Raw genomic sequence first — 113,096 nt, 5'->3', positions numbered from 1 at the left:
TACACTAATTCTAAGTATCGTGGAACATAAAAATGGGCGGGCCATCTGAACGTGAATTAATGGAGAAACTTGGCAAAATACGGGAAAAGCTTCTCAAAACTGAAAAGGACATCAACAATGAGTTTGCAAAAATGGAAAAAACCAAACTGGATGCACTCAAAAAGACAGAAGAAACGAAACGTTCCGCAGATCATGACTTGGAAAAAATAGAAAAAGACATAGTAAAATCAACAGACCTTGCTCCTGAATCTAAACAACGGCTTAGCCAAGAAATCTCTCGACTAAAAAACGAAATTTTACAAAGATACACAGACCTAAAAACCAGAATCAGCCGAGCTCTCACACCAAAATAGGCAACACCCCTCAACTTTTTTCCTTATTAATCTCTTTAATTTGATCGCCACAATAATAAAAACGCTAAATTCTTTGACATCTACATGAACAATGTACGAAAACTTTTATGATTAAACTTAATAAGTTGCTTGCGTATATCACGGAGAAAGGTGAGTCCCAATGGAAAGAGAATCACAGCAATCCCAATATCTTTGGATTCCAGGCGCCACAACCGTCGGCGTAGTATGCCAGGACGGCGTTATTTTAGCTTCTGAAAAACGTGTTTCTTACGGTTATCTTGTCGTCAGCAAAGGCGGCAAAAAAGTTTTCAAATTAACTGACCAAATAGGCGCAGCATGCGCTGGGCTCGTTTCAGACATGCAAATTCTCGTAAGAGAAGTAGAAGCATACGCGCAGCTTTTCAATCTTGACGCTGGCAGACCAATTTCTGTGAGAGCAGCAGCCAAACTAATGTCAAACCTGCTTTTCGCCCGCCGTTTAGCTCCGTTGATTACACAAACAATTGTTGGTGGACTAGATGATGAAGGGGCATCGCTTTACGTGCTTGACATTCTAGGTTCAGTAATACCTGACAAGTATGCTGTAGTAGGTTCTGGCACCGAAATCGCCATGGGAGTACTCGAAGAATCATACAAAGAAGGCATGACTATGGAAGAAGCCAAAGATTTGGTCGTAAGAGCGATAAAATCCGCCATAAGCAGAGACATCATGAGCGGCGACGGAATAGATTTCCTGCTAATAACCAAAGATGGAATACAAGAAGAATCAATAAAGTTCTAAAACGCCCTAATTTTGCAAAAGGTTAAACCTTACAATTAATATATTCCAGCTATTGCTATCAAACGGCGGAGAACCATACAGTTGCCATTTGAGCTTAGTTTAGACGAGGGAGAATTCCTCGTTACGCTTGCACGGAAAGCCGTCGAAGAATACCTAAAGAGCAGAAGGCAAATTAGCCCTCCCAAAAACATTGATGATAAACTAATGCAGCCTTGCGGAGTTTTCGTAACAATCAACAGCATAGAAAGTGGCGAAAAAGAACTAAGGGGCTGCATTGGCTATCCATATCCAACCACGCCATTAGTTCAAGCAGTTATAGAGTCTGCAATAAGCTCAGCAACTCAAGACCCACGCTTTTATCCGCTGTCATTGGATGAACTTGACAAGGTAGTCTTTGAAGTAAGCGTGCTCACACCTCCGCAGATAATAGAAGTTAAAAAACCAAACGAATACCCAAACAAAATCAAAATAGGCGAAGATGGACTAATTGTTGAAAGAGGCATGTTTAAAGGGCTACTTCTGCCTCAAGTGCCAGTTGAATGGGAATGGGATGCGGAGGAATTTCTATGTCAATGTTGCATGAAAGCGGGTTTGTCTCCAGATTATTGGCTTTTGGACGGCACCAAAATTTACAAGTTTCAAGCCATAATTTTTGAGGAAGAGAAACCAAAAGGCAAAGTGAAACGTAAAGTCCTCGGCGGGAAATAGATTTATGCGCGTTTATTTCGCTCCATGCGGCATAGGTTTAGGACATGTAGGCAGATGCATTCCAATAGCGAAAAAACTTCAGGAAAAAAACGCCGAGATAGTATTTTCCACTTACAGAGAAGGATTACGTTACGTTGAACAACAAAAGTTTCCGCTCATAAAGGCTCCACCAATCGGTTTTCAAGTCAAACCAGATGGAACCATAGACTTTAAGCAGACTGCAATAAACCCTGGTCCATTCTTGTCGACGTTCACGCTTATGAAACAAGTGGATGCTGAAGTTCGAGCTATTCAACACTTCAGACCTGACATTGTTGTCTCAGATTCGCGAATCTCGCCGTTAATAGCCGCTAGACTGCTAGGGATTCCTAGAATTTGCATTCTGAACCAGTTTCAAGTGATAATTCCACGAAAAAAGCGGTTTTTACGGTTAGCCAGGCTCGCAGACTCCGTAACGCTTACACTTGTTGGAAAAATGTGGACAAGTGGAAACACGACTTTGATACCAGATTTTCCTCCGCCGTACACTATATGCGCAGGCAACCTGAACATTCCCAAATCCTACAGAAAAAACGTCAAACTAATTGGGCCGCTACTGCCAGTTCGTCCAGAAACGTTGCCGACTAAGGAAGAAATTCGCAAGCAATTAGGACTACCAGCAAACAAGCCAGTTGTCTTTGTTCCAATAAGTGGTCCAATAAGAGAAAGAGCTTTCTTAACCGGAATTTTGAAGAGAATTTTGATGGAGTTTCCAGAGGATTACGAAATTGTCATGTCGCTTGGTTATCCAAAGGCGGATGAAAAACCATTTCGCCGTAATAACGTAACCGTTTATATGTGGACTTCGAGGCGTTTCGAATACTTGAAAGCATGCGACTTGGTTGTAAGCCGTGCAGGGCATGGAACCTTAACCCAGTGCCTGTGTTATGGTAAACCAATGATACTCATACCTACACCGAGCCACACAGAGCAGATTAGCAACGCAAAACAAGTCGCCGACTTAGGCGCAGCAAAAGTTTTGTTTCAAGAAAAACTCGACAGGGGAAGCCTTCAGAAAAATATTCAGCAAATTTTGGAAAGCGAAATTCCCGTGAGATTGAAGGAAATTCAAAAAGAAGTTTTGAAATATGATGGTCTAGAAGAAGCGGTTGCCACAATAGTTAACGTAGCAGAGGATAAGCAAGTATTTTAAGTAAAAAATTCAAACACTAAAAGTATGTTTGTGCCTCATAAAATTTTGGAAGAAAAACTTCACAAAATACTCGAAGAAGACGTTGGGCAAGGAGACATAACCACTGTGCTCACCGTTCCTGAAGGAAGCACTGCGGAGGCAGAAGTAATAGCAAAAGAAGTCGGAGTTGTTGCTGGAATCGAAGAAGCGAGAATCCTTCTTGAAAGTTTAAAACTAAAAACTGAACCGCTGGTTGCAGATGGAGAAAAAATAAAGCCGAAACAGGTGCTTATGAAAATTTCTGGAGATACACGAACGCTACTTTCTGCTGAGCGCACAGTTCTAAATCTCCTTTCACGCATGAGCGGCATAGCAACAGCAACACGAAAGCTGGTGGAAAAAATTCAGAAAGCGGGACTTAAGACGAAAGTTGCATGCACGCGAAAGACAGCGTCGGGACTGCTTTATTTTGATAAAAAAGCGGTTCTAGTTGGCGGCGGCGACACACATCGGCTTCATTTGGATGACATGGTTCTAATCAAAGACAACCACATAGCAATAGTTGGAAGCTTAAAAGAAGCAATAAGAAAAGTGAAGGAAAAAGCCTCCTTCAGCAAGAAAATCGAAGTAGAAGTTACCAAAGTTGAGGATGTTCTGGTTGCGGCTAAGGCTGGCGTAGATATAATAATGTTGGATAATTTTTCTCCAAAGCAGCTGAAAGAAGCGGTTAGACTGATTAAAAAAGCCGGATTCCAAGGCAAACTTTTGTTGGAAGCCAGTGGAGGAATCACGGCAGAAAATATTTTAGCGTATGCATCAACGGGCGTCGATATTGTAAGCTTAGGAGAAATAACCCACAGTCCAAAAGCGCTTGACATAAGCTTAGAAATTAGAAAAATCAGAAAACAATAGGTTAGCTTAAGACAACAATGCATTTATCCCGATTTCTATGAATGCAGCAGCTAAAAGTAGCAACGCACAAATTGTGATAAACATCGACGCATACACTAATTCCTTTCGGCCTCTGTGTTTTATTATGCGCCAAAACAGCCAAACACCTTCGCTGATTCCTATGGAGTAAGCTATAAACTCTAACAATCCAAAAGGTAAAACAAGCAAATTAAGAAAAACTAAAGAAGGATGGGCAAGGCCATAACTTAATCCGGCAATTGTTATACCGGTGCTGAATAATGCATAAAGTTCCAGAAAAATTCCAGCTATCGGTATAAAAGCAAGTAGGCAAATGAAAAAGTTATTTCCAAAAATGAATGTAACTTGATTTAACAACGGCATATTATTCAAGGTGTTTCTTGTTTGATTCACTGTGTCGTTTATTTCGTCTGCTTCTGCAGCAGAAAGAGGAATTAAAGTGCCAGCAATTGTTACAATTACAGAAATTATGAAGAAAACCGCAATTACAAATATTCTCTTATGAAAAGGTGAAAATTGATTCCAGAATTCAAATTTCATGAAAAGACCTCCACCTTCCCTACACCTTTGGAGTTATTTTTAAGATTCTGAAACCTCTTGCAGTTGGGTTTAACATTTCAATAATATTAACTTTTTTGAGAATTTCTTTTTTATCTTCGGCGTATCCTCTAACGTCGTGTTCTGCTCCAATGAGAGAATAAAGATACACGCCTTTTTCAGCCAGTCTAGGTTGACATTTAGAGGGTAAACCAAGCATTAGCATCTTTTTTTCTTCAATTGCCTTTTCGCATGTGTAGATAATTGCGTGTGCTCCAGACGTTAACTCTGCAATTCTAACGGGGATGCTTTCTTTTCCGATGGCGAGAACTTCAATCCTGTATTTCTGTGTGATTTCGCCGCTGATTTTCCTAAGCTTGGGCAAAATCCGCAGGAGATGTTGTCTTGCTTTGCTGGAAACTTTCATGTTTGAGAACTGTATGGGTGAAAGCTCTTCAAGAGAAACCGCGCCCAAGGACATGTCAAGATGCACAACGTCTGCCTTCACTCTTCCCAACAGTTCCTTGCAAAGTTCTGCTTCGCGAATTACTGCTTCATGTCCGTCTTCTGCCTTTATGAAAATCGGCTTGGCTAAGCATACGTTTGGTTCTCGATAAGGCGGATTAACCAGCACGGCTGCCGCTGCAACAATTGTTAATGGTTCAAACTTGCTGTTTAATATGGCGGACGAGGAATCCGCCGCGACAATTTTCAAACATTCCACCTTGCCTAACACATAAAATAGGCAATAGAATTTATCTTTGCTGTTTAATCTGATGTTTCCTTCAAGTACATTCCCAAAACAAATATTTCAGAACTTTTAGTTCTACTCGCTTTAGGCTTCATTATTCTGACGACTTCAAAGTGTTCTTTAACTTTTTGGATAAAATCGTCCAATAAATCTCCTTGAAAAACCTTTACAAAAAAATTTCCACGCGGCTTGAGCGTTTCTAGGGCTATTTTTAATGCTTGGTGTGCCAAATCTATTTGGCGGGCATGGTCGACTTCCCATATTCCAGAGATGTTGGGAGAAACATCTGAAACTACAGCGTCAGCCTTTCTTGGGAGAATATTTGAAATTTCCTGAAGAGTTTCTGGTTCATTTATGTCGCCTATTATCGTTCGAACATTGTCTTGTGGAAAAGGTTCAATGGATTTCAAGTCAACTCCTAAAACAAAACCTTTGCTTCCCACGATTTTTCTTGCAACTTTAATCCAACCGCCTGGTGCAGAACCCAAATCAACAACGACATCGCGGTATTTTATAAAATGATATTTTTCGACGGCTTGAAGCAGTTTGAATGCTGCTCTGGATCGGTATTCCCGCTCTTTAGCCATTCTATAATAATAATCCTTTTTTCTTTCTCGAATCCACGCCTTTGGCAAAACTAACTGTCACCAATCGTGCCAGATTCGTCTTTTGCTATCAAAAGCAACCAGTCTGTAAGTCTTTCGCAGTTTTGTGGCGAAATCGAGCTTGATGGGTCGCATCTAGCGTTGTCTGGGCACATTAGGCATGGGCAGTCTGCAATCGAGTCTATTGATGCTGGGGCTCTTTTCGGATATAATCTGTAAGTCCATCTTCCTTCACGTAGTTCTTTTTCTCTGCGGATGAGTTTTTTGGCTTCTAGTTTCAGGGCTATCCTGGAGCCTTCTCGGCTGCTTGCGCCGAGTTTGCGCCATAAGTCTGATTGTAATATGCCTTCGAATCCAACGTTCATTATGTGTTGAAGGGCTTTTTGTTCTAAATCATTGCGTTTCGGCATTTTGACCAAGTTCCGAGCTTCTGTATTGATATTATGTGTGTTTTTAAATAAAAAGGTGTATGTTTATGTTTAGAAGAAAGTATGTTGAAGGATTGACAAATTGAAGGGCAAAAGACTTAGTGAATCTTACTGTTTGGGGATTGAGTCGACAGCTGATGACTTCAGCGTTGGAATATTAACATTTGATGGTAGAATATTAGCAAATGTGATAAGCGCTTATGTGCCGGAAGAAGGCGGCATTCACCCTAGAGAAGCGGCGAGGCATCATGCTGAAGTGGCAAGCAAAGTCTTAGAGGAAGCTTTCGTAAAAGCTGGAATAAAACCACATGATTTATCGGTTGTCGCTTTTTCTCAGGGTCCAGGTTTAGGTCCTTGTCTTCGCACGGGCGCAACGATTGCGCGTGCTTTAGCGTCTTACCTTGACATTCCACTTGTTGGCGTGAACCATTGCATAGCACATATTGAGGTTGGAAAGCTTGAGACGAACGCAAAAGATCCTGTAACGCTTTATGTTTCTGGCGGAAACACGATAGTTGCAGCTTTTGATTCAGGGCATTACAGAGTTTTCGGCGAAACATTAGATATTGCTTTAGGAAATTGTTTAGATGTTTTTGCAAGAGAGGCTGGGCTTCGGCAGAAAATTGGCATGCCATTTGGCGCTGTTGTTGAAAAGCTTGCTTCTAAAGGAAAGAAGCTGCTTTCGTTGCCTTATACCGTGAAAGGCATGGATACTTCATATAGTGGCTTATTAACCGCTGCTGTTAACTTGCTAAAAAAGAATGAGTATGAGCTTGAGGACTTGTGCTATAGTCTTCAAGAAACGGCGTTTTCGATGATTACAGAAGTTACCGAGAGAGCTTTGGCGCACACGGAGAAAAAGGAGGTTCTTTTGACTGGTGGAGTGGCTGCCAACAAAAGATTGCAATCTATGATTAGGACGATTGCTGAAGAACATGATGCCAGATTCTGTGTTGTGCCAAGCCAGTTTGCAATTGATAATGGTGCTATGATTGCGTGGACGGGAACACTAGCATACCGACATGGTGTTATAACACCTATTGAAAAGAGCTTTGTGAAGTTGCGTTGGCGGCTTGATGAGGTTGAGGTTCCATGGATAAAATGAAGCTGCCATTGTTGATTAAGAAGGGTGCAGAAGCCAACCTTTACCTTGCACAATGGCATGGTAGAAAAGTGATAATGAAGAAGCGGTTGCCAAAGAAATATCGTCCATCAGAGTTGGATGAGCAGGTTCGAGTTTACCGGACAATTCATGAGCCGCAGTTGATGCATGAAGCGAAAAAGGCTGGAGTGCCTACACCAACAATTTTTTTGGTTGACATCGAAAATGCGACAATAATAATGGACTATATAGAGGGAAAGCAAGTCAAGCTATTGTTAAGCGAAGTTTCTAAAGCAGAGAGACAAAGTTTCTGTTTCAAAATTGGCGAGTTAATTGGTAGACTTCATGAGTGGGGCATAATTCATGGCGACTTGACAACATCTAATATGATTCTGAACGCGGAAGGAAAGATGTTCTTTGTGGATTTCGGGCTTGGAGAAAAAACGAAGGAACTTGAGAACAGAGGAGTTGACTTGCATCTTATGAAGAGGGCTTTGCAGAGTACGCATTTCCAGTTTGCTGAAGAATGTTTTGACGCGGTTATTGAAGGCTATGCAAATGTTATGGATGCTGAAACTGTGAAAAATGTTTTAGATAAGATAAAGGAGATAGAAAAGAGAGGACGGTATGTTGCTGAACGGAAAGGTGAAAAGGCATGATCAAGACTGTTTGGTGTGTTACCTTTTATGTTTCGGATTTGAAGAAAGCCGTGAAGTTTTATGAAGAAGTTTTGGGTTTGGAGAAGAAGTATGAGTATTCAAGTTATGTTGGGTTTGAGTGTGGCGGCGTAGAAATTGGGTTGATTCCCAAACTTGGAAAAGAAGGGAAAGTAAGTTTTTTGTCGCCTTCAGTGGAATTTCTTGTGGATGATGTGGATAAGACATGCGAGGAACTTAAAAAGAAAGGAGTAAAATTCACAAAGGAATTGCATGATGAGCCATGGGGTGGAAGACAAGCAACCTTCACAGACCCGGATGGCAATGTCTTAGAAATAGCGCAGATAAATTGGCAAAAATATTTTAGTGTAGCCGCAGAAGGTGCAAAGAAGAAGCTGTGAACTGCTATGAATTTTCAGTTGAAAGGCAGAGTCATATTTTTCGCAACAAACAATGTTAACAAGTTTAATGAAGCCCGCATGGTTTTTGGTGAATATAAGATAGCTGTTGGTATGCTTAGAGTAAAAACGTTGGAAGTTCAAAGCGATAGTTTAGAGGAGATTGCAAAAGCAAGCGTCATAGAAGCCTTTAGGAAATGTAATTTACCAGTGATTGTTGAGGATGCTGGGTTATTCGTGGAAGCACTGAATGGTTTTCCAGGACCATATGCTGCATACGTTTACAAAACAATAGGCAACAAGGGTTTGCTGCAGCTTATGGAGAAAACTGAAAACAGAAGGGCAGTTTTCCAGTCAGCAATCGCTTATTATTCGGCAGATTTGGAATCGCCGATATGTTTTAAAGGCGAGGTTGTTGGAGAAATATCAAGGAAGGAAAGAGTGGCGAATAATTCTTCTGGCTTTGGCTTTGACCCAGTTTTTCAGCCAGTCAACATCGGCAAAACGTTCGCGGAAATGACCATAAAAGAAAAAAACAAGTATTCGCATCGTGCAAAGGCTTTGCGCAAGTTTGCTGAATGGTACCGGAAGCATCAATAATTTTAAATATCCGCAATCCTTCGCTCTTACAGAGTTTAGAGTGATAAGTGATGCCAAAACAGGAAAAAGGAAAATCTCATCAGACAAGACCAGTTAGCAAACGTCCTCCAAGCTGGTGCAAATACCAGCCAGAAGAAGTGGAGGCGTTAGTAATTAAGTTGGCGAAGGAAGGGCATGCTCCGAGTCGCATTGGAACAATTCTTAGAGACCAATATGCTATTCCTCTTGTGAAGCCGATAACTGGGAAGACAATAACGCGGATACTTAAGGAAGCTGAGCTTGCACCGGCAATGCCGGAGGATTTGGGGAATTTGGTGAAGAAGGCGGAGAGTTTGGCTGCTCATTTGGAGAAGAATAAGAAGGATGTGCATAATAAGAGGGCGCTTCAGATTATTGAAGCGAAGATTCATAAGCTTTCGAGGTATTATAAGCGTGAAGGTGTTTTGCCGCCGAATTGGAAGTACGAGCCGAAAATTGCTTCGCTTGCTTAGCTTGGATATTTTTCGTTTTTTGCTTAGAGAATTTTAAATCTTAAATAATCTGTTTCTTATTTTCAGTGTGGTTGCTATGGCTTCGGATGAAACTAAAACTGCTGGCCTTTTGGATTCAGCTACACAAGCGGCGAAAACGATTCTGGAAACTGTGAAGGAGGATGGTTTTGTTCATGTTTTTTCGCATTTGGATGCTGATGGAGTTGCTGCGGCTGGGATTATTGGTAAAATGTTGGCTAGATTAGACGCTAAATTTCGGGTTAGGATAACTCAGTGGATTGACGAGAAAATTGTGGGCGAAATTTTGGCTGATAAGCCGCAGCTGATAATTTTGGCGGATTTTGGAAGCGGTTACGTTGACTTGTTAAATGAGAAGCTTGCAGATTTCAGAATAGTGATTTTGGACCATCATCAAGTTACTGGTAAGGAAGCATCTAACATTGTGCATGTGAATCCTCATTTGTATGGTGCTGACGGTGCACGGGACATTAGTGGTTCTGGTGTTGCGTATTTTGTGGCTAAGACTGTTGACAAAGTTAATGTGGATTTGGCGCCTATCGCGGTAGTTGGCGCTCTTGGAGATTTGCAGGACAAGTATGATCAGCGGTTGCTTGGCGGGCTTAATGAGATAGTAGTTAAAGATGCGGTGGATGCTGGGCTTTTGACGGTTGAAAAAGACCTTATATTCTTTGGTAGAGAAACTCGTCCAATTCACAAGACATTGTCGTCGACAACTAATCCTTTTATTCCCGGCATCAGCGGAGAGGAAGATAAGAGTTTGGCTTTTTTGGCAAGTTTAGATATTAAGCCAAGGCATGGGGAAAGATGGCGGGCTTTGAGGGACCTTTCTGATGAAGAAAAGAAGCGGTTGTGCACTGGGCTTGCGGATTATTTGTTGTCTAAGGGTTTGCATTATGAGGTTACAAATCTTATCGGGCATGTTTACACTTTGAACAATGAGGAACCGTGGACTCCGCTTAGGGATGCGAGGGAGTTTGCTGTTTTGTTGAATGCGACTGGGCGTATGGATAGGCCAAGTTTGGGTGTTGCTATTTGTATGGGTGATCGTGGTGTGGCTTTTGAAGAGGCGAATAAGGTTTTGGAGGAGTATAGGCGGACTATTAATAGGTATCTTGGGTGGGTTATGGAGAAACCTGAGCGGATACGGGAGTTTGAGAATATTTATGTTGTTTATGGTGAAGATTTTATTGATGATAAGATAGTCGGTGCGATTTCTTCTATTCTTTCTGCGAGTTTGCCGAATCCTGAGAAACCGTTGATTGCGTATGCGAATGTTGCTGAGGAGGGTTTGGCGAAATTTTCTGCGAGGACTGTGGATACTATGACGAACAAGGGTGTAAATCTTGGAGTGGTTATGCAGGTGGCTGCGGAGAAATATGGTGGGAATGGTGGAGGACACAATATAGCTGCTGGAGCGCAGGTTCCAATTGAGAATGTTCCGGGGTTTGTAGTGTTTGTTAATGAGCTTCTTGGAAGGCAGTTGCGTGGTGAGAAGATTGGAAGCTGAAATAATTTTGGAGTATGATGATGAGAGAACTGCGGAAGCTGTTGCGAGTGCGGTTTCGCCTGATAATTTTAAGACGCCAAGTGGGTTGTGGGTGAGAACGGTTAGAATTGGGAAGAAGGTTGTTACGCAAGTTAAGTGTGAAGGGAAGTTTCCAACGTTTATTGCGACGATTGATGATTTGCTGTTTTGTGTTTCTACTGCGGAGAAGACGCTTCATGCTGCGAGAAAATTTGGTTAAGTAATTGTTGTGTGTTTGTTAGATGTGGGAGAGCTATAGCCCCCCTTATAAATAGGTTCAATTAGTGTTTGGTTGGTTGGATGGATTTTATCGTAAGGTTAAATAGTTGATTTATGGGTAAGGTTAGAAGGCTAAGCGTCTGATGTGGCTGATTGAGAGAGATGTTGGACATTAAACTCATCCGCGAAAACCCGGAGCTGGTAAGAAATAATTTGATGAAGAGAGGCGACCCTGAAAACTTGAGGATGCTGGACGAGTTAATTGATTATGACAAGAAATGGCGGCAAGGCTTGACTAGGCTTAACGAGTTGCGTCATGAAAGGAAACTTGTGACCACGCAAATTGCAGAGCTCAAAAAGAAGGGAAAAGACGCAACTAAAGAGTTGTCGAAGGCGAAAACCATTGACGCTGAAATAACAACTTTAGAAGGGCAAGTGAACGAGTGCGAAGAAAAGGTACGTTATTATCTGCTTAGACTTCCAAACCTTCTGCACGAGTCAGTCCCAACAGGCAAGGAGGAACACGATAATGTCCCAATTAGAAAATGGGGCAAAATACCCAAGTTCAGTTTTCCAGTTAAAGACCATATAGATTTAAGCTTAAGCCTTGACGTGATGGACATTGAAAGAGCTGGGAAGGTTGCCGGAGCCAGATTTTTCTATCTTAAGAATGAAGCAGTTTTGCTTGACATGGCTTTGATGAATTTTGCTATAGAAGAGATGGTTAAGAAAAAATACACGCCTATAGAGCCGCCCTTTATGATGCGAAGAAAAGCGTATGAAGGCGTCACAGCCCTAAGCGACTTTGAAGATGTCTTATACAAAATTGAAAATGAAGACTTATACATGATTGCAACTTCAGAGCACCCAATCGCAGCCATGTTCATGGATGAAGTGCTGAAAGCGGATGAACTACCGCTAAAATTTGTTGGAATAAGCACAAACTTTAGAAAAGAAGCGGGAGCACACGGCAAAGACACACGTGGAATCTTCCGCGTTCACCAATTCAACAAGGTTGAACAGTTCATTTTCTGTCGACCTGAAGATTCATGGAAATTCCATGAAGAGCTAATTCAAAACGCTGAGGAACTTGTCCAAAAACTCGGTTTGCCATACCATGTTGTAAACGTGTGCACTGGCGACATTGGAACGGTTGCCGCCAAAAAATATGACATAGAAGTTTGGATGCCAGCGCAAAACGCCTATAGAGAAATAATTTCGTGCAGCAACTGCACTGATTACCAAGCCAGAAGGTTGAACATAAGATATAGAGAAAAGGAAGGAGAGGCTCCCAAAGGCTTTGTGCACACATTAAATTCCACAGCGTTAGCCAGCAGAACCATGGTTGCTATACTTGAGAATTACCAGCAAAAAGATGGTTCAGTCGTTATTCCTAAAGTTTTGAGAAAATACATGGGTGGCATCGAGAAAATAACGCCTAAACGGTAAAACTTTTAATACTCTGATGCGAATTTTCAAGCTACATTCGGAGGATTAACGTGTCTTCAAAAACAAAACGCGTAAGAGACAAATGGCGAAGCAAAACATGGTACACTGTAGTAGCTCCGCCATACTTCGGAAACGTTGAGTTAGGAGCAATACCCGCAGACGAGCCGGAAAAACTTGTTGGAAGAGTCATCGACTCAACTCTTTATGATGTTACAAACGACTTCGCCCATCAATATTTGAAGATATATTTCCAAATAACCCAACTTGACGGCAAAACCGCGAAAACAATGTTTAAGGGGCATGAGTATTCGCGGGATTATCTGCGAAGCCTTGTGAGAAGAAGAACAACAAAAGTTGATGGGCTTTTCACTGTAACTACAAAAGATGGATACAAACTGCAAGTAGCTGTAGCTGCATTTACGCTTTCACGAGTTAAGACGTCGCAAGAGAAAGAAATTCGGGCTATAATGGCGAAAATAATCAGAGAAAAAGCATCTGCATTAACATTAGACGAGTTTGCGCAAGAGATGGTTTTAGGCAAAATAGCCTCAGATATATACAACGAGGCCAAAAAATTGGCTCCACTGCGTCATGTAGGTATCAGAAAATCAAAGCTAGTCACGCCACTAGCACAGTTGCCGCAAATTCAAACGCAAAAGGCAAAGTAAACCTAACTTTTTAACAAATCCTTTCCGTGTTCATAGCCTTTCTCAAAAGCAGCCAAATTAAGCTCTTCAGTGCCTTTCGGTATGTTTGCTTTAATTGACTCTTTCAACGCGTTTTTATCCAGCAGTCCCGTGATAGCCACAAAAGCGCCCAGCATTACTATGTTAGCAACTATCTTTCTTCCCAACTCCTCAGCAATTTTCGTGGCTGGAACACGATAAACTTTAACATTTTTCAAATCTTTCTCATGCGGAATCATGTCTGGGTCCATAATTATCACTCCGCCGGATTTCACGTCTTCTGCGTATTCATTGTAGGCATGCTGAGACATCACAACCAGCACGTCCGGCTCAGTAACTTTTGGAAAGTCTATGTCCTCTTCTGATATCACAACTTCAGATTTGCACGCGCCGCCTCTTGATTCTGGGCCATAAGATTGTGTTTGAACCGCGTTTTTTCCGCTGTGAATGGCAGCTGCTGCAGCCGTGATTATTCCAGACTTGATTATTCCTTGTCCTCCAAACCCTGCAAACCGAATTTCTTTTCGCATTTTTTCACCATCCCATTACTTTCTCGTTAATCTGAGCTATCTTCTCATGAAGTAGTCTTTCATAACTAACCTTTTCTGTGTTAACAAACTCGCCTACAACTATCTTTTCCGGAGAGATTTCTGCTTTGGACGGGTCAGAGAAATTCTCAACCACAGAAGCTCTTCTAAACCATTCCATCATTTCTAAACCCGTTCGCATTTTGTTGCGTCTACCGAAAATTTCGGGGCAAGGCGAAACCACTTCTATGAAGCAGAAGCCTTCTTTCTGCAACATCCGCTTTATCGACTGCGTCAATCTTCGCACATGCAAGGTTGTCCATCTAGCCACGTAAGTAGCGCCGGATGCCGCAGCCAAGTGGACTAGGTTAAATGGATGTTCAATGTTGCCGTAAGGAGTCGTGGTTGTTGATGCTTCAAGAGGGGTCGTGGGACCTTGCTGTCCACCAGTCATTCCATAGTTAAAGTTGTTTGCACAAATCACTTTTATTCCTATGTTTCGCCGCGCAGCATGTATAAAGTGGTTTCCACCGATGGCGAAGAGGTCACCGTCACCGCTTATAATAACAACTTCCAATTCTGGATTTGCCAATTTTACTCCAGTTGCGAAGGCTATTGCGCGTCCATGCGTCGTGTGGAAGGAATCCGCATTCGTGTAGCCTGCGGTGCGTCCGATGCAGCCGATGCCAGACACAACCACCAATTTGTCCAAATCCTTCTGCAACTCATCCAACGCATGAACAAAACAGTTCAGCACAATACCGTTTCCGCATCCGGGACACCAAATATGCGGCATCATCGCCGAACGCAAATACTTCGCAAAGGGATGCACTACTTCCTGAACCATTAAGAACACCTCCTTACCACATCAAGAATTTCATGCGGAGTATGAGGGTCTTCGCCTAACTTAGAAAGAAAAGAGACAGGAGTTCCTTTCACTGCTCTCTCGACTTCGCGAACAATTTGCCCGCAATTCATTTCAGGAACAACAATTGCCTTCGCTTGCCCAGCAATTCTTGCAACGTGCTTTTCCGGGAAAGGCCAAAGCGTAATCAATCGCAAAAGTCCAGCTTTTATTCCAGCTTCTCTTGCTTTTCTAACAGCGCTTAAGGCAGCTCTGGCTACAATTCCGTAGGCTACTACCACAACATCTGCATCTTCAAGCATGACCTCTTCAACTTTTATTATTTTATCCGCGTTCTTGTTTATCTTTTCACAAAGCCGCCTAACAAGCCTAGTTTGAACTTCAGAGTTTTGTGTTCGAGGATATCCACGCTCATCATGCGTTAAACCTGTCGCGTGGAACCGATAGCCTTCTCCAAAACAAGCCATGGGCGGAACCAAATCATCTTCAGGCATGAAGGGTGCGTATTCGCTTGGTGAAACATGAGGCTTTTTGCGGTTAACTATCCTAATCTCTGAAGTGGGAGGTATAACGACTTTTTCCCACATGTGCGCAACAATCTCATCACCCATCAACAATGTTGGCACACGATAAGTTTCAGCCAAATTGAACGCTTCAATTGTTAAGTTGAACATTTCCTGCACAGAAGAAGGCGCCAAAGCTATGATGCCATAATCGCCATGAGAACCCCACTTGGCTTGCATAACATCTTGTTGTCCCGGTAGCGTGGGTTGTCCAGTGCTCGGTCCGCCTCGCATGATGTCAACAATAACGCATGGGGTCTCAGTCATAACAGCTAAACCTATATTTTCTTGCATGAGGCTAAAGCCGGGTCCAGAAGTTGCCGTCATAGCTTTTAATCCCGCATAAGAAGCGCCCAGAACAGCGGCGATAGACGCTATTTCATCTTCCATTTGAATGTAGATTCCGCCAAATTCAGGCATTCGCTCCGACAAGTGTTCAGCGATTTCCGTTGCGGGCGTGATTGGGTAACCAGCAAAAAATCTGCAACCAGCAGCAATCGCGCCCTCCGCACATGCAATGTCGCCGCTCATGAAATGTGCGCCTGTTGGCAAAGTTCTTTTTCCCGTCATTTTTCAACATCCTCTTTACATGATTTTTCAGTAACAAAAATTGCAAAGTCTGGACAAATTGCAGTGCAAAAGCTGCATATAATACATTTGCTTTCGTCAACAACCTTCGGAGGGTGAACACCCCGCGCATTTATTTCTTGGGACTCTTCAAGAACCTTTTTTGGGCAGAATTGAATACAGAAACCGCAGCCTTTACATTGGTCTTTAATCAAGTAAATCTGCGCTTGAGGTGGCTTTACTTTTTCCTTGTCAAGTGGCTGATGTTTAATTCTTTCTGGCATTACTAGTTTCCTCCTAAAGCCTTTTCGAAAACCTTTTTGGCTTTTTCTATTTCTTCACGCGTTACTTTCTCAACTATCCCTTGCATTTCGCGAATTTTAGAGGCAAAGCGTTCGCCTTCCGCCGCTGAAGCCCACAACAACTGCAACCGTTCCTTGTTTAATCCGTTTTGCTCCATTTTCTTCGAGAGTTTTTCCACACGTTTCTGCGTGTGATAATTTGCGTTTATGTAGTGGCAATCGCCCGGGTGGCAGCCAGCTACTAAAACTGCTGCAGCGCCTCTTGCAAATGCTCTTTCAACAAATTTCGGTGACACACGTCCAGAACACATTGTTCGAATTATGCGCACGTTCGGCGGATATTGCATTCTACTTACGCCAGCGAAGTCTGCACCTGCATAGGCGCACCAGTTGCAACAAAAAGCAACAATTTTCTTATCTGCATCCTGCTCAGTAACAGCGTCTACTTGCGCAAGAATCTGCTCGTCAGTAAAGTGGTTCTGAGTCAAAGCGCCAAAGGGACATTCAGCGGCGCATGTTCCGCATCCGCCACACGCAGCCTCTATAATATTTACTCGCTTTAACTCCTTATCAAGCGTTATAGCGTTGTATGGACAAACTTTCGTGCACAAACCGCATGCCTTGCATTTTTCCGCATAAGAAATCGGCGTTATGGCTTCAACCGTTACTTTTCCCTTAGCCATCAATATGCCAGCTCTGGCTGCAGCCGCACTTGCCTGTGTCACACTGTCCTTGATATCTTTTGGTGCTTCGGCGCAACCAGCAAAAAATATTCCGCCAGTAGCCGCGTCCACAGGTCTAAGTTTCGGGTGTGCCTCCATGAAAAAGCCGTCTTGCGTTCGAGAAAGCGTCAATAGCCGCTGTATCATTTCGCTGTCTTTTCTAGGCTCTAAGCCTATGGAGAGAATTACCATGTCAAAATTCATTTTGTAAAGTTCCTTTTGCAGAGTGTTTTCTCCGACAAGCCACAAGTTACGCGTTCTCTTGTCTTCTAATATTTCTGATGGAAGCCCGCGAATGAACTTGACGCCTTCTCTTCGGGCGCGTTTGTATAGGTCTTCGAAGCCTTTTCCGTAAGCGCGTATGTCAACGTAGAAAACGTAGATTTCGGTTTCTGGCCAATGCTCTTTGATTAGTAGGCTGTCTTTTATGGTATTCATGCAGCAGACGTTGCTGCAGTAGAGTCTGCCGTTTCTGTCTGAGCGAGAACCTACACATTGAACAAACGCTACGCGTTTTGGAATCTGCTTGTCGCTTGGTCTTATTAAATGCCCGTGGGATGGACCGCCAGCATTAATTAATCTTTCAAATTCGAGTGATGTGATAACATTTGGGTATCTGCCGTATCCGTAATGCGGAAGCGTTGACGGGTCGAAAACGTCTGCACCTGTTGCTACGATTATTGTGCCTACTTCAAGTTCGACGGTTTCTGTTTTCATTTCGAATTTTATGGCTTGTCTTTCGCATGCTTTCATGCATTTATCGCAGACTATTACGCCGTCTTTGTTGAGGCATAGGTTCATGTCGATTATGTATGTGGATGGAACTGCTTGCGCGAAAGGCGTGTAGATGGCGTGTCTTATGGCTAAGCCGACGTCAAACTCGTTTGGAGCGACTACTGGACAAACTTTCGTGCATTCACCGCAAGCTGAACAATCTTTTGTGACATATCGTGGTTTTTTCAGAACTTTTACACGGAAATTGCCAATGTAACCTTTAACTTCAGTTACTTCACTGTTTGTTAACAATTCAATGTTGGGATGGTGTCCAACATCTGACATTTTAGGCGCGAGAATGCATATAGAACAATCCATCGTTGGAAACGTTTTATCAATGCGCGCCATCATACCGCCTATGCTTGGCTCTTTCTCAACCAAATATACTTGATAACCCGTGTCAGCAAGGTCTAGTGAGGCTTGAATGCCGGCGACACCGCCGCCGATGACCAACGCTTTGCGGATGATTGGCACTTCAATTTCTTCTGCTGGCTGAAGCAAAGCTGCTTTGGCTACTGCCATTTTTACGAGGTCTTTCGCTTTTTCTGTTGCTGCTTTGTGGTCGTGTAGGTGGACCCAACTGCAATGTTCGCGGATGTTAGCCATTTCAAAAAGGTACTTGTTCAAGCCAGCTTCTTCGCATGCTTTTCTGAATGTTGGTTCGTGAAGGCGTGGTGAACATGAAGCAACGACTACGCGGTTGAGCTTGTGCTCTTTGATGTCGTTTTTTATTTGTTCTTGCCCTTGGTCTGAACATGTGTAGCGGTTGTCTTTGGCTAGAACAACGTGGGGAAGCGTTGAAGCGAACTTTGCAACTTCTTCACAATCCACGGAACCAGCGATATTTAAACCGCAGTGGCAAACATAAACTCCTATGCGAACGTCTCTGCCAGTTTCTTTAGTCGTTTGCGTCTTATTTTCTGCCATTTTCTCATCCTCCCGAAGACTTCAAGTAATCTTCAATTGATTCAGCGGCTCGTTTTCCAGCAAATATTGCTTCTATCACACTTGCTGGTCCTGTCACCACATCTCCACCTGCGAAAACACCGCGCATAGTGGTTTCCATAGTTATTGGGTCAGTCCAAACAGTGCCGTCTTCATTTAGCTCAACTTCTTTCGGCAAAAACGCAAGGTCTGAAGCCTCACCAATCGCAAGAATAACCATGTCCGTTTGCCGCGTAAATTCTGAACCTTCTATCGGAACAGGTCTTCTTCTTCCCGTATCATCAGGCTCGCCTAACTGCATGCGAACACATTCAACCGCCGAGGCCTTTCCATTTTCTCCCAAAATCCTCTTAGGCGCGACCAAAAATTCGATTTTAACTCCTTCGTTTTCTGCTTCTTTAACTTCCCACGGGTTGGCGGGCATTTCATCCATTGACCGACGATATAATATGGTCACGTTGTCTGCTCCAAGCTGCAGCGCTGTTCTTGCAACGTCTACCGCGACGTTTCCGCCACCAACCACAACAACATTTTTTCCAACCTCTATTTTCTCGCCGAAATTAACACTCCATAAAAAGTCGAGGGCATGCATGACCCCCTTTAAATCTCCACCTTCAATCCTCAAATTTTGGCTTTTATGGGCGCCAACACCAATGAATACGGCTTTGTACCCTTCCTTCCACAATTCGTCCCAATCCAAATCCTTACCAATTTGAACACCAGTTTTTATCTCCACACCCAAATCTTTCAAAATCTGAGTTTCTTTCGCTAAAACATGTTTTGGTAAGCGATATTCTGGAATGCACTTCCGCAACATTCCACCCGCTTCAGGAAGCGCTTCAAAAACTGTGACTTTACGCCCTTTTCGGGCTAGTTCATATGCAACCGTAAGCCCGGCGGGTCCTGAGCCTATGACCGCAATTTTTCCTTCTGAAACTTTTGCTGCTTTCTTCTTTTTATCCTTCTTTAAAAGTTCTTTACGTTTTTGCTCGATTCTTTCTAAGACTTTATCTTTGTCCAGTCCAGCACGTTCTGGGTGAAAACAAACTAAGGTTGTCACAAGTGGTAACGGAATATTTTTTACTATTTTTTCAAGTGCTTCTTCAAAAGGCTGCGTGTATCTATGCTTCGCCGCGATTGTTCGGAAAAAAAGAAGTATTTCGGGTATCCGTAAGGCTTGAGGACAACGTTTGTGACAGTTGTAGCACCAAGCGCAAAGCCAAAGCTCATCAGAAGCTAAAACACTCTCGGGGTCCAAGTAAACTTTTTCCAGAAGCCCACGCGGATTATAATCATTTCCCATCAGTTCTGCCATAGAACAGCTTGCCGTGCAAATACCACATTCGAAGCAGTATTTGAGCCGTTCAATGTCCAAGATTTTTCTTATATCCTCTTTAGAGATTACTGGTTTCGCGGACTCCAAGTTTTGAGCCCTCTCTATTTTTGGTTGTTGCCATAGATATAAAGGTTTACAAACGTAAAGGTTTCATGGAACATCACACTATACACGCTACATCAAACACGCTTTTATAGATTAAACATAAATTATGAATAAATGCGTAAGAAGGAATAGGCATGAAAAAGATAAGAGCTGCATTGTATGGTATCGGCGCCGTCGGCAGCCTAATCGCCAAATTTCTACTGGAAAAAGAAGGCATCGAAATAGTAGGCGCAGTTGACGTAGCCAAAGAAAAAGTAGACAAGGATTTAGGCACAGTTTTAGGCTTAGGCAAAAACTTAGGAATAACCATTTCAAATAACATAGACACTACACTTTCAAAGGCAAAAGCAGACATCGCCATCCACGCAACCTCCTCCTATCTCAAAGACACTTACCCACAAATCGCTTCAATAGTCAAAAACGGCGTAAACGTCATATCCACATGCGAAGAACTATCATACCCAAGCTTTTCTGAACCCGCACTCGCAGAGAAACTTGACGCGCTAGCAAAAAAACATGACGTTACAGTATTAGGCACAGGCATAAACCCCGGTTTCCTCATGGACACCTTAGTAATAACGCTCACTGCAGTATGCCAAAAAATAAACAAAATCGAAGCAGTCAGAGTCATGAACGCAGGCACAAGACGATTACCATTCCAAAAGAAAGTCGGCGCAGGCTTAACAGTTGAAGAATTCAAACAGAAAATCGAGAGCAAACAAATTACGGGGCATGTTGGACTTGAACAATCCATCGCTATGATTGCTGACGCTTTAGCTTGGAAACTTGACAAAATAAAGGTTGAGCCAGTCGAATCAGTAATCGCAGAGAAACCCGTGGAAAGTAGAGATATAAAAGTTGATGCGGGAAAGGTTGCTGGTTTAAAACAAAAGGCAAAAGGCACAATGAAAGGAAAAGAGGTTATAAGTCTTGATTTTCAAGCGTACATAGGTGCTGAAGAAGAATACGATGCCATAACAATTGAAGGCATCCCGACTGTCAAACAAAAAATTCAGCCATGCGTGCACGGCGACATAGGCACCGTGGCAATGATTGTCAATGCAATTCCCAAAGTAATCAACGCGCCTGCCGGTTTGCTCACAATGAAAGATTTACCAGTTCCATCCGCGGCCGTGGAAGATATACGCAAATACCTAAAATAAAGCACTTCGGAGGTCACTATGGTGGCAATAACACACTCTGGAGTTCATGAAAAAGGAGCAATCATCCTTTCAGACATAATACAAAATGTAAAAAACAGACCGGACTTTAAAAAAACCGGAGCAATCGCACTATTTATAGGCGTAGTCCGCGGAGAGACATTAGAAGGCAAAAAAGTCCAAAAATTGGAGCTGGAAGCCTACGAAGAAAAAGCAAACGAAGTTTTAGCAAAAATCTGTGAAGATTTAAAAAAGAAAAAAGGCATAGTGGACGTTCAAATTCACCATTTAATAGGCGAGTTCGATGTTGGCGAAGACCTCGTGTATGTCATGGTGGCTGGCGCTCACCGCAAAAACATTTTCCCAACCTTACAAGAAGCAGTGGAACGCTACAAAAAAGAAGTTCCGATTTTCAAAAAAGAACACATTATTGATGAAAAAGGCAAAAAAAGCGCCCGCTGGGTAACAGAACGGTAAAGCACCAACAGATTTAGATTTTCAAATCTTTAAGAAAAGTTATAAGTTTACTGTTGGAATAGTTTGAAAAGGAGACATGTAAATTTGGAGAAAAAAAGTTACACGTGGTTTGAAAGACGAAGACGCACGAAAGGGTTAGATTTAGCTCACGCCCAAATAACCAAAGCCCTCGACACCGTCACACTACTACATCATGCATTAAAGAACTTCTCTGAAGGAAACAAAAAAGAAGCAAAACAACACATCAAAAACCTATTCAAAGTAGAAGAAGAAGTAGACGAACTACGAAAAGAAGTTTTCAAAGAATTATCTGTAGGCGCTGCACTTATGGCGGACTACCGAGAAGACCTGCTTCACCTTGTAAAAAGACTGGACACACTCGCCGACCACGTGAAAGACGCAGCAAGATGCATAGAAATGCTCGAAGAAACCCAACTTCCAACAGAACTATGCGAAAACGCGGTGAGTATAACCTCGCTACTTGTAGACTGCGCTCAAGCCCTGCGAGGAAGCATAGAAAAAATCACTGGAAGCCCAGCTGACGCATTAAAAGGAGCAGAAAAAGTCGAAGAAATCGAACACAAACTTGACGAGATGTACCTCAAAACCAAAGCCCTATTCGTCAAACACAGCGACAAAATCAACTGCGGAGCAATGGTCATATTCGACGACCTTATCGAATTCGTAGAACAAGCAGCAGACATGTGCGCCGACACAGCAGACTACATCGTTATACTTGCAAGCAGAGAATAAAACACGCGGGATGACATGTTACTAGTTCAAATTTCAGACATTCACTGCGGTCCCATGTTTCGCAAAGAAACCCTAAGAGCAGCTATCAAAGAAATAAACGAAATGTCTCCAGACATTGTGCTGGTTACTGGCGACTTAACAGAAAATGGCTTGATATCAGAATTTGAAATGGCTGCAAAAGAACTGAAAAAACTGAAAACCAAAAAAGTATTATACGTAAGTGGAAACCACGACTACCGCTCAACTGGCTATCTATTGTTTAAAGAGTTTTTCCCGTTTTCTCAAGTAACCGAGGTTAGCGACACAGTTATTCTTATTTTAAGCTCAGCAAGACCAGACAGAGATGACGGAGAAGTCGGTCACAGACAAAACCTATGGCTTGAAAAAACCCTTGAGAAATACAAGGACAAAGTGAAAATTGTGGCGATTCACCACCACATAATTCCAGTTCCAGACACTGGAGCGGACCAAATAACAATCGTTGACGCTGGCGACGTGCTTAGAAGCATCGTAAAGTCGAAAGTTAACTTGGTTTTGTGCGGGCATAGGCATAGACCGTGGCGGTGGCGAATGGAAGACATGCTCGTAGTTCACGCAGGCAGCACATCATGCGAAAAACTGCGAGGGTTCTTCTGTAATTCATATAATGTTGTGGATGTTAAAGGCAAAAAAATTGATGCAAAACTGAAGATAGTCAACGGTGAGTTTGTGGATTTCGGCGAAATCGTGAAGAGAAGAGAAATTCTGCAAGCATCAGATATTTCACAATATAATGATTCGCTAGCACGCTGAACGGCTAAAATAGAAAAATGTGGAGAAAGGAGTTTAGACTGTTTGAATGCTTACTATGGTTCTTTCAATTTATCCCTTATCCACTTGATGAAACTATCTGAGAAAATGGACTTGTCATATTTTTCACACGGGTAATCCTTGCAATCCGAACACGTAAGCATTTTTTTGTCTTTAGCGCATACTGCAATGTCGCAGAAAACTCTTCCTTCAGCACTTGCCTTTTCTGTTGCCTTCGAACAGCCCAAACATTTGTTCTTCTTGTACATGATACAGTTACCGCAGTAATAGTTGCATGGTGTTAGCAAACTTGCTTCCATCATTTTTGAACCCGTTACTACCAAAACATGATTGCTATATTTACCCGTTATTCCGTCATCTGACGACTGATTCTGAAACTTAAAATTGTTAATTAATGTTAAATCCTTTAATCACGTTTAAACCCCCTCTTCCGAGCTTTGACATTTATAAGAAAAACAAAAAGAAACATAATATAGGAGAGAACACCACCTTGCCAAAAAATGATTCACTCGAAACCATAGCCGCTGAGGTCATAATTTGCCAGAAATGTCCACTATCTAAAACCCGTAAAAACGCTGTTCCAGGCGAAGGCAACCCGAACACGCAAGTCATGTTTATTGGCGAAGCACCAGGCTATTGGGAAGACATTAAAGGAAGACCATTCGTTGGCGATGCAGGAAAATTCCTTGATTCACTTTTATCAGAAATTAGATTTTCTAGAGAAGATGTTTTCATCGGTAACGTTTTGAAGTGCAGACCGCCTGGAAATCGTGAACCACAACCAAGCGAGGTTCAAGCGTGTACATCATATTTGGATAGACAAATCAAAGCTATTCAGCCAAGAATCCTCGTTACTTTGGGTAATCACTCAACTGCTTACATTTTTTCCAAATCTGGATTAGCATTTACAAGTATAACGAAGGTTCATGGGAAATTTTATGACGTGTCTCTTTTAGGTATGAAAGTAACCGTTTTTTCAACTTTTCATCCAGCTGCTGCACTTTACCATCCAAAATACAAACAGCAGATAATTGAAGATTTCAAACTGCTTAAAGAAAGATTGGAAAAGGAAAGAACAATCACGCATTAATTTTCTTATTAAGCCGTATTTCCTTTACCAGTTCGTCAACACTATTGAAGCTTTTAGAAGGCAGATTCGTCAAGAGCTTTTCAAGTCTAACCTGTTTTCCTTCTTCCGCTTCCGCAAGCCGCCAACCGAGCCTCTTAATCAGCATACTCTTTGTGGTTGGATATCGTGTTTTTTCAGCCACTTCTTTAACAGATGCTAGACCAGTTGAGCGGGTGATTTTTGGAAAACTTCCACTTGACAGGTACTCTTTAAAGCGTGTTCCATCTTCAAACATGGAAAGGTTGTTAAAAAGAACGTAAATGTCTTTTCCTTTTTTCTCATATGGCGTGATAAGCTCCTTAAGTTTTTGCAGTTCCTCGTCTGAGTATTGGTAATAGTACATTTGCTTGCCCAAGCCATGCAATCTGAAATATGCTATCTCGCCTGTATAAGTGGGCATGACCTTAAACGGGTCAGTAACATGTCCAACATCTAAATTTTTCAAAACTTTTCTAAGCCTTTCATAGTTTTCTTTTGATTCCCAAGCATCGCCGCGCGTCTCCCAAACCAAAATCAAACTTTCACGGTCAACTTTTTCGAAGAATTTCTCTGCATCCGCAAGCTTGTCGGGTTTGAAAGAAGCGGGAGTTTGAATAAGCAGTATCTTAGAATTTAATGTCTTGCAGATTTGTTTCATCTGTTCAAACGCTTGAAGGCTCAATTCTTCAATTTTCAGCTTTGCCTTGTGGCTTATGTCTTGATGCGCCTTAACTGTAAACTCAAAATCCTTCGGAGCTTTTTCTCGCCAACCCTCAACAGTCTCCATGCGTGGATAACCATAAAAAGTGCTGTTCAACTCCACAAGCCTAAAGTTTTCAAAATATCTTGCCATGGACGTAGGAAAGCCGCAACATCCAACTTTAATCATGCTTTTTCCTTACGCACTTATTTTTGGAGGCGGACGGACGGGTCTGCCAAGTTTTCTGCGAAGCGCAATTCGGTAAAGTTTTCTTAAAGACTTCACTAACTGCTCGACGCTTGGCAGATTAGAATAGATAAGTTGGATGTGGTCATACTCGGCTAACTTAATTGAGTTTTCATCTGGCCGAGAACCGTGGAAAACCACGAGTCGTGGCTTTAAGTTGCTCATGCGCACGATTAGCATGGGTGACATGCCATTGTCGGTATGTGTGAAAATTAGCGCTCTTTCGGTTGTTACTCCGAAAAGCTGAGAAAATTCCAATCCAGAAAGTGTCTCCACTGCTCTTTTGCTGTCAACAACCGTGTAGCCTAAAACATCTTTAACAGGCTGGCTTGAGCATGCGATAACTTCGCCGCGTATCGCTCTGCACAGATACTCTACACGAACGGGTATTGGGAATTCTCGAAGGTCAATTATGGCATTGCTCGGCGAGCCAGTAAGCTTGGCGAATTCGCGGATAAAGCGGCTTCCACGTTCCTCATCAATTTTAAGCAGTGCCCAAACGAACCGTCGCACAAACTTCGCACCTGGGCTCTTCCGTCTTTCGCTTTCATAATCGCTGATAACTGATGAGGAGACAACCATTTTCTCAGAAAGCGTCAATTGAGAAACCGCAAAAAGCTCGCGCCATTTTCGCATGGTTGCGCCTGGCTTGTTTGAAAGAATTATTTCGCCTGCGATTCTTCTCGCCAGAACTTCACGAACGCTTGGAGACACAGACATGCAAATGCGACCTTTCCAGTCCGCCGAATTTTCCCTAAAGGCGAAATGCACTATAAAAACTTATATGAAAAGTAGAAAAATTCCGGCAACTATCAATACCGACCCAATAGCGTTCGCTAATGTTACTTTTTCACGTAAGAAAATGATTCCGGTTAATGTTGAAAAGAGAGGAGTTGTTGAAGATATTGGCACTGCTCGGGCTTCTGAAGTGTTTATGAAACTGTATGATAGGAAAAACTATCCTAAACCAAGCGCGATTATGCCTCCACTGATTAATGCAGCAACTGATTTTCTCTGCGTCTTGAAGAAACTTAGCTTTTTATCTATTATGAGAGATAAAATCAGCAAAGCGGAAGCAACAGAAACTATTCTTATGGTGTTAACTGCCAACGCATGGTCTAGAGTGTTTGTTTCTGGAAGAGTAACCGCCACATCAATCATCGTTATGCTTACAGACCATATTAAAGCAGTTGCCAGAGCAAAAATCACGCCTTTAACCAAGACTTTCTTCTGCATTTCCGCCGCATTTGCTTCTCTTCTGCTCAAAAGCCAAATTCCAGAAACTATTATGGCGGCGCCAAGAATTGTTGACCAAGTAACTTGTTCTCCTATTAGAAATATAGCCCACAAGAGGTTAAACAATGGATAAGTGCATGTTATTGGCACAGCACACGTAACACCAACAAGCTTCAAACTTGCCATGTATAAAGTATCACCGAATCCAATCCAATTATGCCGCTAACACATGCAAGTATTAAGGCATAACTTGGTAAACTTGATAAAACTCCAAGCTTGCCAACAACCGCTAAAAACAAGAGCAAAATCACACTGGTGCAAGCAAGTCTTATGATGTTTGCTGAAATTGGTTTAACCTTTAACAATGCCTCTTTATAGAGAACAGCAGAAACAGTCCAGCAAATCGCTACGCCTAAAGCTGCAAGTTCGCCAATCATTTTTTCACACAATTTTCCAAAGGTTTAGTGGGACAGTTTTTGCTTGAATCATTAAATATATAATATTTACAATTAAAAGATTGGACGGCGATGAACAAGTGAGCGTTTATTGGGGCAATTCAGTTTCAAGGAGATTTCGCAAACTCCAAATCGGCATAGGCATAATCAACAAAGTGCATGTAGAAAAGGAAAACCAAACAATCAAAGCGCTTAAAAAAGTTGTTTACGAAGAAGTTAGAGCCAAATACAAAATTGAAACATTAAAAGACAACGAAACCGTCAGAGCCTACAGAGATTTCTATTGGAAACTTGGCATAGACCCAACCAAAACAAGACCTGCTGGCGAAGCTCTTCTCAGAAGAGTTTTGCATGGCGACGAACTCCCAACAATATCCACAGCAGTAGACGCTTATAATTTGGCTTCAATGAAAACAATAGTTCCAATAAGCGGATTTGATAAAGAAAAACTGAACCAGCCATTTGTTATACGATTTGCAGAGAACGACGAGGCTTTCACGGGAATCGGCATGACAAAACCTTTGACCTTAACGGATAACATGCTAGTTTTGGCTGACCAAAAACAAATTTTGTGCATTTATCCTTATCGTGACTCTGACTTTACAAAAATTACTGAAAAAACACGAAATGTCTTGATAGTCGCTTACGGGGCTCCGGGAATTAGTGAATGGCAACTGAAAGAGGCAGTGGAAACAACACTCTCGTACATTAAACAGGTTGCTGGCGGCGAAATAGAAATGATAAAAGTTTTTAGTTCAACACACGAGTAAAAGGTGGTGTTTAATGTGTCCTTCCGTTTTAGAATAGAACAATCTGCAAAGAAAAAGGAATCCCCAATTATTTTAGCCTTGGACTTCCCGTTCGAAAAGCCCGAAAACCGCGAGAAACTTTTCAAGAAAGCCGAACATGTTTTGAACGCTGTTCACCCGCATATTTGCGCAGTTAAGTTTAATCATCACTTGGTTCTTCCACTCGGCGTTTTTGACGGCATTCAAAAACTCGTTGAGAAAGCTCACAATTTGGGTTTAGTTGCAATAATGGATTGCAAAGTGAACGACATAGGCGCAACAAACGAAACAATAGCCGAATACTATTATGCGGCGGGCTTTGACGCTTTAATCGCTAATCCTTTCATTGGATGGGAAGAAGGTTTAAAACCAATATTTGATGTTGCCCGTAAACAGCAGCGCGGCGTAATTCTTCTTGTTTACATGAGCCATAAAGGCGCCAAAGAAGGCTATGGACAAACAATTATAGACGCTGAAACTGGCGAAAAAATGCCTCAATATGTTTCTTTTGCAAAAAAAGCCTTAAAAATAAATGCTGACGGCGCGGTAGTTGGTGCGACATATCCAGAGAAGATACGAGAAGTATATTCAATACTTGGTAATCAAACACCAATTTATTCGCCTGGAATAGGAGCTCAAGGTGGAGAAATAAAGTCCGCCTTGAATGCGGGAGCTCGTTACCTCATTGTTGGAAGAGCGATAGTGCAGTCTGACAAGCCAGAAGAAACCGCAGAACAAATAAAAAATTTAGCAAAACATTGAATGCTCAGTGGTTTTTCACGGAATAAGCGAATACGTCGCTAAAGACGCTGCATACAACAGGGCAATTATTCCAATCAAGTTTATGAATACATCTAATGACGGACCCGCTGCGTCTTTTAATGAATCGCCAACCGTGTCTCCGATAACTGCTGCTGTGTGTGCAGGTGTTCCTTTGCCGCCGAGATTGCCTGCTTCGATGAATTTTTTGGCGTTGTCCCATGCTGCGCCGCCAATAGACATGACAATGGCGAGGGGAAGCATTGTTACGAGGTTTCCGACTATTAAGCCGCCCATTGCTTCTTTACCCAATAAAAGTCCTATCATAAGGGGGATTGCCACTGACAATAATGCTGGAAGTAGCATGCCTCTTAATGCTGCTTTTGTGCTGATGTCTATGCATCTGGTGTAATTGGGCTTGGCTTCTCCGTTAGCCAATCCGAAGTTTTCGCTGAATTGCTTGCGCACTTCTCTAATCATGCTGTAAGCCGCATTTCCAACTGCTTTGATTATTAATGAACAGAACACGAAGGATAACATTCCACCTATTAGCATTCCAGTTATCACGGAAGGCTTCATCACATCGATTGTTTGAAGTTGCGCTGCTTGAATGTACGCTGAGAATAGAGCAATTTGGGCTAATGCTGATGTGCCTATGGCGTAAACTTTGCAAACTGCTTTGGTTATGTTACCAACAGAATCCAACGCATCCACAACTTTATGTTCTTCTTGGCTTGAGTTTGTCATTTCAATCATGCCATGAGCGTTGTCTACGATTGGTCCGTAAGAAGACATGGCGATGAACGTTGCTGTTATAGATAGAAAACCAACCGCCACCAAAGCTATACCATATAAGCCTTCAAAATAATAGGCAATCATCACCGCTCCAGAAAAGATCACTATGGGAAAAGTTATACTTTCAAAACTTAAAGAGAGCCCCATTAAAATGTTAGTGGCTGGACCAGTTTTTGAAGCTCTCGCTATGGCTTTTACAGGCGATTTACTTGGTGAAGTGTAGCGTTCAGTCAGCCACGCAAGCGAAACAACTGCTACGACTCCAGTGAGTGTGGCATAAAAAGCGCTGAATCTGTTAAAAATTGTCCATGCCGCAAAGGCTGAGGCAATGCTGACTAAGACGGCTGCCACGTACATGCCCTTGTCCATGGCTTGTCTTGCGTCTCCACTCTTTGTTCTGATAAAAAGCGACCCTACCATTGACGCGAAAATTCCTGCTCCAAGAACTATCAACGGATAAATTAAGCCTTCGTTTCCGTAGACTGTTATGCCAAGAATCATAGTTGCTACTAATGTGCATACGTAAGATTGGAAAACGTCTGTGCCCGTGCCCGCAATATCTCCTACGTTGTCTCCTACCTGATCTGCGATGACTGCTGGGTTTCGAGCGTCGTCTTCTGGGAAACCCATTTCCACTTTACCCGCTAAATCGGCGCCCATATCCGCCGCCTTTGTATATATTCCTCCGCCCACTCTTGCGAATAAGCCGATGAGGCTAGCGCCGAATCCTAAACCAACAAGAAGTATCGGGTCGCCAAGTAAGAAGTAAAGTGCGCTAACTCCAACTAAGCCTAACCCAGTAAGAGAAAGTCCGACAACGGTGCCACTGTGCGAAGCGGTTTCAAGGGCTTCTTTGAAGCCGCGTTTGGCTGCGTCGGCTGTTTTAACGTTAGCACGAATGGCGATTATAACGCCTATGTATGCTGAAAGTGCTGAAAAGAATGCACCGACGGCGAATGTTAAGGCGACGAAAACGCCAAAAGCTAAAGAGATGAGGGCTGTCAAAACTGCACCGACGACGGCAACTGTTTTGAATTGACGGTTAAGATAAGCGGTAGCGCCTATTTTGATTGTGTTAGAAATCTCAACCATGCTTGATGTGCCATTGGGTTTCTTCAGCATGCGGTAGGCTCTGTAAATGGCAAAGATTACCGCTGAAAGCCCGGCAACTGGGGCTATCAATGTAAGATTCAAGTCGCTTGTTCTCCTTCATTGTGTTTTGTTGGCTAATTGTGTTCTACCACCTAACTAACCAATTGCAACACAGAACACAGCATCTTACCTTTAAACTTTACGATTTCATCCTTCACAAACAACGAGTAAACGCAAAACAGCGTCATAACTTAACGAAAATGTGAAAAAAGGACAGTTTTTACCTTTCTCTTCTTTCCCAAAGCTCTTTTTTAAGCAAATCTCTAACCGCCGACCTTATAGCTGAACTTCTGCTCGGGTACATGTTGGCTCTCACAAGCTCATCTAACCCTTCAAGATAAGCCTCAGGTAATAGGACTGTTACTAGTTTCATGTTTCTTCCCCCAAACATGTTATGCATATAACATGTAGCAAATATAAGATTTAGGTAAACATTCATAATTCTTTAAGAGCGTCCGTGGTGGTTCTTATTTCTCTGAGCGTGTTTTGAAATGTCTTGCCAATATCTTCAATGTAAATGGCTTGGTTTCGGATTCCCTTTTGAACCATGCCAGCAGCCACTAAAAACGAACCTATTGTTTCGCTTATGGGGGTGGGTTCTGGAAATACTATTAACGCCAAACCTAATTTTATAAGTCTTGATTTGTTTCCGTCCTTCCACTGCTGCTTTGCAGTTTTCACTTCCCTTATCGTTCCTTTCATGCCTTGTATCAAGTCAAAATAGCTTTCGTTCAATTCATTTATGACTTTGCCTTTAGTCTTTATTTCCTCAGTCTTCATCGCATCATCTCGACACTTTTCTTATTATAAAATAGGCTTTGGCTAAAAAACTTTAATTGCAGAAGGTTTCAGCAATCATGTCTCTCTTCCGGGAAGAAACATTGAGTTTTTTAAAGAATAGTTTGAATCTCGCAGTCTTGGCGTAGGCGATTTTATTGTTTAATGGAAATGGTGTGAATAGAAAATGGTGAATTTTCCACTTTAGTTATTATCTTCTAACCTAAATACTCCACTGTTCCGTTGCATTTTGGCAAATGCATAAATTGTGAAAGCGCAAATCAATTAGCAATTTAGAAGGAGTGCTGGATACTTTGGAAATGTTTGACCCTAAAAAATTCGTTGAAACCGAAATTGAAGAAACAAAGAAAAAAATTGGCAACGAAAAAGCTTTAGTGGCTGTGTCTGGCGGCGTTGACAGTTCAACATGCGCCGTACTAACGCATAGAGCAATAGGCGAAACCCTTGTCTGTGTGATATTGGATGATGCTTTCATGCGGGAAGGCGAACCTGAACACGTAGCAGAAATCTTGTCTAAACCGCCTCTAAACGTTCCTACAAAAATTGTCAACGTACGCGAACGCTTCCTGCAAGCAATGAAAGGCTTGAGGGATGCGGAAGAAAAACGCAAGATGTTCCGTGAAACCTTCTATCAAGTTTTAGGTGAAACCGCCAAAAAAGAAGGTTGTAATGTTCTTGTGCAAGGCACGATACGTGCAGACATAATTGAAACTGTTGGCGGCGTAAAAACACAACATAATGTTCTGGAGCAAATGGGCATAAACCCCATGGAACGCTATGGTTTCAAAGTTATGGAGCCGCTTGTGACGTTATTGAAGGAGCAAGTCAGAATGGTTGCGAGATATCTTGGACTGCCGTCTGAGCTTTCTGAGCGTCAACCATTTCCTGGACCTGGCTTGTCAGTGCGTGTTGTTGGAGAAATTCGACCTGACAAATTGGAGACTCTGCGGAAGGCTACGGCAATCGTAGAGCGTGAGTTGGCTCAGTATAAGCCCAGCCAATACTTTGCTGTAATAATCGACAATGAAGAAGCTTTAGAGACTTCAAAAAGTGCACGCATTCAAGAGACTGTTGCACGTTTTCTCAATGTTCCGTCCAGAAACGTTCACGTAAAAATTTTCAGAGACAAAGCTACCGGCGTGGAGGGCGGACAGAGACGCTACGGCGAAGTAGCTGGTGTGAAGGTTGACACAATGAATGGAAAAGTTCACCAAACAGCTATTCAGCACATAGTTGCTCTTCAAGCGAAGATAATTACTGAAAACCCAACGGTTGCAAGAGTTTTCTATGCAGCGAAGGGCTTGGCTGAGAAAAAGCCATATGTGATAGGCATACGGTCTGTGCAAACTAAAGATTTCTTGAAAGCGCAAGTGTCAGATGTCTCATGGGCAACGTTGAATAGAATCGCAGAAGAAACAATCAACAAATGCACAAACGTGTCAACCATCTATTATGACGTTACCCCTAAACCGCCAGCAACAATCGAAATGGAATAGACTTTATCCGAAAGCGTAAATACCAAGCTGTAATACTCTTTTGTTGATGATTTGCTATGTTCCGTGTTAGAGTAAACCGAATCGAGTCCATCCAAGATGTTGACGGAAACCTTGGAAAACGCATTGAACTAATCGAGGAACGCCCAATCCCACATTTCGTGGTTAGACCACAAACTGAAGAAGCAAAAGTTGTGCAAGACATGCTGCAAGCGTTACAACAGCAGCTGCCAATGTTTCCTGCAAGAGGACAGTTTACAGTTCCGAAAATAATCTTGTTCTTAACAGAGCAAGAATACGAAAGCCTCGGCATAGACTTCGACGTCAATCAAATCTATGAAGTAACCCTTGAAAATCAAACAATAAAATTCAAGAAAAGTGTATGACTTCTTCTCTTATCTGCTTTAAAGCTGAATGTTTCGGGTGAAACGACAAGACAAACATCATTTTTCTTAATGCATCGTAAATTTCTTGCATGCTAGATGTTCCGCCTTTATCGCAATACAAAGGTATGGGTTCTTCTTCAGCGTTCTTGTAATAAACGTAAATCGGCGTAAACTTTTCCTCAAAAGTGACAACTTCCACACCAAGTCGCAACTGTCTAGCCATTTTCTCTGCTGCGACGCTCACAGACTTCAATCGTTCTCCCTCAGACATGTCGCTTGAAGCATAAACCAGCAGTTTCCCATTATGATTCGCGAACATAACAGACCCGCCTGAAAACAACTTCCACCAAAATCTCTTTTAAAACAACTGCAGGAGCGACATGGTCAAGCAGCAGAGAGAGTTAAGTTAAAGTGAAAATCATAAACCATAATTAAGCGCGCATAAAACGGTGAATTCATGAAAACCAGAGCCCACGTAATCGTAAGCGGCAGAGTGCAAGGCGTATTCTTTCGATCAGAAACACAATATGAAGCCAGAAAATACAGCGTAAAAGGTTGGGTTCGCAATCTGCCAGATGGTAGAGTTGAAGCTGTTTTTGAAGGCGAAGAAGAAAACGTGAAAAAGCTCATCGAATTTTGCAAGCGCGGACCGCCGGGCGCAAGAGTAACTGGCGTAAATATTGTCTGGGAGGATTACACCGGCGAATTCAAAAATTTCGAAATAAGATATGGCTACCGCTTCTAGCTCTACCTTAATAAGAGTGATGACTAATTCTGTGGAAGATGTGCGTGAAAAATAATTGAAAACAAAAGAAATACTCGTAGTAAACGATGACGGCGTGCATTCAACGGGACTGCTGGTTCTGAAAAAGAAAATGGACGAGTTGGGCAGGGTTTCTGTTGTCGCTCCAGAAAATGAACGAAGCGGCATGGGCAAAGCTGTTTCAACATGCCTAATCGAAGTCAAAGAAACACAACTTGCTGATGGAACAAACGCATACGCTATCAGCGGAACCCCTGCAGACGCTTGTCTGCTTGCACTCTTCAAGATTCTGCAGCATCCTCCAAACATTGTAGTGTCCGGAATAAACTTGGGTCCAAACCTTGGAATAGATGATTTGTTAACTTCTGGAACCTTAGGCGCAGCATTGGAAGCGGCAATCCACGGAATTCCCGCAATTGCAGTCTCTTATAGCCTAAAAAGAATAACGGACAGTGAAGGAAAAGTGCATGCGAATATACACATGGAAAGCTTAGAGTTTTGTGCAGAATTAGCTAAGCAAACTGCAGAGTACATATTAGCGAATGGAATGCCAAAAGATGTTGACGTGATTTCCATTAACGTTCCAGAGACCCCCGCGTCCAGAACCGTTAAAATTACAAGCCTTTCATACAAGGGCTACACGGACATTTTCGCCGAAAAAGCTGGCGGATACCAAATTCGCGGGTGGTTTCTCGAAGATTATCCATGCGACGAAGCAGAAACGGACACGCACGCAATCAGAGAAAATAATTACGCTTCTATCACCCCAATAAAACTGAATTTCGCACACCAGAAGAGAAACATGAAAGAGCTTGCTAAATTCTTGAACGAAAGAAGCTACGACGTAATTTTTTAAGTTCTCTTCTTTGGCACTCTGAAATGTGAGCCTTTCCCAGCGCTTACGTAGTCTCCGCCTATTCCCCGCACTATGGAAGCAATCTTTGCAAAGTTTTCAGAGCCTAAAAATTGCCGAGGCTTTATTATTATGTAGTCTTCTTTCTCCTCAAAATTCAAAAGTCCCTCTAAATCTTCTGGAAACATCATTTTTATGTCCTCTACGGCTTTCACTCGTTCCGGAGCTTTCGGCATTCCCGGCATAGGCGCAGGCGTAGGCGCCGGTGTAGGAGGCGTTACTGGTTGAGGAAGCTGCGAAACGGCTATAGATTTTAGAGAAATGGAAACTTGCCTCAAGTCTTCGGCAACTCTGTTTAAAACCACTAGGAGTTCGTCAATTCTCTCCACAAGCTTTTCCAACGTTTGTTTTTGCTCACTCATACGCGTTCTCCTTTCCAAATCCTTAATACTTAACTCATTTATTAATTGTTTTTGACGCTTTGATAAAACAATAAATTTCATGCGTAAATTAATGAGGGAGTGCTCATAACCCGTGATTGAAATTGACGGGAGTCAAAAAAGCGGAAGCGGAACCATTCTCAGATTGTCTGTTGCTCTAGCCGCCATTCTCGGACAACCCCTGCACATTTACAATATTAGGCAGAACAGACCACAGCCTGGTTTGAGACCGCAGCATTTAGAAGCGGTTTTGACTGCTGCAAGACTCTGTGACGCCGAGCTTAAGGGAGCAGAGCTCAATTCACGCGAGCTTTGGTTTAATCCCAAAAAAGTGAAAGGCGGAAAAATTGAGGCAGAAATTGGCACGGCAGGAAGCATTCCAATGCTTCTCTTAACCGTGTTTCCCATCTGTGCTTTCGCAGAGAAAACCGTGCATTTGCATGTGACGAAGGGCGGAACGGACGTTTCGCACGCGCCAACTGTAAACTACGTGCGGTTTGTGCTTTTGCCTACGCTCAAGCGTATGGGAATAGACGCTTTCTTAACGGTTCAGAGGTATGGATATTACCCAAAAGGAATGGGCGAAGTAACCGTAAATGTTGAGCCATGCAAATCGCCGAAGCCTTTCTATGCGGGAAATTTTGGCAAAATCAAAGCTATCCGAGGAGTTTCAGTTTGCACTTTTCTTGCAGAAAGAAAGGTTGCTGAGCGTCAAGCAAAAGTGGCAACCGACTACTTGAGAGAAAAAGGGTACACAGCGGACATTCAAATAGTCAACGACAAATCTAACCCTTTACAGAAAGGCAGTTCGCTAGTTTTATGGGCTGAAACAAACACAAACGCGTACATCGGTGCTGACGCAATCGGCGAGCTAAGAAAAACAAGCGAGGCTGTTGGGAAAGAAGCCGCTGAAAAACTCTACGTGGAAGTTGCCGCAAAGCCTACAGTTGACGTTCACTTAGCTGACATGCTAATTCCGTACATGGCATTAGCAAAAGGCAAATCCGCCTACTTAACCCGCGCAGTTTCTGACCATTTGGAAACAAACATTTGGCTTGTTGAGAAAATTTTAGGCGTAAAATTCAATGTGCAGAAAACAAACTGGCTTTACAAGGTTGAGAAAGTTGGCTGACGTCATGAAAGTGAAGGTTCGAGGAATTTACTCAACTGCTCTTACAAAACTGCTCTTAGACAACGGTTTCGAAATAGCTCAGCCTTCTCCAGCCATAAAGAAACGGTTTGAAATTGTAGATGATGTTTCGCCGTCGGACCTAAAGATAAAAGACAGATACGATTTGCAAGGTGTCAGAGTACTCGGCGCATGCGAAGCAATTAATAAGTTTCACGCTGTCTTACAGTCTACTTTTGATGATGTCTTAACACGGAAATGGCACGTTAATGTCGACGGAATCTATAAAGGAGCCATTACAGACTCAAACGAATACGCTGTTTACGTTGACATCGGCAACAGCATAATCGGCAAGCTTCCAAAAAACGAAATCATCAATGAAGACAACAAGCAAATAATTGTTCAAGTTGAAAGAAAAAGATTAGGCGCAAAACAACCAATTTTAACCACAAAACTGAAAATTGTTGGCACATACGCAATCCTACTGCGAAACGGCAAAGTGGGCGTAAGCCTTAAAATTCAAGACCTAAAGCGACGGACAGAACTTTACGAGTTAGGAAAAACACTTGCACCAAGAGGCTGGGGAATTATTTGGCGCAGCGCCTCTGAAAATCAGCAAAAAGAAGCGCTTGAGAAAGAAATAAAGGAGTTGGCGGAGAAGGTTAAAACCTTAAATGCGAAGGCTTCCTCCGCTGAGGCTCCTTCGCTTTTAGTTGAAGGCTCATGTTTCGTGGATGTTGAGTTTCCATACTCTTCCAAAAAGATGTTAGATAAATTAAGAGGCTGTTCTACTTTGACTTTGGAAGGGCATCACTTTTACAAGAGTTGCGGAGGCGAAATCGCGGCTGCTTTAGAAATGGCTGAGAAACTTTTGGAAAAAGGGCAGTCCAGAAGTGATGTTGAAGAGTTATTCAAAGAGCAGATCTGCCGCAAGTTTCCGGAAAAGGGCTCCAGTGTGGATGTTGAGCATGTCAAGCTTAGCGGCATCGTCTTTCATTTGGGACAAGCGACGATAGAAAGTTTAGACCAAGAGCGAATAAAGTATAGCAGAAGGATGCGAAGTGACGGTTTCTATGACGGGTTAGGCGTTAGAAAGGAAGCTGGAGACAAGGCAATAAGTGAGACCAAGATTGGCGAGTGGTGCATAACAACGCGGTATTTCTCGGCTGGCGGAGAGTGGAAGGGCACCTACATAAACTTGAACACGCCTGTGGAAGTTTATCCAAACGCGTTACGTTATGTGGATTTGGAAGTTGACGTTTGCATCCATCCAGGCGGCTCAATTAAAGTTTTAGACATGGAAAAACTTGAGAAAGCCTATGAAAAAGGCATCATAAGTAGGAAACTGTTCGAAAAAGTTAAGGAAATGGCTGAAAGAATTGAAGGAAACTGTGACGTTAATAAAATGAAGGTTTTGTGATTTTATGTCTAAACAAGCTTTATGCATTAAAGTTCCTAAAGTGCACGGTGAAGAAGCCGTAGTTTTTTCCAACAAACTAAAAATTGTGGATAAACAACTGGAAATTCAAAGAACTACTGAATTCGTTTACATTCCGCTTGCTCGTGACTTATTGAAAGATGAGCTAAAAATGCTTCAAGAAAAAATTCCAACCATTGAAATTCAAACCTACAAGTTTCCTGAAAGGAAAAAGCGTGTAGTCTCATTCTTTGAGTTGCTTCAAGGCAAGCTGCCCCCGCACTTGTTGGCTAATCTGCCACGCGCAATAGATTTCGTTGGCGACATTGCCATCGCTGAGATTCCACCAGAGCTTGCAGAATACAAGGGCGTTATTGGCGAAGCAATTCTTAAAGCGCATAAGAATGTGCGAACCGTGCTTGCTAAAGTTGGTGCCGTCAGTGGAACATATCGCCTTAGAGAGTTCGTAGTAATCGCTGGAGAGCCCAAAACTGAGACAATCCATAAGGAGCATGGCTGCCAGTTTCGTGTGGATTTAACTAAAGCGTATTTTTCTCCACGGCTCTCTTATGAGCATAAAAGAGTTGCGTCACTTGTCATGGAAGGCGAAACTGTTGTGGATTTGTTCACTGGTGTTGGACCCTTCGCGATATTGATTGCTAAAACTCATGGGAAGGTGAAAGTTTACGCTGTGGATGTTAACCCATATGCTGTTGAGTTTTTGCGTGAGAATGTTAGGCTTAACCGCTTAATAAGCAAAGTTTACCCATTGCTTGGTGATGCGAGACAAGTGGTTGAGGAAAAGCTTGCACGGTTAGCCGACCGTGTTATCATGAACCTGCCGGAAAAAGCAATAGAATACGTGGATGCGGCATGCAAGACGCTGAAGCCCGAAGGTGGCGTAATACATTTTTACAGCTTTATCAACGCTTCCAACTCATTAGAAAACATGAAATTACACTTCGCAGAGGCTGTTCAGAAATGCGGAAGAAAAGTTGAAAAAATATTTTTTGCGAGGTTTGTCAGAGAAACAGCACCATATGAATGGCAAGCAGTCATAGATGCAAAAATTCATTAAATTATCAATTTCAGTGTAATTTTCACTTTTTGTTTTGGATTTTTCAATTTCTCCACAAGCTTCAGTGACAAGTCACATGCTGCCTTATCTGCTTGTATCGCCAATGTTCGATTACAAATGTAACTGCTTTTTCTTACAACGATGTCGGTTGGATGAGTCAAAATTAGTTTTGAGTTTCCAAAAGCAGTAACCGCGTCAGCAATGTCTCCGGCTTCAATCAAAATCGTCAGCTTTGCATTATCTTGTCGTAACCGTTTCTTAAACTCTGAAGATAGGTCAGCTAAGGCCTTGTTTGCTGAAACTGCGATGATGCAGTCACCCTTTCTTGATAATTTCTTTTCCTTAGTAACTTCAAATGTTGTTGCATGTGTAGCTTGGATGTTTTCGTGTCCGCATGCAATAATGGTTTCAGTAAACTTCATGTCTTTGACCTTATCAATCGATTGCTTATCATAGCTCTTTCGCTAAGTAGACAGCCGTTTTTCCGCTTCGATAGATTTTGTCGTTATATCCACAGATTTTAAAACCGTTTTTAAAGCACAATTGTATAGCAGGAGTATTATCTGCTGATGTATCGAACATTAAGACTCTGGCTTTGTTTTTTCTTGCAAAATCTTCCATGGCTTTAAGCAAGTTTGTTCCAACACCTTTTCGTCGTTCTTCAGCATCAACGAGAACTGTTATAATATATGCGCTATTGTTCCATCTATATAGATGTATACGTGAATAACCAACAATTCTGCCATTTTCCTCCGCCACGAAAAACCTACATTTCTCATTTGGATTATCTAACTTAAACAAGACATGCAGATCCTCGTTTGTAGGTTCGCCATTCCGTTTCTCAAGCGCCAAAATATGAGGTAAATCCTTCATCGTTGCCATTCTGACAGTCAACAAATATTATTTCACCACACAAATTATTCGAGAATTTCTATTGAATCGACTTTTCCATCTCCATCCAAATCGAAGCCTTGTATAACCGTGGCGAAAGTGTCCTCGCCATGATAGTTTTTCAAGGTTTTCTTCCAGAAATTTGTCAAAGCCAAAACGCATGCTTTTGTGCCTACTGCTTTGTTTCCAGCTAAAACAATAACGCGTTTGGTGCTGTCCCATGGGTTCACGATTTTTGCTATCAATCCAACAGCATCTGCAGTGTAAACGTTAGATGTTTTCTTTGAAACTAAACCGCCGAACAAAAAGCCTTGCGCAGACGGTTGCATGTTAAACCTTATCGGCAGATGTCCATTCAACTCTTGCGTCAAAAGGTTCGTTCCGGGTCCACCAACTAGAATCAGGTTGTTTTTCTCTTCCTTTTCAGCTTTCACGTCAACATCCAATTTTATTGCAAATTCTTCTGGCAATCTTGCGAATTGCCCCAAAAAGAATGTTAAGTGAGAAGCGTAATGTCCGTCTCTCGCGCTTGTTTTGAAGGGTCCGTGAGGCATTGGGCTGCCCACAACTATTTTTCCTTCAAAAGTTTCGTCTTCCTTTATGAATTCTTTAAAGAATTTTCGAACTTGTTCGTTCATACTTGATAGCGAAATCCTCTTTATTGGTTTGTACTCTTGCGGAAGCTCTATTCCAAACGCTGGCGAAACGGTCTTGTAGTATTTCGCTATGGCGCCTTTCTTTTCTTCTTCTCTCGCTACAGTTATAGCTCCCGCCTTTGCCAATTTTCTTATGTGATAGTAGGCTTTTTGTTCGTGGATGCCTAATTTTTTTGCTATTTCAAGCGGGTACATCTCATTTTCAGAAAGTAAAACCAGAATTTTCCAGCTAAGCCTGTTAAGCATCATTTTCAGCTTTTGCGGGTCTTCAACTATCGCGATTTCTTTAACTTTTTGTGTTTTGTCTTCTTCGTGAAGAAGCAGTTTTTTGTTCATAGCCTTTCAAGTGGATAAAGCTTAATCTATTATTAAAATTTTTATTACGGTAGCCGAATAGTCTATTCAACACCCTGCGCTAATAAGCTTAGCAGAGTATGTTTAAAATGATTGGCTGCTACATCACTGGAATACTTCCAAGAACAAAAGAGCTTGTAGAACTTACGAGAGCCTACGAAAGAGGAAAAGCTGGCAAAAGAGAACTTGAGAAGGCTTTTGAAGATGCTACGTTGGAGGCAATAAACGCGCAATCTTCTGCGGGGCTCACTTACATAACTGATGGAATGCTCAAGTGGCAAGACTTGCTTCGTCCCTTCACGGAAAATCTTGCTGGAGTAGCTGTTGGAAGTTTATCCAGATGGTTTAACAACAACACGTTTTACAGAAAACCCGTGATAGTAAATGAACTAAGACGCGAAAAAAACATAATCCAAAATTCAAGTTACATTAAACTCTTACCTAAAAACATCCCTTGGAAAGCAATTCTACCCGCACCGTACACTTTCACGCAGCTTTCTGAAAACAAGTTTTACAAAAGCAACGAGGAACTTATGTTCAAGTATGCCGAAATATTGAACGAAGAAATCAAAAGCTTAGCCAAACTAGGCTTTAAATATGTTCAGTTAAGCGACCCAGCTTTAGTCTATAAACCCTTCAAACAATCTATTTCAAAAGATAAAATAAAAACAGTAAACGAAGCATTAAAAGTCTCTGTAGAGGGCGCGCAAATAAAGACATGCCTTCAAACGTTTTTCGGAGATTTCTGTGAAATTTTACCCGACGCTTTGGATTTCCCCGTTGATCATTTTGGGATAGACTTGTACGAAACAGACCTTAACAAACTAAAAGATTACAGTTTTGATAAAGACATCGCTTTAGGCTTAGTTGATGCTCGAAACTCGTTAGTTGAAGAAGCGGATACTCTAATTGAATCCATAAAAGAAATAGTTGAATCTTTGCATAGCTCAAAGCAAAAGGACATTTTTGTTTGCCCAAACTGTGATTTAGAATTTTTACCATGGGAGAGAGCACAAGAAAAGATGCACCTTATCGGCAGCGTGGCTAAGCGTCTGAGAGAGGAGATTAATGAATAAACTTTTTCCTACACAAGAAGTTGGCAGCCTCGCTAAACCGTCATGGAGAGTAAAAAGCTACAGAGGGACGCCGCTATCAACGGAGGATTTAGCTGAGGCTGTGGAATGGGGAAAAAGACTAGGAATCACAGACACGGGCGTTCTTGTTAAATTGCTAGCCGAGAAAGATTCTCCTAAAAAGCGAAAGACTGTTCTGGAATGGTCTGCAAGATACGCAATTAAACTTTTCGAAAAAGCGGGCATAGACGTTTATTATGACGGCGAACAATGGCGCTCAGAGATGTATGAACACATAATTAGAAACGTGATGGGTTTCGAATTTTTAGGTCTCGTGAAATCCTTTGATTACCGCTACTTCAACAAGGCAGCGTGCATAAGCAAACCAAAATATGTGAAGCCTTTCTATGTTGACGAATTTCTATTCACCAAACAAAACACACATGTAAAAATAAAAGTTCCATTCACTGGACCCTACACGCTTGTCGATTGGACATTCAACGAATATTATGAAAAAAAGCTCAGCGGAAAAGTTAAAGATTTCCGACGAAGAAAACTTGAAGCCAAGCGAGAGTTTCTTTTTGATTTGGTAAATGAGGTTGTTAGACCAGAAATAAGAAATTTAGTAAATGCCGGCGCAGAGTGGATTCAAATCGACGAACCCGCAGCGACGACAAACCCAACCGAAGAAGAGATGGAACTGTTTGTAGAATCCTTCAATGCAACGGTGAAGGGTTTCAACTGCACTTTCAGCTTGCACAATTGCTACAGCAACTATCAAATCCTCGCTAAATACGCTTGTGAATTGCGAAACTGTAGCCAGCTGACTCTTGAATTTGCGAACAGGGATAACCGACAGATTGGAGATGCGAGAATAGGCTATAAAGAACTGAAACTGTTCGAGGAATATGGGTTCCATGGAAAATACGGTGTAGGCGTAGTAGATGTCCACACAGATTTCATCGAACCGCCAGAGCTTGTTAGAGACAGGATATTACACGCAGTTAATGTTGTTGGCGACCCAAACAGAATATGCGCCAGCACAGATTGTGGTTTAAGAACAAGAACGTGGGAAGTGGCCTTTCAAAAATTGAAAAACTTGGTTCAAGGCGCTGAAATGGCGCGAAAAGCGTTGAAATAAAACTGGTTCATTATAAAAAATTTGTTAATGGTCTCATTTAAATTAGAGCAAAATTCTTACTGTTTCATGGAAAATACTTTTAAGGAATTTTTAGAACTCGAATTTTTCTCTTAAGAAAGCTTATTACTGCAGAAAAGCCTTGAATACGGCTCAGCGAAGTCAAAAATTAAACGATGAGGCTTAAAGATGTGTGGAATCTTCGGGTGCATCTTAAAAAACGGAAACGCAGCGCCAGTAATCCATGAAGCTTTGAAAAGGCTCGAATATCGAGGATACGATTCCGTGGGCGAAGCAACCATACACGACGGCAAACTCTACATAAAAAAAGACCAGGGAAAAATAGACGAAGTTCACAAAACACGCGACCTGGACGACTTGCCTGGGGGTCTCGGCATCGGACACACACGATGGGCGACGCATGGCGCGCCTTTAGAGGTAAATGCGCATCCGCATGTGGATTGCAGCGGACAAATTGCTCTCGTCCATAATGGTATTATAGAAAATTTCGCCGAGCTAAAGGCTGAGTTAGAAAGTTTGGGTCATGTTTTTAAATCTAGAACTGACACAGAAGTGGTTGTCCATCTTATCGAGCAAGTTTTAAAAAACAATCCCTCTTTGGGTTTTGCTGACGCAGTTCTGGAAGCAACAAAAAGACTTGATGGTTCATATGCAATAGCCGTAATTTCAACAAAGGAACCAAACAAAATAGTATGCGCCAGACACGAAAGCCCACTCGTCGTCGGTGTGAACGAAAATGCAATTTATTGTGCCTCTGACATTCCAGCATTTCTACCATTAACCAACAAGGCTGTTATAGTCAATGATGGAGAGCTCGTCACTCTTTCGCTTGAAGGCTACGAAATAAAGAAAATCGCCGACGCAAGCCTTGTTCTGCGAGAGCCAAAAATCATCGATTGGACGCCTGAAATGGCTGTTAAACAGGGTTACCCGCATTTTATGTTGAAGGAGATTCATGAGCAACCCGAGACTCTGCGGAACACGCTTAGACTGCAAGAGCATTATCTTGATTTGATGGCGACTTTTCTAGACCGTGCTCGAGAAGTTTTCCTCGTAGCCTGCGGCACATCCTATCACGCATGCTTAGCCGCATCCTACATGTTCTCCAAACTCGCTTTTCTTGCAACATATCCCGTTATCGCTTCAGAGTTTGTTGAGCAACATGGCAAGTCCGTCAACATCGACAGCACAATATTAGCAGTAAGTCAATCCGGCGAAACAGCAGACACATTAGCCGCTGTGAACTGCGCCCGTCAGAGAGCCGCAACAGTTCTTGGGTTAACTAACGTTATCGGCTCAACTTTGACGCGTGTCTCGCGGGTTTACATTGGACAACAGTCCGGTCCAGAAATAGGCGTGGCAGCAACGAAAACTTTCACATCCCAACTTTCAGTTTTAGCCCAATTAGCTTTGAGGCTTGCAAAGAAAAGAGGAAAAGTTTCTCAGGATGAGATGGACTTTTTGGCTGAAAAGTTGGAGAAGCTACCAGAGATTGTTGAGATGATAATTCAGACGCAAGAGGAAAAAATAAAGCAAATTGCAAAGAAATACAAGGACGCAAAAACTTTCTTCTTCCTAGGTCGCGGAATAAGCACAGCCACAGCCTATGAAGGAAGACTTAAACTTATGGAAATCGCTTACGTGCCCGCCATAGCTTTTCCAGCCGGTGAAAGCAAACACGGACCCATAAGCCTCGTGGAACAAGGTTTTCCCGTGGTTTTCATATGCCAGAAGGATGAGACGCACAAGACTCTGATTGGAAACATAATGGAAATGAAAGCCCGAGGCGCGTCCATAATCGCTATTATTGAGGAAGGCGACGAAGAAATCAAAAAGTTAGCAGACGATTACATAGAAGTGCCCAAGGGTATTCCAGAGGTTTTGTCGCCGATACCCTTCGTTATTCCCTTACAGTTGCTTGCGTATTACATGGCAGTTGAAAGAGGACATAACCCGGACATGCCGAGAAACCTTGCAAAATCAGTCACTGTGAAATAACTTTTCATCCAACACCCTTTCTTGAATCAAATAATGTTAAAAGGCTACGCTGTAATTATTCATTTGGTGCCTTTGTTTGGAGAGGAAGGACTGGGAAAGACTCATTGATAGCCTTGTGAGAGAAGGCATTCTGCGTTCGCCAAAAGTAATTAAAGCGATGCGTTCTGTGCCACGTGGGAAATTTCTTCCAGAAAACATGCAGTCTTATAGCGCTGTTGACACGCCGCTTCCTATTGGTTTTGGACAGACAGTTTCGGCTCCGCACATGGTTTCAATAATGAATGAAGCCTTACAGTTAGAAATTGGGCATAAAGTGTTAGAGGTTGGAGCGGGAAGCGGATGGCACGCAGCCACGATAGCAGAGATAGTCGCGCCTAGAGATGCACCAAGAAGTGAGTGGGGTCACGTTTACACGGTTGAAATTGTTCAAGGCTTAGCGGAGTATGCGAGGAAAAACGTTTTGAATGAAGGCTACGGAGACCGCGTAACAATAATTTGCGCTGACGGTTCTTTGGGTTATCCTGAAAAGGCTCCTTATGACAGGGTTCTTGTGACGGCTGCTGCACCCGACGTTCCTAAACCGCTGATTGAACAGTTAAAACCAGGCGGAATTATGCTAATCCCTGTTGGGAGTGTGCACTTATTCCAAGCTCTAATGAAACTCACCAAAAGCGTTAATGGAAAGCTTAAGGAGGAAAACCTAGGCGGAGTAGCCTTTGTTCCTTTAACAGGAAAGTACGGCCATAAATTCTAACTTGCGGGTTTGAGATTTTTGTGGAGGACGTATGCAGAGCAAATATGCAGTTTAAGTGGTAGACTTGGCTTCAAGCATGGTTTTATTGAGTTTTTAGGCTATACACTAGAGTTGAGTTCTGGCAAGGTTTACGATAAAATAAAAAACATGTATATGGCTAATCCTGAAACCTTGTATGTTCTGCTTGCACATTATTCTAAGGCTGAACCCGCCCAGAAAACTGGTGAACTTGTTAAGTTTAGAAACTTGCCCGGAGGCTACGCCTATGAGGAAGCATTCTTAGAGAGAGCGGTTCACCCAATAACTAAAAGATTTGGAAACAACCCAGAAAGTTTAGTTGAGGCAGCTGAAGTTTTAGGTGGAGTCAAATGCCAGTTTGGTGATGTGTCGGTTGAGGTTCCAGCTTTGCCTATGGTTGCTTTGACGTATGTCTTATGGAAAGGCGATAGTGAACTTCAGCCTTCAGCGAGCATATTTTTTGATTTGTCGGCTAGTCACTATTTGCCAACTGAAGACCTTGCAGTTTTGGCTGAGTTGACAACTAAGAGGCTGATGCTTGTCTCAGACTATAGGAAGTGAAGGTTCTAAGTGTAATTTTTAGAATTCCAACTTCTCCTTGTACGCCACCAAATCCAAAAAACCATGCCCGCTAATATTCATGCATATGACCTTTTCTTGTCCAGCCTTTTCTGCCTTTAACGCTTCGTCTATTCCAGCGTGTACTGCGTAGCTTGATTCTGGCGCTATGAGCCAACCTTCGGTTTGCAGGAAAATTCTTGCTGCTTCAAAAATTGCTTTTTCGTCTGCTGGATAAGCTACAGCTCTCATTATGTTGTGGTGTCTGAGGGCGCTGATTAAAGGTGCTGCTGCATGGTAACGTAAACCATCAGCCTTAATTGGCACCATGTCAGTCTTGTGTCCTAACGTGTACATTTTTAACAAAGGCGTGTGCTCAGCAACATCGCCAAAGTCGTAACGGTATTCTCCTTTGACAAGGTTTGGTGCTGCTTGCGATTGGGCTGCTAAGAATTCGCATTCTCGTTTTTTCTGTAAAACTTCACCTGCAAAAGGCAGTGCGATTCCGCCGAAGTTTGAGCCTCCGCCTAGGCATCCAACAATCAAGTCTGGTGAGTCGTCGGCAAGTTCGAACTGTTTTATGGCTTCTAATCCAATTATTGATTGATGTATCAGAACATGGTTGAGAACGGAACCTAAACAGTAAACGCTGTTGCTATGTTTTTCAGCGTATTCTAGACCTTCTGAGACTGCTATTCCAAGTGACCCTTGATGATTCGGATTTTGCGCTAAGAGCGTTCTTCCGATGCTTGTCTCTTTACTTGGTGAAGCGTGCACTTCTGCGCCTAAAAGTTTCATCAAAGTGTGTCGTTCATTTTTCCAGTCATACACGGCTCGAACCCAGAAGACTACGCATTTGAGACCCATGATTGAAGCGGCGTAGGAAAGAGCGCTTCCCCATTGTCCTGCTCCTGTCTCTGTGACTAGTGTTGTTTTTCCTTCTTTTGCTGCATAATACGCTTGTGCCAGTGCAGTGTTTACTTTATGAGAGCCGGTTGGAGACAAGTCTTCACGTTTGTAGTAAAGTCGCACTTTTTTCAATTTTAAGTATTTTTCTAATCTTTTTGCGCGGTAAAGCGGTCGAGGGCGTCCTGCTTGAATGTATAGTTCTCTTATTTCTTCTGGAATTGGTATCCACGGGTCGGTTGACATTTCTTGTTTTAGGCATTCGTGAACCATTGTTTTTCCAAGGAATTCCATTCTTGAAGGACCATTTTCTGGTTCTTTCGGTGGAGGTAAAGGTTCTGGCAGATAAGGACTTATGTTGAACCATTTTGTTGGTAGTTCATCTACTGGAAGTGAAATTTGGTTTTTTTCCAAGTGACTTCACCATTTTTTGGGGTAATGCATTATGTTTGGAGAGAAGTTAAAGATTTCTATACTCACTTCGTCAGCCGAACCATTTTTCCAACGTTGTTTTTCCTTTAAGTTTTTTAGCTCCTTCCTGCATTTTTTCCAGCGCTTTTCGCACGCGGTCTTCTGAAAAGTCTCTTTCTCCACAAATGAAGCTCACTATTCCTTCAATGTCTGGTTCCTTCCATTCTATTTTGTAATTCTCTGTCACTTTTGGGTGTAGAAAAATCTCCCTAATTCTTTGAGGTTCAACTGGAAAATTCGCGTTTTTAAGATATGGCATGGCATTCTCTATGTTTCCATGCTCTTTTATCAGTTTTAAGGCAGTTTTCGGTCCTAAACCTTCGATGCCGTCTGGATTGAAGTCTGTTCCAATCAGTATTCCCACATCAACTAATTGCTCATACGTTATTCCACATTCTTTTAGGACACTTTCAAGCTCAACCACTTCTGGAATAACTTCAATGTAGATGTTTTTGCTTGGAAGCTTTCTCCGACCAGAAATTGTCACATTTCTCACGAGCCTTGGAGCGCCAAAAAGTAAACTGTCATAGTCTTGGCTTGCACAGTAATCAGCATCGCCACGTTTTGTCAAAAAAGCCGCTTGGGCTTCTCCCTCGCTAGGCGCTTGAATCCATGGAATCCCCATCAAATCTAAGAGTTTTTTGCTGTCTTCTGCCATGTAATCCTTCAAGCGTGATGTCGCTTGCGCGTACATACGGGCTTCTTCCATTCTGCCTTCACTCAACGCCTTTTCATACAGCGCCATAGCTTGTTCTTTGACTTTCATACGCCTCTTTATTTCCACTTCTTTAAGCGCTGGCGGGATTCCGTCAAACACGTAGATTGGTTTTATGCCTAGCTCCACGAGGTTGCTTGTTCTGTAAAGCAGACCGCTTAGGTGACTTGTTACTCTTCCGCCACTGTCTTTTAATGGTGTGCCGTCTGGCTGGCGGATTATGGCTAGAAACTGGTATAATGCGTTGTAAGCGTCTATGGCTATGGATTTCCCGGCTAAGTTTTCGAGGCTTATGGTTGTTTTTGGAACGAGGTCGCGGAGGTTTACGCCCAAAAGAATCCCATGAAATATACACTTTGAACTATAATAATAAACTTGCGAGGTGAACATAGAAGATATAAGGAAGTCTGACAATTACTGAACCACCACATGAAGGGGTCATGATGTCTGAAAAAACCGCGGCAATCACTCTAATTACTTGCACAAGCTGTGGCAAACCAATCCCGCCTGCAGCGGAAGCCACAAAATTTCTCTGCCCAAACTGCGGCGAAATCCAAATACGCCGTTGCGGAAAATGCAGAAAATTTGGGCGTCCATATAAATGTCCCAAATGCGGTTTCGTCGGACCATAAATGATGGAGGTTAAAGAATGGGTAGCGTCGTAATTGTCTACAAAATCTTTCCAAAAGAAGTAATCGACAACTTCGACCCATTGAAAAAGAAGATTGAAAAGACTCTTCCAGAGTTTGCCGCGGTTCGCGGATACGGCGAAGAACCAATAGCCTTCGGTTTAAAAGCACTGCTGGTGCAGATAACCTTTCCAGAAGACAAGACAGGCATACTTGAAGAACTTGAAAAGAAACTGGAAGGCATGGACGAAATAAGCCAAGTGCAAACTGTCATGGTGCGCAGAACAAGCAGATAACCTTAAACACTTGGTTTAAACATTTATATAGGATTGAAACTTTGTTTCGTGATGTATCCCAATCAACAAATAATGGGAAGGATTCTAATTGAGTGAAGTACAACTACGCGTCGGAGACGCAAGACAAAGAGACGTTGGAAGAGGCATAGCCCGCGTAGACCAAAAAACAATGCAGAAATTAGGAATAACAGCAGGCGACGTTATAGAAATAGCTGGAAAAAGAACAACTTCCGCCATAGCTTGGCCAGCCTACAGCGAAGACCAAAACAGAGACATGATAAGAATAGACGGTTTCACACGCAAAAACGCCGGCGTAGCCATAAATGAATACGTCGTTGTGCGCCCCGCCAAAGTCAAAACTGCGTTAAGCATAACTTTGGCGCCGGTGGACATGCGCCTAAACGTTGATGAAGATTTCACCAATTTCGTGAAAAATCGCCTCATGGAAAGAACGCTTGTCGAAGGCGACACAACGCTTGTGATGATGCTTGGACACGCCATTCCCTTCACAGTAACAAAAACCCGCCCGCACGGCATAGTGAAAGTCACATCAGAAACAAAACTCACCATTCTAAACGAGCCAGCACCGGAAGGAAAAGGATTACCGCGAACAACATACGAAGACATCGGCGGTTTACACGAAGAAATACAAAGAGTAAGAGAAATGGTTGAGCTTCCCTTGAGGCATCCGGAGCTTTTCCAAAGACTCGGAATAGAACCGCCAAAAGGAGTTCTGCTTCACGGTCCACCAGGCTGTGGCAAAACGCTATTAGCCAGAGCTGTTGCGAACGAATCAGAAGCAAACTTCTTCTCAATAAATGGACCAGAAATAATGAGCAAGTTCTACGGCGAGTCAGAAGCGCGGCTTAGAGAAATTTTCCAGCAAGCCCAACAGAACGCACCAAGCATAATATTCATCGACGAGCTTGACGCAATCGCGCCAAAACGTGAAGAAGTTACCGGCGAAGTTGAAAGGCGAGTGGTTGCGCAGCTTCTCGCTTTAATGGATGGCTTGTCTGGAAGAGGAAACGTCATCGTCATAGGCGCCACCAACAGACCCGGCGCACTTGACCCGGCACTGCGCAGACCTGGCAGATTCGACAGAGAAATCGAAATAGGCGTACCGGACAAGCAGGGAAGACATGAAATCTTGCAGATTCATACGCGTGGAATGCCATTGGCGGAAGATGTTGACCTTAAAAAACTGGCTGAAATGACTCATGGTTACACAGGCGCAGACTTAGCAGCATTATGCCGCGAAACAGCCATGAAAGCCCTCCGCAGATACTTGCCGCAAATAAATCTTGAAGAAGAACGCATACCGCCAAGCGTCCTAGAGAAAATGGAAGTTAAAATGGAAGACTTCATGAACGCTTACAAGGAAGTCACGCCCACAGCCATGCGTGAAGTCTACATTGAAGTGCCCACCGTCCACTGGGAAGACATAGGCGGACTGGAAGAAGTAAAACAGGAACTAAAAGAAGCAGTGGAGTGGCCTATGAAAAACCCTGAAATGTTCAACCGCCTCGGTATCAAACCACCAAAAGGCATACTTCTCTATGGACCGCCAGGCTGTGGAAAAACGCTTCTGGCAAGGGCTGTTGCCACCGAAAGCGAAGCCAACTTCATAACAATTAAGGGTCCAGAGGTTTTCTCAAAGTGGGTTGGCGAATCTGAGAAAGCCATTAGAGAAGTTTTTAGAAAAGCGCGAATGGCAGCGCCTTCAGTTATATTCTTTGATGAGATAGACTCGCTTGTGCCCCGCAGAGGTTTAGGCTTCGCGGACAGCGGCGTTTCAGAACGTGTCATAAGTCAGCTATTAACCGAGATGGATGGAATCGTGGCTTTAGAAGACATTGTTGTTATAGCCGCGACAAACAGACCAGACATTGTAGACCCAGCAGTGCTCCGTCCGGGAAGATTCGACAGACTAATATATGTGCCGGAGCCCGACGAGAAAAGCAGACTGCAAATATTCAAAATCTACACGAAGAACATGCCTTTGGCAAAAGACGTCAACTTATCAGAACTGGTGGCTATGACAAAGAATTATTCGGGTGCAGACATCGAAGCTCTCTGCAGAGAAGCCGCCATGCAAGCCCTGCGAAGAGATGTAAATACAAAAGAAGTTGCGATGGTGGACTTTCAAGAAGCACTGAAAAGGACTGGCCCGTCAATTACGCCGGACATGGAGAAATGGTATAAGGGTTTCATGCAGCAAGTTCGGCAAGTTCAGAAGCCCGCCACGCCTGTTGCTTAGGAGCGCATGGTCTTGCCAGTTAAAACTTGGAAGACACATCCCGCCTATTTCGTTTTGTTGGAGATTTTGAAGAAGAAAGGCGCGATGACAGACACGGAGTTGTTCGATGCGTTAAGCGAAGAATATGAAGATTTGGGCTTTAAGGACTTCAATGAGCTTTTGATGCGGTTGGAAATCGGCGGGAAAATTCGGACTATGTCGTTGGCTCGGGGCAAAAGACGGGTTGAGCTTGTAACGTAGTCAGTGTGCATTCGATGGAAACAGTTTCAGACGCCATTATTGTTGGGGGTGGACCATGCGGGTCATTTGCGGCTCTAAACTTGGCAAAGCATGGCTTTAACGTTAGGGTTTTTGAGGAACATGAAGAAATTGGTGTTCCATGCCATTGCACTGGACACTTAAGCATCAAGGGCTTAAGGACTCTGGGGCTTTATCCGCTTCCCGATGAGATTGTTGAAAACGTTTTTTATGGAGCAAACTTTCACTCGCCCAGCGGAAAAACCCTCTCAGTTCGTTTTTCTCAACCTGTAACATGTATTGTTAACCGTGCTTTATTTGACAAGCACATTGCAAAAAAGGCAGAAAAAGTTGGCGCGCAATATTGCCTAAATTCGCAGGTTAAATCATTAATCGTTGAGAACGGTTTTGTAAAGGGTGCATTAGTAAGGCTGAACGGCGAAGTTGACTGTGAGTTTACGGCTAAATTTGTAGTTGACGCTGAGGGAATTTCTTCGCGAATTTTGAGGCAAACTGGCTTGCAAACGCTAAACAGTGAAATGCTTGTTAATGCTGTGCAGGCGGAGGTTGAAAACGTTAAAGACGTAGAGCCAGACATAGTTGAAGTTTTTCTTGGAAAACACTATGCGCCGGGTTTTTATGCGTGGTTGGCTCCGAAGCGAGATGGAAAGGCGAAAGTGGGTTTAGCAGCGCAAATTGGAAATCCGAAGGAGTTTTTGCAGAAATTGATGTGCAATCATCCAGTGGCTTCCAAGAAATTGCGTGCAGCAAGAATATTGCGAACCACTTTTCACCCGATATCGCTGGGAGGACTAATTCCGAAAGCATATTCGAACGGTTTTTTAGCAGTCGGTGATGTTGCATCTCAAGTGAAGCCCACAACTGGCGGCGGAGTGGTTATGGGAATGAACTGTGCAAGAATTGCCGCTGAAGTGGCACGTGAAGCTTTATACGCGGATGATTTTTCTACCATTTTTCTAAGCAAATATCAGAGGCGATGTGAGAAACTTTTAGGTTTTGACATGAAAGCCATGCTTAGAATAAGGAAAACGCTCAATGCGATGTCTGATAAGAAAATGGATGATGCCATTGGTTTCTGCACAAAATTAGGTCTGGATAAAACTTTTCGAAATGTTGAAGACATAGATTTTCAAGGACAAGCGCTCATACATGCTCTGCGGAGCCCACGGATTCTCTCGGCTCTTTTCTACCTATTCTTTCTCCATTTGTCTGCGAATCCTTAAAATCTCTGGAGAACAAACTGTTAGGGACGGTTGGAAGCGCATGAGCAAGTTTCGTTATAAGCAAGTGGTTGTTTTTCGTTCTGATTTACGTTTGAGTAAGGGTAAAGTTGCTGCTCAAGCGGGTCATGCGGCGGTTTCTGCGGCAGAAGAAGCCCGCAAACACCACAAGGCATGGTGGGAAAATTGGTTAAGTGAAGGACAATGCAAAATAGCTGTTAAGGTGAAAAGCGAAAAGGAATTGTTAGAGTTAGAGAAACAAGCGAAAGAGTTAGTGTTGCCTTGTGCATTGATTGTTGATAGAGGTTTGACTGAGATTCCGCCGGGAACTGTTACTTGTTTAGGAATTGGTCCAGCACCGGTTGAGAAGGTGGATAGGTTAACTGGTAGGCTTCCTCTCTTTTAGCTTTAAAAGAGCGTTATGTGGCTTGTTTGTTCCTAAAGTTGAGAAGTTAATCGGCATTGAAGTTTATGCTACCGCTTCTTCTGGTGTCGGCGGAGTTATTCGGCAGTCTGTTAAGGATTTTGTTGTTAAAGAAGTGTTGGTTGACGGTTCCAAAGCCGAAGTTAACCACACTCTGGGGCACCAACCATTAGGTGTATCATCAACAAGAGACCGTTATCTACTATGCGTTATGGTTAAGCGAAATTGGGACACGTTCCAAGCCATTAGAATGATTGCAGAGCAAATTGGCGTAAGCACTGGGCAAATTCACATTGCGGGCATAAAAGACGCTAAGGCTCTCACAGCTCAGCACATCACAATTGAAGGCGTAACAGCCGAAACACTTCGGCAGATTAAAGTCAAGGACATAGAAATCCATCCCGTAGGCTATTTTCGCAGTAAACTTTCACCATATTACCTCTTGGGAAACAATTTTAACATCACAATCAGAGCAATACGCCACTCCAAATCCGCAATAGAAAAGAGAACTGCAAAAATCGTTGAAGAACTCAAAGCAGTAGGCGGTGTTCCCAACTTTTTCGGTCATCAGCGTTTCGGCACAACACGCCCAATAACGCATCTTGTGGGTAAGGCTCTTGTTAAAGGCAACTTCAAGAAGGCAACCATGCTTTTTTTGGCTAAGCCCAGCCCCTACGAGCATCCAGAATCAAGACAAGCACGCAAAGAATTAAAAGCCACACAAGATTTTAAGCAAGCGCTAAAGAATTTTCCGAAGCAACTACGTTATGAACGGCTGATGCTCCGGCACTTAATTCAAAAACCAGACGATTTCGTAGGCGCCTTCCGACGACTACCAACAAAATTGCGTCTACTCTTTCCACAAGCCTATCAATCTTATCTCTTCAACAAGTTTCTAAGCAAGAGAATCACAAGCGGTTTTGCATTGAATAAAATTGAAGTTGGAGATTATGTTGTGAACATTGAACACTCCGGATTGCCAATGACCACAATGTATAGAACAGCAAACCTACAAACGCTTAAAGAAATTAACGATGCAGTCGTTGCTGGAAAGATGCGTTTAGCTCTTCCTTTAATAGGTTTGAAACAGCGAACCTCGCAAGGCGTTCAAGGAGAAATCGAAAAACAAATTCTTGAAGAAGAAGGCGTAACTCAAGAAAACTTTAGAATCAAAGCGATGCCGGAAACAACCACGAAAGGAGAACTGCGAGCCGCCATAACTCCACTAAACAATTTTTCCTTAGACAAGATAGAAAAAGACTTTACACACTCGTCCAAGCATATCGCCGAAGTAAGCTTCATGTTATACCGTGGCTCATACGCAACAATTTTTCTAAGAGAAATAATGAAACCGCGAAACCCAATAAAAGCAGGATTCTAAGTTTAAAAACAAAACTTTATTCTCCTAAACCGCATTAAGCATTGGAAGGGAACTGTTATGGCTTCAGAAAGCACGGTTTGGTTTGCTGAGTTAACAATGAAAGAAATAAAAGAAGCGGCGGCAACAAACAAGGTAATAATTCTTCCAGTTGGAAGCGTCGAAGAGCACGGCTCTCACTTGCCGCTTTGCACTGATAGCCTACAACCAGAATACATTGCAGTTGAAGTAGCCAAAAAAACCCACAGCCTAGTCGCGCCACCATTAAAATATGGCATCTGCACAACCACACGCATTTTTCCAGGAACAATCTCTGTAAGCTTCCGATCACTTTACAGAATCACCAGAGAAATAATCGAAGAATTCATACGCAACGGATTCAAACGATTCTTAATCCTCAGCGGTCACGCAGACGAGGAGCAGATGGCTGCCTTAAGACTTGCCGCGCACCATGTAATGTGGAAACATAGAGAGGACGCTGAAAAGCAAAAACTGCGAATAATAGTGTGCTCCGACTACGATTTTGCGTATGAACTCCGCGGAAAATATTTCGACGAAAAAGACGGACACGGCGGCACGATTGAAACCTCACGGATAATGGCAATACGACCTGACCTAATAAAGGAAAAAGGGCAAAAGAATTTTCAGAAACTTCCAAGATTCGAAATAATTGTGAATCCAAGAGAATTTTTGCCTGAAGGAATACGGGGCGACCCAACGGTGGCTTCGGCTGAAAAAGGAAAATTCATAAACGATTACATAGTAAGCCAACTGGTCAGATTAATCGAAGAACTGAAAAAGTAACACAATCATACACATCACATCCATTCTATCAGAGATTGAGACGCAAATTGAACCTATTTATAAGGGGGGCTAACAACCACAGAGAGCTTTAAAAAATAAGGCTATCACCCAGTTTGCTACCGCTTCAAACAATTGTTAAGGTGTCAACCTAAATTTGTCTCGTGGATAAAGCGTCACTTCCCGAATGTTCCTTTTTCCAGTCAACATCATAGTCAACCTCTCCAGCCCAATAGCCCAACCAGCATGTGGAGGCATCCCATAATCAAACGCTTGCAAATGATGCCTAAAAGATTCCGGATTCAAGCCTTTCTCCTTCAACCGCTCTATTAAAAGCTCTTTAGAAGCAATTCTCGTTCCTCCAGACACGAGTTCTATCCACCGCCACATCAAATCAAAACCTTCACATAATTCCGGATTATCATCTCGCGGCTTTATGTAAAAAGCCTTGGAATGCGTCGGCCACTCGGTTATAAAATAAAGGTACGGATGAATCTTGCCTAATTTCCTAAGCGCTGGTGTAGGTATGTCTTCTCCCCATGGAATCTCTATGCCTTCACGTTTCAATTCACGCAGTGCGTCATCATACCTTAAGCGTTTCAGAGGCAATTCCGGCACTTCCACAGAATATTTCAGCACTGCCAGTTCTCTCCCACATTTCTCACGGACAGTTATGCAAACATGCCGCATCAACTGCTCAAGCAACCGCATTACATTCTCAACATCAGCAAAAGCCTGCTCAATATCCACAGAAATAAACTCGCTTGAATGAAGACGAGTATGCGACTCCTCAGCCCTAAAAAAAGGACCAACCTCAAAAACCTTCTCCAAACTCATCACCAACTGCTCCTTATACAACTGCGGACTCTGCGCAAGAAACGCCTTCCGCCCAAAATAATCAACCTGAAAAAGAGCCGCACCGCCTTCAGTTGCGGACGCAATTATCCGTGGCGTATGCACCTCCAAAAATCCTCTTTCAAACAAAAAATCCCGTATTGCCTCTACGGCTACATGCTGCACTTTGAAAACCGCCGTGTTTTCTTCTTGGCAAAGGTCCAACGCACGCGCATCCAATCGAACCTCCAGATTTGCAAGCGTTTTTCCAGTTGTGTCAATAGGCAATTGAGAAGCGGCAATGCTGAAAATTTTAATCTCCTTCGGTATTACTTCGATGCCTCTTGGGGTCATGTCTGTCTTTTTTACAACACCCTTCACGCCTATACTATACCTTCTCTGCAACACGTCAGACTTCGACAAAACTTCGCTGGGCACCTTTTTCTTTGGAACAGTAACTTGAACAGTTCCTTCACGGTCCTGCAATATAATAAACCGAATGCCACCCAAATCCCGAACATCTTGAACCCAACCAAAAACAGTAACTTCCTCACCATCCATTTCAGGCTTAACCTCAACAGTATAGTGCGTTCTGCGCCACTCACCAAGAGAATCTAACTTCACAATTTCACCGCCAAACCTTTAATCCGCAAACTCCACACGCAAGACCATGTTCCGAACCTTACGCGCAATCTCCTTTAAAGCCTTTACATCAAAAGGCGGTTGCGCACCACGCCGCTTCTTCAAAATCACCCTAGTCTCCGTAGTTCCATCAGGCAACCAAATAGTGTTAATAGTCATTATGCTCAAAGGCGCAAACAAATCCTCCAAAAACTTACGGTCATCAACCCCATACTCCAAAACACGAACTTTCCTGCCAGTCTCCTCACTCAACGCCTTCATAATCTTACCACCATAACCCAAAAGCCGAGGAACATCACCATGCCCAACAACCAAAGCCAAAGTCCCATCCACCTCAACCGCACCGTGAAAATAAACATTCTGAAGAGAAGGATACCTCTCCTCTAAAGACAATAACAAACGAGCAATCCTCAAATCAAGCTCACTTATTTCTCCAGACTTTAACTTAGCCGAACACTTCTGACACAGTATCCCACTCTTTAAACAGAAACTACATAATACTGTTTTCACCTGAAACAGTGCCCTCCACAAATAAAGGAGGGGGGCGGAGCTCTGAACATTTACGCGAACGCTGTTTAGCGTTCTAGGGTTATCTCGATTGTGCTTACGTTTGTGGGCGTGCTACCCTCTTCTCTGGGTGCCATTTGTTCCGTTCCAATGCCGACTTTCTTGATCTTTACGTCTGGCAGGAATCGGCGTCTAACGACCTCGACGACGTCTACGGCACGACTTATAGATCGCCCTCTTGCTTTAACATTTACTTCTTTTGCTCCGCCGTGAAAGAGGGTTATGCAAGCCAGTACGTAGTTCATTACTGGCTTATTTCCGATCAATACCGAGTTGCTTTCTGACATACTGACCGCCTCACTCCTAGTTTTTCCATTTTTTATGGCTTCATAACCATTTTTATCGACAAATAAATACATTACGGTTTATACTTCTAGTTAACGGCTGAAAACTGCTCATGCTTCATGATTTTTATTTGCTAAACTTTTAAATAATCCCTACTATTGTAAAATTCAACCTTAACAAAATGTTAAAAAGAGGAAGAAATATTGGAGGCACTAACAAGGCGTTCGTTGAAAATACTGCGGATGTTGTATGAAAGAGGCAAATCCACAAGCACATACACGTTGCATGTGAAACAGGATGAGTTGGCAAGGCAGTTGGGCATAAGTAGGCAAGCATTAAATGTTCACCTGAGAAAACTTAGAGACTTGAATTATATACGCACAGGTAGAGGGTTTATAGACGTAACTGAGAAAGGGCTGGATGTGCTTGGGATAACGTCTGCTCCCGCTTTTGTGTTTCTTAAGGTGTCTCCTCACAAGAGAATGTACGCTTACGAAAAGGTTAAGGAACTTGCTCTTCAAAGGGCTTTCAGAATAGCTGGTGACGTTGACGCATTGTTGATAGTTGACCGTGAAAAACTTGACGAAGTTCTGAAAAGGTTATCTGCTATTGAGGGAATACAAGACACAAAATCTTACGTTACTATAGAAAGCATAAAGTGAGGAGCGAATTGATGTGAAACTGTTCGAGTATGAAGCGAAAAACATACTTACAAAATATGGGATTCCAACACCTCAAGGCGGATTGGCAACGGATAAGACCCAAGCGTATGAGATATTATCTAAACTGAAACCACCCTTTGCCGTCAAAGCGCAAGTGCTGGTTGCAGGAAGAGGAAAGGCTGGCGGGATACTTTTCGCTGATTCCGTCTCAGAAGCAGAGAAGTCTGTTGAAAAACTGTTAAGTATACAGATAAAGGGCATTCCCGTGAGAAGTGTTTGGATTGAAGAGAAAATACAAGTTAAAAAGGAGCTTTACTTCGGCATAACCACAGACAGATTCAACCAAAGCTACGTAGTAATTGCCTCTGCGGTCGGCGGAATGGAAATAGAAGAAGTAGCCACTCAAACTCCAGAAAAAATCATTAAATCATTAATAAATCCCCGACATGGTTTCCGTTCTTTCCACGCTAGACAAGTAGCAAGAAAACTTGGCTACACTAGCAGTCAACTTTCTGAACTTGGAAAAATTTTTGAAAGACTTTACCAAGTAGGCATGGACTATGATGCTGAATTAGTTGAAATGAATCCTCTAGTGGAAACAGTTGAAGGAAAATTTGTCGCTGCAGACGCCCGCATAATAATAGATGACAATGCACTTTTCCGACATCCAGAGTACAAGGAGAGGCTTCTTAGCGAGGAAAGCGAGCTTTCTCCACAAGAGATAGAGGCTCTGAAAAACGATTTGGCTTACGTTAAACTGGACGGAAACATAGGCGTTATTGGCAATGGAGCGGGGCTTGTGATGGCGACGCTTGACACAATCCAATATTATGGCGGAAGACCCGCGAATTTCTTAGATGTTGGCGGTGGGGCTCCATCGGACAAAATTGCCACAGCCTTAAAAATAGTGCTTTCAGACCCAAACGTCAACGCCCTATTCATCAACATTCTAGGCGGAATCACCAGATGCGACGAAGTTGCAAGGGGAATTCTCGAAGCAAAGACAAGAGTTGGAGTAACAAAACCCATGGTCATAAGACTCGTTGGAACAAACGAAGAAGAGGGAAAACGAATACTAACAGAAGCTGGCATACACGTATTAGAAAGTATGGAAGAAGCAGCACAGCGCGTCATCGAAATCGCTAAAAGCGGAGGAAAATAACATTGGGAATAATAATTGACAAGAACACTCGAGCAATCGTTTGGGGCATCACTGGAACCCAAGGAAGTTTTCACACAAAGCTAATGTTGGAATATGACACAAAAATTGTCGCCGGCGTAACTCCTGGGAAAGGTGGAACCCAAGTTCTCAATGTTCCAGTTTATGACACTGGAGAAGAAGCTCAAGAAAAGCATTCGGCAAACGCAGCAATAATTTTTGTTCCAGCGCCCTTTGCTGCAGACGCGACTCTGGAAGCTTTAGAAAACGGAATAAAAACCGTTGTAATAATAACTGAACATATCCCCATAAAAGATGCGATCAACATAATGGCGCGTGCAAAAGAAGCAGACGCAACAATAATTGGTCCAAACACTCCGGGAATAATAACCCCTGGAGAAAGTAAACTTGGAATCATGCCTGCGCATATTTTTAAGCCAGGCAATGTGGGCATGGTTTCTAGAAGCGGAACCCTCACATACGAAGTAGCTGCGAGCCTAACAAGGAAAAATCTTGGACAATCAACATGTCTCGGACTGGGCGGAGACCCAATAACAGGCTTAAACTTCATAGACGCATTAAAAATGTTTGAAAAAGACGAGCGCACAGAAGCTGTGGTTTTGATAGGCGAAATCGGCGGCAACCTCGAAGAATTAGCAGCCAAATATATCTCCGAAACTAAATATCCAAAACCAGTCGTAGCATTCGTCGCTGGACGTTCTGCACCGCCAGGGAAACGTATGGGTCACGCTGGAGCAATAGTGATGGGCAAGGCAGGAACAGCAGAGAGCAAAATTGACGCTCTCAAAAAGGCCGGTGTAAAAGTCGCCGAAAAGCCGGGCGATGTAGCTGAGCTCATAAACGTTTGAGGCAGACAAAAAGTATATGTGTAGGCAAATAGTCTGTGTTCTAGCTAAAAAGAGATGTTGACAAATGCCAATCTTAGACCCGCTCAAAAAGACCATAGCTCAAAAACATAGGTTATACATGAAAATCTGCAGAGAATGTGGTGCGCGGAATGCTGAAACTGCAGTTAAGTGTAGAAAGTGCCGAAGCAAGAATCTTCGTTGGAAGAAACGAGAAATTGTGAAATAGTTTCTTTTAAAGAGTTTTAATCAGAGTTTCAATGTTGAAGATTGTGTTTGCGCATCCGTTTTTTATTAGGGGAACTGCTTGGCTGGCTACGTCCATATGTTGCGTTATTTCCCCGCCAAGTCTTATTTCTTCACCGCAAGCGACTCCGACAATGCCTTCATAGCGTTTACTACTCAAGATTTTTGGCACACAAGAGCCTCCTGGTAAGATGTAAACGTCGTAGCCCTTTTTCTTTGCAAGCGTTGTTGCCTTGTTAATTAGGCAATCTGTGGAACAGTGAGCGCAGACATAAGATGGAATGTTAGGATCGAAGGTTGCGTTACAACGGTTATCCATGTATTTTCTTGAACAATGCGGCAGAAAAAGTGCTCTTTTCTTCGTCTGCACGAATTTTTCTCTTTCCTTTATGTTCCTCGCTTGCATGTCTATTAGGTCCTGTATAACAATCACTGCATCAGATAAGTTGAGACCCGTTGCCTCGTCAATTTTGAATTTTTTTATTATTTCCTGAGCAGTTTTGCCAACTTTTTTGTGTACACTTGCTTGATAGCCAACTATGGCTATTTCTTTAAAGAAGAAACGTGGAATTCTTGAAAGGTCAAAGGCGAATTTGTATGGCATATTCACATAATAGACAGACAAACCTTTAAAATTAACTGATGTTTATATCTAATGCTAAATGTAAAACACACTCAATAATCGAGGATGACTAACCGTGGGTATACTTAGCAAATTTAGAAAAGGAAAAGAAAAGGAAAAGAAAGCAATTGTTCAACCCGTACAACAAAAAACTGCGCTTGAAAAACTTTGTGGAGACGATAGAGAAACCTACGAAGCACTGCTTAACACAATGTTTCTTGACCCGAGAAAAACTGGAACGACGATGAAAGAAGCTGCTGAGAATGCCAAGAAATTTGAAAAAGTCAAAGCATTGTAAGAGCCAAAGTATGGTATGAGATCGCTGGTGGTTTGGCGATTTATGAAGGCGACGTCAAAAGAGTTGTGGAATTTTTCAGCGCTGCTGAAAAACTTTCGCCGAATGCAAGGTACACGATACTGAAAAATCCAGAGAAGGCCGTGGCTAAAGCGCAAGAATATTACAAGAAATATCTGGTACAAACGACAGAGAGTTCTTGATTTTCTCATTAAGCGCGAGAAACTGCTAGTGTTATTTTTCTGTGTTCTCGCTGTAGCCTAGCAGTTCCCTTAGAGATTTTACTTCTTCTCTTAACATGCTAACTTCGCTCTCGAGAGCTGTGACTTTTGATTCCGCCACTTTTCTCAATTTTTCAATTTCAATCATTAAATTTGTCCGTTCTGTTTCTAAGGTTTTTATTTTTTCGCGTAGATTTTTCAGAGTCTGCATTAGTTCTCCCCTTATACCTTTTATTCTTTCAACTATATTTTTAATGCTTACTGTCTCTTCGACTTTGGTTTCAAATTCAACAGCGGCTCTGAACCTAGCTTTACAGTTTGGGCATTCGAAAATTCCCATTGCCATTTTAGTTTCTTCGCCTTTTTTTAACGGTTTTCGAATAGAAATTGGCCAAGTTTTGATGGGTGTTGCTACTTCACTCCCGCATTTGGGACAATTAACCAAACTATAAGCCCCTTCCTATAATTATGGTCTTACAGTCTAAAATGTGTTTTGTAAGCAACGCAGAACGTGGTTGTCAAGATAAAATATTAATGCTAATTGTGCAAAATATGATTTTGAGAGTGTGGGAAGGCTTATGCAAGTTATAGGTATGAAGACTAAGCTGGAAGAAAAGATTAAGGCGCTAGAAAATGAAAAAAACATGCTTTTGGAAGAGATAGAGCAGCTTAGAGAGGTTGTTGAGTTAAGCGAAAAGGCGAAGGTTTTAGAAAATGAGGTTGATAAACTGAAAAAAGAAGCTAAAACCCTGAAAGAGAGAATTCCCAGCGAACTTCTTCGGGAACTTGGTGAGACGGCTTCTCAATTCTTGGAAGAAGAGGAAGAAGAATGCTCCAGTTGTAATGAAGAAGAACTTCTCTAAAAATGCTTGAAAATAAAAAAAAGAAAAGGGTTAAAGAGCCATCTGAAACATTAAGCGGTCAACAAGCTCTTTGTAACGATTTCGAATGGTAACCTCTGTTACCTGTGCTATCTCGGCTATCTCTCTTTGCGTTTTCCTTTCACCTGTCAATACTGAGGCGATGTAACTTGCTGCCGCTGCAATACCCGTGGGACCACGACCTGAAGTAAGTTTCAGCTCTTTTGCTGCACCTAAAATTTTGTGAGCTATTTCTTCAACCTTCCCTTGCATTGTTAACTGATTTGAAAACTTTGTTATGTATTGCCCTGGTTTGAGTGGGGGAATTGAATAGTCGAGCTCTTTTATTAGGAAACGGTAGCTACGTCCAACTTCCTTTTTGTTTACGCTTGAGGCTTGTGCTATTTCTTCTAATGTTCTAGCTAATCCGCATTGTCGGCAAGCCAAATAAATCGCTGCCGCAGTCACGCCTTGAATTGATCTTCCGCGTATTAGTCGTTCTTTTACAGCTTTTCGGTATATGACTGAAGCTGTTTCCAGAATGTTTTTTGGGAGGTTTAGGTTATTTGCGATTTTTGTGATTTCTGACAATGCGAAAGCTAAGTTGCGTTCTGTTGCGTCAGAAACTCTTATACGCCGTTGCCACTTTCTGAGGCGGTAAACTTGTGCTTTCTGTCCTGGAGATAGGCTTTTTCCATAGATGTCGCGGTCATGCCAATCAATCATTGTTGATAAGCCTTTGTCATGAATTGTGTAGGTTAAGGGGGCTCCGACTCTGGTGCGTTTGGTTCTTTGTTCGTCATCGAAAGCTCTCCATTCTGGTCCTCTATCGGCTATTTTTGCAGCTACTACGAAGCCGCAGTCCATACATACTATTTCTGCGCATTCATAATCACGCATGAGTCTTGTGCTGCCACATTCTGGGCAACATTGAACCTTTGGTGGTTCAACATGTGGTGCGGGTAACCGGGGGCTAGATGTTTCGCGCCCTTCTTCGTTATTGTCCATTCATGCTTTCTCCTTTCTCCTTTTTGAGGGGATCACATACAACGTTTTGTTAGTTAATTTTTCGAGTTCTCGTGATGTCGATTTTATTGCCGCGTAGGGCGAGGATACAGGTCCAAATATGTCAAAGATTTTTCCGATTGACTTCAAATTTTCATCAACAACTGTTTCACCGATTTTTGGAAGATTTTCAATTTGGATGATTATGCTTCGGCTTGGACTTATATGGAGGACCCGACCTAGTCTCTGCAAAATGTTGATTTCCCCTCACGAAAAACGAATGGTTCAAAAACGAAGCATTTTATTTAAACCTTTCTACTTTAATTTTTAATTGAGGCTTCTTCTGCACACAATTTTAGTCGAAACCTTCGCAAATAAGTCCATAAAACCAGAAAGATGTCCTCGTAAATTCTTCTTATATCCACACAACACAAAAACTAAAACAAAGCATAAGGATACGAAAACCCGCTAGCATGCAATTTACCTCTTATTGGAATTTCTTTTCCGCACACTGGGCAACGCATGTTCCTTGTTAAGTTCCACTTAGTAATTTCAAAATTAAAACGCTTAACAAGCAGCTCATTGCAGTTCGGGCAATAAGTATTTCCACAAGGGTGTCCCGGTACATTACCAATGTAGACATAATTCAATCCAGCTTCTTTAGAAGCCATGTACGCTTTCTCCAAAGTCTCAATTGGAGTGGATTGAATAGTCGTCAGTTGATAATCTGGGTGGAAACGTAGTAAATGGAAAGGCGTGTCGCTATCAAGATTATTCCGTATCCACAGAGCAAGCTCTTTAATTCTTTCAATTGAGTCTCCAATTTTTGGCACAATCAAGTTTGTAATCTCTATGTGAATATCATTCTTTTTCATTTCTTTCAAAGATTCATAAATCGGCTCCACAGAAGGAACCGCGGAAAAACTTTTGTAAAAATCCGGGTCTCCACCACCTTTGAAGTCCACAGTAGCCGCATCCAAATATGGCGCAATAGTTTTCACGGCTTCCGGCGTCATATAACCATTAGTAACAAAAGTGTTAAAGAACCCCACTTGATGAGCAAGCTTAGCCGTCTCATAGGCATACTCAAAAAATATGGTAGGCTCCGTGTACGTGTAGCTTATACCTTGGCAATTGTTTTCTCTCGTCGCTTTTACAACCTCTTCTGGAGGAAAATGTTTGCCTTCTATTTTTTTCTCTTGGCTTATCATCCAATTATCACAAAATTGGCAACGAAAATTACAGCCAACAGTAGCGATAGACATAACCAGCGACCCAGGATTGAAATGCGATAGAGGTTTTTTCTCTACTGGGTCTATGCACGCTGATATGGCTTTAGCGTAAACAAGTGAAAAGAGTGTTCCGCCATCGTTTTTTCTTACTAAACAAAAGCCGATTCCGCCATCGTTTATTATGCATCTTCTCCCGCATAAATTGCATTTGACTTTTTTATCTTTCAATTTTTCATAGAGCATAGCTTCGTGCATGGACACTTAATCTTCCCCTCTGTTGCTTAGTCTCAATCTTCCGTGTAAATCTTTGCCTATTTAAAACATCACTTATTTATTTGACGCTGCATCTGGTTTTTCTTTTATTTCAAAAACGAAAGGTGGAGCATCGGTTTTCACATCTAATTCTATGCCCAGCAAACCTTCCAAAAAGCCAGCCCAAATATCAGTTTCATTAATAAAAGGCGTTTTAACAAGAAGATATTTGTCTTTCAAGTAGAAATCGCCAAATCCTTGCACTCTCAAACGTTTAAACACTTCTGACCATTTTTCCCGTTCTCCAGTTTGGATGCTGAGACTTGTTTCCATGGAAACTTTTGCGGCTTCGCCCATTTTCCTTCCTATTTCGCGCCATTTTTCTTTTGGAATATGTTGTATTAGGATGTTGATTAGTTCTACATTCACGAAGGCTATGCGGCTTATGCCGCAATAGTACTCGCCGGGAAAGCGCCAATCGTAAATCATCATGCTTCTGTAAACGTCGAGCATTTTGGAAATTAGAGGTTTTATGCCTGGTTCTTTTCCTTCTCGAATTAGTGAATCGATGAATTCGCGTTCTTCTTTTTCCAGAATTATTGTTGTTCGTTTTGTTGATTCTTCATCCTTTTTTATCATTTCTTCAAGCTTTTTCTCTTTATCCTCTTGCATAGCTGATATATCTTTCGGCATATCATATATGTCTTGCGAATTTGAATGAATCTACCATAACAATATTTCATCATACACCATTAATTGCTGAAACCAATAACTTTAGAAATTCCCTTCCCTTGTTTATTGTTTCTTGCTCTTTTAAAATGGCTCCTGCATTTATTCCACCACTTTTTGCTGAAAAACCAATGTACGGCCATGCATTGACAGTTATAGGTTTCATACCGAGCATTAAAGCAAACTCTTGAAGGAAATAAAGAATTTGAAACGCATTAAAACTGCTACCACTCGCTGAAACAGTCACAAGAAGACAAGGTTTACCAGTAAATGGAGAAAACTGCTTACCATGCTTTTCTACAGTGGAATAATCTAAACAACTTATTCTCTCCAAGAAAGCTTGAAATTTAGAGGGTACATAAAAGTAAAATGGGCAGGCAATCACTATACCATCCGCAGATTTCATCTCTTCAAAAAGCAGTTTAAAGTCATCTTCAATCACACATTCATAAGGTTTTTGAGCGCAAAAATCAAAACAGAGTTCGCATGGTTTTATTTGCAACTCTGCAATCTGAACAATTTTTGTCTCAACAGAGGGCACAGCGCTAAATATCTCTTTTAGAAGTAAGTAAGAGTTGCCGTTTTTTCTGTTCGATCCCGAAACTCCTAAAATTCTCATAATATACCCTTTTACTGTTAAGAACAGCGAACATTTTATATTCCTTACTATTTACTCACCAACAATAACCGAACGACTTTTAAAAATGTATGCACACTTGAATTCTTGCCAATGACGAAAATAGGGTCTGAATGGATGATGCACCCTAGGGTATCTGAGGCACAAAACTATTTTCTATTTAAGAAACAACCTTATTCCTAATCAAATACCACAAAAGCACTAACCCAACAACCAACAGGACAAATCCAGAGATCATCGAAAACACATAGCTTATATCAAGCACACTCATGAGCGCATAAACAACGTATGTTGGCCCAGCAAATATCAAAAAAGCTGCCAACACAAACAGAAATGCTTTCCAAAATTTCGAATTCAAATTCAACCTTGATGATTGACTGTTTTTATCTTTTTGCTTTCCTTTGCTCATAAATTCACGTTCCAGTAACAATCATAAATCTAAATTTTTCCCTTATAACCCTTCCTTTACCTCATTACCCAACGCTTTCATAAGAAACTTGAAAACGGAAAAACCTGCACCACGATCCGCTTTGAAACCTGCCGTTGCGCCTAAAAGGCATACTCCCTCAATATTGCGTTCCTTTGCAAGCCCAAGCAGCAATCCAGTAGCGCCTACAATTCTACCTTTGCTATATATTACGGCTCCTTTTTCCATGAACTCTAATGCAAGTCTTGGAGAAGTCGCAGCCACGTATACTTGCGTTTTCTCTTCTGAAATCGGTACTCCTCCTATTGTTATCAGGAAGCGGCATCCCTGCTTTACTAGAAAATCCAATATTTCGCCACAAACTTCATAATGCGCAAGTACATCGTCAAAAGATGGTTGTGTGTCACCAGTCATAATAATAAAATCGTTCTCTTTCATCGAAGCCGCGTAAAACTCGTATTTCGGCAAACGACAAATGCCGTCTGAATTAACTGAAACATAATCTGGAAAAGTAGGTGAATATAACTCAACAAAAGGCTTCGCTCCACTAAACTTTATCAGAAGATGTGCAGCGATTTTTCCAACATTTCCAAACCCCGGAAGCCCTTGCACGAAAATTGGATTTTCAAGAGCAGGATTGAACATGTAATTGAAATATGGTCTATCCATATGGTAACAACCAAAGTCAATAAGTAATTCGGGCATTAAAAATGTTTTACTAAAAGAAAACCTATACCGATTAAAGAGTATTCCCAAAAGATTTAAGAAAGTCTTCATTCAGCATAACAGTAGCGGGGTGGGGTAGCCAGGATTAACCCGCTGGGCTCATAACCCAGAGATCGGTTGTTCAAATCAACCCCCCGCTACCAAAGTTACTTATCTTAAAGTGATAGGACCATGATGGTTTTTCATTTTGGATTAAGAAAATAAAAGAGAGAAAGCAAAGATGAGCTCATTTATTCACTGAAAACCCGCATAGTTGCTCGCCCATTCGGTAGACAGTGTTTCCATTGATGACTATGTTTTCGGTTTCCAGTAGTGATTGCCAAAGTTTTTCTTCTATGATTCTCTGCTGAAGTTTTTCTCTAACTTCTTTGATGAACTTAACTCTTTCTGGATTTGGCAACTCTAGCAGATTAAGCTGCTTTTTGTTTTTGGAACCCATTTTAATCCCTTTTATGTATTTTCGCGTGTCTTAATAAATCAGTTCTTTCTGTTCGAGAATATGTCGAAAAACAACATATGCCATCCAAACTGCACCTAGAAAACATGCAGGATTTTTGGTGTGGGAAGAGTGGTCGAATGTGAAAGTTGCTCAGATAACTGCATGTGTGGAGGTTGCCATGCAGGGTCTTACGGTTACTTTGAAGTGGATATAAAAAACTAGATGTGGGGTGTATCTGCAGTAGAGTTTTGTGGGAAAAGGTTATTGAAAATAAGATAGGGTTTAAACTGTAAATTTTCAAGTATTATCTGCTTCGTTGTTTAGGCTTTTCCTTTTTCTTCTTTGCCAAAATATGCTGTCCATTTGAGTTTGCGTGCATCTCTTCTGAGATTTAACGAACTTTTTCTGCACTTGCTTGAACAGAACCATAGGATAGACCCATCATTTTTAACGTACATCATTCCAGTGCCCGTTGGAAATTCATTGCCGCAGAATGAACATTTTTTAGGTCTAGGCAACTATGGTTCCTCCAAACTGTCTTAGGTTTAGTTTATCGTGTGATTTTCTTTGCTTCTCTTTCGGTTTCTCTTAACATAAGAATGTCTTGAACGCGGATTGGTCCTTTAACATTGCGCGTTATTATGCGTCCTTTGTCTTTTCCTTCTAGAATGCGCACTCTTACCTGTGTAATTTCGCCAGTCACACCTGTGCGTCCAATGATTTGAATCACTTCGGCTGGTGTTAATTCTTCCTCTACCGCTTCTGTGGTCTTCTCTTCTTTGCTCATCACTTTGCTCCTCTTTTCATCTGCTCGATTCTAGTAACTATTTCTTTGACTAGTCCAGTTGCATCTCCTTCTTTGATTATGCATGCAGAAGCGGCTGGAACGTCAATTCCTATTGCAGTGCCTATTTTTTCTTTGTTTGGCACAAACACATATGGGATTTTTCTTTCTTCACATAAAAGTGGCAAATGTGCTACGACTTCTGGTGGTTCTACGTCTTCAGCTATTACTACGAGTTTTGCTTGAGCTCTTTCGATGGCTTTTGTTGTTTCGTTAGTGCCTTTTCTGACCGCGCCTGTTTTGCAAGCTATTTGCAGGGCTTCATAGGCCGCATCTGCGATTTCTTTCGGGACTTCAAATTTTACATAGAATGGTTTGGACATGAGCCTCACCCTTTAAATGCACAGTCTTATCAACTTTTCTCATTTATGAATGTTTCGACTCTTGTTGTATTGATTTAGTTTTGTTTTGGGTTGATGAGTAGTATGAGTGTGTGGTGTGATTGCGCTGGCTCCGTCTATTTGGAGCTAAAAGGTTTGGGTTTTTGGGGAAAAGTTTCTTTGAGGTGTTTGGTTGTATGTTTATGGTGTTGTTGGACGTGTTCGTAGGATGCTATGTGGTTCTTGTCGCCTTAGTTTTCTTAAGATGTCTAAATCTTATTGTATAAATTGGTGTTTGTATTAATTAATTATTGAGATGGAATGTGGAGAGTTCTTCGCTCAGACGCTGTTGCTGTGCTAAGCGACAAATTGGCAAAGAAGAGTTTGGGTAGGTACTTCGCTGTTATGCAAAATGAGAAACCAGCTAAATTTCTTATTGCCAAAAAACTGCCCGCGGAATTCAACGAAAAAGATTCTTTAGAGGAACTTTGGCAAAAGCACGCAATGCTCACGCAAGAGTTCTATGAAATAGAAAAAGAAATTGATAATGGTCAGAGAAACTTAAAGGAAATACGTGTTCCAAGCGAATCTTATTTGGATTTGAAAATTGAAATTGCAAAGTGTATGCTTTCAAATTGTCATTTTTGTACCCGTAGATGCGGAGTCAACAGGTTTGCGGGTGAACTGGGTTTTTGCAAGTGCGGCAATGAAATAACAGTTTCAAGTATTTTTGAACATGTTGGCGAAGAGCCGGAGCTTGTGCCTTCTGGCACAATTTTTACTATGGGCTGTAGTATGCGTTGCAAACATTGCCAAAACTGGACAATTTCCCAGTGGATTGAGAGAGGCGAAATTTATCACCCTGAAGAATTGGCGAGAGAAGTTGAAAACTTACGCGTAAATGGTTGCAGAAATGCTAACCTAGTTGGTGGAGAACCAACACCTTGGTTGGAGCAGTGGCTTGAAACATTTACACATGTGAACGTTAACATTCCAGTTGTGTGGAATTCTAACAGTTATTATAGTCCAGAAACGGCTCAACTATTAGCTGGATTTGCTGATGTTTACCTATTAGATTTTAAATATGGACCTGGCGATTGTGCTGTTAAAATTTCCGACGCCCAAAGCTATTGGGAAGTATGCACACGCAACCATCTGGATGCCAAAAAATATGGAGAATTGATAATTCGTGTGCTTGTTTTGCCGGGGCATTTGGAATGCTGCACGAAGCCAGTGCTGAATTGGATTGCCGAGAATTTGGGAGTAGAAACGAGAGTAAACGTGATGTTTCAGTACAGACCAGAATGGCGAGCTTACGAGATTCCCGAATTGCGCAGAAGACTAACTAGAGACGAGATGGAAAAAGCTCTGCAATTGACTAAAGAAGCAAAACTAGAAAATATAATAACGTAGATAGCAAAATTAGCTGACAACAATAGAAAGCTATTTCTCAAAGAATGTTCAATTTTAATGGCGGAATCGTGATTAAAAAATGCCCTATTGTCCTGAATGCGGTGGCGAAATGCATTACATGATTGCAACTAAGCATTACGTTTGCAAAAGCTGCGGTTTGTCCGTAACACAGCAAGAACTTATGGAACTCAGAGAAAAATTACGTCCAAGTAGAGAATCCAAAGAAGAGGAACAGGAACAGCGGAGAAAAGAATACCTGAAATGGTGGCTTAGCAAGAAAAAATAAGTCGGACATCTCAGCTTTTTGAAGAGTAGGTTAGCAAATAGCATAAAAGTGAAATTACTCTATTTTTACAGCGTGTTTATCTGAGCTGTGGTATAAATGAATCGAGATATGGAAATAATCTGTGTTGGTAACGAATTGTTAATCGGTAAAACTTTGAACACAAATGCGTATTGGATGGCTAAGCGTGCCACTTCTATGGGTGTTTCGGTGAAACGTATAACGGTTGTTGGTGATGAAGTTAGTGAAATTGCAAGCGTCATCCGAGAAGCCTTGCAACGAAAACCAAGATTCATAATAACAACTGGTGGGTTGGGTCCAACTTTTGACGATAAAACTTTAGAAGGAATCGCCAAAGCCTTAAACAACAAATTGGAAGTTAACGAGAAAGCTTTGAAAATGGTTAAGGAAAAATATGAAGCTTATGCAAAAGCAGGGAGAATAGAGCAAGTTGAGTTAACGCCACCTAGGGTCAAAATGGCGAAACTTCCCAAAGATGCTGAACCGTTACGGAATCCAGTTGGCACCGCACCTGGCGTGATCATTCAAACTGATGAAACTTTTCTAATAGCATTGCCTGGTGTTCCCTCCGAAATGGAAGCCATTTTTGATGAGTCAATTGTGCCTCTACTTAAGAAAGCGGCGGAGGGCATAGTGTTTTTTGAAACCAGCATATATGCAGACAAAATTATGGAGTCAACGTTGGCACCTTTAATCGACCAAACAATGCGTGATAACCCATATGTTTACATAAAATCTCACCCTAAAGGCGAGGAAGAAAAGCCACACATAGAAATTCACTTTTCAACAACCGCGAGAGAATCGAAAACTGCCAAAGACCGTTTGGGAAAAGCAATTATTCACCTGTCAGAGTTGATTGAAAAGAAAGGTGGAAAAGTTAAGTTAAAAAGAACGCAGTAGCCTTTTACCAGAAAGTTTTGACATTAAACCACAGTTTAACACAGTCCCTATTAGCTGGAAGCTAGAATTATCCATATTGATTTGTATTTCATAAATGCCTTAAACCAACTTTGCAACAAAGTTTTCTATGAAAAAAACAAAAGTAATGCTAGCTCTGGCAATTTCATTCATTTTTTTGCATTTGTTTCCTTCTTGCTTGTCTGAAAATTATGTCCAATCTTACCAGCTTTTGAACCATCCCAACGGCTCAACATATTATAGGCTTAACGTCGTAATTCCACAGTCACTTTATGATTATTATACTGAAAAAAGTCATAGCGCAAGCTCCATTAATGACTTTGCTAAATTCGTTACCCCTTATGCTTTGGAACCTATCGCGGACAGCCTTTGGCAAATTTACCAAGATGAGGAAGACTTTGCAAATGGAGTATTAATGATTGTTCATCAGATACCTTATGAAGTAACCACGCCTGCGAGATATCCGGTGGAAACAATGGTGAAGAACAAAGGAGACTGTGACCTTTTTTCTTTTATTGCCGCCTCAATCGTTGAAGCCGGTGGAATCGATGCCATACTTCTCTACTATAAAAACGAAGAGCACATGAACATCGGCGTTAGACTGTCTCATGAACCTTATGACGTGAGAGGACAAGCATACAATGTGACATATGGTGGCGCAGAATATTACGTAGCTGAATGCACTGGTGATAACTGGCAGATTGGGTGGAGGGTCGGCGAGTGCCCCGAAGAATTAAGGCAATCCTTGAGGAACGTGCAGGTGATTCCGCTTAAAAATATTGAAAAGTGGGCTCCCGGGCAAGTTTCTGCAAGTTACGCAACCTTAACGTCTTCATCAATATCATTAACTGTCTCTACAAATTACCTCATCCAAGGAAACACGGCTTCTCTTGCCGGACAACTCTTTCCCAATCTGCAAAACAAGACTATCATTATTTACATTAAAGAAAACAGTTCTCCTTGGACAGTTTTAGGCACTGTTGTAACTGATTCCGGCGGGCGTTTTTCGTGTTCTTGGGTTGCTGAAACTGCAGGCGTATGCTATGTCCGTGCAAGTTGGTCTGGAGACGACGTTTATGCCGGCGCTGACAATCCAACTTTAACCATTACAGTTCTATCCATGTTCTTTTTTTCATTATTGGTTGTCACTATAATTCTAATCTGTGTTGGGGTGTTTGTATTCGTCATCTCCAGAAAAGCACAGCCGCAAGTATTAGAACCGCAACCACCACAAGTTCCATCTTGAAAAAGAAAAGCTTTTACTAATTAATGAATGCTTTTGTAGGCAACATGATTCCAGAGTCAAAATAGGGTGATGCAAAGAATGTTTATGGTCTTTATCATCGGGACTGCGGGGTCTGGAAAGTCTTTGTTAACTGCTGCATTTGGCGAATGGTTGAAAATGTCAAAGCAAGACGTTGCTGTGGTTAACTTGGACCCTGGAACTTTAACGCTTCCTTATTCTCCTGATGTGGATGTTCGGGACTTTGTGGATGTTGGAGATTTAATGGAGAAGTATGGTTTAGGTCCTAATGGCGCGTTAATACTTGCTGCTGATTTAATTGCAGACGAGGTTGAGAATGTTTCGAAGGAAATTGAAGATTTAAACTCCGACATTATTTTGGTGGATACACCCGGGCAGATGGAGTTGTTTGCTTTTAGGGCAAGCGGACCATACATTGCCAGTGAGCTTACAAAGGCACCTAAAGCTATCGTTTATTTGTTTGATGCTGTTTTCTCTGTTAACCCGTTAAATTATGTTTCAAACGTCTTCCTTTCAACGGCGGTTTATAGTCGCTTTCTTCTTCCTCAAGTACACATCTTATCGAAATGTGATTTGTTGCCTAAAGGAGAAGTTGACAAGATTGTGGATTGGTCTGCTAATCCGAATATTTTGGAAATGGCAATTGAGCAGAAACTTGAGGGAACAAAGCGTTTATTGAGTAGAAATATGATGCGGGCGATTTATCAGCTTGGTTTGAGATACTTGTTAATTCCAGTTTCTGCGAAAACGAATGATGGAATGATAAACTTTAACGCTGCATTAGAACGTATACTGGCTGAAGGAGAAAAATACACGTATTAAAGCAAACCGATAATTTTTAGCAGTCATTAATGAGCGTCCACATGGCAGCTAACGTTCCATATTCAGCGTCTGCTAAGTTATCGGCACTTCCAATTATTATCACATCATTTTCTTCCGGTTTCAGAAGTCCAAAAATCTGGTTTGCAGCTTCTGGAAAATCTTTAGCCACATTCTCGCTTGCGGATGGAATCATTAAACGTCCCTTCCTAAACAATATTGTTGTAGCTCCTTTTGCGCCAGCTCTCACGGCGGCATCACGTTGCTCCATTCCTGACTTAATCTTATTCCCATGTTTTCTTATCAAAATCGCAAAATTATAATTTGCAAGAGTCAACTCGTTTTTTCCAATTTCAACTTTTTTGACGACGGTTGCATATTCTCTCCAGAGTTTCATGCCTTTACTCGTTAAACTGCATCCAGTCTTAGATGTGGTAATCAAATCTGCATTTTTCAGGCGCTCTATTAGAGTGCGAATTGCGCCTTCTCCTACATTGAGTTTCTGAGCTAGTTTTCCGCGACCAATTGTTTTTTCAGAGATTAATTCTATTGCGTGCAGAAGATGTAATGCGGAGAAGGTTGGTGATGGGCCCGGTGCTTTTTCGCTTGATAGTTTTTCTAAAACTTGTTTTAACGTGTGAGGCATAGGTTCCACAAATTATAGATTATCGTGTTAATTATTATAATTGTTGTAGTGAAAAATTTATTGCGTTATCTTGGACACTTTTAGAGGCGGGGTTTTCTTGCGTAATATTCTCTGACTATGCCCGCTGTGAGCGATACTAAGCCCACTGCTAGCAAGTAGATTAGCGGATAAATGAATATTGAAAGCAAAGTTTCGTATGTTACTGATGGTAGCATTGGCGTGAAGAAAATTGCAATCCACGTGATTACGAAAGTGGCGATGCATCCAATTCCAAGCCCAACAGCTAGTCCATGTATAAAACTGCTTCTGTCTTCTCCAAGGTTATTTGTTTTTGAATTTTTGGGAAACCGTTGTTCCTGTAGGTTTTCTGTTTCCATGTATTCTTGTTGCTCACTTTCTTGTTCTGGCTGAAGGTTTTCGCTGTTTGCTTCTTCTTCGTATTGATTATTTTCTTGTGTCTGTTGTTCTGCAGCCATAGTGTTCGCCTTCTTGTTTTTGTTGTAAGCGTTGATTAATAAAATTATTCAATTCTAGATTATTATTTAGAATGTGAATTCAAAATAAGGAATTGGCAATTGTGACTATTTTGAAACAAGTTTTGGCGTAAGCTGTTCAATGGCGTTCTTAAGCTTGTTCCACTCGTCCAGATTGCGCACGTTAAACTTGTGTTTTCTTCTCCACACTTCTTGATTCTTTTCTTTATCTAGCCTTTTTTGCCAAAGATACAAGCCGATTGACCGTCTTCCGAAGGATTCGAACACGACTATGGCTTCCCACCATTTTTCGCTTTTGAAGATTGTAACATAATCCACTACTTTATAGAACTCGGATATTGGCAGTTTTTCGCTTGCCTCAACCATTTTTAAGACCCCTTCTCTATAAATTCCATCTCTAACCATTTAAATGTTTTAACCCTTATTGCACTGCGCAATCCTTGAATTTTCTGTTTTGTGAGCGACAAAGTTTTAGAATCAAGTGCCTATCTCGATTTTTGGAGGGAGCGGTGGTGCGTAAAGAACTTATAGATTTTATTGCGTGTCCGCTTTGTCGGAGTCAGTTAATTTTTGAAGGCAACGAGTCGAATGAGCGTTTTGTTAATGGGTATTTTAAGTGTAGCCGTGGGCACTTGTTTCAGGTTAAGGAAGAAATTGGATTGTTAAAAGATGCGAAAGTTTCGGCTGGCGAGTTTGAATGGAAGGTTAACGTGGCAGATGAAAAAAGATATGATGAGATACAGAGGCAGTACAATTCATATTTGAGAGATGACCAGAAAAACGCGTTGAAAAAGCTCATGGACAAACTAATAGGTTGCACAATTGCTTCGTGCAAAGAATCTGGTAACACTGTTTTGGATGTTGCAACTGGAATGGGCAGATTTATTCTGCCGTTGGCTGAGAAAAGTTCCAGTGCGGTTTTCATTATTGGAACGGACATAGATGAGAAACCTTTACGCGGTGCTATGAGTAAAGCAAAAAGAGCGAATACTTACAAGAAAATTTCTTTAGTTGTAACCGACGCTAAACATTTAGCTTTCAAGAGCAATGTCTTATCTACGGTAACTTCAAATTTTGGTTTTGACAACGTTCCTGAAGCCACTTTAGCGTTTATGGAGGCTGCACGTGTTCTGCAAACTAATGGTAAAGTCATCTTTTCTTCTTTGTGGTTTGAGGAAGGTTCTGAAAGCATGAAGTTGGCTGAGACGCATGGTTTTGGGCAAATGGCAAGTGAAAAGAGGCTGAAAAAGACATTGAATAAGGCGGGGCTTGTTCTTGATTGGATTGAGGAAGTGTATTCTGGAATTTGGCCGTATAATCCTATGGATTTGTTGCCTTTGGAAGGCGAAGAGTATTCGCATGTTTTAGTGCAGGCGCATAAACCGAAAAGCTAGATTGCACCTGTTTTCGTTCTTTTGGCAATCAAATATAGGGGGATTAGGAGGAGCCACACTAAACCTAAGAGCGTGAAATAGTTTGTGTAGTTTGCGGTTGATATGAAAATGTTGGTCGGTGCGAGGTTTAAGATTCTGCCAATCATCAGTCCTGCTTCCAGCATGACCAGTATGCTTGCATAATATTCTTTGCTGAAGGAGTCTCCGTAATGGGCAAACCATGAAAGGGAGAAGGCGCTTGCAAATCCTGAAAGAAGCGACAAAGCAACAATTTCTTGCGGTACAGATGCGAAAGATATAGCAAAATACCATATTGCGTTTAGAACTGCGCCGATGATAGCGAAATTCACGCGTGTTCTTTTGATGTCTGAAAGCCAATTAACAAGAAAAGTTACTCCGCAGATTAGCACAGCGCTTGCGGCTAGAACTAGTCCCATCTGAAAAGTTCCTCCGGAAATTTTGTTAACAAATAATGGATAGGCGAGCCAATAAGCTTCTGATAGGCCTAGAAGAATGAAGGAGATGAAGAATATTTTGAATGTTCTGGTTTTTGGAATTGTAAATTTGTGAGTTTCAAGCTGAAATTTTATGTGCCTTGAGAAGAGGAAAGCGGTAATGTATAATGCAATTGAAATTGCAAAAAGTGTTGGAAAACCAAAAGTTGACGCGACAAAACCGCCAACCGCGGGACCGATTATGCTTGCAATGGAGGGAATTATTGAGGAGAATAGGCTTACAGTTCTGGCGCGAATTTGTGTTTCGCTTAAGCGGAATTGTAGAAGGTTAAAGCTTGGCCAGAAGGTGGCTATGCTTAATCCGTAGGTTAATCCTAAAATTATGGGGTTCTTTATGTAGATTAGGGTTACGAAAAAGAGTGCGGTGGAGAGGATTCCGAATGTTATTATTTTTTCAAAGTTCTTCACGAGTTTAAGCAGTGTTATTGGGAGTAATCCTATCACTATAAAAGTTGAGAGTAAAAGTTGGACAATTTCGTTTACGTTTAAGCCTATTTCCATGTAATAGATTGGGAGAAAACTTGTGGAGAGATTGTTTGTGAAAAAGAAGATGCCCACAGTTAATGCTAATATCTTCAGCGAGCTAATTTGCAATTTTCACACCTAAACAAAGGTTACAGTAACAAGAAATTTATGTTTAAGCAAGTAAACGCTTTAGCATGTGGAATTAGGTTAGTAGGTTTGGATTTTTCCTTGAGCTAGTTCATAGCAGAATTTGTCTATGTTTTCCAGTTCGCAGTCAAGTACATCGTTTATTTCATACCTGACTTTGTCCAGGTTGTTGTTGCCTTTCATTATGACTTGGGCTGCTGCTACTGCTGGCTGGTCTATGGGGCTTCCAATTTTGCTTAGAAGCCAAATGTAGACTTCTTCAACTTCTGGCACTTCTTCGTAAACGTGTTGTGCGATTTTGTATGTGAGAACGTTGTAGATTTTTCCTACGTGGCTTACTGGGTTTTTGCCTGCTGCTGCTTCGGAGCAGAAGGGTCTGTTTAGGGATATTAAGCCGTTTACGCGGTTTCCTCTGCCAACTTGTCCGGAGTCTCCGCTGTCTGCGCTTGTGCCTAGGACTGTTAGGTATAAGCCGCTTAATCCTCTTCCTTGCACGTCTAGGGTGTTTAGTTCGATGGTGATGTCGTCAAAGTCTGTGTTTGCTGTTACAAACTTGCGGGTTTCTTCGAGAATTTTTGTTTTCTTTTCAAAGTAGTCTTCTTCGCTGTTTATGAATCGGTCGACAAATGCCATGGCGACTGTTAGTTTTAGGTGGTTGTTGTTTCTGAAGCCCATTACTTTTATGTCTTCGCCGGATTCTGGAAAACGTTGTTTAAACTCTTTTGAGTTTAAGAATTGTTCGGTTTTTTTAACTATTTTTTCTGTTTTTGTCATTGGTGCGTAGCCTACTGCTGCGGATGTGTCGTTTGCACCTAGGACTTTGCCTTTGCGTTGGAAGATGTCTATTAAGCCTATTGAGCCTGGTTTTAGTTCTACTTGGTATTTTACGTGTTTTTCTGGGTCTATGAAGCGCATGTTGTTTTTGAACCATTCTTTTGCTGTTTGTATGGCTATTTGGTTGATGTCTATTTTGATTTCTCCAATTTCTGATGTTGCTCTGTCGCCGAATACGAAGAGCATTGGTTGTTTTATTGTGCCCCCTCCAAATTTTGGTTCGGATTCTCCAGCTACTAGGAGTGATTTGTCGACGTTGTGATGCAGTATTGTTCCGGCTTTTTCTAGGTATTCTTTACTTAGGCGTATTGAGATGCTGTCCATTACTGCGTCGCACATGTAATCTGGGTGTCCTAAGCCTTTTCTTTCGACTATTTCAATGCGTTGTTTTTCGAGGGGTGTTTGTTTTAGGTCTTCGACGATTATGTTTCGCATTGTGTCCTTTCTCCATTGAGAAGTCTAAGGTGTATGCAAACCATTAAATATATATTTTACTGTATTAATTTATAAAGGAAAATAACTGGTGGTTATTTTTGGCTATAACGGGAACAACGCTTAAAAAATTAAGGGTAGATGCTGGTTTAACGCAGAAGAAATTGGCGGAGCTTGTTGGTGTTTCGCAGGCGCATATTGCTAAGATTGAGCAGGGGAAGGTTGATCCTAGGCTTTCGACGATTAACAGGATTTTGCAGGTTTTGACTGTGACTAAGCAGAGTAAGTGTAGGGATATAATGACTAAGGGTGTGCTTTTTGCGAAGCCGAATGATACTATTTTGCGGGTGAGTGACGTTATGATGCGTCATGCTATTTCGCAGATGCCTGTGATGAGTGGAAGCAGAGTTATTGGGACAGTGACTGAAGAAGTTATTATTCGGAATTTGCGTTCGAATTTGGCGGAGGAGAAGGTTAAGAATGTTATGGTTGGTCCTTTGCCAACGGTTCAGGAAGAAGCGAGTATTGATGTTGTTCGGCGGATTTTGGAGAAGCATCAAGGCGTTTTAGTGGCGAGGGGAAAAGAGATTGTTGGTATTGTGACGCGTTCTGATTTGCTTAAGACGATAGGTTGAAAAACTTGTTGCTCTCGGGTTTCTATACCCCCCTTATTTATACCTTGGGCGTTTGGTTCTAATAGAAAGTTCTATTATTATGTTATAGAAGTATACTGCAGAACGCATAAAGAGGACTTGTTCCTTTTTGTATTTTTTGGAGGAAGAAAGCTAATGAATAAGAAGTTGATGTTATGTTCTTTCTCATCAGTTACGCTGATTATTGTTTTGCTTGGTTCGCTTTTTAATTCGTCCAGTCAATCGTTGGCTTGCTTGGCATGTGGAAGCGAAGGCGGCGTGGTTGATAAAGCGCCATGCGAGGCTTTCACGGTTAGGATTACATTCAAAAACACTGGCAAGGTGGAAGGCACATGGCTTATCAACATAGCTTTTGAAGGGAACGCTTGGACTTGGAGCGGGACACGGCAAACATTAACGCTTAAGCCTTCCAAAACCAGGACTTTATCGTGGAATGGAAATGTTCCATGTGATGCTCCAGTAGATTCTGTGGCGCGACTTGTAGTATACTATAATGATTCATATACTGCGCTGAACTGGTGGATACACGTGATTTCTGGTGCAGAATTAAGCATAACATCGAGCACAGTAGAATAGCCAAACTTGAAAAACGCATTGCTATGATGTTCCTAATTCTATAGATTTTGTTTCTTCTATGTGTTTAACATCGGTGAAGAACCAAGAAAATATTAGTATCAACATTCCTAAAAGGCTACATCCAATAAACAGGTAAGATGCTCTAACAAACTGCACAATGGCTCCAGAAATAATCATTCCAGCCGGTTGGGCAGCAGTGGCTAACGCCATCGTAACCGCGTTTACTCTGCCTTGCATGTTTAAAGGAACAAGCGTCTGCGTTATTGTTTGTATTAGAACGTTAGCCACTGGAAGGCACAAAGTTAGGATTAGCACGCTTAGAGCCATGAACCAAAACATGCCAGTAGGAGTCAACGCTGCAAGTGTATATCCAACAAAAGCAATAAAAATCGAAGCCATGCACACTGCCATTTTGTTTTTAATTTCCTTCTTAACCGACATGAACAAGCCGCCAGCAAGAATTCCCGCTTGCAATGAAGCGGTGACAAGAGCCAACTCTGTAGCTCCTCCAAAATGGTCAAAAACCACAAAGTAAGAAAGCAAAGTGGAGAAAGGCGTGAAGAGAAAGTTTAGGGCGGTCGCTAATACGATGAGAGGCATGAAGCCTCTTGCATGTTTGATGAAACTGAATCCTTCCACGAGGTCTGCTTTGAACGAGCGGTTCTCGCTTTTCTTTTTGACAGAAGGTATCCTTATCATCAATAGAGGGACTATTGCCACTAAGAAGGTTGCGACATCCACCCATAGAATCTGATAAATTTGCCACGTTTGAAGTAAAACCGCCGCCAAAATGGGACCAACCAGATATACCGCTCCAGAAAAAAGATAGTTCAATCCGTTCATTCGGCTTAACTTGTCTTGAGGAACCATCGAAGGAGTGATTGCAGAGACAGTTGGCGAGTGAAAAGCTTGGAAAACGCCTCGAAAAGAAAGCAGAAGCAACACTATCCAAACTGAGATGTTTCCAAACCAGAAAAACACTATAAGAATTATGGTAGCCACTGCCTGTAGCAAATCCACAGTTGCAATTAGCATTTTGCGGTTCCAGCGGTCAGCGAAAACGCCGGTAAACGGAGCAAGAATCACCATTGGAGCCAAACCTAGAAAATACGCAAGCGACAAATATAACGCGCTTTGCGTTGTGACAGTTATCCACCATATTATGATAAACTGTGCAATAGACGAACCGAGCAAAGAAACAAGCTGTCCAGACCAGAAAAACAAGTAATGCCTAAACGTGGCATAGTCCGGTTTCGTTTCCATAGGTGGCGCTTGCATATTTTCCACTTCCTTGAAAGAAACTAAACATATGGATAACCCAATTATTCATTGTGGAAAAAGTGACCAATTACTCGGTCACTTTTGGCTGTCGAAAACGATAAGAACGGTTGCTTCGTTCATAAAGAGTTTACAAGGGTTTGCGTGTGAAAATAAAGGATTTGTATTTGGAAATTGTCAGTGAACTGGAGAAAATGGCTGATGCTGAAAGAGCTAAACTGGACAAATATTATCACAAAACAGCGAGGCACAAGTCTTACGGAATCAAAACCGCAGAGCTCGAGGAACTTATCAAAAAACACCGCAATACCTTCAAACAATTAAGTTTACAAGAAAAACTTGACCTCTCAAGAATGTTCTTCGAATCTGAGTATTCCGAACAATCAACCTTCGGAATTGTAATTTTGGCACAAGGAGTAAAAGAAATGAAGTCCTCAGACTTCGGTTTTTTGAATGAAATTGCTGGCTGCCTCAACAATTGGGGAACCACGGATGGATTCAGCCTTTATGTTATGCAGCCTTTGTTGATGGCATATCCAAAGGAAACCCTTAACCTTTTAGAAAAATGGAACAAATCAGACAATTTATGGAAACGGAGAGCAAGCGTTGTTGTGTTCACACGAAAAGTGGGGATGAGCGGAAAATTTACAGATAAAGCGTTAGCGTTATGTGACAATTTAATTTGGGATGGAGAGGATATGGTACGAAAAGGCGTTGGCTGGGCGCTGAAAGATTGCATGCGAGGCGACAAAGAAAAAGTTCTCAACTATGTAAAGTCACTAAGACAAAAAGGCGTTTCCGCAGTAATCACACTTTATGCAATTCGAGACTTGAAAGGCAAAGAACGAAAGGAAGTTTTAGACATAAAACCATAAAATTAGGCATAGCTTACAGTTCATGGACTTTTTACTTAAAAATGTTTCTAAAAGCTGATAAATAACTACTCATTTCTATTGCCCATCAGACAGGAGGGGAACCCAAATAGGCTGCGGAGTCTTCGCCGCAATAAACTACGCAAACCAGCCCATATTCCCTTACATATACTGGGGAATGCGCGCCCAAAACCACCGTGGGCATCAATCACACGGTTTTCTCACATACCACGATGGCAAATTCTATGTGCACAGGAGCTTAGACCTAATACCTAAAATAAAAACAAGCGCCATCCAAGAATGGTTCGGGCGATTGCCAGGCAATGTTGGCATCGCAAATGTTAGATACACTACTTCTGGAAAAACCGACAAGAAATCCCTCATAAAAGGCACACAACCCGTTACAGCCTCAAAAAACGGACACAAACTCGCAGTCTCCTTCAACGGCAACGTAGTCAACACATTCCAAATAAAAAAAGAAATAACTAAAGAGTTTCTAGGCTTTTCTTACGAATGCGACGCAGACCTCATCTGCCACAAACTCCTCATCGAACTCATGAAAGGCAAATCTCTCACGCCAGCAGTTGAAGCATGCATGCAAGAAATTGAAGGCGCTTTCTCCGTGTCTGGCATAACAAAAGACGGCAAATTCTTCGCCTTTAAAGACCCGCATGGAATAAGACCACTATGCGCTGGATACAACATGGAAAAAACAATTTTTGCGTTCTCCTCGGAAACCGTAGGCTTAGACATAAACGGTTTTCAACGAGACCACGAAATCGAACCCGGCGAACTCATAACCGTGACAAAAAGCGGTTTCCAAAAAGAAAAGCTAGTCAATTGCAACCATAAGGCCTTTTGCGCTTTCGAATTTGCATATTTTGCTCGTCCCGACTCACGGTTTGACGATAAATACGTTTATGAAGTTCGCGAAGAGTTTGGAAGAAACCTTGTCAGAGAAAACCCTGACATAGTTAAAGACGCGGACGTAATCATTTCGTTGCCAGAAACAGGCGATGATGCTGCTTTGGGAGCGCATGAAGAGTCTGGGTTAAGATGGGAAAGGGCTTCGCGGAGACATCGCTACGTGACCGAAAGAGCCTTCATTCTCCTAAACAAAGAACGATACGCAACAATTGACAAGAAAATCAACATTTTACCCACAAAATTTGAAGCCAAACGTGTCATAATAACCGAAGACAGCGTAGTCCGCGGCGACACAACAAAAGTTGTGATAGAAAAGCTTCGCAGAATGGGCGCCAAAAAAGTCTACTTATTCGTGACTTTCCCACGCATCATTGGACCATGCTTCTACGGAATAGACATGGCAACTTACGGACAACTAATCGGCTCAAAACACACGCCAGAAGAAATAGCTGAAATAATCGGTGCAGACGCGGTGCGTTACCAGTCAATAGAAAACTTTGTGAAGGCAACAGGCTTCACGCGAGACCAGCTTTGCATGGCATGCATAACCGGCAAGTATCCAACACCGCTTGCACAGAAAATCGCAGATGAAATGAAGAAACGTTTCCTTGAAGGCTACGAAGAAAAAGGCCGCCTTTACGAGATAGAACAGCTAGTTCAAAACATGTGATTAGCCAAAAGATAATTAGGCTTTACGTTTACTCTTTTCACAGTCTCGACGGGATTGAAGCATGGAAAAAGTAGGCATACTCGTAGTATCGTATGGCGCAAGAGAAGTCGCTATGATTGACGCTTTCACGCGAAGCCAAAACTACAATGTGAACCTTTACATTGCAGATAAACAACGAAACCCCTTCAACGCAAAAAACGCCACACAACACGTGGTCATACCCGACTTGAATGTTGAGGAAATCTGCAAATTCGCAGAAAACCACAAAGACAAAATCGACTTTGGCATTGTTGGTCCAGAAAAACCCATAATCGAAGGAGTCCGTGACCTCGTGGAAAAGCACGCTGGCATACCTATGATTTGCCCAACAAAAGACTGCGCCATAGAAGCAAGCAAAGTGCAGCAACGCATGCTATTCGAAGAAATCGTTCCGACGGCGAATCCTCGCTTCAAAATCTTCCACCCAAAAAGCTACAAAAACCAGGAAGAAGCGAAAAAAGCAGTTTACAAATGGCTTGATGAACTGAATAATATGGCTGTTGTGAAGCCAGACCAGCCCGCTGCAGGAAAAGGCGTTGGCGTTTGGGGCGACCACTTCTCAACCCGAGAGCAACTTATGGAGCATTTTCTAGCTAATTTCCAACATGGCGCGGTCATAATAGAAGAGAAAATCGAAGGCGAAGAATCAAGCTTCCAAGCTTTCTGCGACGGCAAACACCTCGTGCCCTTGCCAGAAACAAGAGACTACAAACGCGCCTTTGACGACGACAAAGGACCAAACACAGGAGGCATGGGCTCCTACAAAGATGTTGGCGATGTTTTGCCTTTCATGACAAAAACGGATAGAGCCAAAGAAATAGAAATTGTTAACAGAATCTTCGAAAAATGGAAAAGAAAAGATAATGCTGGCTTGCGAGGTGTTCCCTTTTACGTGGCTTTCATGCACACGGGCAAAGAGCCTAAAATTCTTGAGAATAACAGTCGACCCGGCGACCCAGAAATAATTAATATTCTGCCAATTTTGAAGGATGATTTTGTGGATGTTTGCTTCAAAATTTTGGAAGGCAGCCTAACACGTGTGGAGCTGGAAGAAGCAGCGACGGTTTTAACTTATAAGGTTCCGCCAAACTACGGCGGCTACATGGATGTGTTCCCCCATCTAGTGGACAAAAAGGAAATTGGCACGCATATTGACCTGACAAAAGCATATGCACTGACAAAAAAATACCATGGCAAGGTTCGTGTTTATCCAGCAGCAATGGAACTGCGTGACGGCGAAACTTTCGCGCTTAAATCCCGAGCCGTAGGCGTTATAGGCATAGGCGAAGACATCAGCGAAGCACGACAACTATCTTTGGAAGGCGTTAAAGCCGTGAAAGGCGGAGCGCTCTGGCACAGAACAGACATCGCCTCACCACAGCACATAGAAAAGAGCATAAAACACATGGAGAAGTTGAGGCGCAAAAAGTGAAGCGCGTCTTCGTTTCCGACTGTGAAGGACCCATATCCAAAAACGATAATGCCTTTGAACTGACAGCGCATTTTGTTCCAGACGGCGACAAACTCTTCACGGTCATCAGCAAATATGACGATGTTTTGGCAGATGTTCTCAAGAAACCACATTACAAGGCTGGCGACACGTTAAAGCTCATCCTTCCTTTCCTTAAAGCTTATAATGTTACAGATAATAAAATGCGCGAGTTCTCAGCGCAAAATCTAATTTTAATCTCAAACGTGAAGGACACGGTGCGGCACGTTAGAAAAGTGGCTTACGCGTTTATCGTGAGCACAAGCTACGAGCATTACCTAAAAGCCTTATGCAAAGCAATAGCTTTTCCATACGAGAACACTTACTACACAAAACTAAACATCGACAAATATCGCATAACAGAAAAGGAAAAAGCAAAACTGGAAAAACTTGCAAAGGAAATCGCCAAGATGCCTCTGATGACTATTCCTAAAAATGCAAGGGCTATTGAGGATTTTTCAGAACAAGACCAGAAAACGATTCGGAGGCTTGATGAAATTTTCTGGACTGAAATGGCAAGTATGGAGCTTGGAAAGATTTTGGATGAGGTTAATCCTGTTGGCGGCTGCGAGAAGGCTGAAGCGATAAAGGACGTAGCGCAGAAAGTATGCGTTGCATTGGCGGATGTTATGTATGTTGGCGACAGCATAACAGACGTTGAAGCCTTCAGACTTGTTCGCGAACACGGCGGCTTAACAGTTTCTTTCAATGGCAACCAATACGCCGTGAAGAATGCTGAAATTGCAGTTTTGACAGAAAACAGCATAGTAACCGCTGTTATTGCAGATGCCTTTGCCGCTTTCGGAAAAGAGCAAACCCTACGGCTTGTTGAGAATTGGACTCGTGAATCGTTAGCAAAAAGCGGAGTAAACAAAACTTTGCTCGCTAATCTTTTTAGGTTATATCCCAGCAAGTTGCCTAAAGTTAAAATAATAACAAACGAGAATATGGAAACTCTGGCAAAAGAGAGTAGCGAATTTAGGAAAAAAGTGAGAGGAGAAGCCATCGGGCGGTTGGGATAGAATGGTTAAGAAAGGTTTGGTTGAAGACACTTACGCGGAAGCTTTTGAAGGCGTCTATTGTCGGGTGATTGTGACTGCTGATGATGAAGAGACTTTGCGGAAAGCCGCGTTGCATGCGACAGCAACTCCATCCATAGTCATAGGCAGAGTTGAAGGTGGAATAGAGAAGTGGCTGAAAGAAAAAGAAACTCCAGACAACCGCAAAGGCGTGGTTCTGCAATTCTGGGGCGGAATAGACCCCAAAAAACCATTCAGCGACTCATTAAAGAAATTTGAAATCGAGCTTTCTTACAGGATAAGGCAAGACATTCTCGTTAAGCCGTTCACAGCAGTTTTTGATGCAATGCCCAAAGCTGAAGGAAAAATCGACATGATGGAACGTGTGGGGCACTGTGGCGACGGCTACGAGTGGACTGAAAAACGTTATGGACGCGAAGTGATAGTTGTGCCGATAATGGTTCCAGACTTCATAATTGAACGCCACATTGGCTACGCGCATGGCGTGATGGGCGCAAACTTTTGGGTGATGTGCAAAACTAAAGAGGCGCTTAAAGAGGCTGGTGCAAAAGCCTTAAGCGCTATACACAAGATAAACGGCGTAATAACTTCCTTTGATATTTGCTCTGCTGGGTCAAAGCCTGAAACGCGTTTTCCATGGATTGGTCCGACAACAAATCATCCTTATTGTCCATCGCTTAAGAAAAAGTTGGGCAAGGAATCGAAGGTTCCCGAGGGTGTTGGCTATATTCCTGAAATAGTGATTAACGGTGTCTCTTTGGATGCGGTGAAAAAGGCCATGAAAGTCGGCATCGAAGCAGCTGTGGACGTTGATGGTGTTGTGAAGGTTTCTGCTGGAAACTACGGTGGAAAATTGGGTGAGTATAAGATTTATTTGCGCGAGCTGTTCGCATGACACGTTTTGACGTTGTTGGATTTGGCGCGTTAAACGTAGACAAACTCTTCAGAGTAAATAAGATAGCTGGTGCGGAAGAGGAGGGCTTCATAATAGACTGCGAAGAAGCTTGCGGTGGCTCAGCAGCTAACACAATCGTGGGTTTGGCGAGGCTTAAATGCAAGGTGGGCTTTATTGGAAAAGTAGCAAGTGACAGAGAGGGCGAGATGCTGGTTGAAGATTTTCGCAGAGAAGGCGTCGACACAAGCGGCATTGTCCACGTGAATGATGGGCGAAGCGGCGTGGTGATGGGGTTTGTGGATGAGAAAGGCGAGCGAGCATTGTATGTGGACCCTGGCGTGAACGACGCGATAGGCTTTGAGGAAATAGACAAAAAGTATGCTTTCCAAACGAAGTTTCTGCATTTAACATCTTTTGTCGGAGAGAAATCCTTTCAAGCCCAGAGAAAACTAGTTGAAGCCCTTCCCAAAACTGTTAAGGTAAGTCTTGACCCAGGAGAGTTGTATGCGCGAAAAGGAATCGCCAAGCTGGAGCCAATGATAAGCAAGGCGTTTGTTTTGATGCCAAATCAAGCCGAGCTTAAACTGTTAACAAAAATGAATGATTATGAAAAAGGCACTGAGTTGCTGCTTGAGAAAGGCGTGAGAGTGGTTGCCGTAAAACTCGGCAGCAAAGGCTGTTATGTGACGGACGGAAAAGAAAAACACTTGATAAAGCCTTTCAAAGTTCAAGTCATCGATACGACAGGTGCAGGCGACGCTTTCTGCGCAGGTTTTCTCTACGGACTGCTTCGCAACAAAAGCCTTTACGAATGTGGAAAACTTGGCAATTTTGTAGCGTCAAGATGCATAATGAAAATAGGCGCCAGACCGGGGCTTCCCAGCCTTGAGGATTTAGAACAGAATAAGCTGGCATGATTATCTGATGAACAAGGCGTCGGCGAAAAAGAAAGAACCTGTGACAATACGAGAAGCTGAAGAAGCCGATGCACTCGAAATAAAAAGCGTCGTTAACAGTGTCGCAGCAGAGAAATATTACATTATTCCAGAAGATTCAAGGGAAGATTGGCGAGAGACTATTAAGGAAATAAAGAAAAGGAAAGGACTAATCATAATCGCGCAAGTTAAAGACAAAATCGTGGGCATGGCGTATCTAGTTAGAGGAAAATTTGAAAAGAACAAGCATGTTACGTCTTTAGGCATCACTATTTTAAAGAATTATAGGCGAATGGGCATCGGCACAGCAATGATGAATCACCTACTTGAATGGTCCCAAAAACAAGAAGGCTTAGAAAAAATCACGTTAGAGGTTTTCTCAACAAACAAGCCTGCAATAAACCTTTACCACAAACTTGGTTTCAAAATTGAAGGGGTGAAAAAAACAGTACAAGATTGGAGACAAACACGTTGACGAAGTAACGATGGCAAAATTCTTAGCCTAAACTTTCATTCTGCAGTGATATATCTCCTAGAATTCATTTCTTTGTCCTAAAAGTTGTCCACAACAAGCCAAAGAGAGTTATTAAAAATATTGATGTAGATGTGGCTAAGGCATTGAGAACGTTCATTTTTCGCCATACCCACAAATCCGCTGCAATGTATGCTGCGAAGGCAGCAAGCCAAGTTATTGTTGCAACTATTAACGCTTTTAAAACTTTTTTGTTATCCATTAGCATCTCGCTTCTCGGGTCTTTTAGTTTTAAATAGTATCATGAAGCCCGGTAAGAAAACCATGAAACCAGATATAAACCCTATTAATGGTGCATCGCAAAAAGCTCTTTCTAGCGGTTTATCGTATAGAATATTTGCTATTACTGAAAATAATCCAGCTGCTGCGGACAATCCGATACCCATAGTCAAGGAGCCAAGAAAAGCATAACGAGCAAGCTCACTAAATGTCGCAGGATACCAGTATCTCAATTTTTTACCCATCCTCCAAGACCACCACAAAACTAGAATGACAAGAAAACTATAGAATAGTATTAACAAAACATGAACCGTGGAAATTTCCATAATCAGTTCCTACCTTTAATCCTATATAAAACAATAAAATATCTTTATAACAAAAATCTTGAGTATGGAAAAGAAAAAAGAGGATTTGTGTCTTGTGTTTCATGTTTTCACCGTTGTTATAATATGATAACGCCCTTTTGTGCATAATATTAAGGGTCCTTGCTTCTTTAGCATTTTGTGGCAAGGTGAATTCTAGCTTCATAAATTGCCCTGGAATCAGTTCAGCGTGAATGCCGTCGCTATTTTTTAATTTTGCTTTCACGTCGCCTTCATCAAAATGTAACGCCGAGACCAAGTTAGCATAGCGAATTTCGACATCTTCTTGGGGACTGAGGTCCAGGCCTACATAGTCGAGTCTATGATGGCTCTTCCATAGTAGTCTCACCATGAGGTCTTCATCTTTGGTAATGTAAGGTGAAAGGCTAACTGCTTCCATACACCAGTAGGCGCGGGGAGTAAGCACCTTTATCGTTTGCCATGCTCCACTACTATTTTTCACCTGAACCTCGATGCACTCAAACTCTTTTTTCACGTCGGTTCTGAAGATCAGTTTTGCATTGCTTGAGTCCACTTTTCCAAAGTTGAGAATGATGTAGTCATCAGGATATCCTTCGAAATAAGTAGTAGGGTCTGAAATGTTTCCATCCATGAAACTAATCTCATTTAGCCTAATGTTTCCATTATCGTCAAGGCACCATACCGGTGCAAGCGGATTCCTATAGGTTAAGATTTCACCATCAGATGTCACCGCTATGTTAAGGTTTGGGTCGTGGTCAACTGCAATGAGCTTAAGTTCGTCAATATACGAATGCTCATTTTGAAACTCGCCAATTATCAAATGATATTTTCCATCTCTGCGCACTAATGAAAGGTCAAGGCAATAATAGTCCTCAATATCATTTTCATGCATTAGTGAAGCCGGCAAGAGATTGTTGACCAATACATACTGAGTGCCGTTCCAGATATAAACAAACGGGCAGCCACCACCTCCGCCCCCGCCGTCCCCAGGTGGAGGTGCACCCCCACAAAGGGAACCTATTAGTTGAAGACAACCAACATTGCACACTTGATCACAGAGCACTCCTGTTACTGGGTCCAGTGCACAACCAGCACCACATACAGCAGCACATCCTAATGAGCATAAACTCGGTATATCACCGCAAAGGAAACCACATATAAAAGCAGATAAAAGACCACAAACTACACCGCAACCAACGCAGCATGGAATATTTCCGAAGAAACAACCGCACGCCCAGCCACAAATACCGAAGCAGACGCCCCCCATGATTGCACCACAGAGTACACCACAGTCAACGTCAGTTAGAATTGCTCCTGCTTTAAGAATTTCATTGTCGTAGTTTTGTAGTTGTATTCTCACAATTTCAGATAAATAGCTAATTTCGTTTTCCATAGTGTAATATGCACTGGCAAGTTGTTGAATTGAAATATTTTGGCTGCTTGCATAAAGCGAACCAATTTCGCTGGCAACTTCGCTTAAAATAGTATAGTGCTCAGAGAGTGTTACACTGTAATTGAAGCTTACAAACTCTGCTGACTTAATCTCTGATTTATTAGCGGGCATGTAACTCACACCTGTACGAGAATTATTATATATTCCCGAGCAAGTTGAGTAAAGAATCGTGAAAAGCGATACCGTAAATCCAGCATGCCGAGCAATGTACTTCAGCATAAGCAATTCTAAGGAATTTTCTTCAACGACAAACCTAAACTTGCTTAAAGAGGCACTTCTATTAAGTTGATTGCTTGTCTCGATGTAACTCCATAGGACGTTTGTTGAAATAACCATCTCTTGAAGTGTTTCGTTTATTTCGTAAACAAGAAGCATCACTTTCTGGTTCTCTGTATCCATCAAGACGCTAAGACTTAGTGTCTCTATGGAAAACTCTGGTGTGCAACCCTCGTTACAGTTAAACGATTCTCCATAGATTTCGCATCCAGCATCGCCTTCGCATGATGGTGAGACCGCCACTAAAGGATTTATACAAAGCGCGAACTCTCCATTAACCATATCAACTGTGACGTTGTGAAAACTCGTTTCTGCATTTGGATTGGAACTTATAGAAGCCGTGGGCACTATGAGCATCGTGAAAATAAGCAAGCAAGCCATAATCACTGCAATCATAGCCTTTGGCTTACTTTTGGGCGTAAATTGAACTATTTTCTATCACCTAAAAAATTAATTATGTGTTATTTCTAAATATAAAATTTGTGGGTGCATTGAAGGCACAAACTAAGGTGAGTATATTCTTGAATGAAGGAATTTGCGTGGCGATTATTCTTCTTTTGGCATGTTTGCAACTAGTATATGCCAGCCCGGCTACAGTGTTTGTAGAGTTTTTCTACTTTCCGTCAGGTTGCACAAGCTGTGATAAAGCTAAGCCATTAATCCTGCAAACAGAGAAGGAATACGACGGAAAAATTGATGTGGAATGGATAGACGTAAGCCGTTCCGAAGGGCTTCAGCGGTTTCGACAATACAACCTCACGAGAGTTCCTGCTGTTGTGGTTAACCATGAATACACGATTTTAAGCAACGAAATATCTCTTGAAAAACTCAGGACAGTTATAGAAGCGTACTTGCAGGAAACGCCACTTCCACCCTCTTCTTCAACACCTTTAAACTTGATAGTAGCTTTTTCTCTTGGCTTTTTCGAAACATTCTCTCCATGCCTAATTGCAATCTTATCCTTCATACTAAGCTACACCATAGGAAAGGCAACACGTTTCAAAGAAGGAATGCTGTATGTTATTATCTTTGGGATAGGCTTCGTTTCTGCCGCCATTTTTATTGGAGTAACCTTTGCTCTAGTATTAATTTCAATGCCCAGTCTTCAAAATGCCTTTGTTTGGATTATATGCGCTTTTGTCATCATTTTCGGATTTAATCTGTTGGGTTTGTTCAAACTACCCTTTCAAACAAAATCCTTAGTGAAGAAACTGACAGAAAGGTATGCGTTCACTTATGCTGGGCTCTTTTCGCTTGGCTTCCTTTTCTACTTTCTAGATCCTTGCATTTCTCCATTCTTGTTCAGCGTGCTGGTGATGCTTCAAAATTCCGAATTTACACTTCCTTTGATACTCTTCTGTTTAGGTGCAATACTACCTTTCATTTTCATCGGAATTGCCGCTGGTTCTGCATCAAAACTAACCAGAAAAACCTACAAACATCGCCGCAAAATCCGAGTAATCAGTGGTCTAATCCTAATAAGCTACGCTCTTTACCTCATCTTATCATATCTTCTTTAACTCAGCATACGCTCGTTAACGTTTCTTAATAAAAGAGAATCAATGAACTTGCATTAGCAATTCGACTCTAAAACGCGAGAAAAAGTAATAAGAAATTCTCAACTATCCTTCCTTTTCAAGATGGTTTATCAAACTTTCGAAGATTAGTTTTCCGTCGCCGTGTTGTGGCATTTGCTTTTGCCTTGTCCAGTCTGGTTGTTGCCACCAGTAGAAGGCTCTTTCTGGATGCGGCATCAAACCAAATATTGTTCCTTCCGGGTTACATATTCCAGCTATGTCATGAAAGGAACCGTTAGGGTTCGCCGGATACTGCCCATCTGCGTACTCACCATCTTTCGTACAGTAGCGAAAAACCAGTTGGTCATTTTCATAAAGCCTTTCCAAAAGTCGCTTTTCCTTTTCTTTTGCAAATATGAATCTGCCTTCCGAATGCGCAACTGGAACACGCAAAACTCTTCCTTTCGGAATCTTCGACGTAAACAAGCATTTTCCATTATTTTCATGCGTAAGATAAACCCAACGACAATTATACCCCGGCGGAACATTAGTAGCCAAAGACGCTTCAGGATAAGGACTCATTCCCTCAAAACCCGGAAGCAAACCAGCCTCAACAAGCACCTGAAAGCCATTACAAATGCCAAGAATAGGGCGGTCTTCGTCAACAAACGCCTTCAACTCCCTGCCCATCTTAGCCAGTATCCACTTAGCCCATATCGCACCAGCCCGCACATAATCTCCATAAGAGAAGCCGCCTGGAAAAACCAAAGCGTGATATTCAAGCAGTCCGCCGTGCTTGACAAGCTCGTTCACATGCACAACTTCCGCATGCACACCTAACTCTTCAAACGCTCTTTTTGTTTCCGAGTCGCAGTTGGTTCCGCCAACACGCAAAACACAGACCTTAATTTCTCCACGCTTCACAGTTTACACCCCGCTGCTTAATGTTCTCTTCCAGCTTGCCAACAACTTCGCAAGCGACGCGTCAACAACAACCCTTCCATCCAACCCTTTAACGCGCAACCGTGGATTTTCGCTTACTCTGCCTATCTCCGCACGAACCGTACTTTTCATCAGAGCCTCAAAATCCCTTTTATCCCTCTCGGAAACTTCCACCAAGAAACGGCTGTTCGACTCCGAAAACAAAACAAAATCATTACGTGCCAACGCCTCACATGGAACTTTTCGCAAATCCAACTCCAACCCGCGTCCACCAGCAAAAGCCATCTCTGCAGCAGCCACCGCCAAGCCGCCTTCAGACAAATCATGACATGCCTTAACCAAACCCGAATCAACAGCCTTCGTGATAGCGCTAAACGTTCTCTTAGCTTGAGATGCACGCACTTTTGGCACGGTTTTACCAACAAACCCTTTCAGCTTATAGTACTCCGAGCCGCCTAACTCCGCAAATGTCTTGCCAACAATGTAAACCGAGTCGCCTACATCCTTAACATCCATTGAAACAACCAAGCGAATGTCAGGAATAATGCCTAAAGCCGTTATTAAAAGAGTCGGCGTCACCGGACCAAGCGGAGACTCATTGTATAAGCTGTCCTTTCCAGAAATAAACGGCGTCCTAAAAGCCCTCGCAAACTTGTAACATGCCTCACACGCCCTAACCAAATTACCAAGTCTTTCGGGCTTTTCAGGGTTACCCCACGTGAAATTATCCAGCAAAGCGATTCTTCTTCCTCCAACAGCCACATTATTCCTAACCGCCTCGTCTATCGCAGACGCAGCCATCCAATAGGTGTCAATCTTACCATAATTCGGATTCATCCCACACGAAATGGCTATGCCCCTCCAAGAATTCTCAAGAGGCTTTATGACAGCGGCATCATTAGGTCCACCATATTCTCCTTGCAAAGGCTTAAGCGTCGTATTACCCTTAACCTCATGGTCGTAACTGCGAATTACGCTTTCCTTACTCGCAATGTTAGGCGAAGACAAAAGGTGCAAAGCAGTCTCTGTTAGGTTTATTGGCTCTGGAAAAACTGGCTCCTCAAAATTCGAGGGTTCATACTTTGCGGTTCGCACAATTTTTGGAGGTTCGAAAAGGAAGGAAATATCCATCTCAGCGACCTTTTCACCGCAATAATATATTCGCAAAAGCTTGTCTGAAGTGTATTTTCCAATAGCCGTCGCTTCAACATCTTCATTTTCAAAAATTTCCAAAACCTTACTGAGGTTCTCTGACGGAACAGCCAAAAGCATTCTCTCTTGCGATTCAGAAACGTAAATCTCCCACGGAGCCAAACCCGGATACTTCAATGGAACCTTATCAAGCTCTACAACAGCACCACAACCAAACTTCTTCGCAGTTTCACCAACCGCAGACGACAACCCACCGCCTCCAAGGTCTGTTATCGCAGATGCTAACTCGCAGTCTCGAACCGTGATTATTGCTCTTTTCAGCTTTTCCTCTTCAATCGGGTTTGCAATTTGAACCGCCGGTCTAGAAACTTCCTCTGATTTTTCCGTTAACTCAGCAGACGCAAACGTTACTCCATGAATGCCGTCGCGTCCGGTTTTTCCGCCAGCCAAAACAATTATGTCATTAGGCTTCGCGTTTTTCCTGAATTTTTCTAGCGGAAGCAAACCTACGCATCCGCAGTAAACAACCACATTTCCAGTGTAGCTTTCGTCAAAGTAGACTGCGCCATTCACGGTGGGAATGCCCATGTTGTTACCGTAACTTCCTATACCTGCCACGACGCCCATGTAAATATATTTTGGATGCTTCACTCCAGCCGGAAGCTTATTATAATCAAAATCTAATGGTCCAAAACCTAAAACATCCATGCACACAATCGGGTCAGCCCACACTCCCAAAATGTCTCGGATGACGCCGCCCACGCCGGTTGCGGCTCCGCCAAATGGCTCTACAGCTGAAGGATGATTATGCGTCTCAACTTTAGCCGCTACACCATAGCTCTTGTCAAACCGTATAATACCCGCGTTGTCTTCAAAAACAGAAAAACACCATTTCGGATTAACTTCGTCCGTAGCCCTCGCAATGTATGTTTTAAAGAGGCTGTCAATCTCTTTTTCATCCACCTTTATCTTGCCTTTAAACGTCTTGTGAAAACAATGTTCCGACCACGTTTGTCCAATGGTCTGAAGCTCTACATCTGTTGGATTGCGTCCTTTTTTCCTAAAATATTCTTGAACTGCCTTCATCTCATGCAAATTTAATCCTATGCCAAGTTCTCGGCTAATTTCCAACAGTTGCTGGTCTGTAGCCTCGAACGTGTTTATTTCAAAAACTGGGAAGACTGTTTTTCTGCGGATATATAGGCTACTGCTCATTTTTCTTCCTCAATCGTTACTGTGTAGTTGTCTTTTGTTGGATTCGCCAAAAGCCTTCTGCACATTTCATCAGCTTTCGCTTCAGCCTCCTTTCTCGAATTAGCATTAAGAATTACACGGTAAACTTTGCCTACATTAACAGTTTCAACTTTATATCCAAGCTCTTTCAGCAAACGCTCTGTGGTTTCGCCTTCGGGGTCGCTATGTCCGGGTTTCAAGTTGACTTCAATTTTTAAACGGTATTTCATGGGTTAAGTTTGAGTTTTATGGAATTTAAACGCTTTTATCAATAACAAAGCAAATTGTTACTTCAAAATTATTTTCTTGTTTTTATAATGAATTTTTATGCCTGCGTCATCAGTCACACTGCCTATTTGCTCCGCCTGCACACCTGTCTTCTCCAAAACATCGACAGCTTCGTCCCTATCTCTCTTATCAACTATTACTGCAAAACCCCAACCCATGTTAAACGTCTTGAACATCTCCTCATCGGTTATTGTCTTACCCAACTTTGACGCAGTCTTCTGAATTACCTCAAAGATTGGTTGAGGCTTAAAGTTGTCAAATTCAAAGCCTATGCCCTTAGAGAACCTTGCTAAATTGACAAATTTAAGATACGCATCGCCTGTAATGTGCACTGCGGCCTTCACCTTAAGCGCATCAGCAACTTTAAGCAGCGGCTTAACATAAATTTTCATAGGCTCCAAAACCTCCAAAACAACCTCACGGTCTAATCCTTCTGGGATGTCATGTGGCTCATACATGCCACCCCACTTTTTGAAAAGAATCTTCCTCGCCAAAGACACGCCGTTGCTGTGGATTCCAGAGCTTCGCAAGCCTATAACCGAGTCGCCTGCCTTTATGTCTCTTCCATAAATTATCTTTTCACGCGTCACTATGCCTATTGTAGCTACGACCATGTCGAAACCTTTTCCTTCCACCAGTCCCTTAACTACTTCGGCGACATCGCCAATTTCCCCGCTTGGCACCACGCACTCGGCTTCTACTGCGCCTTTGACTATACCCTTCAACCACTCCCTAACTAAATAAGGGTCTGAAACCTGCGTATGAATATTATCTGCAATGGCTAACGGTTTAGCTCCAGACCTTATAACATCATTAACCGCCAACGCCACAGCATCAACACCAATCGTGTCATATTTCTCAGCTAACTGTGCAACAAGCACCTTCGTGCCCACGCCTTCAATAACCAAATCCAAGTAACGGTCTCTGTCAAACGAGAAAATGTTCCCATAAGGAAGCTGAACAACCCCACCATAACCGCTAAACTTGTAAGTTTCCCGCAAAACCTGTAAAGCCTTCTTCGACTCCGCCCTTAACTCTCTATCAACACCAGCTTGCGTATATGTAAACTCACGCGGCAATCAACATCACACCGAATTACAGTGAGCAACATTCATTTATAAAGTGATAGTTTACACTTCCAAACTCATAACTTAACTCTAATTGTTCTTCCAAAAACTAAGTTTATTGGGCGGGGCAAGCGGAATTTGCTTTTAAGCCGAAAGGAGAAGGGGATTAAAAGCGTGAAACAGACTGGTATTCCGCTTGCCTTTCCGCTAACTTTCTGTAAGTTAAGATTTGTGGTTTGCTTTCTGGTGATGCTTCCACCAGCATTTCTCGAAGAATGTAGTACTGTTTCAGAAACGCGAGTCCTTTTTTACTGGCGATGTATACAAAGCGGTTATTTTTTAAGGTAACTTCTGCGAAGCTCATTTGGATTAAAGTTTTTAAATATCTGTTAAGCTGAGCAGAGTTGGTATTTGCATGCTTCATTATGAAAAATTTAGGTGCACCATTCTCTCCCATTGCCTCCAGCATTAAAGCTATGATTTCAATATGGCTTCTGTACTTTCTGTGAAATCTGAAATCGTTATTTTCTTTAAGCAAAGGAATATAAAGCTTCACTGTATAACGTTCCAAACTCTCCGCCCAATAACACTCTCCTTATTGAATAAGTTACGGATTTTTTCGGTAGACTACATTGAAAAAGTAGGTCAAACATTCAAAAAATTATTGAAACTATTGAAATCACCATCCATTATGCGAAGACTTTTTAAACTCGTTTCAACTGAAACTATTGAAAAGGAAGAAAAATGTCTCAGCATAAACCAACACTAGACGAAATAAAATTTTTACAAGAAGCTCTAAGGGCAGACCTTAAAATAGTCAATATTCGGCTGCGTGAAGGCGAATACCAATATGCTCTTGCCAAAGCTATCGCATCCTTTCAGCTTGAGCTGTATTTTCCTGATGTGAAAGATCTAGTGAAAAGATTGTATGGAGAAGAAAAAACAAATGACATCCAGTTCATCCGAAAAATTCAAACAATTCTGAAAAAGATGGAAAAAAGTAATATTGTAAAAATCTTACCGAAGAAAAGACCTTGGGACCTGCAAAGATATGCTCTCTCAAGTTTTAAATTTCAAGATGCCGACAAAAACCTAGTAATTCTTGTTACCGAACAAGAAATGAAGGATGCGAAAGAACTGCTGGAGAATGCATTAGCTCGGCAACAAAATGTCGTAACTAAAAAAATGGTAAATATCAAGGCTCAAGTTTTTGTTTTTGCATTAACGACATTAATGTTATATGCAGCAGCTTTATGGGCTATTACACAACCCGTCATTGATCCATTCATTTTTGTTTTTGCCTTTTCTTTTGCTACATTATGTTCAGTTATGCTTGGGAAATCACTCGCAAAAATATGATTAGTTACACAATTTACCTTAATGTTTAATAATTCTGCGTTCTAACATTAGAGAACGTGGTTGAATTGAAAACATCGATATTGAGTTTACTTATATTACTGTCTATATTATCCATACCATTTCTATCAGCTCAGAAATTGGATGTAAAAGCTGAAAACAGCATCATATATGTAGATTGGCGTAACACTATTGGCCCATGGAACGGCACTTTAACAAATCCCTATCAAAACATAACAAGTGCGTTAAAAAACGCCTTGGATGGGTATACCATTTATGTTCGAAATGGAACATATGTTGAAAACTTACTTATCAATAAAAGTGTGTCATTAATTGGCGAGCATACAGACCTTACAATTATTGATGGCTCTGGAATCGAAAACGTGATAATCGTAATGGCTGAAAATGTGACGATCAAAAACTTCACGGTTCAAAACAGTGGAACAGATGCAGTGAACTGCGGAATATTATTAAACTATTCCAGCGGAGTTGTCGTAAGTTATAATAAAATAATACAGAACACTAATGGAATTAGTCTTCGTTTCTCTAGTAACAACATGCTTCTAAATAATACGATATCTTCCAACGTTTTAAATGGAATAAGTTTGCATTACTCAAGTAGTAACACGATATCTTATAACACAATTACTTATAACACAAATGCTGGTATCTATCTTCTGTCTTCTAGTAACAACATGATTTCTGGCAACACTGTGTTTTCAAATTATTACGGAATCCATCTCACTCTCAGTGGAGAGAACATTATTTATCATAACAATTTTAATAACACTCAACAAGCGTATGCTGACACTATGAATTCTTGGAGCTATAATGCCGAAGGCAACCATTGGAGCGATTATTCTGGCCGCGATTTAAACTATGATGGAATAGGAGATGATCCATACCTCACGGATTCGATGGTTCAAGATAATTATCCGCTCTCAGGTATGTTTTCTATCTTCTATGTTGACTTTCAAGGTAAAATGTACGCTGTACCTTTTATTTGTAATTCGACAATTTCCAATTTCAAATTTGAGGTTGCGACTGAAACAGCAGATCGGGTGATACTATTCAATGTTACCGGTAAAGAAGCTACTACTGGTTTTTGCAGGATTGTTATTTTAACGGAATTGATGAACTATTCACTCATTGTTATTATAGATGATGTAGAAGTTCCATCAAATTTGCTGAGTCCCTCTAATGAAACGCACCGCTTTTTATATGTCAACTATACCTTCAGTGCACACACAATTAGAATAATTTCTTCAAAAACAATGTACCTCTACACGCAGCTTCTCGGTGACTACGCTAAACTACAATCGGATTTTAACAGTCTGAACACATCATATTATCAATTCTTGAACAACTACACCATTCTTTCAGAAAACTACTCTTCTCTTCAAGAAATTTGCAATCAATTAAATAATGATCTTCGCGAGCATTTGTCAGCTTACACTGAAAGTCTACGTAATTTTCAAAACCTAGTCTATATTTTTGCGGCAACTGTGGCAATCTTCCTTCTAACTACTATCTATCTATCAAAACGTGCTCATGTAAGCTTTCAAGCTAAGAAAAAAGCAGAAGATGAAAAATTAACATGAAGTTGGCTTTCCTAAAGGTTTTGATGGTGAAAACCTATTATATCACGTAATATTCGGTGAAATTATTTTTGCCCCATATTTATATGCGCGCTTATTTATGTCGACGGTCTTCCTAGTTACAGTATCTTCGATGGCTTTCTGCATCGCTTTTTCACTGACAATGTTCGTGGCTTTTGCTAAAGCGCCAAGCATAATCATGTTTGCACATATCTTTGCTCCAAACATTTTTTCGGCGTTCTCTGTAGCTGGAATTTGAAGCACTTTTGCTGTTGTTTCAGGTATTTTTTTCACGTATGTGCTGTCGACAAGTAACACTCCATTTTCTTTCAAATCTTTAAGATGTTTCTCGAGGGCTTGTTGACTCATTGCGATTAGTATGTCACTTTTTCTTACCGCAGGAAAACCAATTTTGCTGTCTGATATTATCACTTCGCTTTTTGCTGCGCTTCCTCTTGCTTCAGCGCCGTAGCTTTGTGTTTGAGCCACGTTTTTTCCGTCGTAGACTGCTGCTTTGCCTAGTATTTGGCCTGCCAAAACGACGCCTTGCCCGCCAAGTCCGCTTATTCTAACTTCAATTTTCACTGATTTTCTGTGCCTCCTTAATCATTTTGTGTATGTTGTCAACAAACGTGGGGCGCTGTCTTTGAATAAATTCGCCTACAACTATTTTCTCGGCTAACTCGTCTTCATCAAGTTTTTCTGCTTGTTTTATAGGAACAGAATTTTCTTTGAACCACTTTAGCATTTCTCCAGCGTCTTTGAAACCCGCTCTTCTTCCAAAAGCTGTTGGACATTGACTTACTGCCTCGATGAATCTGAAACCTTTCATTTTCATCGCCTTTTTTATGTTTTCTTTTAATTCGTTTTGATGTATTGTGGTCCAACGTGAAACGTAGCATGCTCCGGCTGTAACGGCTAATCTTGCAGCATCTAATGGTTGCTCAAAACTTCCATACGGGGTTGTTGTAGTCTTTATTTTAGAGGGTGTTGTCGGTGCGACTTGCCCGCCAGTCATCCCATAAACCATGTTATTAACCATTATGACGAGTATGTCTAAGTTTCTTCTAGTTGCGTGGATAAAGTGGCTTAGGCCTATGCCAACTATGTCTCCGTCGCCGCCGAAAACAATTACGTTAAGGTCTGGACGGAGTAATTTTACACCTGTTGCGACTGGTATGCTTCTTCCGTGTGGTGTATGGATTGAGTCAGCAATGAAATGTGGTGATGGAATCCAAGCTGAGCATCCGATTCCGCTGCAAAAAACGAATTTGCTCAAGTCTTCGTGACCTAGCTCGTGGATGGCTTTCAGAAAAGTGTTCATGACTGTGAATATGCCGCAGCCTGGGCAGAAGGGCATCTCTATTTCTCTGAGATATTTTCTTATCGAGAATTGCTGTGTCATTTCTTCTCCTCCGCTACTTCCTGAATTTTAGCTGTTAACTCTTCTGGCGTGATTAATTCTCCGCCACCGATTTTGTTGAGTGGAACAACCTTTGCAGAACCGTGTGCAGTCCGTTCTACCTCATAAAATATCTGTTTCAAATTCATTTCTGGCACTATTATCTTCTCAGCTGATTTTGCTAGTTTTTTGATGATTTTTTCTGGAAAAGGCCAGAGAGTTTTCAATCTCACATATCCCGTTCTTATTCCCATTTTTTCCGCGTTTTCTGTTGCTTCGTAGATGGCGCGTGATGTGCAGCCGAAGGCGACTATGCCTATTCTGCATTGTTCGACATTGTAACTTTCGTAATCTGCAATTTCTTCTGTATGGCTCTGTATTTTGTTGTTGAGTCTCTCCACGAGGCGTCTGTGCACTATTGGGTTGGCTGTTGACCTAACGCCATACTCGTCATGGGTTGACCCAGTAACGATAACGTTGTAGCCTTCGCCGACTGCTGGCATGGGTGGGACTTCTTGATTACCAAAAAATGCTTTTTCTCCAGTTTTTGGTTTTCTGCGGTTAATTATTTCTATGCTTTCTATAGGTGGCGCGGTTACTTGTTCTCTCATGTGGGCGACTATTTCGTCTGCAAGAAGTATGACTGGAGCGCGGTATTTTTCTGCGTAATTGAAGGCTTTAATGGTTAATGTGAACATTTCTTGGACGGAGTTCGGCGCGAGCACAATAGCTGAGTAATCGCCATGAGTGCCCCAGCGAGCTTGCATTACATCTCCTTGTCCGCATTTTGTGGCTTGTCCTGTGCTTGGTCCTGCTCTTTGCATGTCGGCTATTACGCATGGTGTTTCGGTCATAAATGCGTAGCCTATTAGTTCTTGCATTAGGCTGAAGCCAGGTCCGGAGGTGGCTGTCATGGCTTTGTTTCCTGTCCAGCTTGCGCCTATAACCGCGCCTAAAGAAGCCATTTCATCTTCCATTTGGATAGCTATTCCGTTGATTTGTGGCAAGCGTTTAGCCATGTGTTCAAATAATTCACTGGCTGGCGTTATTGGGTAACCTGCAAAAAAGCGGCATCCCGCGATTATGGCTGCTTCTGCGCATGCTTCGTTCCCTTGCCAGAAATAAGTATTCGGTTTGATTATTTTCATGAATTTTGACTTCCTTCGTTTATGAAGTAGGAAAGAATGTAATAGATAAAAGTTTAAGTTAATTATTTCCTTTCTTTGGATATTTTGTATCGTGTTCAAAAACCCATTGAAACTCAATGACAATAGAAGATTTATCCACAAGTCTTATCTTTTTGCATAGAATCATTTTGTAGTTCTTCGAAGAGAGGAGAAATATGTCTACAAGAATGGCCTTCAAGATAATGGTAGTGCTGTTGTCAGTGAGCATGTTAGCATTGGCACTTAAAGGCAACGGGTTCACAGTTAAAGCTGAAGGTGAGGTTGCGACAATAAGAATGCTTAATCCAGAAACAGATGATAGTTTCTTCATACTGAAAGCTTCAGAACACTCCATCGGCAGTGTTTTTACAGTGGTGTTCTCTATAACTCACATTGAAAAATTGGTCGCATGGGAGATTTCTGTTTCATAGAACAACAGTATAGTAAACTTCCAAGACGTTTCGGTACCGGACGACAATGTTTTTGCTTCTGTTATTGACGGAGCCGCATTAATAACCTTTGCTTCAAGTGATGTTGTAGATGATACTGGATACTTAAAAGTGAATGCAACATTATCACCAGAAACACCTGTAGATGTCACAAATCTAGGAGTATTATGTGAAGTCAACTTTACAATACAACAACTTCCAAGCGATGAAGTGTTGTGCACAGAAATAACGTTCTTACAGCAAGAAACTTTTGTTGTCTTGGAACCTGGACAAAAGCCGGTCTTCACAATGTCTGCGTACCTCTGTATACTTAATTTCTCACCTATACCAGATATTAATGAAGATGGAGTTGTAAAATTCGATGATATCATGGTAGTCGTAGATGCTTTTGGTTCCTATCCGGCACACCTAAGATGGAATCCACACGGGGATTTGGACTTGGACGGCAGAATAACAATGGCTGATATAGCTGTCATGTTAATGAACTTTGGAAAAACCTACCCATAATCCCCATTTTTATCTTTTAGCTCTAAACAGTTAACTCTTTACCGTAATTAATCGGTTATACGTAACTTACGTGCCACTTTTCTTTATCTAAAAATAACATTGCTTGAAATTTGGGTTATTTAACTTTTGATGATTTTGATCAACAATTTGGTTCTGCTATAACTTTTTAAGTATCTTGTCAGCTAATTGACGAAACATTCCTTTCATTTATGGTTGAGAAGAAAGTCTTTAAATGGGAATAGCAAAATTCCCGTCTAGGACAGAAATATGGTTTAGTCTGTATGAGCCTTTTAATGGAGAAATAGTGTGTTTGTATGTATCACTATTGAAGATTAGTGTGAGGGGTCTTTATATTTTCTGATTGAACCGGGATTTGTCAAGGCTGTAGTGGAGGTGAATAGTTGATATGAAGATGGTCTGTGAAATATGTGGCCAAACAGGGCATCTATCTGAAAATTACTACAGAATAAGGCACTATATGGGTTCAGTTAATGGCAAGCTCAAGTTTGAATATCGCAGGCAAAGTCTAGAGTACATTAACAGAGTTATAACAACTGGCCAGACCAAAAGCAATATGGACTCAATTGACCTAAAAGTTAAAGAATCAAGCTTTAATAATCAAAATATCCGCGGTCGTAGTCCAGTCTGGTTAGGACATCGGCTTCCCAAGCCGACAACCCGGGTTCAAATCCCGGCGACCGCACCGTTCTTGGCTTCTTTGCGTTTTCGACAATAATTTATATTTCATGCAGCTTAATTATTACTTGGAGGGATGGGCTCTTTTGTTTAATGTGCTAAGCATTCATGCTCCTAAAATATTTGCGATTGCCGGGTTAACCTTTACATTTTTTGGCATAGCATTATTGAAACCGTTAGGTTTTTCTATGGAAGCTGCAGCCTTTCTAGGTTTAGGAACTATTTTTCTAATGATTTTTGTTACATTACATTTTGAAATTTCTCGAAAGAGTTCTTTTCAAGAAAAAGCCTTCGTCACAATCTTATGTACCTCTTTGCTTTTTGTAGTACTAGCAGTAATAACCTACACCTTTGTTAATGTTGAATATAAGTGGACTGAAACGACGCATGGCGGATATGCGTATTACCGATTCAATGATATTGCTGACAAATTTGTTGACGCACGTTCGATGGCTCCTCCAACGGGGGTGACGCCAAAATCCGACATTCATTATAAACTTGATTTAATAGTGACTCGTGTTTATGGAGATTATGCTGTTCTTTTTTGTGAAGTAGGCATAGTGCTTTTCTTTTTATTTGTTTATATTAAGCAAAGATTTCTCTAGACCTTCTAGTGTCACGTTTTAATTTGGTATTTCAATCCTTAATAAGGTATTTATTTAATATAAAGAGAAAAAAAGGGTTATGGATAGGTTTTTCCAAAGTCGTCGCACGCAATGATTATGTCGCCCATGTCTACTTTGCCGTTTCCGTCTACGTCGAGGTTTGGACTGTGTGGGCATAGTATGCATGGTGACGTGTGCCAGTACCACCCGTCTGCTCTAAGTGTTGACCCAAAGGCTTCAACAATCAACATGATATCGTCCATTTTAACCTTGAAGTCGCCATCAACATCGCCAGGGATAGTCACTTTTATAGTGCTGTCTACAAGGTGGTTGTCGTATACGTCTATTTCGTCTGGTACAATTGAGCTGAAAGCCCATATAGTGTAGATTCCCTTTTCGTAGGTGGCAGTATTCCAAGAGAAGTTCAGAATTATTGACATTCCCGCGACTAGGTTGTTAACCGTTTGAGTTCCAATAGCTGTTGAATTTGCGCAGAGTGTTACATCAAATGTTTCTTGGAAATCGCCTTCGTTCGTTATGGTTATGCTAATGTTTGCGTTGTATCCTTGTCCTGCAATGGTTTTATTCGGCTTTATGCTAGCGACTTTTACATCATGATCTGGATATGGAAACATGCACGGGTAAATATTTGAAACAGCAACGCAATGGAAGGGCGCTTGAGTTGGGTTTGCGCTCCACAAGAATCCGGTGTCTTTGTCAAAGAACCATAGTGTTCCAGCGTTGTCAACTGACGCTCCATACTTTCCAGAGAACGTCAAGTCAGCAGATTGTATCGCACCTGGCATCAAGCCTATCACTTGTTGAAGTGTTCCACCTTTCGTGAGGAGATAATTGTTTGTTGGCGCTCCTCCAGTTGCCACGTAATCGCCGTTCTCAGAAATTGACACCGTGTAGAAGTCGTCAGTTGGGATACCTAACGAGAAAGTCCAAACCGGGTTCGCGTCTCCTCCGTCCCAACCGTTGCCTCCGTCGCTCCAATAGTTGAGGTCGCAACCAAAATTGTCACTTGGATCATCATTGACTGAAACTACGCTGTTTCCGGCACAGGGCATGTCAACTCTCACGAAACCGCCCTTTGGAAGTATGTAGAACCAAACAATTGAACCTGATCTGTCAAACAATACAACTCCAGCAGGAAAGAGACCCATTGGAACCTGATAGACACTGGCAGCGACATATTCGCCGTTGCCTGATATTGCCACCCAGAAAGCAAATAAAGATTCCATTCCACCGCAGCGAGTCCACACTGGTACTCCGTCGCCGAGTCCCCATCCTGGCGTTCCGTCCTTCAAGTGAGAGAAGTAGTGAATGAAACCTGTATTGTAGTCTGCGCAGATTATGTAGTTGCCGTCTTGTGAAATTTCAACTATAGTTTCTGGTGCTTGATCCCAGTATTGCCAGATTATGCTGCCAAACTGGTCGAATAAGTATAATCCTTGGTCTGTTGCTGCAGCTACTACTACATAACCGTTGTAATTGTTGTATTTGACATCCACGGATTTGGATTCGGTTCCAGCCCAGCCGCCATCGTAGCTTGTAGATACTGGTAGGGTTGTTGCCCAAAGCACGTTGCCTGGTGGGGCTCCAAGAGAGTTGTCGAACAGCCATAAGTTGCCAGTGGCGGGTTGCACAGGTAAACGTGTACCTGCAGCTATGTACCGTCCATTGTTATCCATCGCCACTGAAACTACTGGGTTTGCGAGAGCAAATTGCCATTGTAGTGTTCCGAAGAAGTCCCAGACGTAGATGTTCGTGTCTTCTGAGCCTGCGGCAATAATTCCTGTTTTGCATGAGGTCACAACCGCATATTCTATCTCTGTATTGATTGGTTGGCCGGGCAAGTATTCGCCGTCGAATTCAAGGAATTCGTCTGGAGTGTTTTGGCATGAGCCGAAGTTGTCGATGACATATTCTGCTGGGTACTCATAGAATCCGAAGGGGCCGCCTGGGCTTGGTGATGGTCCTATTTGATAGAAGTCGTGGGAAACGTATAGTGCATCGTTGTGTAGTGTTTCGGGTATTCCTGTGTGGGGATGTGGAGGCGGTGGTAATACTCTTCCTTGTGTAAGTCCCATTTCTGCCGCGTCTATGTAGGGGTCGCTTATTGCAAGCATCCAATTTGCGGAGTTAACACCTGCGCATGTCACGTAGTGTCCGCCAACACGCACCCACTGTTGCATGTATGGGTTCCATTGCCAGAATCCGAGAAGCAGTACTACGTCTTGGCATTTTTTGATTTCCCTTTCTATCCAAAGGAAGTCCGGAGCTTTCTGCAGGTGAACGTAGAATTTCCAGTCGAGTTCTTGGCGTGATATGTATTCGTTGAGCCCAATCGTCATTTCGTGCACTTCTGTGCCGCAATGTTGATGACCGAACCTTTGGCCATTAGTGTCCATAAGAAACGCAAGGTCTTCGACGAGTGGTGGAACGTTTTGCGGGTCGTGGTCGTCCCAAACTCCAGCGGCGTAGCTTTGAACTAATGGGAAATTATCGTTGATTATTGGTGGAGGTATTGGGTTTGGTTCGTGTTCTGAGTCAAGCCACCATAAAGAGTTTGCTATTGCTACTGGTCCGCAGTAGCTCCATGTGCCGACTGGTGGGAACGGGTTTATCCACATTTGCGCGCCCCATTGTTTTTGGTCGAAGTCTGGAACGCCGCTTGGTGCGTAATCGGGATATGGTGGTTTAAAGTAAAAGCTGGTTTGTGTAACACGTCCGTTTATAATTTTGTCGGCAGGAATAGGGTTTTGGTATGGGTCGAATAGATAGTACTCTGCTATGGTTAAGTCGCTTACGCCTCCGCCAGTACAGTGGAATGTGAAATGTGCTAGGGGTATGGAACCATGAATCGGAGGCTCAGCTATGCTTTCTATCATCATGTAGCCCGCCGCATCATCGATTACCTTGTTTGTGGTCAAAAATGGAGGAACCGATTCAACATCTACTGCGTCAATAATCGAAGTGTCGTAGGTCAGAATTATCCCATCCCTGAATACATCGAAAAAACTGTCAACCCATACAAAGACATCGAAAAACGATTCTACTGGAATTTCTTGTTCTGGGGGGTCAACACGAAGTGTTGTGGGTTCTTGTCCACGTACGTTTCTGTTAATGATTATTGGCATAGTCAACATGAAACAAAACAGTATAGTCACTACTATTTTTCCAGTTGTTTTTAGCATTTTTCCTTCTCCTTTCCCTTTTTATTATTCAAACAGTTTCAGAATAATCCGAAAGATGGTTCAGACTAAACTGAAAATGCCTGTGGATAAAGTATTAAGCTGTCTATGGCATAAAAGGTTTCTGTAAACTAATTATAGAACAAAAATTCGCTTACCCAGAAATCTATCACTTGAAGAATCATCTAATAATTTTAAATTTCTCGATTGATGTAGCAAACTAACCCTAACATTTTCACTATGTGTAATGGACAATACGCATTCCTTCAAAAATGGAAAGAAAAACTGAGAAAAATCTAGCCTCTCTATTCTTCTTTCTTTTTCTTCTCTTCTCCTTTGACTCCTTCTTTTATTCCCTTTCCAATTCCTTTGACTATTCCAAAACCTTTCTTTACGCCTTTGCCGATAACTTCTCCAGTTTTCTCTGCAGTCTTTTCAGCTTTACCCTTTTCTTCTTTCTCCTCTTTCATTCCCATCACCTCTCACTACCAATTTACACCAAGGCCCATTTAGTTCTTTTGCTCACTCTATACTTTGCGCATATTATGGAAATCCATATAAACCCTAAGCAGCAGACCAAAAAGGCATACTCAGCAAGAATAAAACTTTGAGGTTTTCATATGAACGGCAATAACAATATTAAAAAATATGTTGCTGAAATGGTCGGCACATTCGTGTTAGTGTTCATGGGCTGCGGAAGCGCGGTGATTGCAGGCGCGCATATAGGATTCGTAGGAATCTCCTTCGCGTTCGGTCTTTCTGTGCTTGCCATGGCATACGCCATAGGAGGCATTTCTGGGTGTCACATAAACCCTGCAGTCTCCATATCAATGCTTGCCGCGGGCAAAATGAAACCAAAAGACACGGTAATATACGTAATAGTGCAGTGTGTGGGAGCTGTGATTGGAGCAGCAGCCCTTTATTGGGTTGCACTTGGCAATCCTCGGTACAGTCTCTCAGTTGATGGTTTGGGTCAAAACGGATATGACATTGCATCACCTGGAGGATTTTCGATGGCGTCAGCATTCGTTGCTGAAACAATTCTCACGTTCATATTCTTGCTTGTGATACATGGTTCAACAAGCGAAAAAGCCCCGAAAGGCTTTGCTGGCGTATCTATCGGGTTCAGCCTAGTCCTCATTCACCTTGTAGGAATACCAATAACTGGCACCTCAGTTAATCCGGCTAGGAGTTTTGGTCCAGCCGTTTTGGTCGGCGGCACAGCTTTAAATCAGCTTTGGCTTTTTTGGGTGGCTCCAATATTTGGTGGTTTTCTAGCAGCAGTAGTCTGGCGCCTTCTTGGGTAACGCTGTGAAGGCTATCTGTTCTAAAGGGTTACAAGCAATTTGCCCTTTACGGTAGGGCGATGTTTTCCAGAATTTTTTCTATCTTGCGTCGTCGCAAATTATTCTTTCGGAGTTACGTAATTCTTGCCGTTTTGGCAGTCAAGTTTCCTACATTGCGTAGGGTTCCTTTTTTTCCAATTCTTAATTGTCTTTCGCCTCTAAACGTTGACGTGCTTGCATTTTCAACTTGGATATCGTCTCCGGTGGATATGGAGTTTATCTGTTCATTCCACAAGCACAGCTTAATCGTTCCTGTTTCATCCGCTATCAAAGCGTTAGCTACGCTGGCATAGTTTCCAAATCTTGTAATGACCAATGTTGGTCTTGCAATCTCCAAAACCTTTGCTTTCACATTGACCTTTTTCATTCCTATTCGTAAATCTTTAATCTGGAAGGAACGCTTTTCGCTGTGCTTTTTAGCTAGATGCCTGCGGAGCATTTCGGTTTCTCTGAAATTTTTGATTGAGTTATTCTCTTCTTGAAGAAATTCTTCCGGTATGGGAAATTGTGCAACTACTTTCTGACCGTTTGTTATTAGGAAAATAGCCTTGTTTTTTTGTTTACTACGGCATTCAATTGAAAGGTTTCCACAAGAGGCCTTCTGATTTTTCCATGCGGAAATTAAGGCATAAAAAAGTTTGTCTGGGTCAACTTCATATTTTATTGAAAGAAAGGCGAGATACTCGCCGGGGGATGCTTTGTTTCGCAATGTTTTCCTACTCTTTTGTCAGCGTTATCTCCATTGTTGAAACCATTCTTGACCTGTTTTCGCCTTCTCTCGGCGGCATTTCCATTGTGCCTATGGCTACTTTGCTAATTTGTAGGTCTTTTAGGAAGCGTCTTCTGGCTATTTCAGCTGCGTCAACAGCTGTGGTGATTGCTTGTCCGCGTGCTTTCAATGTTATTTCTTTGGCGTTGCTTGAGGAGAGGCTTGTAATTATTGCTAGAACGTAGGCCATTGGTGGTTTGTTTCCGATGAAGATAACATCCTTATTTTGTGTCATTTTTTTATTTTCACTCCTTTATTTGTTGTTTGTCGTGTGTAACGCTGCCGGGAAACGGTTGTCTGTGACAGAACGTTACTGACACATAATCGTCAGCCTTGCTTATAAAGGCAATTGAAAATTGATTAGGCTACTGTGTGTTTTTCGTTATTTTGGATTGCTGAATCGGTAGGAGCGATTGCGTGCAATATTCTGACATGAGTCGCCTAAACTAGTGCTACTTCACGAACTTCATTGGATGTCTTTTGAATTTTTTCTTGCATGCTAGGCTGCAAAAATGGTAGGTTTCGCCATCATAGGTTATTTTAAATTTTGCTGTTTTTTCATCGAGAACAATGCCGCAAACTGGGTCTTTAGGCATTATTTTTGTCTTAACCTCACTTAAGAATGTGTGTCCCGTTTATTATTGTTAGTGGTTAAAAAAAGGGTTTGTGGAACAAGATAAAGATGTTAGCCTAAAAGCTTAATATCTTCTTGGGGGTCTTCGTTTGGAATAGCATTCTCGGCAGTATACTGGTCTGCTTCCGTCTGGTTTGAAGGGAACTTCACATTCTCTTCCGCAATCAGCACAGACTGCCTTATGCATCTCTTTCTCATACATTTTGCTGATTCAACTCCTTATACTATTTAGCGCAAAAAATGTTTTTGCACACCTTGTTTAACTGGCAACGCCGCTTTAAACTTATCCCTCTGCAACCATCTATTTTATGATTGTTTCTATTAATTTGGATGATGGATAAGAGAATCTATTGGTCATTGTAGTTCTTCTATGGTGGTTTTGGTTAAGGCTCTTATGTTATTGAACTCTGCAAGTTCTCCGTAGCCTACAAGTGTTATGGCTGTCCCTTCACGTCCTACTCTGGCTGTGCGGCCGATTCTGTGAAAATAGACTAATGCATCCAATGGGACATCGTAGTTTATTATGTGAGTTACTCCTTGGATATCTAAGCCTCTTGCGGCAACGTCCGTTGCAACAAGCAACTTCAGTCTTCCATTTCTGAACGAATTGATTACGAAATCTCTTTGAGCTTGCGTAAAACCGGCATGTAGTGGTTTTGCGTCATATCCTCTGTTTCTTAGTTTGTCTGCAAGCATGCTTGTGTCTGTGCGTGTCTTGCAGAATATTATTGCGCGGCCTATGTGGTTTTCGTTTAAAATGTTGCAGAGTGTTTCGAATTTGTCATGAGGGTTTACGACCATGTAATATTGGCTTATTTGTGTGAGGGCTATTTCGTCTTTGCTTACGAGTATCTTTTCTGGGTTTTTCATGTATCTGCTGCATATTCTCATTACTGACTGGTCTATTGTCGCAGAGAAAAGGCTGGTCTGCCTGTTTGACGATACCCTTGCAAGTATGTATTCTATGTCGTCTATGAATCCCATGTCAAGCATTCTATCTGCTTCATCAAGAACGACAACTTTTACAGATGAAAGATTTAGAATGCGCCGTTTAAGCAAGTCGATTATACGACCCGGCGTGCCAACAACAATTTGGACGCCCTGTTCCAGCGCGCGTATCTGCTTTCCTATCGGTTCTCCTCCATAAACTGGCAAAACTTTTAATCGTGCATATTTCCCGAGTTGGCTAATGTGCTCTGCGACTTGGACGGCAAGTTCGCGGGTTGGCACTAAAACTAAGCCCTGCACATTTCTATCCTTCGGATTCAATCGTTCGACCATTGGAACTCCGAAAGCCGCAGTCTTACCAGTTCCAGTTTGCGCTTGCCCAATAACGTCTTTGCCTTCAAGCAACGGTGCTATGGCTTGAGCCTGAATTGGAAAAAGATTATGAAATCCAAGCTCTTCAATGCTTTTTAAAACCTCCATACTTAATGGTAAGTCTTTAAAGTTTTGTATTTGCATGTTTTTCATTTCTCCTGCCACAAAATTTTTCATGCATCTAGTTGAAAGCTTCAAAAGCTTTGTTAATTACATGAATTAATGTGACAACACTACACAGCATCAATCGTCTTATAAAAAGGTTTACCATGTAATGGAAAGAAAGAATCGTGTTGATAGCACGTTTCAAATTTTATGAAAGAATAATGATGCATGTAAACGGGCGGGATGGGATTTGAACCCACGACCGCCGACTTAGGAGGCCGGTGCTCTATCCGTACTGA

The 113,096-nt window shown here is 42.0% G+C and carries 132 protein-coding genes, 2 tRNA genes and 2 pseudogenes; 71 read left to right on the top strand and 65 right to left on the bottom strand.

The genetic code is table 11. The annotated features are described in order from the left end of the window. The first annotated feature begins 32 nt into the window (after positions 1 to 32). The 5 genes from HM003_00680 (at position 33) to nadC (ending at position 3,925) form a co-directional block, all read left to right on the top strand. Positions 33 to 353, top strand: coding sequence for a hypothetical protein (locus HM003_00680; protein ID MBX5327857.1), 321 nt, complete (start codon positions 33 to 35; stop codon positions 351 to 353). A gap of 160 nt (positions 354 to 513) precedes the next feature. Continuing rightward, complete coding sequence (gene psmB, locus HM003_00675) at positions 514 to 1,134, top strand: archaeal proteasome endopeptidase complex subunit beta (GenBank protein MBX5327856.1); 621 nt, start codon at positions 514 to 516, stop codon at positions 1,132 to 1,134. Positions 1,135 to 1,215: 81 nt separating this feature from the next. Next, positions 1,216 to 1,842, top strand: coding sequence for a TIGR00296 family protein (locus HM003_00670; GenBank protein ID MBX5327855.1), 627 nt, complete (start codon positions 1,216 to 1,218; stop codon positions 1,840 to 1,842). A 4-nt stretch (positions 1,843 to 1,846) separates the two neighbouring features. Continuing rightward, the gene (locus HM003_00665; protein MBX5327854.1) at positions 1,847 to 3,034 is read left to right on the top strand and encodes a hypothetical protein; all 1,188 of its coding nucleotides are present in this window, start codon (positions 1,847 to 1,849) and stop codon (positions 3,032 to 3,034) included. 24 nt (positions 3,035 to 3,058) lie between these two features. Next, entirely contained in the window at positions 3,059 to 3,925 is an 867-nt protein-coding gene (gene nadC, locus HM003_00660) for a carboxylating nicotinate-nucleotide diphosphorylase (GenBank protein MBX5327853.1), read from the top strand. Between the two features lie 6 nt (positions 3,926 to 3,931). Here the strand turns inward: nadC and HM003_00655 are convergent, their stop codons facing one another. From HM003_00655 to HM003_00640, 4 genes are read right to left on the bottom strand one after another with little or no spacing between them, the layout of a single operon-like run. Beyond that, on the bottom strand, positions 3,932 to 4,483 hold the full coding sequence (locus tag HM003_00655; GenBank protein MBX5327852.1) for a hypothetical protein: 552 nt from the start codon (positions 4,481 to 4,483) through the stop codon (positions 3,932 to 3,934). Positions 4,484 to 4,502: 19 nt separating this feature from the next. Then, positions 4,503 to 5,195, bottom strand: coding sequence for a DUF4152 family protein (locus HM003_00650; protein MBX5327851.1), 693 nt, complete (start codon positions 5,193 to 5,195; stop codon positions 4,503 to 4,505). Positions 5,196 to 5,248: 53 nt separating this feature from the next. Then, on the bottom strand, positions 5,249 to 5,866 hold the full coding sequence (locus HM003_00645) for an RlmE family RNA methyltransferase (protein ID MBX5327850.1): 618 nt from the start codon (positions 5,864 to 5,866) through the stop codon (positions 5,249 to 5,251). 2 nt (positions 5,867 to 5,868) lie between these two features. Continuing rightward, positions 5,869 to 6,201, bottom strand: a complete 333-nt coding sequence (locus HM003_00640) for a transcriptional regulator (protein MBX5327849.1) — start codon at positions 6,199 to 6,201, stop codon at positions 5,869 to 5,871. A gap of 145 nt (positions 6,202 to 6,346) precedes the next feature. Here HM003_00640 and HM003_00635 point away from each other — a divergent pair. The 8 genes and pseudogenes from HM003_00635 to HM003_00600 all read left to right on the top strand — a co-directional run bounded on the left by HM003_00635 (position 6,347) and on the right by HM003_00600 (position 13,393). Further along, positions 6,347 to 8,025, top strand: a pseudogene (locus HM003_00635) (bifunctional N(6)-L-threonylcarbamoyladenine synthase/serine/threonine protein kinase). Beyond that, on the top strand, positions 8,022 to 8,423 hold the full coding sequence (locus tag HM003_00630; GenBank protein ID MBX5327848.1) for a VOC family protein: 402 nt from the start codon (positions 8,022 to 8,024) through the stop codon (positions 8,421 to 8,423). The pseudogene HM003_00635 and the gene HM003_00630 overlap by 4 nt, the downstream one beginning before the upstream one ends. 6 nt (positions 8,424 to 8,429) lie before the next feature. Continuing rightward, positions 8,430 to 9,020: an XTP/dITP diphosphatase gene (locus HM003_00625; GenBank protein MBX5327847.1), complete on the top strand. Its 591-nt coding sequence runs from the start codon at positions 8,430 to 8,432 to the stop codon at positions 9,018 to 9,020. 50 nt (positions 9,021 to 9,070) lie between these two features. Continuing rightward, positions 9,071 to 9,511, top strand: coding sequence for a 30S ribosomal protein S15 (locus tag HM003_00620; protein ID MBX5327846.1), 441 nt, complete (start codon positions 9,071 to 9,073; stop codon positions 9,509 to 9,511). A gap of 76 nt (positions 9,512 to 9,587) precedes the next feature. Next, the gene (locus tag HM003_00615; GenBank protein MBX5327845.1) at positions 9,588 to 11,039 is read left to right on the top strand and encodes a DHH family phosphoesterase; all 1,452 of its coding nucleotides are present in this window, start codon (positions 9,588 to 9,590) and stop codon (positions 11,037 to 11,039) included. Further along, complete coding sequence (locus tag HM003_00610; GenBank protein MBX5327844.1) at positions 11,029 to 11,277, top strand: KEOPS complex subunit; 249 nt, start codon at positions 11,029 to 11,031, stop codon at positions 11,275 to 11,277. The genes HM003_00615 and HM003_00610 overlap by 11 nt, the downstream gene beginning before the upstream one ends. A gap of 161 nt (positions 11,278 to 11,438) precedes the next feature. Continuing rightward, positions 11,439 to 12,725 (top strand): serine--tRNA ligase, encoded by a 1,287-nt coding sequence (serS, locus tag HM003_00605; GenBank protein MBX5327843.1) that lies wholly within the window; start codon positions 11,439 to 11,441, stop codon positions 12,723 to 12,725. A gap of 35 nt (positions 12,726 to 12,760) precedes the next feature. Next, entirely contained in the window at positions 12,761 to 13,393 is a 633-nt protein-coding gene (locus HM003_00600) for a 30S ribosomal protein S3ae (protein MBX5327842.1), read from the top strand. Positions 13,394 to 13,395: 2 nt separating this feature from the next. Here HM003_00600 and HM003_00595 read toward each other — a convergent pair whose 3' ends face one another. Genes HM003_00595 through HM003_00570 form a run of 6 tightly spaced genes read right to left on the bottom strand, consistent with a single transcriptional unit; the run spans position 13,396 to position 20,099 of the window. After that, complete coding sequence (locus HM003_00595; GenBank protein ID MBX5327841.1) at positions 13,396 to 13,941, bottom strand: 2-oxoacid:ferredoxin oxidoreductase subunit gamma; 546 nt, start codon at positions 13,939 to 13,941, stop codon at positions 13,396 to 13,398. A 4-nt stretch (positions 13,942 to 13,945) separates the two neighbouring features. Then, positions 13,946 to 14,785, bottom strand: a complete 840-nt coding sequence (locus HM003_00590) for a 2-oxoacid:ferredoxin oxidoreductase subunit beta (protein ID MBX5327840.1) — start codon at positions 14,783 to 14,785, stop codon at positions 13,946 to 13,948. Continuing rightward, positions 14,785 to 15,936, bottom strand: a complete 1,152-nt coding sequence (locus tag HM003_00585; protein ID MBX5327839.1) for a 2-oxoacid:acceptor oxidoreductase subunit alpha — start codon at positions 15,934 to 15,936, stop codon at positions 14,785 to 14,787. Before HM003_00585 ends, HM003_00590 begins: the two co-directional genes overlap by 1 nt. After that, on the bottom strand, positions 15,933 to 16,217 hold the full coding sequence (locus HM003_00580; GenBank protein ID MBX5327838.1) for a 4Fe-4S binding protein: 285 nt from the start codon (positions 16,215 to 16,217) through the stop codon (positions 15,933 to 15,935). Before HM003_00580 ends, HM003_00585 begins: the two co-directional genes overlap by 4 nt. Positions 16,218 to 16,219: 2 nt before the next feature. Beyond that, complete coding sequence (locus tag HM003_00575) at positions 16,220 to 18,658, bottom strand: hydrogenase iron-sulfur subunit (GenBank protein ID MBX5327837.1); 2,439 nt, start codon at positions 18,656 to 18,658, stop codon at positions 16,220 to 16,222. A gap of 4 nt (positions 18,659 to 18,662) precedes the next feature. After that, positions 18,663 to 20,099 (bottom strand): FAD-dependent oxidoreductase, encoded by a 1,437-nt coding sequence (locus HM003_00570; GenBank protein MBX5327836.1) that lies wholly within the window; start codon positions 20,097 to 20,099, stop codon positions 18,663 to 18,665. Positions 20,100 to 20,251: 152 nt separating this feature from the next. On the opposite strand from HM003_00570, the gene HM003_00565 reads away from it, so the two are divergent. The 4 genes from HM003_00565 (at position 20,252) to HM003_00550 (ending at position 23,299) form a co-directional block, all read left to right on the top strand. Then, positions 20,252 to 21,280, top strand: coding sequence for an NADP-binding protein (locus HM003_00565; GenBank protein MBX5327835.1), 1,029 nt, complete (start codon positions 20,252 to 20,254; stop codon positions 21,278 to 21,280). 18 nt (positions 21,281 to 21,298) lie between these two features. After that, positions 21,299 to 21,754 carry a hypothetical protein gene (locus HM003_00560; GenBank protein ID MBX5327834.1) on the top strand — a complete coding sequence of 152 codons (456 nt, stop codon included), beginning with the start codon at positions 21,299 to 21,301 and terminating at the stop codon, positions 21,752 to 21,754. Positions 21,755 to 21,838: 84 nt separating this feature from the next. Then, a complete protein-coding gene (locus HM003_00555) occupies positions 21,839 to 22,507 on the top strand; it encodes a DUF47 family protein (GenBank protein MBX5327833.1) in 669 nt (222 codons plus the stop codon). Between the two features lie 15 nt (positions 22,508 to 22,522). Next, positions 22,523 to 23,299: a metallophosphoesterase gene (locus HM003_00550; GenBank protein ID MBX5327832.1), complete on the top strand. Its 777-nt coding sequence runs from the start codon at positions 22,523 to 22,525 to the stop codon at positions 23,297 to 23,299. 53 nt (positions 23,300 to 23,352) lie between these two features. On the opposite strand, the gene HM003_00545 is transcribed toward HM003_00550, so the two are convergent. Then, positions 23,353 to 23,619 carry a DUF3795 domain-containing protein gene (locus HM003_00545; GenBank protein MBX5327831.1) on the bottom strand — a complete coding sequence of 89 codons (267 nt, stop codon included), beginning with the start codon at positions 23,617 to 23,619 and terminating at the stop codon, positions 23,353 to 23,355. A gap of 188 nt (positions 23,620 to 23,807) precedes the next feature. Between HM003_00545 and HM003_00540 the strand changes: the two genes are divergently transcribed. Continuing rightward, the gene (locus HM003_00540; GenBank protein MBX5327830.1) at positions 23,808 to 24,407 is read left to right on the top strand and encodes a uracil-DNA glycosylase; all 600 of its coding nucleotides are present in this window, start codon (positions 23,808 to 23,810) and stop codon (positions 24,405 to 24,407) included. Here HM003_00540 and HM003_00535 read toward each other — a convergent pair. From HM003_00535 to HM003_00515, 5 genes and pseudogenes are all read right to left on the bottom strand, one after another. Then, a complete protein-coding gene (locus HM003_00535; GenBank protein ID MBX5327829.1) occupies positions 24,397 to 25,314 on the bottom strand; it encodes a DUF72 domain-containing protein in 918 nt (305 codons plus the stop codon). The two genes, HM003_00540 and HM003_00535, sit on opposite strands and share 11 nt — an antisense overlap. 75 nt (positions 25,315 to 25,389) lie before the next feature. Beyond that, positions 25,390 to 26,091: pseudogene (locus HM003_00530) on the bottom strand (transcriptional regulator). 60 nt (positions 26,092 to 26,151) lie between these two features. Continuing rightward, positions 26,152 to 26,283, bottom strand: coding sequence for an EamA family transporter (locus HM003_00525; GenBank protein MBX5327828.1), 132 nt, complete (start codon positions 26,281 to 26,283; stop codon positions 26,152 to 26,154). 45 nt (positions 26,284 to 26,328) lie between these two features. Further along, complete coding sequence (locus HM003_00520; protein ID MBX5327827.1) at positions 26,329 to 26,793, bottom strand: EamA family transporter; 465 nt, start codon at positions 26,791 to 26,793, stop codon at positions 26,329 to 26,331. Next, a complete protein-coding gene (locus HM003_00515; GenBank protein MBX5327826.1) occupies positions 26,781 to 27,044 on the bottom strand; it encodes an EamA family transporter in 264 nt (87 codons plus the stop codon). Before HM003_00515 ends, HM003_00520 begins: the two co-directional genes overlap by 13 nt. Before the next feature lie 98 nt (positions 27,045 to 27,142). On the opposite strand from HM003_00515, the gene HM003_00510 reads away from it, so the two are divergent. Both HM003_00510 and HM003_00505 read left to right on the top strand, forming a co-directional pair. Continuing rightward, on the top strand, positions 27,143 to 27,832 hold the full coding sequence (locus HM003_00510; protein MBX5327825.1) for a hypothetical protein: 690 nt from the start codon (positions 27,143 to 27,145) through the stop codon (positions 27,830 to 27,832). 15 nt (positions 27,833 to 27,847) lie between these two features. After that, positions 27,848 to 28,612 (top strand): orotidine 5'-phosphate decarboxylase, encoded by a 765-nt coding sequence (locus tag HM003_00505; GenBank protein MBX5327824.1) that lies wholly within the window; start codon positions 27,848 to 27,850, stop codon positions 28,610 to 28,612. Positions 28,613 to 28,627: 15 nt separating this feature from the next. Here HM003_00505 and HM003_00500 read toward each other — a convergent pair whose 3' ends face one another. From HM003_00500 to HM003_00490, 3 genes are all read right to left on the bottom strand, one after another. Continuing rightward, on the bottom strand, positions 28,628 to 30,598 hold the full coding sequence (locus HM003_00500; GenBank protein ID MBX5327823.1) for a sodium-translocating pyrophosphatase: 1,971 nt from the start codon (positions 30,596 to 30,598) through the stop codon (positions 28,628 to 28,630). Between the two features lie 178 nt (positions 30,599 to 30,776). Beyond that, complete coding sequence (locus HM003_00495) at positions 30,777 to 30,929, bottom strand: ribbon-helix-helix protein, CopG family (protein ID MBX5327822.1); 153 nt, start codon at positions 30,927 to 30,929, stop codon at positions 30,777 to 30,779. Positions 30,930 to 30,991: 62 nt separating this feature from the next. Next, a complete protein-coding gene (locus tag HM003_00490) occupies positions 30,992 to 31,336 on the bottom strand; it encodes a hypothetical protein (GenBank protein ID MBX5327821.1) in 345 nt (114 codons plus the stop codon). A 317-nt stretch (positions 31,337 to 31,653) separates the two neighbouring features. Between HM003_00490 and HM003_00485 the strand changes: the two genes are divergently transcribed. Next, entirely contained in the window at positions 31,654 to 32,850 is a 1,197-nt protein-coding gene (locus HM003_00485; protein ID MBX5327820.1) for a GMP synthase, read from the top strand. A gap of 56 nt (positions 32,851 to 32,906) precedes the next feature. After that, positions 32,907 to 33,233: an arcadin 1 gene (locus HM003_00480; GenBank protein ID MBX5327819.1), complete on the top strand. Its 327-nt coding sequence runs from the start codon at positions 32,907 to 32,909 to the stop codon at positions 33,231 to 33,233. Here HM003_00480 and HM003_00475 read toward each other — a convergent pair. Beyond that, complete coding sequence (locus tag HM003_00475; protein ID MBX5327818.1) at positions 33,217 to 33,552, bottom strand: hypothetical protein; 336 nt, start codon at positions 33,550 to 33,552, stop codon at positions 33,217 to 33,219. The two genes, HM003_00480 and HM003_00475, sit on opposite strands and share 17 nt — an antisense overlap. A gap of 138 nt (positions 33,553 to 33,690) precedes the next feature. On the opposite strand from HM003_00475, the gene HM003_00470 reads away from it, so the two are divergent. Together HM003_00470 and surE are read left to right on the top strand one after the other, a co-directional pair. Then, positions 33,691 to 33,978 carry an acylphosphatase gene (locus tag HM003_00470; GenBank protein MBX5327817.1) on the top strand — a complete coding sequence of 96 codons (288 nt, stop codon included), beginning with the start codon at positions 33,691 to 33,693 and terminating at the stop codon, positions 33,976 to 33,978. Between the two features lie 55 nt (positions 33,979 to 34,033). Next, positions 34,034 to 34,852: a 5'/3'-nucleotidase SurE gene (gene surE, locus HM003_00465; GenBank protein ID MBX5327816.1), complete on the top strand. Its 819-nt coding sequence runs from the start codon at positions 34,034 to 34,036 to the stop codon at positions 34,850 to 34,852. Here surE and HM003_00460 read toward each other — a convergent pair. Continuing rightward, on the bottom strand, positions 34,849 to 35,271 hold the full coding sequence (locus HM003_00460) for a hypothetical protein (protein ID MBX5327815.1): 423 nt from the start codon (positions 35,269 to 35,271) through the stop codon (positions 34,849 to 34,851). The genes surE and HM003_00460 overlap by 4 nt on opposite strands. Before the next feature lie 112 nt (positions 35,272 to 35,383). Between HM003_00460 and HM003_00455 the strand changes: the two genes are divergently transcribed. From HM003_00455 to HM003_00445, 3 genes are read left to right on the top strand one after another with little or no spacing between them, the layout of a single operon-like run. After that, on the top strand, positions 35,384 to 36,421 hold the full coding sequence (locus tag HM003_00455; GenBank protein ID MBX5327814.1) for an RNA 3'-terminal phosphate cyclase: 1,038 nt from the start codon (positions 35,384 to 35,386) through the stop codon (positions 36,419 to 36,421). Next, positions 36,375 to 37,838, top strand: coding sequence for a DUF402 domain-containing protein (locus HM003_00450; protein MBX5327813.1), 1,464 nt, complete (start codon positions 36,375 to 36,377; stop codon positions 37,836 to 37,838). The genes HM003_00455 and HM003_00450 overlap by 47 nt, the downstream gene beginning before the upstream one ends. 4 nt (positions 37,839 to 37,842) lie before the next feature. Then, positions 37,843 to 38,913: a class I SAM-dependent methyltransferase family protein gene (locus HM003_00445; GenBank protein ID MBX5327812.1), complete on the top strand. Its 1,071-nt coding sequence runs from the start codon at positions 37,843 to 37,845 to the stop codon at positions 38,911 to 38,913. Here the strand turns inward: HM003_00445 and HM003_00440 are convergent. The 3 genes from HM003_00440 to HM003_00430 are packed head-to-tail and all read right to left on the bottom strand — an operon-like array spanning position 38,910 to position 40,796. Next, positions 38,910 to 39,335, bottom strand: a complete 426-nt coding sequence (locus HM003_00440; protein ID MBX5327811.1) for a DUF371 domain-containing protein — start codon at positions 39,333 to 39,335, stop codon at positions 38,910 to 38,912. The two genes, HM003_00445 and HM003_00440, sit on opposite strands and share 4 nt — an antisense overlap. Positions 39,336 to 39,363: 28 nt before the next feature. After that, a complete protein-coding gene (locus HM003_00435; GenBank protein MBX5327810.1) occupies positions 39,364 to 39,807 on the bottom strand; it encodes a GNAT family N-acetyltransferase in 444 nt (147 codons plus the stop codon). Between the two features lie 23 nt (positions 39,808 to 39,830). Continuing rightward, a complete protein-coding gene (locus HM003_00430; protein MBX5327809.1) occupies positions 39,831 to 40,796 on the bottom strand; it encodes a helix-turn-helix domain-containing protein in 966 nt (321 codons plus the stop codon). A 107-nt stretch (positions 40,797 to 40,903) separates the two neighbouring features. Between HM003_00430 and HM003_00425 the strand changes: the two genes are divergently transcribed. From HM003_00425 to HM003_00405, 5 genes are all read left to right on the top strand, one after another. After that, complete coding sequence (locus HM003_00425; GenBank protein ID MBX5327808.1) at positions 40,904 to 41,890, top strand: hypothetical protein; 987 nt, start codon at positions 40,904 to 40,906, stop codon at positions 41,888 to 41,890. Then, complete coding sequence (locus tag HM003_00420; GenBank protein ID MBX5327807.1) at positions 41,883 to 43,028, top strand: hypothetical protein; 1,146 nt, start codon at positions 41,883 to 41,885, stop codon at positions 43,026 to 43,028. Before HM003_00425 ends, HM003_00420 begins: the two co-directional genes overlap by 8 nt. A 186-nt stretch (positions 43,029 to 43,214) precedes the next feature. Beyond that, on the top strand, positions 43,215 to 45,044 hold the full coding sequence (gene glmS / locus HM003_00415; protein MBX5327806.1) for a glutamine--fructose-6-phosphate transaminase (isomerizing): 1,830 nt from the start codon (positions 43,215 to 43,217) through the stop codon (positions 45,042 to 45,044). Between the two features lie 76 nt (positions 45,045 to 45,120). Beyond that, on the top strand, positions 45,121 to 45,798 hold the full coding sequence (locus HM003_00410; protein MBX5327805.1) for a protein-L-isoaspartate(D-aspartate) O-methyltransferase: 678 nt from the start codon (positions 45,121 to 45,123) through the stop codon (positions 45,796 to 45,798). A gap of 18 nt (positions 45,799 to 45,816) precedes the next feature. Beyond that, positions 45,817 to 46,377 (top strand): DUF3786 domain-containing protein, encoded by a 561-nt coding sequence (locus HM003_00405; GenBank protein MBX5327804.1) that lies wholly within the window; start codon positions 45,817 to 45,819, stop codon positions 46,375 to 46,377. An 18-nt stretch (positions 46,378 to 46,395) separates the two neighbouring features. Here the strand turns inward: HM003_00405 and HM003_00400 are convergent, their stop codons facing one another. Then, positions 46,396 to 47,694 carry a TrpB-like pyridoxal phosphate-dependent enzyme gene (locus HM003_00400; protein MBX5327803.1) on the bottom strand — a complete coding sequence of 433 codons (1,299 nt, stop codon included), beginning with the start codon at positions 47,692 to 47,694 and terminating at the stop codon, positions 46,396 to 46,398. A 70-nt stretch (positions 47,695 to 47,764) separates the two neighbouring features. Beyond that, positions 47,765 to 48,799 (bottom strand): flap endonuclease-1, encoded by a 1,035-nt coding sequence (locus tag HM003_00395; protein MBX5327802.1) that lies wholly within the window; start codon positions 48,797 to 48,799, stop codon positions 47,765 to 47,767. Positions 48,800 to 48,909: 110 nt separating this feature from the next. Between HM003_00395 and HM003_00390 the strand changes: the two genes are divergently transcribed. The 8 genes from HM003_00390 (at position 48,910) to HM003_00355 (ending at position 55,735) form a co-directional block, all read left to right on the top strand. Next, a complete protein-coding gene (locus tag HM003_00390; GenBank protein MBX5327801.1) occupies positions 48,910 to 49,098 on the top strand; it encodes a DUF1610 domain-containing protein in 189 nt (62 codons plus the stop codon). A gap of 17 nt (positions 49,099 to 49,115) precedes the next feature. Continuing rightward, complete coding sequence (locus tag HM003_00385) at positions 49,116 to 49,391, top strand: elongation factor 1-beta (protein ID MBX5327800.1); 276 nt, start codon at positions 49,116 to 49,118, stop codon at positions 49,389 to 49,391. A gap of 88 nt (positions 49,392 to 49,479) precedes the next feature. Next, on the top strand, positions 49,480 to 51,651 hold the full coding sequence (locus tag HM003_00380; protein MBX5327799.1) for a CDC48 family AAA ATPase: 2,172 nt from the start codon (positions 49,480 to 49,482) through the stop codon (positions 51,649 to 51,651). A 12-nt stretch (positions 51,652 to 51,663) separates the two neighbouring features. Next, positions 51,664 to 51,891 carry a hypothetical protein gene (locus HM003_00375; GenBank protein ID MBX5327798.1) on the top strand — a complete coding sequence of 76 codons (228 nt, stop codon included), beginning with the start codon at positions 51,664 to 51,666 and terminating at the stop codon, positions 51,889 to 51,891. A 14-nt stretch (positions 51,892 to 51,905) separates the two neighbouring features. Continuing rightward, entirely contained in the window at positions 51,906 to 53,132 is a 1,227-nt protein-coding gene (locus HM003_00370; GenBank protein ID MBX5327797.1) for an NAD(P)/FAD-dependent oxidoreductase, read from the top strand. A gap of 40 nt (positions 53,133 to 53,172) precedes the next feature. Next, positions 53,173 to 53,535 (top strand): peptidyl-tRNA hydrolase, encoded by a 363-nt coding sequence (locus HM003_00365; protein ID MBX5327796.1) that lies wholly within the window; start codon positions 53,173 to 53,175, stop codon positions 53,533 to 53,535. A 22-nt stretch (positions 53,536 to 53,557) separates the two neighbouring features. Then, on the top strand, positions 53,558 to 54,934 hold the full coding sequence (gene truD / locus HM003_00360; protein MBX5327795.1) for a tRNA pseudouridine(13) synthase TruD: 1,377 nt from the start codon (positions 53,558 to 53,560) through the stop codon (positions 54,932 to 54,934). 57 nt (positions 54,935 to 54,991) lie between these two features. Continuing rightward, entirely contained in the window at positions 54,992 to 55,735 is a 744-nt protein-coding gene (locus HM003_00355; protein ID MBX5327794.1) for a creatininase family protein, read from the top strand. 135 nt (positions 55,736 to 55,870) lie between these two features. Here HM003_00355 and aspS read toward each other — a convergent pair whose 3' ends face one another. The 3 genes from aspS to albA (HM003_00340) all read right to left on the bottom strand — a co-directional run bounded on the left by aspS (position 55,871) and on the right by albA (HM003_00340) (position 58,062). Next, entirely contained in the window at positions 55,871 to 57,127 is a 1,257-nt protein-coding gene (aspS, locus tag HM003_00350; protein MBX5327793.1) for an aspartate--tRNA(Asn) ligase, read from the bottom strand. 81 nt (positions 57,128 to 57,208) lie between these two features. Then, positions 57,209 to 57,622, bottom strand: a complete 414-nt coding sequence (locus HM003_00345; GenBank protein MBX5327792.1) for a hypothetical protein — start codon at positions 57,620 to 57,622, stop codon at positions 57,209 to 57,211. 161 nt (positions 57,623 to 57,783) lie between these two features. Next, the gene (albA, locus tag HM003_00340; GenBank protein MBX5327791.1) at positions 57,784 to 58,062 is read right to left on the bottom strand and encodes a DNA-binding protein Alba; all 279 of its coding nucleotides are present in this window, start codon (positions 58,060 to 58,062) and stop codon (positions 57,784 to 57,786) included. 201 nt (positions 58,063 to 58,263) lie between these two features. On the opposite strand from albA (HM003_00340), the gene HM003_00335 reads away from it, so the two are divergent. The 4 genes from HM003_00335 (at position 58,264) to HM003_00320 (ending at position 60,976) form a co-directional block, all read left to right on the top strand. After that, positions 58,264 to 58,722 carry an Lrp/AsnC family transcriptional regulator gene (locus HM003_00335; GenBank protein ID MBX5327790.1) on the top strand — a complete coding sequence of 153 codons (459 nt, stop codon included), beginning with the start codon at positions 58,264 to 58,266 and terminating at the stop codon, positions 58,720 to 58,722. 13 nt (positions 58,723 to 58,735) lie between these two features. Further along, entirely contained in the window at positions 58,736 to 59,884 is a 1,149-nt protein-coding gene (gene sucC / locus HM003_00330) for an ADP-forming succinate--CoA ligase subunit beta (GenBank protein MBX5327789.1), read from the top strand. A gap of 2 nt (positions 59,885 to 59,886) precedes the next feature. Then, entirely contained in the window at positions 59,887 to 60,750 is an 864-nt protein-coding gene (gene sucD, locus HM003_00325) for a succinate--CoA ligase subunit alpha (protein MBX5327788.1), read from the top strand. A 64-nt stretch (positions 60,751 to 60,814) separates the two neighbouring features. Continuing rightward, positions 60,815 to 60,976, top strand: a complete 162-nt coding sequence (locus tag HM003_00320; GenBank protein MBX5327787.1) for a 50S ribosomal protein L40e — start codon at positions 60,815 to 60,817, stop codon at positions 60,974 to 60,976. A gap of 6 nt (positions 60,977 to 60,982) precedes the next feature. Here the strand turns inward: HM003_00320 and HM003_00315 are convergent, their stop codons facing one another. After that, a complete protein-coding gene (locus HM003_00315) occupies positions 60,983 to 61,597 on the bottom strand; it encodes a DUF116 domain-containing protein (protein MBX5327786.1) in 615 nt (204 codons plus the stop codon). 94 nt (positions 61,598 to 61,691) lie between these two features. Between HM003_00315 and HM003_00310 the strand changes: the two genes are divergently transcribed. After that, positions 61,692 to 61,913, top strand: a complete 222-nt coding sequence (locus tag HM003_00310; GenBank protein MBX5327785.1) for a hypothetical protein — start codon at positions 61,692 to 61,694, stop codon at positions 61,911 to 61,913. A gap of 32 nt (positions 61,914 to 61,945) precedes the next feature. Beyond that, complete coding sequence (locus tag HM003_00305) at positions 61,946 to 62,113, top strand: hypothetical protein (GenBank protein MBX5327784.1); 168 nt, start codon at positions 61,946 to 61,948, stop codon at positions 62,111 to 62,113. Positions 62,114 to 62,144: 31 nt separating this feature from the next. On the opposite strand, the gene HM003_00300 is transcribed toward HM003_00305, so the two are convergent. Beyond that, positions 62,145 to 62,576, bottom strand: a complete 432-nt coding sequence (locus HM003_00300; GenBank protein ID MBX5327783.1) for a hypothetical protein — start codon at positions 62,574 to 62,576, stop codon at positions 62,145 to 62,147. A gap of 133 nt (positions 62,577 to 62,709) precedes the next feature. On the opposite strand from HM003_00300, the gene HM003_00295 reads away from it, so the two are divergent. Next, positions 62,710 to 62,994 carry a hypothetical protein gene (locus HM003_00295; GenBank protein ID MBX5327782.1) on the top strand — a complete coding sequence of 95 codons (285 nt, stop codon included), beginning with the start codon at positions 62,710 to 62,712 and terminating at the stop codon, positions 62,992 to 62,994. A gap of 30 nt (positions 62,995 to 63,024) precedes the next feature. Here the strand turns inward: HM003_00295 and HM003_00290 are convergent, their stop codons facing one another. The 6 genes from HM003_00290 to HM003_00265 form a co-directional block, all read right to left on the bottom strand. After that, positions 63,025 to 63,999 carry a transcription initiation factor IIB gene (locus HM003_00290; protein ID MBX5327781.1) on the bottom strand — a complete coding sequence of 325 codons (975 nt, stop codon included), beginning with the start codon at positions 63,997 to 63,999 and terminating at the stop codon, positions 63,025 to 63,027. Continuing rightward, positions 64,000 to 64,248, bottom strand: a complete 249-nt coding sequence (locus tag HM003_00285; GenBank protein MBX5327780.1) for a hypothetical protein — start codon at positions 64,246 to 64,248, stop codon at positions 64,000 to 64,002. A gap of 185 nt (positions 64,249 to 64,433) precedes the next feature. Beyond that, positions 64,434 to 65,483: an AmmeMemoRadiSam system radical SAM enzyme gene (amrS, locus tag HM003_00280; GenBank protein MBX5327779.1), complete on the bottom strand. Its 1,050-nt coding sequence runs from the start codon at positions 65,481 to 65,483 to the stop codon at positions 64,434 to 64,436. Between the two features lie 72 nt (positions 65,484 to 65,555). After that, a complete protein-coding gene (locus HM003_00275) occupies positions 65,556 to 66,152 on the bottom strand; it encodes a hypothetical protein (protein ID MBX5327778.1) in 597 nt (198 codons plus the stop codon). 70 nt (positions 66,153 to 66,222) lie between these two features. Continuing rightward, positions 66,223 to 66,828: a flavodoxin family protein gene (locus tag HM003_00270; GenBank protein MBX5327777.1), complete on the bottom strand. Its 606-nt coding sequence runs from the start codon at positions 66,826 to 66,828 to the stop codon at positions 66,223 to 66,225. 469 nt (positions 66,829 to 67,297) lie between these two features. Beyond that, on the bottom strand, positions 67,298 to 67,942 hold the full coding sequence (locus tag HM003_00265) for a proteasome assembly chaperone family protein (protein ID MBX5327776.1): 645 nt from the start codon (positions 67,940 to 67,942) through the stop codon (positions 67,298 to 67,300). A 121-nt stretch (positions 67,943 to 68,063) separates the two neighbouring features. Between HM003_00265 and HM003_00260 the strand changes: the two genes are divergently transcribed. Then, positions 68,064 to 68,142 (top strand) — tRNA-Met (locus HM003_00260). Positions 68,143 to 68,225: 83 nt separating this feature from the next. Here HM003_00260 and HM003_00255 read toward each other — a convergent pair. The 4 genes from HM003_00255 to HM003_00240 all read right to left on the bottom strand — a co-directional run bounded on the left by HM003_00255 (position 68,226) and on the right by HM003_00240 (position 69,605). Then, entirely contained in the window at positions 68,226 to 68,438 is a 213-nt protein-coding gene (locus HM003_00255) for a hypothetical protein (protein ID MBX5327775.1), read from the bottom strand. Positions 68,439 to 68,758: 320 nt separating this feature from the next. Next, complete coding sequence (locus HM003_00250) at positions 68,759 to 68,956, bottom strand: 50S ribosomal protein L24 (protein MBX5327774.1); 198 nt, start codon at positions 68,954 to 68,956, stop codon at positions 68,759 to 68,761. Positions 68,957 to 68,988: 32 nt separating this feature from the next. After that, on the bottom strand, positions 68,989 to 69,225 hold the full coding sequence (locus HM003_00245) for a 30S ribosomal protein S28e (protein MBX5327773.1): 237 nt from the start codon (positions 69,223 to 69,225) through the stop codon (positions 68,989 to 68,991). Next, complete coding sequence (locus tag HM003_00240) at positions 69,225 to 69,605, bottom strand: 50S ribosomal protein L7ae (GenBank protein MBX5327772.1); 381 nt, start codon at positions 69,603 to 69,605, stop codon at positions 69,225 to 69,227. The genes HM003_00245 and HM003_00240 overlap by 1 nt, the downstream gene beginning before the upstream one ends. 318 nt (positions 69,606 to 69,923) lie before the next feature. Here HM003_00240 and HM003_00235 point away from each other — a divergent pair, with 318 nt between their 5' ends. The 5 genes from HM003_00235 (at position 69,924) to HM003_00215 (ending at position 74,323) form a co-directional block, all read left to right on the top strand. Next, entirely contained in the window at positions 69,924 to 71,015 is a 1,092-nt protein-coding gene (locus tag HM003_00235) for a radical SAM protein (protein ID MBX5327771.1), read from the top strand. 79 nt (positions 71,016 to 71,094) lie between these two features. Next, positions 71,095 to 71,301 carry a hypothetical protein gene (locus HM003_00230; protein MBX5327770.1) on the top strand — a complete coding sequence of 69 codons (207 nt, stop codon included), beginning with the start codon at positions 71,095 to 71,097 and terminating at the stop codon, positions 71,299 to 71,301. A 96-nt stretch (positions 71,302 to 71,397) separates the two neighbouring features. Continuing rightward, entirely contained in the window at positions 71,398 to 72,219 is an 822-nt protein-coding gene (locus tag HM003_00225; GenBank protein ID MBX5327769.1) for a nicotinamide mononucleotide deamidase-related protein, read from the top strand. 196 nt (positions 72,220 to 72,415) lie between these two features. Further along, positions 72,416 to 73,483, top strand: coding sequence for an Ig-like domain repeat protein (locus HM003_00220; protein MBX5327768.1), 1,068 nt, complete (start codon positions 72,416 to 72,418; stop codon positions 73,481 to 73,483). A gap of 78 nt (positions 73,484 to 73,561) precedes the next feature. After that, positions 73,562 to 74,323: a GTPase gene (locus HM003_00215; protein ID MBX5327767.1), complete on the top strand. Its 762-nt coding sequence runs from the start codon at positions 73,562 to 73,564 to the stop codon at positions 74,321 to 74,323. Between the two features lie 16 nt (positions 74,324 to 74,339). On the opposite strand, the gene HM003_00210 is transcribed toward HM003_00215, so the two are convergent. The 3 genes from HM003_00210 to HM003_00200 all read right to left on the bottom strand — a co-directional run bounded on the left by HM003_00210 (position 74,340) and on the right by HM003_00200 (position 75,826). Beyond that, the gene (locus tag HM003_00210; GenBank protein MBX5327766.1) at positions 74,340 to 74,966 is read right to left on the bottom strand and encodes a DUF4443 domain-containing protein; all 627 of its coding nucleotides are present in this window, start codon (positions 74,964 to 74,966) and stop codon (positions 74,340 to 74,342) included. Positions 74,967 to 75,046: 80 nt separating this feature from the next. Further along, positions 75,047 to 75,442: a hypothetical protein gene (locus tag HM003_00205; protein ID MBX5327765.1), complete on the bottom strand. Its 396-nt coding sequence runs from the start codon at positions 75,440 to 75,442 to the stop codon at positions 75,047 to 75,049. Positions 75,443 to 75,547: 105 nt separating this feature from the next. Further along, positions 75,548 to 75,826 carry a hypothetical protein gene (locus tag HM003_00200; GenBank protein ID MBX5327764.1) on the bottom strand — a complete coding sequence of 93 codons (279 nt, stop codon included), beginning with the start codon at positions 75,824 to 75,826 and terminating at the stop codon, positions 75,548 to 75,550. Positions 75,827 to 75,972: 146 nt separating this feature from the next. Between HM003_00200 and HM003_00195 the strand changes: the two genes are divergently transcribed. Next, entirely contained in the window at positions 75,973 to 76,854 is an 882-nt protein-coding gene (locus HM003_00195; GenBank protein MBX5327763.1) for a class I SAM-dependent methyltransferase, read from the top strand. Here HM003_00195 and HM003_00190 read toward each other — a convergent pair. Both HM003_00190 and HM003_00185 read right to left on the bottom strand, forming a co-directional pair. Then, positions 76,851 to 77,963, bottom strand: a complete 1,113-nt coding sequence (locus HM003_00190) for a hypothetical protein (protein MBX5327762.1) — start codon at positions 77,961 to 77,963, stop codon at positions 76,851 to 76,853. The two genes, HM003_00195 and HM003_00190, sit on opposite strands and share 4 nt — an antisense overlap. A gap of 78 nt (positions 77,964 to 78,041) precedes the next feature. Continuing rightward, entirely contained in the window at positions 78,042 to 79,250 is a 1,209-nt protein-coding gene (locus HM003_00185; protein ID MBX5327761.1) for a methionine adenosyltransferase, read from the bottom strand. 98 nt (positions 79,251 to 79,348) lie between these two features. Here HM003_00185 and HM003_00180 point away from each other — a divergent pair, with 98 nt between their 5' ends. Further along, positions 79,349 to 79,882 carry a CBS domain-containing protein gene (locus tag HM003_00180; GenBank protein ID MBX5327760.1) on the top strand — a complete coding sequence of 178 codons (534 nt, stop codon included), beginning with the start codon at positions 79,349 to 79,351 and terminating at the stop codon, positions 79,880 to 79,882. A 153-nt stretch (positions 79,883 to 80,035) separates the two neighbouring features. Then, complete coding sequence (locus tag HM003_00175; GenBank protein ID MBX5327759.1) at positions 80,036 to 80,476, top strand: hypothetical protein; 441 nt, start codon at positions 80,036 to 80,038, stop codon at positions 80,474 to 80,476. 21 nt (positions 80,477 to 80,497) lie between these two features. Here the strand turns inward: HM003_00175 and HM003_00170 are convergent, their stop codons facing one another. Then, positions 80,498 to 81,739 (bottom strand): MFS transporter, encoded by a 1,242-nt coding sequence (locus HM003_00170; GenBank protein ID MBX5327758.1) that lies wholly within the window; start codon positions 81,737 to 81,739, stop codon positions 80,498 to 80,500. Between the two features lie 155 nt (positions 81,740 to 81,894). Between HM003_00170 and HM003_00165 the strand changes: the two genes are divergently transcribed. The 7 genes from HM003_00165 to HM003_00135 all read left to right on the top strand — a co-directional run bounded on the left by HM003_00165 (position 81,895) and on the right by HM003_00135 (position 89,096). Then, complete coding sequence (locus tag HM003_00165) at positions 81,895 to 82,629, top strand: DNA alkylation repair protein (protein ID MBX5327757.1); 735 nt, start codon at positions 81,895 to 81,897, stop codon at positions 82,627 to 82,629. Positions 82,630 to 82,804: 175 nt separating this feature from the next. After that, entirely contained in the window at positions 82,805 to 84,223 is a 1,419-nt protein-coding gene (locus HM003_00160) for an amidophosphoribosyltransferase (GenBank protein ID MBX5327756.1), read from the top strand. 61 nt (positions 84,224 to 84,284) lie between these two features. Then, on the top strand, positions 84,285 to 85,694 hold the full coding sequence (locus HM003_00155) for an ATP-grasp domain-containing protein (protein ID MBX5327755.1): 1,410 nt from the start codon (positions 84,285 to 84,287) through the stop codon (positions 85,692 to 85,694). After that, positions 85,691 to 86,773, top strand: coding sequence for an HAD hydrolase family protein (locus HM003_00150; protein ID MBX5327754.1), 1,083 nt, complete (start codon positions 85,691 to 85,693; stop codon positions 86,771 to 86,773). The genes HM003_00155 and HM003_00150 overlap by 4 nt, the downstream gene beginning before the upstream one ends. 1 nt (position 86,774) lies before the next feature. Beyond that, a complete protein-coding gene (locus tag HM003_00145) occupies positions 86,775 to 87,686 on the top strand; it encodes a formylmethanofuran--tetrahydromethanopterin N-formyltransferase (protein MBX5327753.1) in 912 nt (303 codons plus the stop codon). Then, a complete protein-coding gene (locus HM003_00140; GenBank protein ID MBX5327752.1) occupies positions 87,683 to 88,603 on the top strand; it encodes a carbohydrate kinase family protein in 921 nt (306 codons plus the stop codon). Before HM003_00145 ends, HM003_00140 begins: the two co-directional genes overlap by 4 nt. A 7-nt stretch (positions 88,604 to 88,610) precedes the next feature. After that, on the top strand, positions 88,611 to 89,096 hold the full coding sequence (locus tag HM003_00135) for a GNAT family N-acetyltransferase (protein MBX5327751.1): 486 nt from the start codon (positions 88,611 to 88,613) through the stop codon (positions 89,094 to 89,096). A 64-nt stretch (positions 89,097 to 89,160) separates the two neighbouring features. On the opposite strand, the gene HM003_00130 is transcribed toward HM003_00135, so the two are convergent. The 3 genes from HM003_00130 to HM003_00120 are packed head-to-tail and all read right to left on the bottom strand — an operon-like array spanning position 89,161 to position 91,841. Further along, positions 89,161 to 89,355, bottom strand: coding sequence for a hypothetical protein (locus tag HM003_00130; GenBank protein MBX5327750.1), 195 nt, complete (start codon positions 89,353 to 89,355; stop codon positions 89,161 to 89,163). Then, positions 89,348 to 89,617, bottom strand: a complete 270-nt coding sequence (locus HM003_00125; protein ID MBX5327749.1) for a hypothetical protein — start codon at positions 89,615 to 89,617, stop codon at positions 89,348 to 89,350. Before HM003_00125 ends, HM003_00130 begins: the two co-directional genes overlap by 8 nt. Before the next feature lie 37 nt (positions 89,618 to 89,654). After that, complete coding sequence (locus HM003_00120; GenBank protein MBX5327748.1) at positions 89,655 to 91,841, bottom strand: hypothetical protein; 2,187 nt, start codon at positions 91,839 to 91,841, stop codon at positions 89,655 to 89,657. Positions 91,842 to 91,966: 125 nt separating this feature from the next. On the opposite strand from HM003_00120, the gene HM003_00115 reads away from it, so the two are divergent. Next, on the top strand, positions 91,967 to 92,965 hold the full coding sequence (locus HM003_00115) for a cytochrome c biogenesis protein (GenBank protein ID MBX5327747.1): 999 nt from the start codon (positions 91,967 to 91,969) through the stop codon (positions 92,963 to 92,965). A 102-nt stretch (positions 92,966 to 93,067) separates the two neighbouring features. Here the strand turns inward: HM003_00115 and purQ are convergent, their stop codons facing one another. The 5 genes from purQ to HM003_00090 form a co-directional block, all read right to left on the bottom strand. Continuing rightward, a complete protein-coding gene (purQ, locus tag HM003_00110) occupies positions 93,068 to 93,871 on the bottom strand; it encodes a phosphoribosylformylglycinamidine synthase subunit PurQ (GenBank protein ID MBX5327746.1) in 804 nt (267 codons plus the stop codon). An 18-nt stretch (positions 93,872 to 93,889) separates the two neighbouring features. Continuing rightward, on the bottom strand, positions 93,890 to 96,271 hold the full coding sequence (gene purL / locus HM003_00105; protein MBX5327745.1) for a phosphoribosylformylglycinamidine synthase subunit PurL: 2,382 nt from the start codon (positions 96,269 to 96,271) through the stop codon (positions 93,890 to 93,892). Further along, on the bottom strand, positions 96,268 to 96,519 hold the full coding sequence (gene purS / locus HM003_00100) for a phosphoribosylformylglycinamidine synthase subunit PurS (GenBank protein MBX5327744.1): 252 nt from the start codon (positions 96,517 to 96,519) through the stop codon (positions 96,268 to 96,270). The genes purL and purS overlap by 4 nt, the downstream gene beginning before the upstream one ends. Before the next feature lie 57 nt (positions 96,520 to 96,576). Continuing rightward, on the bottom strand, positions 96,577 to 97,656 hold the full coding sequence (gene purM, locus HM003_00095) for a phosphoribosylformylglycinamidine cyclo-ligase (protein MBX5327743.1): 1,080 nt from the start codon (positions 97,654 to 97,656) through the stop codon (positions 96,577 to 96,579). Positions 97,657 to 97,810: 154 nt separating this feature from the next. Then, positions 97,811 to 98,215 (bottom strand): hypothetical protein, encoded by a 405-nt coding sequence (locus HM003_00090; protein ID MBX5327742.1) that lies wholly within the window; start codon positions 98,213 to 98,215, stop codon positions 97,811 to 97,813. A 173-nt stretch (positions 98,216 to 98,388) separates the two neighbouring features. Here HM003_00090 and HM003_00085 point away from each other — a divergent pair, with 173 nt between their 5' ends. Beyond that, complete coding sequence (locus HM003_00085) at positions 98,389 to 99,003, top strand: hypothetical protein (GenBank protein MBX5327741.1); 615 nt, start codon at positions 98,389 to 98,391, stop codon at positions 99,001 to 99,003. A gap of 65 nt (positions 99,004 to 99,068) precedes the next feature. Beyond that, complete coding sequence (locus tag HM003_00080) at positions 99,069 to 100,601, top strand: DUF1565 domain-containing protein (protein ID MBX5327740.1); 1,533 nt, start codon at positions 99,069 to 99,071, stop codon at positions 100,599 to 100,601. Between the two features lie 42 nt (positions 100,602 to 100,643). On the opposite strand, the gene HM003_00075 is transcribed toward HM003_00080, so the two are convergent. Genes HM003_00075 through HM003_00065 form a run of 3 tightly spaced genes read right to left on the bottom strand, consistent with a single transcriptional unit; the run spans position 100,644 to position 103,148 of the window. Continuing rightward, complete coding sequence (locus tag HM003_00075; GenBank protein MBX5327739.1) at positions 100,644 to 101,183, bottom strand: 2-oxoacid:ferredoxin oxidoreductase subunit gamma; 540 nt, start codon at positions 101,181 to 101,183, stop codon at positions 100,644 to 100,646. Then, entirely contained in the window at positions 101,173 to 102,003 is an 831-nt protein-coding gene (locus tag HM003_00070) for a 2-oxoacid:ferredoxin oxidoreductase subunit beta (GenBank protein MBX5327738.1), read from the bottom strand. The genes HM003_00075 and HM003_00070 overlap by 11 nt, the downstream gene beginning before the upstream one ends. After that, on the bottom strand, positions 102,000 to 103,148 hold the full coding sequence (locus HM003_00065) for a 2-oxoacid:acceptor oxidoreductase subunit alpha (GenBank protein ID MBX5327737.1): 1,149 nt from the start codon (positions 103,146 to 103,148) through the stop codon (positions 102,000 to 102,002). Before HM003_00065 ends, HM003_00070 begins: the two co-directional genes overlap by 4 nt. Positions 103,149 to 103,342: 194 nt before the next feature. Here HM003_00065 and HM003_00060 point away from each other — a divergent pair, with 194 nt between their 5' ends. The 4 genes from HM003_00060 (at position 103,343) to HM003_00045 (ending at position 105,423) form a co-directional block, all read left to right on the top strand. After that, positions 103,343 to 103,597, top strand: coding sequence for a hypothetical protein (locus HM003_00060; GenBank protein ID MBX5327736.1), 255 nt, complete (start codon positions 103,343 to 103,345; stop codon positions 103,595 to 103,597). A 129-nt stretch (positions 103,598 to 103,726) separates the two neighbouring features. Beyond that, entirely contained in the window at positions 103,727 to 104,122 is a 396-nt protein-coding gene (locus HM003_00055; protein MBX5327735.1) for a hypothetical protein, read from the top strand. A 629-nt stretch (positions 104,123 to 104,751) separates the two neighbouring features. Next, positions 104,752 to 104,825 (top strand) — tRNA-Gly (locus HM003_00050). A 181-nt stretch (positions 104,826 to 105,006) separates the two neighbouring features. Next, positions 105,007 to 105,423: a hypothetical protein gene (locus HM003_00045; GenBank protein ID MBX5327734.1), complete on the top strand. Its 417-nt coding sequence runs from the start codon at positions 105,007 to 105,009 to the stop codon at positions 105,421 to 105,423. A 77-nt stretch (positions 105,424 to 105,500) separates the two neighbouring features. On the opposite strand, the gene HM003_00040 is transcribed toward HM003_00045, so the two are convergent. Next, complete coding sequence (locus HM003_00040) at positions 105,501 to 108,626, bottom strand: hypothetical protein (GenBank protein ID MBX5327733.1); 3,126 nt, start codon at positions 108,624 to 108,626, stop codon at positions 105,501 to 105,503. Between the two features lie 302 nt (positions 108,627 to 108,928). Then, positions 108,929 to 109,093: a hypothetical protein gene (locus tag HM003_00035; protein MBX5327732.1), complete on the bottom strand. Its 165-nt coding sequence runs from the start codon at positions 109,091 to 109,093 to the stop codon at positions 108,929 to 108,931. Between the two features lie 168 nt (positions 109,094 to 109,261). Here HM003_00035 and aqpZ point away from each other — a divergent pair, with 168 nt between their 5' ends. After that, a complete protein-coding gene (gene aqpZ, locus HM003_00030; protein ID MBX5327731.1) occupies positions 109,262 to 109,930 on the top strand; it encodes an aquaporin Z in 669 nt (222 codons plus the stop codon). Positions 109,931 to 110,042: 112 nt separating this feature from the next. On the opposite strand, the gene HM003_00025 is transcribed toward aqpZ, so the two are convergent. From HM003_00025 to HM003_00005, 5 genes are all read right to left on the bottom strand, one after another. After that, the gene (locus HM003_00025) at positions 110,043 to 110,678 is read right to left on the bottom strand and encodes a hypothetical protein (protein MBX5327730.1); all 636 of its coding nucleotides are present in this window, start codon (positions 110,676 to 110,678) and stop codon (positions 110,043 to 110,045) included. 7 nt (positions 110,679 to 110,685) lie between these two features. Further along, positions 110,686 to 110,973, bottom strand: a complete 288-nt coding sequence (albA, locus tag HM003_00020) for a DNA-binding protein Alba (protein ID MBX5327729.1) — start codon at positions 110,971 to 110,973, stop codon at positions 110,686 to 110,688. 217 nt (positions 110,974 to 111,190) lie between these two features. Further along, complete coding sequence (locus HM003_00015; protein MBX5327728.1) at positions 111,191 to 111,334, bottom strand: YHS domain-containing protein; 144 nt, start codon at positions 111,332 to 111,334, stop codon at positions 111,191 to 111,193. A 102-nt stretch (positions 111,335 to 111,436) separates the two neighbouring features. After that, entirely contained in the window at positions 111,437 to 111,574 is a 138-nt protein-coding gene (locus HM003_00010) for a DNA-directed RNA polymerase (protein ID MBX5327727.1), read from the bottom strand. Between the two features lie 152 nt (positions 111,575 to 111,726). Next, positions 111,727 to 112,836 (bottom strand): DEAD/DEAH box helicase, encoded by a 1,110-nt coding sequence (locus HM003_00005; GenBank protein ID MBX5327726.1) that lies wholly within the window; start codon positions 112,834 to 112,836, stop codon positions 111,727 to 111,729. Between the last annotated feature and the right edge of the window lie 260 nt (positions 112,837 to 113,096).

The sequence above is a fragment of the Candidatus Bathyarchaeota archaeon A05DMB-5 genome (genome assembly GCA_019685655.1).
Lineage (GTDB): Archaea > Thermoproteota > Bathyarchaeia > Bathyarchaeales > Bathycorpusculaceae > DSLH01.
This window is presented reverse-complemented; position numbering and strand designations above follow the sequence as displayed.

Coding starts and splice junctions, on each gene's coding strand:
- amrS (MBX5327779.1), bottom strand. CDS start 65,483: ATGCACGAAGCTATGCTCTATGAAAAATTGAAAGATAAAAAAGTCAAA.
- HM003_00365 (MBX5327796.1), top strand. CDS start 53,173: ATGAGCAAGTTTCGTTATAAGCAAGTGGTTGTTTTTCGTTCTGATTTA.
- purL (MBX5327745.1), bottom strand. CDS start 96,271: ATGAGCAGTAGCCTATATATCCGCAGAAAAACAGTCTTCCCAGTTTTT.
- HM003_00275 (MBX5327778.1), bottom strand. CDS start 66,152: ATGCAAGAGGATAAAGAGAAAAAGCTTGAAGAAATGATAAAAAAGGAT.
- HM003_00225 (MBX5327769.1), top strand. CDS start 71,398: ATGAATCGAGATATGGAAATAATCTGTGTTGGTAACGAATTGTTAATC.
- HM003_00270 (MBX5327777.1), bottom strand. CDS start 66,828: ATGAGAATTTTAGGAGTTTCGGGATCGAACAGAAAAAACGGCAACTCT.
- HM003_00575 (MBX5327837.1), bottom strand. CDS start 18,658: ATGGCAGAAAATAAGACGCAAACGACTAAAGAAACTGGCAGAGACGTT.
- HM003_00495 (MBX5327822.1), bottom strand. CDS start 30,929: ATGAAACTAGTAACAGTCCTATTACCTGAGGCTTATCTTGAAGGGTTA.
- serS (MBX5327843.1), top strand. CDS start 11,439: ATGTTGGACATTAAACTCATCCGCGAAAACCCGGAGCTGGTAAGAAAT.
- HM003_00015 (MBX5327728.1), bottom strand. CDS start 111,334: ATGCCTAAAGACCCAGTTTGCGGCATTGTTCTCGATGAAAAAACAGCA.
- HM003_00545 (MBX5327831.1), bottom strand. CDS start 23,619: ATGATGGAAGCAAGTTTGCTAACACCATGCAACTATTACTGCGGTAAC.
- HM003_00295 (MBX5327782.1), top strand. CDS start 62,710: ATGCAAGTTATAGGTATGAAGACTAAGCTGGAAGAAAAGATTAAGGCG.
- HM003_00450 (MBX5327813.1), top strand. CDS start 36,375: ATGTGCAGAAAACAAACTGGCTTTACAAGGTTGAGAAAGTTGGCTGAC.
- HM003_00665 (MBX5327854.1), top strand. CDS start 1,847: ATGCGCGTTTATTTCGCTCCATGCGGCATAGGTTTAGGACATGTAGGC.
- HM003_00175 (MBX5327759.1), top strand. CDS start 80,036: ATGAATAAGAAGTTGATGTTATGTTCTTTCTCATCAGTTACGCTGATT.
- HM003_00370 (MBX5327797.1), top strand. CDS start 51,906: ATGGAAACAGTTTCAGACGCCATTATTGTTGGGGGTGGACCATGCGGG.
- HM003_00070 (MBX5327738.1), bottom strand. CDS start 102,003: ATGACACAGCAATTCTCGATAAGAAAATATCTCAGAGAAATAGAGATG.
- HM003_00060 (MBX5327736.1), top strand. CDS start 103,343: ATGTCTACAAGAATGGCCTTCAAGATAATGGTAGTGCTGTTGTCAGTG.
- HM003_00130 (MBX5327750.1), bottom strand. CDS start 89,355: ATGGATAACAAAAAAGTTTTAAAAGCGTTAATAGTTGCAACAATAACT.
- albA (MBX5327791.1), bottom strand. CDS start 58,062: ATGTCAGAAAGCAACTCGGTATTGATCGGAAATAAGCCAGTAATGAAC.
- albA (MBX5327729.1), bottom strand. CDS start 110,973: ATGACACAAAATAAGGATGTTATCTTCATCGGAAACAAACCACCAATG.
- HM003_00615 (MBX5327845.1), top strand. CDS start 9,588: ATGGCTTCGGATGAAACTAAAACTGCTGGCCTTTTGGATTCAGCTACA.
- HM003_00005 (MBX5327726.1), bottom strand. CDS start 112,836: ATGCAAATACAAAACTTTAAAGACTTACCATTAAGTATGGAGGTTTTA.
- HM003_00355 (MBX5327794.1), top strand. CDS start 54,992: ATGGCTTCAGAAAGCACGGTTTGGTTTGCTGAGTTAACAATGAAAGAA.
- HM003_00170 (MBX5327758.1), bottom strand. CDS start 81,739: ATGGAAACGAAACCGGACTATGCCACGTTTAGGCATTACTTGTTTTTC.
- HM003_00290 (MBX5327781.1), bottom strand. CDS start 63,999: ATGGACAATAACGAAGAAGGGCGCGAAACATCTAGCCCCCGGTTACCC.
- HM003_00205 (MBX5327765.1), bottom strand. CDS start 75,442: ATGGCTGCAGAACAACAGACACAAGAAAATAATCAATACGAAGAAGAA.
- HM003_00425 (MBX5327808.1), top strand. CDS start 40,904: ATGATTGGCTGCTACATCACTGGAATACTTCCAAGAACAAAAGAGCTT.
- HM003_00390 (MBX5327801.1), top strand. CDS start 48,910: ATGTCTGAAAAAACCGCGGCAATCACTCTAATTACTTGCACAAGCTGT.
- HM003_00135 (MBX5327751.1), top strand. CDS start 88,611: ATGAACAAGGCGTCGGCGAAAAAGAAAGAACCTGTGACAATACGAGAA.
- HM003_00315 (MBX5327786.1), bottom strand. CDS start 61,597: ATGCCATACAAATTCGCCTTTGACCTTTCAAGAATTCCACGTTTCTTC.
- nadC (MBX5327853.1), top strand. CDS start 3,059: ATGTTTGTGCCTCATAAAATTTTGGAAGAAAAACTTCACAAAATACTC.
- HM003_00580 (MBX5327838.1), bottom strand. CDS start 16,217: ATGCCAGAAAGAATTAAACATCAGCCACTTGACAAGGAAAAAGTAAAG.
- HM003_00010 (MBX5327727.1), bottom strand. CDS start 111,574: ATGTATGAGAAAGAGATGCATAAGGCAGTCTGTGCTGATTGCGGAAGA.
- HM003_00120 (MBX5327748.1), bottom strand. CDS start 91,841: ATGATTGCAGTGATTATGGCTTGCTTGCTTATTTTCACGATGCTCATA.
- HM003_00145 (MBX5327753.1), top strand. CDS start 86,775: ATGGTTAAGAAAGGTTTGGTTGAAGACACTTACGCGGAAGCTTTTGAA.
- HM003_00085 (MBX5327741.1), top strand. CDS start 98,389: ATGTCTCAGCATAAACCAACACTAGACGAAATAAAATTTTTACAAGAA.
- HM003_00230 (MBX5327770.1), top strand. CDS start 71,095: ATGCCCTATTGTCCTGAATGCGGTGGCGAAATGCATTACATGATTGCA.
- HM003_00200 (MBX5327764.1), bottom strand. CDS start 75,826: ATGGTTGAGGCAAGCGAAAAACTGCCAATATCCGAGTTCTATAAAGTA.
- HM003_00420 (MBX5327807.1), top strand. CDS start 41,883: ATGAATAAACTTTTTCCTACACAAGAAGTTGGCAGCCTCGCTAAACCG.
- psmB (MBX5327856.1), top strand. CDS start 514: ATGGAAAGAGAATCACAGCAATCCCAATATCTTTGGATTCCAGGCGCC.
- HM003_00240 (MBX5327772.1), bottom strand. CDS start 69,605: ATGTCCAAACCATTCTATGTAAAATTTGAAGTCCCGAAAGAAATCGCA.
- HM003_00630 (MBX5327848.1), top strand. CDS start 8,022: ATGATCAAGACTGTTTGGTGTGTTACCTTTTATGTTTCGGATTTGAAG.
- HM003_00245 (MBX5327773.1), bottom strand. CDS start 69,225: ATGAGCAAAGAAGAGAAGACCACAGAAGCGGTAGAGGAAGAATTAACA.
- HM003_00215 (MBX5327767.1), top strand. CDS start 73,562: ATGTTTATGGTCTTTATCATCGGGACTGCGGGGTCTGGAAAGTCTTTG.
- HM003_00470 (MBX5327817.1), top strand. CDS start 33,691: ATGAAAACCAGAGCCCACGTAATCGTAAGCGGCAGAGTGCAAGGCGTA.
- HM003_00625 (MBX5327847.1), top strand. CDS start 8,430: ATGAATTTTCAGTTGAAAGGCAGAGTCATATTTTTCGCAACAAACAAT.
- HM003_00585 (MBX5327839.1), bottom strand. CDS start 15,936: ATGACGGGAAAAAGAACTTTGCCAACAGGCGCACATTTCATGAGCGGC.
- HM003_00155 (MBX5327755.1), top strand. CDS start 84,285: ATGGAAAAAGTAGGCATACTCGTAGTATCGTATGGCGCAAGAGAAGTC.
- HM003_00595 (MBX5327841.1), bottom strand. CDS start 13,941: ATGCGAAAAGAAATTCGGTTTGCAGGGTTTGGAGGACAAGGAATAATC.
- HM003_00640 (MBX5327849.1), bottom strand. CDS start 6,201: ATGAACGTTGGATTCGAAGGCATATTACAATCAGACTTATGGCGCAAA.
- HM003_00210 (MBX5327766.1), bottom strand. CDS start 74,966: ATGCCTCACACGTTAAAACAAGTTTTAGAAAAACTATCAAGCGAAAAA.
- HM003_00235 (MBX5327771.1), top strand. CDS start 69,924: ATGTGGAGAGTTCTTCGCTCAGACGCTGTTGCTGTGCTAAGCGACAAA.
- HM003_00040 (MBX5327733.1), bottom strand. CDS start 108,626: ATGCTAAAAACAACTGGAAAAATAGTAGTGACTATACTGTTTTGTTTC.
- HM003_00045 (MBX5327734.1), top strand. CDS start 105,007: ATGGAAGCTGCAGCCTTTCTAGGTTTAGGAACTATTTTTCTAATGATT.
- HM003_00490 (MBX5327821.1), bottom strand. CDS start 31,336: ATGAAGACTGAGGAAATAAAGACTAAAGGCAAAGTCATAAATGAATTG.
- HM003_00620 (MBX5327846.1), top strand. CDS start 9,071: ATGCCAAAACAGGAAAAAGGAAAATCTCATCAGACAAGACCAGTTAGC.
- HM003_00485 (MBX5327820.1), top strand. CDS start 31,654: ATGTTTGACCCTAAAAAATTCGTTGAAACCGAAATTGAAGAAACAAAG.
- glmS (MBX5327806.1), top strand. CDS start 43,215: ATGTGTGGAATCTTCGGGTGCATCTTAAAAAACGGAAACGCAGCGCCA.
- HM003_00255 (MBX5327775.1), bottom strand. CDS start 68,438: ATGGGTTCCAAAAACAAAAAGCAGCTTAATCTGCTAGAGTTGCCAAAT.
- HM003_00320 (MBX5327787.1), top strand. CDS start 60,815: ATGCCAATCTTAGACCCGCTCAAAAAGACCATAGCTCAAAAACATAGG.
- HM003_00140 (MBX5327752.1), top strand. CDS start 87,683: ATGACACGTTTTGACGTTGTTGGATTTGGCGCGTTAAACGTAGACAAA.
- aspS (MBX5327793.1), bottom strand. CDS start 57,127: ATGGATGGTGAGGAAGTTACTGTTTTTGGTTGGGTTCAAGATGTTCGG.
- HM003_00125 (MBX5327749.1), bottom strand. CDS start 89,617: ATGGGTAAAAAATTGAGATACTGGTATCCTGCGACATTTAGTGAGCTT.
- HM003_00535 (MBX5327829.1), bottom strand. CDS start 25,314: ATGATTAAAGTTGGATGTTGCGGCTTTCCTACGTCCATGGCAAGATAT.
- HM003_00480 (MBX5327819.1), top strand. CDS start 32,907: ATGTTCCGTGTTAGAGTAAACCGAATCGAGTCCATCCAAGATGTTGAC.
- HM003_00515 (MBX5327826.1), bottom strand. CDS start 27,044: ATGATTGGCGAACTTGCAGCTTTAGGCGTAGCGATTTGCTGGACTGTT.
- HM003_00460 (MBX5327815.1), bottom strand. CDS start 35,271: ATGAGTGAGCAAAAACAAACGTTGGAAAAGCTTGTGGAGAGAATTGAC.
- HM003_00065 (MBX5327737.1), bottom strand. CDS start 103,148: ATGAAAATAATCAAACCGAATACTTATTTCTGGCAAGGGAACGAAGCA.
- HM003_00475 (MBX5327818.1), bottom strand. CDS start 33,552: ATGTTCGCGAATCATAATGGGAAACTGCTGGTTTATGCTTCAAGCGAC.
- HM003_00440 (MBX5327811.1), bottom strand. CDS start 39,335: ATGAAGTTTACTGAAACCATTATTGCATGCGGACACGAAAACATCCAA.
- HM003_00550 (MBX5327832.1), top strand. CDS start 22,523: ATGTTACTAGTTCAAATTTCAGACATTCACTGCGGTCCCATGTTTCGC.
- HM003_00430 (MBX5327809.1), bottom strand. CDS start 40,796: ATGAACAAAAAACTGCTTCTTCACGAAGAAGACAAAACACAAAAAGTT.
- HM003_00185 (MBX5327761.1), bottom strand. CDS start 79,250: ATGCGAAACATAATCGTCGAAGACCTAAAACAAACACCCCTCGAAAAA.
- HM003_00565 (MBX5327835.1), top strand. CDS start 20,252: ATGAAAAAGATAAGAGCTGCATTGTATGGTATCGGCGCCGTCGGCAGC.
- HM003_00035 (MBX5327732.1), bottom strand. CDS start 109,093: ATGAAAGAGGAGAAAGAAGAAAAGGGTAAAGCTGAAAAGACTGCAGAG.
- HM003_00560 (MBX5327834.1), top strand. CDS start 21,299: ATGGTGGCAATAACACACTCTGGAGTTCATGAAAAAGGAGCAATCATC.
- HM003_00265 (MBX5327776.1), bottom strand. CDS start 67,942: ATGGATAGACCATATTTCAATTACATGTTCAATCCTGCTCTTGAAAAT.
- HM003_00385 (MBX5327800.1), top strand. CDS start 49,116: ATGGGTAGCGTCGTAATTGTCTACAAAATCTTTCCAAAAGAAGTAATC.
- HM003_00655 (MBX5327852.1), bottom strand. CDS start 4,483: ATGAAATTTGAATTCTGGAATCAATTTTCACCTTTTCATAAGAGAATA.
- HM003_00680 (MBX5327857.1), top strand. CDS start 33: ATGGGCGGGCCATCTGAACGTGAATTAATGGAGAAACTTGGCAAAATA.
- HM003_00520 (MBX5327827.1), bottom strand. CDS start 26,793: ATGGCAAGTTTGAAGCTTGTTGGTGTTACGTGTGCTGTGCCAATAACA.
- purS (MBX5327744.1), bottom strand. CDS start 96,519: ATGAAATACCGTTTAAAAATTGAAGTCAACTTGAAACCCGGACATAGC.
- HM003_00445 (MBX5327812.1), top strand. CDS start 37,843: ATGTCTAAACAAGCTTTATGCATTAAAGTTCCTAAAGTGCACGGTGAA.
- HM003_00160 (MBX5327756.1), top strand. CDS start 82,805: ATGCGCGCCCAAAACCACCGTGGGCATCAATCACACGGTTTTCTCACA.
- HM003_00590 (MBX5327840.1), bottom strand. CDS start 14,785: ATGGTTCAGGAAGTAGTGCATCCCTTTGCGAAGTATTTGCGTTCGGCG.